This is a genomic window from Variovorax jilinensis, assembly GCF_030316885.1.
In the GTDB taxonomy this organism is placed as follows: domain Bacteria; phylum Pseudomonadota; class Gammaproteobacteria; order Burkholderiales; family Burkholderiaceae_C; genus Variovorax; species Variovorax jilinensis.
In genome coordinates, this window is sequence record NZ_JASZYQ010000001.1 from 1,339,604 (window position 1) to 1,449,035 (window position 109,432).

111 protein-coding genes, 1 tRNA gene and 1 pseudogene (1 of these 113 only partly in view) are annotated in these 109,432 nt (G+C 67.2%); 54 read left to right on the top strand and 59 right to left on the bottom strand.

The window, feature by feature from the left end; all coding sequences use genetic code 11:
- Both QTH87_RS06440 and QTH87_RS06445 read left to right on the top strand, forming a co-directional pair.
- Positions 1-522: the final stretch of an aspartate kinase gene (locus QTH87_RS06440; RefSeq protein ID WP_286607794.1), read on the top strand. 750 nt of this gene lie to the left of the window's left edge; the window shows 522 of its 1,272 coding nt (coding positions 751-1,272); its start codon lies beyond the left edge, outside the window; the stop codon is at positions 520-522.
- Between the two features lie 22 nt (positions 523-544).
- Positions 545-637, top strand: a tRNA-Ser gene (locus tag QTH87_RS06445).
- Between the two features lie 725 nt (positions 638-1,362).
- Here QTH87_RS06445 and QTH87_RS06450 read toward each other — a convergent pair.
- Positions 1,363-2,340 carry a LysR family transcriptional regulator gene (locus QTH87_RS06450; RefSeq protein ID WP_286607795.1) on the bottom strand — a complete coding sequence of 326 codons (978 nt, stop codon included), beginning with the start codon at positions 2,338-2,340 and terminating at the stop codon, positions 1,363-1,365.
- Positions 2,341-2,440: 100 nt separating this feature from the next.
- On the opposite strand from QTH87_RS06450, the gene QTH87_RS06455 reads away from it, so the two are divergent.
- The 3 genes from QTH87_RS06455 to QTH87_RS06465 are packed head-to-tail and all read left to right on the top strand — an operon-like array spanning position 2,441 to position 5,486.
- Entirely contained in the window at positions 2,441-3,499 is a 1,059-nt protein-coding gene (locus QTH87_RS06455; protein ID WP_286607797.1) for an aromatic ring-hydroxylating dioxygenase subunit alpha, read from the top strand.
- A 36-nt stretch (positions 3,500-3,535) separates the two neighbouring features.
- Positions 3,536-4,516, top strand: coding sequence for a Bug family tripartite tricarboxylate transporter substrate binding protein (locus QTH87_RS06460; protein ID WP_286607799.1), 981 nt, complete (start codon positions 3,536-3,538; stop codon positions 4,514-4,516).
- 4 nt (positions 4,517-4,520) lie between these two features.
- The gene (locus tag QTH87_RS06465) at positions 4,521-5,486 is read left to right on the top strand and encodes a PDR/VanB family oxidoreductase (protein ID WP_286607801.1); all 966 of its coding nucleotides are present in this window, start codon (positions 4,521-4,523) and stop codon (positions 5,484-5,486) included.
- Between the two features lie 234 nt (positions 5,487-5,720).
- Here the strand turns inward: QTH87_RS06465 and QTH87_RS06470 are convergent, their stop codons facing one another.
- Entirely contained in the window at positions 5,721-6,767 is a 1,047-nt protein-coding gene (locus QTH87_RS06470; RefSeq protein ID WP_286607802.1) for an aldo/keto reductase, read from the bottom strand.
- Between the two features lie 135 nt (positions 6,768-6,902).
- Here QTH87_RS06470 and QTH87_RS06475 point away from each other — a divergent pair, with 135 nt between their 5' ends.
- Positions 6,903-7,898, top strand: coding sequence for a LysR family transcriptional regulator (locus QTH87_RS06475; protein WP_286607804.1), 996 nt, complete (start codon positions 6,903-6,905; stop codon positions 7,896-7,898).
- 171 nt (positions 7,899-8,069) lie between these two features.
- Entirely contained in the window at positions 8,070-8,357 is a 288-nt protein-coding gene (locus QTH87_RS06480) for a DUF1330 domain-containing protein (RefSeq protein ID WP_286607807.1), read from the top strand.
- A 121-nt stretch (positions 8,358-8,478) separates the two neighbouring features.
- On the opposite strand, the gene QTH87_RS06485 is transcribed toward QTH87_RS06480, so the two are convergent.
- Positions 8,479-9,426, bottom strand: coding sequence for a homocysteine S-methyltransferase family protein (locus tag QTH87_RS06485; protein ID WP_286607808.1), 948 nt, complete (start codon positions 9,424-9,426; stop codon positions 8,479-8,481).
- A 160-nt stretch (positions 9,427-9,586) separates the two neighbouring features.
- The gene (locus tag QTH87_RS06490) at positions 9,587-9,898 is read right to left on the bottom strand and encodes an FAD-dependent monooxygenase family protein (protein ID WP_286607809.1); all 312 of its coding nucleotides are present in this window, start codon (positions 9,896-9,898) and stop codon (positions 9,587-9,589) included.
- A 61-nt stretch (positions 9,899-9,959) separates the two neighbouring features.
- On the opposite strand from QTH87_RS06490, the gene QTH87_RS06495 reads away from it, so the two are divergent.
- Together QTH87_RS06495 and mdoH are read left to right on the top strand one after the other, a co-directional pair.
- Positions 9,960-10,493, top strand: coding sequence for a cytochrome b (locus QTH87_RS06495; protein ID WP_286607810.1), 534 nt, complete (start codon positions 9,960-9,962; stop codon positions 10,491-10,493).
- A gap of 39 nt (positions 10,494-10,532) precedes the next feature.
- Complete coding sequence (gene mdoH / locus QTH87_RS06500) at positions 10,533-12,359, top strand: glucans biosynthesis glucosyltransferase MdoH (RefSeq protein ID WP_286607811.1); 1,827 nt, start codon at positions 10,533-10,535, stop codon at positions 12,357-12,359.
- Between the two features lie 450 nt (positions 12,360-12,809).
- On the opposite strand, the gene QTH87_RS06505 is transcribed toward mdoH, so the two are convergent.
- The 8 genes from QTH87_RS06505 to QTH87_RS06540 all read right to left on the bottom strand — a co-directional run bounded on the left by QTH87_RS06505 (position 12,810) and on the right by QTH87_RS06540 (position 20,224).
- The gene (locus QTH87_RS06505; RefSeq protein ID WP_286607813.1) at positions 12,810-13,631 is read right to left on the bottom strand and encodes a methyltransferase domain-containing protein; all 822 of its coding nucleotides are present in this window, start codon (positions 13,629-13,631) and stop codon (positions 12,810-12,812) included.
- Positions 13,632-13,907: 276 nt separating this feature from the next.
- Positions 13,908-14,537, bottom strand: a complete 630-nt coding sequence (locus QTH87_RS06510; RefSeq protein WP_286607814.1) for a hypothetical protein — start codon at positions 14,535-14,537, stop codon at positions 13,908-13,910.
- Complete coding sequence (locus tag QTH87_RS06515; RefSeq protein ID WP_286607817.1) at positions 14,504-16,114, bottom strand: DUF1254 domain-containing protein; 1,611 nt, start codon at positions 16,112-16,114, stop codon at positions 14,504-14,506. The genes QTH87_RS06510 and QTH87_RS06515 overlap by 34 nt, the downstream gene beginning before the upstream one ends.
- Positions 16,098-16,340 carry a hypothetical protein gene (locus QTH87_RS06520; RefSeq protein ID WP_286607819.1) on the bottom strand — a complete coding sequence of 81 codons (243 nt, stop codon included), beginning with the start codon at positions 16,338-16,340 and terminating at the stop codon, positions 16,098-16,100. Before QTH87_RS06520 ends, QTH87_RS06515 begins: the two co-directional genes overlap by 17 nt.
- A gap of 50 nt (positions 16,341-16,390) precedes the next feature.
- Positions 16,391-16,771: a RidA family protein gene (locus tag QTH87_RS06525; RefSeq protein ID WP_286607820.1), complete on the bottom strand. Its 381-nt coding sequence runs from the start codon at positions 16,769-16,771 to the stop codon at positions 16,391-16,393.
- A gap of 213 nt (positions 16,772-16,984) precedes the next feature.
- Positions 16,985-18,007: a LysR family transcriptional regulator gene (locus QTH87_RS06530; RefSeq protein ID WP_286607822.1), complete on the bottom strand. Its 1,023-nt coding sequence runs from the start codon at positions 18,005-18,007 to the stop codon at positions 16,985-16,987.
- Positions 17,965-18,966, bottom strand: a complete 1,002-nt coding sequence (locus QTH87_RS06535; RefSeq protein ID WP_286607825.1) for a Bug family tripartite tricarboxylate transporter substrate binding protein — start codon at positions 18,964-18,966, stop codon at positions 17,965-17,967. Before QTH87_RS06535 ends, QTH87_RS06530 begins: the two co-directional genes overlap by 43 nt.
- A 100-nt stretch (positions 18,967-19,066) precedes the next feature.
- Positions 19,067-20,224, bottom strand: coding sequence for an alpha/beta hydrolase family protein (locus QTH87_RS06540; protein WP_286607827.1), 1,158 nt, complete (start codon positions 20,222-20,224; stop codon positions 19,067-19,069).
- Positions 20,225-20,432: 208 nt separating this feature from the next.
- Between QTH87_RS06540 and QTH87_RS06545 the strand changes: the two genes are divergently transcribed.
- The 10 genes from QTH87_RS06545 to QTH87_RS06590 are packed head-to-tail and all read left to right on the top strand — an operon-like array spanning position 20,433 to position 29,763.
- Positions 20,433-21,473 carry an SMP-30/gluconolactonase/LRE family protein gene (locus QTH87_RS06545; protein WP_286607829.1) on the top strand — a complete coding sequence of 347 codons (1,041 nt, stop codon included), beginning with the start codon at positions 20,433-20,435 and terminating at the stop codon, positions 21,471-21,473.
- A 34-nt stretch (positions 21,474-21,507) separates the two neighbouring features.
- Positions 21,508-22,521 carry a fumarylacetoacetate hydrolase family protein gene (locus tag QTH87_RS06550; protein ID WP_286607830.1) on the top strand — a complete coding sequence of 338 codons (1,014 nt, stop codon included), beginning with the start codon at positions 21,508-21,510 and terminating at the stop codon, positions 22,519-22,521.
- Positions 22,518-23,516: an NAD-dependent epimerase/dehydratase family protein gene (locus tag QTH87_RS06555; protein WP_286607831.1), complete on the top strand. Its 999-nt coding sequence runs from the start codon at positions 22,518-22,520 to the stop codon at positions 23,514-23,516. Before QTH87_RS06550 ends, QTH87_RS06555 begins: the two co-directional genes overlap by 4 nt.
- On the top strand, positions 23,494-24,507 hold the full coding sequence (locus QTH87_RS06560; RefSeq protein WP_286607832.1) for a tripartite tricarboxylate transporter substrate binding protein: 1,014 nt from the start codon (positions 23,494-23,496) through the stop codon (positions 24,505-24,507). Before QTH87_RS06555 ends, QTH87_RS06560 begins: the two co-directional genes overlap by 23 nt.
- Before the next feature lie 27 nt (positions 24,508-24,534).
- Positions 24,535-25,485, top strand: coding sequence for an ABC transporter substrate-binding protein (locus tag QTH87_RS06565; RefSeq protein ID WP_286607834.1), 951 nt, complete (start codon positions 24,535-24,537; stop codon positions 25,483-25,485).
- Positions 25,482-26,297 (top strand): ABC transporter ATP-binding protein, encoded by an 816-nt coding sequence (locus QTH87_RS06570; RefSeq protein WP_286607836.1) that lies wholly within the window; start codon positions 25,482-25,484, stop codon positions 26,295-26,297. The genes QTH87_RS06565 and QTH87_RS06570 overlap by 4 nt, the downstream gene beginning before the upstream one ends.
- Positions 26,297-27,085, top strand: coding sequence for an ABC transporter permease (locus QTH87_RS06575; RefSeq protein WP_286607837.1), 789 nt, complete (start codon positions 26,297-26,299; stop codon positions 27,083-27,085). Before QTH87_RS06570 ends, QTH87_RS06575 begins: the two co-directional genes overlap by 1 nt.
- On the top strand, positions 27,082-27,846 hold the full coding sequence (locus QTH87_RS06580) for an ABC transporter permease (protein WP_286607838.1): 765 nt from the start codon (positions 27,082-27,084) through the stop codon (positions 27,844-27,846). Before QTH87_RS06575 ends, QTH87_RS06580 begins: the two co-directional genes overlap by 4 nt.
- A gap of 31 nt (positions 27,847-27,877) precedes the next feature.
- The gene (locus QTH87_RS06585) at positions 27,878-28,684 is read left to right on the top strand and encodes a cyclase family protein (RefSeq protein ID WP_286607839.1); all 807 of its coding nucleotides are present in this window, start codon (positions 27,878-27,880) and stop codon (positions 28,682-28,684) included.
- The gene (locus QTH87_RS06590; RefSeq protein ID WP_286607841.1) at positions 28,681-29,763 is read left to right on the top strand and encodes an amidohydrolase family protein; all 1,083 of its coding nucleotides are present in this window, start codon (positions 28,681-28,683) and stop codon (positions 29,761-29,763) included. Before QTH87_RS06585 ends, QTH87_RS06590 begins: the two co-directional genes overlap by 4 nt.
- A gap of 28 nt (positions 29,764-29,791) precedes the next feature.
- Here the strand turns inward: QTH87_RS06590 and QTH87_RS06595 are convergent, their stop codons facing one another.
- From QTH87_RS06595 to QTH87_RS06640, 10 genes are all read right to left on the bottom strand, one after another.
- Positions 29,792-30,361 (bottom strand): MarR family winged helix-turn-helix transcriptional regulator, encoded by a 570-nt coding sequence (locus tag QTH87_RS06595; protein WP_286607842.1) that lies wholly within the window; start codon positions 30,359-30,361, stop codon positions 29,792-29,794.
- A 100-nt stretch (positions 30,362-30,461) separates the two neighbouring features.
- Complete coding sequence (gene fdhA / locus QTH87_RS06600) at positions 30,462-31,658, bottom strand: formaldehyde dehydrogenase, glutathione-independent (protein WP_286607843.1); 1,197 nt, start codon at positions 31,656-31,658, stop codon at positions 30,462-30,464.
- A 23-nt stretch (positions 31,659-31,681) separates the two neighbouring features.
- Positions 31,682-32,779, bottom strand: a complete 1,098-nt coding sequence (locus QTH87_RS06605; protein WP_286607845.1) for a Rieske 2Fe-2S domain-containing protein — start codon at positions 32,777-32,779, stop codon at positions 31,682-31,684.
- 27 nt (positions 32,780-32,806) lie between these two features.
- Complete coding sequence (locus QTH87_RS06610) at positions 32,807-33,763, bottom strand: PDR/VanB family oxidoreductase (protein WP_286607846.1); 957 nt, start codon at positions 33,761-33,763, stop codon at positions 32,807-32,809.
- The gene (locus QTH87_RS06615; protein WP_286607847.1) at positions 33,753-34,328 is read right to left on the bottom strand and encodes a MarR family winged helix-turn-helix transcriptional regulator; all 576 of its coding nucleotides are present in this window, start codon (positions 34,326-34,328) and stop codon (positions 33,753-33,755) included. Before QTH87_RS06615 ends, QTH87_RS06610 begins: the two co-directional genes overlap by 11 nt.
- Positions 34,329-34,344: 16 nt before the next feature.
- Positions 34,345-35,058: an ABC transporter ATP-binding protein gene (locus QTH87_RS06620; RefSeq protein ID WP_286607848.1), complete on the bottom strand. Its 714-nt coding sequence runs from the start codon at positions 35,056-35,058 to the stop codon at positions 34,345-34,347.
- 1 nt (position 35,059) lies between these two features.
- Complete coding sequence (locus QTH87_RS06625; RefSeq protein ID WP_286607849.1) at positions 35,060-35,800, bottom strand: ABC transporter ATP-binding protein; 741 nt, start codon at positions 35,798-35,800, stop codon at positions 35,060-35,062.
- Positions 35,797-36,792 (bottom strand): branched-chain amino acid ABC transporter permease, encoded by a 996-nt coding sequence (locus tag QTH87_RS06630; RefSeq protein WP_286607850.1) that lies wholly within the window; start codon positions 36,790-36,792, stop codon positions 35,797-35,799. The genes QTH87_RS06625 and QTH87_RS06630 overlap by 4 nt, the downstream gene beginning before the upstream one ends.
- Before the next feature lie 5 nt (positions 36,793-36,797).
- On the bottom strand, positions 36,798-37,655 hold the full coding sequence (locus QTH87_RS06635; protein ID WP_286607851.1) for a branched-chain amino acid ABC transporter permease: 858 nt from the start codon (positions 37,653-37,655) through the stop codon (positions 36,798-36,800).
- 35 nt (positions 37,656-37,690) lie between these two features.
- Positions 37,691-38,869: an ABC transporter substrate-binding protein gene (locus QTH87_RS06640; RefSeq protein ID WP_286607852.1), complete on the bottom strand. Its 1,179-nt coding sequence runs from the start codon at positions 38,867-38,869 to the stop codon at positions 37,691-37,693.
- Positions 38,870-39,051: 182 nt separating this feature from the next.
- Between QTH87_RS06640 and QTH87_RS06645 the strand changes: the two genes are divergently transcribed.
- The 3 genes from QTH87_RS06645 to QTH87_RS06655 all read left to right on the top strand — a co-directional run bounded on the left by QTH87_RS06645 (position 39,052) and on the right by QTH87_RS06655 (position 42,005).
- The gene (locus QTH87_RS06645; RefSeq protein WP_286607853.1) at positions 39,052-39,858 is read left to right on the top strand and encodes a helix-turn-helix transcriptional regulator; all 807 of its coding nucleotides are present in this window, start codon (positions 39,052-39,054) and stop codon (positions 39,856-39,858) included.
- A 92-nt stretch (positions 39,859-39,950) separates the two neighbouring features.
- Positions 39,951-40,988 carry a Rieske 2Fe-2S domain-containing protein gene (locus QTH87_RS06650; RefSeq protein WP_286607854.1) on the top strand — a complete coding sequence of 346 codons (1,038 nt, stop codon included), beginning with the start codon at positions 39,951-39,953 and terminating at the stop codon, positions 40,986-40,988.
- A 36-nt stretch (positions 40,989-41,024) separates the two neighbouring features.
- Entirely contained in the window at positions 41,025-42,005 is a 981-nt protein-coding gene (locus QTH87_RS06655) for a Bug family tripartite tricarboxylate transporter substrate binding protein (protein ID WP_286607855.1), read from the top strand.
- 115 nt (positions 42,006-42,120) lie between these two features.
- Here QTH87_RS06655 and QTH87_RS06660 read toward each other — a convergent pair whose 3' ends face one another.
- Positions 42,121-43,056, bottom strand: coding sequence for a LysR substrate-binding domain-containing protein (locus QTH87_RS06660; protein WP_286607856.1), 936 nt, complete (start codon positions 43,054-43,056; stop codon positions 42,121-42,123).
- A 90-nt stretch (positions 43,057-43,146) separates the two neighbouring features.
- On the opposite strand from QTH87_RS06660, the gene QTH87_RS06665 reads away from it, so the two are divergent.
- From QTH87_RS06665 to QTH87_RS06685, 5 genes are read left to right on the top strand one after another with little or no spacing between them, the layout of a single operon-like run.
- Positions 43,147-43,998, top strand: a complete 852-nt coding sequence (locus tag QTH87_RS06665) for an HTD2 family dehydratase (protein ID WP_286607858.1) — start codon at positions 43,147-43,149, stop codon at positions 43,996-43,998.
- Between the two features lie 24 nt (positions 43,999-44,022).
- Complete coding sequence (locus QTH87_RS06670; protein ID WP_286607860.1) at positions 44,023-45,183, top strand: acyl-CoA dehydrogenase family protein; 1,161 nt, start codon at positions 44,023-44,025, stop codon at positions 45,181-45,183.
- Between the two features lie 10 nt (positions 45,184-45,193).
- A complete protein-coding gene (locus QTH87_RS06675; RefSeq protein WP_286607863.1) occupies positions 45,194-46,387 on the top strand; it encodes a CaiB/BaiF CoA transferase family protein in 1,194 nt (397 codons plus the stop codon).
- Between the two features lie 51 nt (positions 46,388-46,438).
- Positions 46,439-47,425, top strand: coding sequence for a tripartite tricarboxylate transporter substrate-binding protein (locus tag QTH87_RS06680; RefSeq protein WP_286607864.1), 987 nt, complete (start codon positions 46,439-46,441; stop codon positions 47,423-47,425).
- 19 nt (positions 47,426-47,444) lie between these two features.
- On the top strand, positions 47,445-48,290 hold the full coding sequence (locus tag QTH87_RS06685) for an HpcH/HpaI aldolase/citrate lyase family protein (RefSeq protein WP_286607865.1): 846 nt from the start codon (positions 47,445-47,447) through the stop codon (positions 48,288-48,290).
- 31 nt (positions 48,291-48,321) lie between these two features.
- On the opposite strand, the gene QTH87_RS06690 is transcribed toward QTH87_RS06685, so the two are convergent.
- A complete protein-coding gene (locus QTH87_RS06690; protein ID WP_286607867.1) occupies positions 48,322-49,227 on the bottom strand; it encodes a LysR family transcriptional regulator in 906 nt (301 codons plus the stop codon).
- Between the two features lie 88 nt (positions 49,228-49,315).
- Here QTH87_RS06690 and QTH87_RS06695 point away from each other — a divergent pair, with 88 nt between their 5' ends.
- Together QTH87_RS06695 and QTH87_RS06700 are read left to right on the top strand one after the other, a co-directional pair.
- Complete coding sequence (locus QTH87_RS06695) at positions 49,316-49,963, top strand: YitT family protein (RefSeq protein WP_286607869.1); 648 nt, start codon at positions 49,316-49,318, stop codon at positions 49,961-49,963.
- A 22-nt stretch (positions 49,964-49,985) separates the two neighbouring features.
- Positions 49,986-51,536, top strand: a complete 1,551-nt coding sequence (locus QTH87_RS06700; RefSeq protein ID WP_286607870.1) for a M20/M25/M40 family metallo-hydrolase — start codon at positions 49,986-49,988, stop codon at positions 51,534-51,536.
- A 187-nt stretch (positions 51,537-51,723) separates the two neighbouring features.
- Here QTH87_RS06700 and QTH87_RS06705 read toward each other — a convergent pair whose 3' ends face one another.
- From QTH87_RS06705 to QTH87_RS06735, 7 genes and pseudogenes are all read right to left on the bottom strand, one after another.
- Positions 51,724-52,308 (bottom strand): hypothetical protein, encoded by a 585-nt coding sequence (locus QTH87_RS06705; protein WP_286607871.1) that lies wholly within the window; start codon positions 52,306-52,308, stop codon positions 51,724-51,726.
- Positions 52,309-52,318: 10 nt separating this feature from the next.
- The gene (locus QTH87_RS06710; protein WP_286607874.1) at positions 52,319-53,161 is read right to left on the bottom strand and encodes a DUF2092 domain-containing protein; all 843 of its coding nucleotides are present in this window, start codon (positions 53,159-53,161) and stop codon (positions 52,319-52,321) included.
- 387 nt (positions 53,162-53,548) lie between these two features.
- Positions 53,549-53,884, bottom strand: a pseudogene (locus QTH87_RS06715) (SMP-30/gluconolactonase/LRE family protein); the annotation flags it as partial.
- A gap of 55 nt (positions 53,885-53,939) precedes the next feature.
- Positions 53,940-54,869 carry an NAD(P)-dependent oxidoreductase gene (locus QTH87_RS06720; RefSeq protein WP_286607876.1) on the bottom strand — a complete coding sequence of 310 codons (930 nt, stop codon included), beginning with the start codon at positions 54,867-54,869 and terminating at the stop codon, positions 53,940-53,942.
- Positions 54,866-55,555 (bottom strand): RraA family protein, encoded by a 690-nt coding sequence (locus QTH87_RS06725; RefSeq protein WP_286607877.1) that lies wholly within the window; start codon positions 55,553-55,555, stop codon positions 54,866-54,868. The genes QTH87_RS06720 and QTH87_RS06725 overlap by 4 nt, the downstream gene beginning before the upstream one ends.
- Positions 55,556-55,693: 138 nt before the next feature.
- On the bottom strand, positions 55,694-56,629 hold the full coding sequence (locus QTH87_RS06730; protein ID WP_286608049.1) for a Bug family tripartite tricarboxylate transporter substrate binding protein: 936 nt from the start codon (positions 56,627-56,629) through the stop codon (positions 55,694-55,696).
- A gap of 208 nt (positions 56,630-56,837) precedes the next feature.
- The gene (locus QTH87_RS06735; RefSeq protein ID WP_353506144.1) at positions 56,838-57,761 is read right to left on the bottom strand and encodes a LysR family transcriptional regulator; all 924 of its coding nucleotides are present in this window, start codon (positions 57,759-57,761) and stop codon (positions 56,838-56,840) included.
- A 266-nt stretch (positions 57,762-58,027) separates the two neighbouring features.
- Here QTH87_RS06735 and QTH87_RS06740 point away from each other — a divergent pair, with 266 nt between their 5' ends.
- The gene (locus tag QTH87_RS06740; RefSeq protein WP_286607880.1) at positions 58,028-58,309 is read left to right on the top strand and encodes a hypothetical protein; all 282 of its coding nucleotides are present in this window, start codon (positions 58,028-58,030) and stop codon (positions 58,307-58,309) included.
- Here the strand turns inward: QTH87_RS06740 and QTH87_RS06745 are convergent.
- From QTH87_RS06745 to QTH87_RS06760, 4 genes are all read right to left on the bottom strand, one after another.
- The gene (locus QTH87_RS06745) at positions 58,293-58,454 is read right to left on the bottom strand and encodes a hypothetical protein (protein WP_286607882.1); all 162 of its coding nucleotides are present in this window, start codon (positions 58,452-58,454) and stop codon (positions 58,293-58,295) included. The two genes, QTH87_RS06740 and QTH87_RS06745, sit on opposite strands and share 17 nt — an antisense overlap.
- A 225-nt stretch (positions 58,455-58,679) precedes the next feature.
- Entirely contained in the window at positions 58,680-60,413 is a 1,734-nt protein-coding gene (locus QTH87_RS06750; protein ID WP_444812746.1) for a putative 2-aminoethylphosphonate ABC transporter permease subunit, read from the bottom strand.
- Positions 60,410-61,477, bottom strand: a complete 1,068-nt coding sequence (locus tag QTH87_RS06755; RefSeq protein ID WP_286607884.1) for an ABC transporter ATP-binding protein — start codon at positions 61,475-61,477, stop codon at positions 60,410-60,412. The genes QTH87_RS06750 and QTH87_RS06755 overlap by 4 nt, the downstream gene beginning before the upstream one ends.
- A 10-nt stretch (positions 61,478-61,487) precedes the next feature.
- On the bottom strand, positions 61,488-62,522 hold the full coding sequence (locus tag QTH87_RS06760) for a putative 2-aminoethylphosphonate ABC transporter substrate-binding protein (RefSeq protein ID WP_286607886.1): 1,035 nt from the start codon (positions 62,520-62,522) through the stop codon (positions 61,488-61,490).
- Here QTH87_RS06760 and QTH87_RS06765 point away from each other — a divergent pair.
- From QTH87_RS06765 to QTH87_RS06790, 6 genes are all read left to right on the top strand, one after another.
- A complete protein-coding gene (locus tag QTH87_RS06765; protein WP_286607887.1) occupies positions 62,514-62,765 on the top strand; it encodes a hypothetical protein in 252 nt (83 codons plus the stop codon). The genes QTH87_RS06760 and QTH87_RS06765 overlap by 9 nt on opposite strands.
- Positions 62,759-63,733, top strand: a complete 975-nt coding sequence (locus QTH87_RS06770) for a magnesium and cobalt transport protein CorA (RefSeq protein WP_286607889.1) — start codon at positions 62,759-62,761, stop codon at positions 63,731-63,733. The genes QTH87_RS06765 and QTH87_RS06770 overlap by 7 nt, the downstream gene beginning before the upstream one ends.
- A 66-nt stretch (positions 63,734-63,799) precedes the next feature.
- A complete protein-coding gene (locus QTH87_RS06775) occupies positions 63,800-64,519 on the top strand; it encodes an MgtC/SapB family protein (protein WP_286607892.1) in 720 nt (239 codons plus the stop codon).
- Between the two features lie 92 nt (positions 64,520-64,611).
- Positions 64,612-65,379 carry an SOS response-associated peptidase gene (locus tag QTH87_RS06780; protein ID WP_286607893.1) on the top strand — a complete coding sequence of 256 codons (768 nt, stop codon included), beginning with the start codon at positions 64,612-64,614 and terminating at the stop codon, positions 65,377-65,379.
- 79 nt (positions 65,380-65,458) lie between these two features.
- A complete protein-coding gene (locus QTH87_RS06785; RefSeq protein ID WP_286607894.1) occupies positions 65,459-65,674 on the top strand; it encodes a hypothetical protein in 216 nt (71 codons plus the stop codon).
- Between the two features lie 34 nt (positions 65,675-65,708).
- Positions 65,709-65,876: a hypothetical protein gene (locus QTH87_RS06790; protein ID WP_286607896.1), complete on the top strand. Its 168-nt coding sequence runs from the start codon at positions 65,709-65,711 to the stop codon at positions 65,874-65,876.
- A 10-nt stretch (positions 65,877-65,886) separates the two neighbouring features.
- On the opposite strand, the gene QTH87_RS06795 is transcribed toward QTH87_RS06790, so the two are convergent.
- From QTH87_RS06795 to QTH87_RS06810, 4 genes are read right to left on the bottom strand one after another with little or no spacing between them, the layout of a single operon-like run.
- Positions 65,887-66,693, bottom strand: a complete 807-nt coding sequence (locus tag QTH87_RS06795; RefSeq protein WP_286607897.1) for a PPK2 family polyphosphate kinase — start codon at positions 66,691-66,693, stop codon at positions 65,887-65,889.
- Between the two features lie 57 nt (positions 66,694-66,750).
- Entirely contained in the window at positions 66,751-67,179 is a 429-nt protein-coding gene (locus tag QTH87_RS06800; RefSeq protein WP_286607898.1) for an RNA-binding S4 domain-containing protein, read from the bottom strand.
- Between the two features lie 3 nt (positions 67,180-67,182).
- Complete coding sequence (locus QTH87_RS06805) at positions 67,183-68,598, bottom strand: sensor histidine kinase (protein ID WP_286608053.1); 1,416 nt, start codon at positions 68,596-68,598, stop codon at positions 67,183-67,185.
- A complete protein-coding gene (locus QTH87_RS06810; protein ID WP_286607900.1) occupies positions 68,595-69,278 on the bottom strand; it encodes a response regulator transcription factor in 684 nt (227 codons plus the stop codon). The genes QTH87_RS06805 and QTH87_RS06810 overlap by 4 nt, the downstream gene beginning before the upstream one ends.
- A 112-nt stretch (positions 69,279-69,390) precedes the next feature.
- On the opposite strand from QTH87_RS06810, the gene QTH87_RS06815 reads away from it, so the two are divergent.
- The 3 genes from QTH87_RS06815 to QTH87_RS06825 all read left to right on the top strand — a co-directional run bounded on the left by QTH87_RS06815 (position 69,391) and on the right by QTH87_RS06825 (position 72,570).
- Entirely contained in the window at positions 69,391-70,350 is a 960-nt protein-coding gene (locus tag QTH87_RS06815) for a tripartite tricarboxylate transporter substrate binding protein (protein ID WP_286607901.1), read from the top strand.
- 173 nt (positions 70,351-70,523) lie between these two features.
- Complete coding sequence (locus QTH87_RS06820) at positions 70,524-71,057, top strand: tripartite tricarboxylate transporter TctB family protein (protein ID WP_286607903.1); 534 nt, start codon at positions 70,524-70,526, stop codon at positions 71,055-71,057.
- A gap of 1 nt (position 71,058) precedes the next feature.
- Positions 71,059-72,570 (top strand): tripartite tricarboxylate transporter permease, encoded by a 1,512-nt coding sequence (locus QTH87_RS06825; protein ID WP_286607904.1) that lies wholly within the window; start codon positions 71,059-71,061, stop codon positions 72,568-72,570.
- A 45-nt stretch (positions 72,571-72,615) separates the two neighbouring features.
- Here QTH87_RS06825 and QTH87_RS06830 read toward each other — a convergent pair whose 3' ends face one another.
- On the bottom strand, positions 72,616-73,071 hold the full coding sequence (locus QTH87_RS06830) for a hypothetical protein (RefSeq protein WP_286607906.1): 456 nt from the start codon (positions 73,069-73,071) through the stop codon (positions 72,616-72,618).
- A 143-nt stretch (positions 73,072-73,214) separates the two neighbouring features.
- Between QTH87_RS06830 and QTH87_RS06835 the strand changes: the two genes are divergently transcribed.
- Positions 73,215-73,919, top strand: coding sequence for a Crp/Fnr family transcriptional regulator (locus QTH87_RS06835; protein WP_286607907.1), 705 nt, complete (start codon positions 73,215-73,217; stop codon positions 73,917-73,919).
- Here the strand turns inward: QTH87_RS06835 and QTH87_RS06840 are convergent.
- From QTH87_RS06840 to QTH87_RS06875, 8 genes are all read right to left on the bottom strand, one after another.
- Positions 73,916-74,566: a trimeric intracellular cation channel family protein gene (locus QTH87_RS06840; RefSeq protein ID WP_286607910.1), complete on the bottom strand. Its 651-nt coding sequence runs from the start codon at positions 74,564-74,566 to the stop codon at positions 73,916-73,918. The genes QTH87_RS06835 and QTH87_RS06840 overlap by 4 nt on opposite strands.
- A gap of 12 nt (positions 74,567-74,578) precedes the next feature.
- The gene (locus tag QTH87_RS06845) at positions 74,579-75,478 is read right to left on the bottom strand and encodes a copper chaperone PCu(A)C domain-containing protein (RefSeq protein ID WP_353506141.1); all 900 of its coding nucleotides are present in this window, start codon (positions 75,476-75,478) and stop codon (positions 74,579-74,581) included.
- Positions 75,479-75,572: 94 nt separating this feature from the next.
- On the bottom strand, positions 75,573-77,897 hold the full coding sequence (locus QTH87_RS06850) for a TonB-dependent receptor (protein WP_286607912.1): 2,325 nt from the start codon (positions 77,895-77,897) through the stop codon (positions 75,573-75,575).
- Positions 77,898-77,992: 95 nt separating this feature from the next.
- Positions 77,993-78,355, bottom strand: a complete 363-nt coding sequence (locus QTH87_RS06855) for a DUF2946 family protein (RefSeq protein ID WP_286607913.1) — start codon at positions 78,353-78,355, stop codon at positions 77,993-77,995.
- Between the two features lie 70 nt (positions 78,356-78,425).
- Entirely contained in the window at positions 78,426-78,779 is a 354-nt protein-coding gene (locus QTH87_RS06860; protein ID WP_286607914.1) for a hypothetical protein, read from the bottom strand.
- Between the two features lie 34 nt (positions 78,780-78,813).
- A complete protein-coding gene (locus tag QTH87_RS06865; RefSeq protein WP_286607917.1) occupies positions 78,814-81,951 on the bottom strand; it encodes an efflux RND transporter permease subunit in 3,138 nt (1,045 codons plus the stop codon).
- Positions 81,952-81,982: 31 nt separating this feature from the next.
- Positions 81,983-83,131, bottom strand: a complete 1,149-nt coding sequence (locus tag QTH87_RS06870) for an efflux RND transporter periplasmic adaptor subunit (RefSeq protein WP_286607918.1) — start codon at positions 83,129-83,131, stop codon at positions 81,983-81,985.
- Positions 83,128-84,624: an efflux transporter outer membrane subunit gene (locus tag QTH87_RS06875; RefSeq protein ID WP_286607919.1), complete on the bottom strand. Its 1,497-nt coding sequence runs from the start codon at positions 84,622-84,624 to the stop codon at positions 83,128-83,130. Before QTH87_RS06875 ends, QTH87_RS06870 begins: the two co-directional genes overlap by 4 nt.
- Before the next feature lie 187 nt (positions 84,625-84,811).
- Between QTH87_RS06875 and QTH87_RS06880 the strand changes: the two genes are divergently transcribed.
- The 8 genes from QTH87_RS06880 to QTH87_RS06915 all read left to right on the top strand — a co-directional run bounded on the left by QTH87_RS06880 (position 84,812) and on the right by QTH87_RS06915 (position 92,884).
- The gene (locus tag QTH87_RS06880) at positions 84,812-86,356 is read left to right on the top strand and encodes a sigma-54 interaction domain-containing protein (protein ID WP_286607921.1); all 1,545 of its coding nucleotides are present in this window, start codon (positions 84,812-84,814) and stop codon (positions 86,354-86,356) included.
- Positions 86,357-86,506: 150 nt separating this feature from the next.
- Positions 86,507-87,694, top strand: a complete 1,188-nt coding sequence (locus QTH87_RS06885) for a substrate-binding domain-containing protein (protein ID WP_286607923.1) — start codon at positions 86,507-86,509, stop codon at positions 87,692-87,694.
- Between the two features lie 140 nt (positions 87,695-87,834).
- Positions 87,835-88,599 (top strand): ABC transporter ATP-binding protein, encoded by a 765-nt coding sequence (locus QTH87_RS06890; RefSeq protein WP_286607924.1) that lies wholly within the window; start codon positions 87,835-87,837, stop codon positions 88,597-88,599.
- Positions 88,596-89,333: an ABC transporter ATP-binding protein gene (locus QTH87_RS06895; RefSeq protein ID WP_286607926.1), complete on the top strand. Its 738-nt coding sequence runs from the start codon at positions 88,596-88,598 to the stop codon at positions 89,331-89,333. The genes QTH87_RS06890 and QTH87_RS06895 overlap by 4 nt, the downstream gene beginning before the upstream one ends.
- A complete protein-coding gene (locus tag QTH87_RS06900) occupies positions 89,330-90,313 on the top strand; it encodes a branched-chain amino acid ABC transporter permease (protein WP_286607928.1) in 984 nt (327 codons plus the stop codon). The genes QTH87_RS06895 and QTH87_RS06900 overlap by 4 nt, the downstream gene beginning before the upstream one ends.
- Positions 90,314-90,328: 15 nt before the next feature.
- Positions 90,329-91,393, top strand: a complete 1,065-nt coding sequence (locus tag QTH87_RS06905; RefSeq protein WP_286607930.1) for a branched-chain amino acid ABC transporter permease — start codon at positions 90,329-90,331, stop codon at positions 91,391-91,393.
- Positions 91,390-92,268, top strand: coding sequence for an alpha/beta fold hydrolase (locus QTH87_RS06910; RefSeq protein ID WP_286607932.1), 879 nt, complete (start codon positions 91,390-91,392; stop codon positions 92,266-92,268). Before QTH87_RS06905 ends, QTH87_RS06910 begins: the two co-directional genes overlap by 4 nt.
- Before the next feature lie 106 nt (positions 92,269-92,374).
- The gene (locus QTH87_RS06915) at positions 92,375-92,884 is read left to right on the top strand and encodes a DUF1993 domain-containing protein (protein ID WP_286607934.1); all 510 of its coding nucleotides are present in this window, start codon (positions 92,375-92,377) and stop codon (positions 92,882-92,884) included.
- 16 nt (positions 92,885-92,900) lie between these two features.
- Here QTH87_RS06915 and hemH read toward each other — a convergent pair whose 3' ends face one another.
- A complete protein-coding gene (hemH, locus tag QTH87_RS06920; protein ID WP_286607936.1) occupies positions 92,901-93,935 on the bottom strand; it encodes a ferrochelatase in 1,035 nt (344 codons plus the stop codon).
- A 15-nt stretch (positions 93,936-93,950) separates the two neighbouring features.
- Between hemH and QTH87_RS06925 the strand changes: the two genes are divergently transcribed.
- The 4 genes from QTH87_RS06925 (at position 93,951) to QTH87_RS06940 (ending at position 96,000) form a co-directional block, all read left to right on the top strand.
- Positions 93,951-94,676: an HAD family hydrolase gene (locus tag QTH87_RS06925; RefSeq protein WP_286607939.1), complete on the top strand. Its 726-nt coding sequence runs from the start codon at positions 93,951-93,953 to the stop codon at positions 94,674-94,676.
- A gap of 33 nt (positions 94,677-94,709) precedes the next feature.
- Positions 94,710-95,204 (top strand): GNAT family N-acetyltransferase, encoded by a 495-nt coding sequence (locus tag QTH87_RS06930; RefSeq protein ID WP_286607940.1) that lies wholly within the window; start codon positions 94,710-94,712, stop codon positions 95,202-95,204.
- Between the two features lie 96 nt (positions 95,205-95,300).
- The gene (locus tag QTH87_RS06935) at positions 95,301-95,753 is read left to right on the top strand and encodes a GFA family protein (protein ID WP_286607941.1); all 453 of its coding nucleotides are present in this window, start codon (positions 95,301-95,303) and stop codon (positions 95,751-95,753) included.
- Entirely contained in the window at positions 95,743-96,000 is a 258-nt protein-coding gene (locus tag QTH87_RS06940; protein ID WP_286607942.1) for a hypothetical protein, read from the top strand. The genes QTH87_RS06935 and QTH87_RS06940 overlap by 11 nt, the downstream gene beginning before the upstream one ends.
- A 63-nt stretch (positions 96,001-96,063) precedes the next feature.
- Here the strand turns inward: QTH87_RS06940 and QTH87_RS06945 are convergent, their stop codons facing one another.
- From QTH87_RS06945 to QTH87_RS06960, 4 genes are all read right to left on the bottom strand, one after another.
- The gene (locus QTH87_RS06945; protein WP_286607944.1) at positions 96,064-98,436 is read right to left on the bottom strand and encodes an arylsulfatase; all 2,373 of its coding nucleotides are present in this window, start codon (positions 98,434-98,436) and stop codon (positions 96,064-96,066) included.
- 33 nt (positions 98,437-98,469) lie between these two features.
- Complete coding sequence (locus QTH87_RS06950) at positions 98,470-99,894, bottom strand: DUF1254 domain-containing protein (RefSeq protein ID WP_286607945.1); 1,425 nt, start codon at positions 99,892-99,894, stop codon at positions 98,470-98,472.
- Between the two features lie 122 nt (positions 99,895-100,016).
- Positions 100,017-100,256 carry a hypothetical protein gene (locus tag QTH87_RS06955; protein WP_286607946.1) on the bottom strand — a complete coding sequence of 80 codons (240 nt, stop codon included), beginning with the start codon at positions 100,254-100,256 and terminating at the stop codon, positions 100,017-100,019.
- Between the two features lie 20 nt (positions 100,257-100,276).
- Positions 100,277-101,062, bottom strand: a complete 786-nt coding sequence (locus QTH87_RS06960) for a DUF3313 domain-containing protein (protein WP_286607948.1) — start codon at positions 101,060-101,062, stop codon at positions 100,277-100,279.
- Between the two features lie 111 nt (positions 101,063-101,173).
- On the opposite strand from QTH87_RS06960, the gene QTH87_RS06965 reads away from it, so the two are divergent.
- Entirely contained in the window at positions 101,174-101,557 is a 384-nt protein-coding gene (locus QTH87_RS06965; protein ID WP_286607950.1) for a response regulator transcription factor, read from the top strand.
- 19 nt (positions 101,558-101,576) lie between these two features.
- Here the strand turns inward: QTH87_RS06965 and QTH87_RS06970 are convergent, their stop codons facing one another.
- On the bottom strand, positions 101,577-102,209 hold the full coding sequence (locus QTH87_RS06970; RefSeq protein ID WP_286607952.1) for a response regulator transcription factor: 633 nt from the start codon (positions 102,207-102,209) through the stop codon (positions 101,577-101,579).
- A complete protein-coding gene (locus tag QTH87_RS06975) occupies positions 102,206-104,041 on the bottom strand; it encodes a sensor histidine kinase (RefSeq protein ID WP_286607954.1) in 1,836 nt (611 codons plus the stop codon). Before QTH87_RS06975 ends, QTH87_RS06970 begins: the two co-directional genes overlap by 4 nt.
- A 366-nt stretch (positions 104,042-104,407) precedes the next feature.
- On the opposite strand from QTH87_RS06975, the gene QTH87_RS06980 reads away from it, so the two are divergent.
- Positions 104,408-106,054 carry a tetratricopeptide repeat protein gene (locus QTH87_RS06980; RefSeq protein ID WP_286607955.1) on the top strand — a complete coding sequence of 549 codons (1,647 nt, stop codon included), beginning with the start codon at positions 104,408-104,410 and terminating at the stop codon, positions 106,052-106,054.
- A gap of 67 nt (positions 106,055-106,121) precedes the next feature.
- On the opposite strand, the gene QTH87_RS06985 is transcribed toward QTH87_RS06980, so the two are convergent.
- The 4 genes from QTH87_RS06985 to QTH87_RS07000 form a co-directional block, all read right to left on the bottom strand.
- On the bottom strand, positions 106,122-106,658 hold the full coding sequence (locus QTH87_RS06985) for a hypothetical protein (protein ID WP_286607957.1): 537 nt from the start codon (positions 106,656-106,658) through the stop codon (positions 106,122-106,124).
- Positions 106,658-107,329 (bottom strand): C39 family peptidase, encoded by a 672-nt coding sequence (locus QTH87_RS06990; RefSeq protein ID WP_444812747.1) that lies wholly within the window; start codon positions 107,327-107,329, stop codon positions 106,658-106,660. The genes QTH87_RS06985 and QTH87_RS06990 overlap by 1 nt, the downstream gene beginning before the upstream one ends.
- 21 nt (positions 107,330-107,350) lie before the next feature.
- A complete protein-coding gene (locus QTH87_RS06995) occupies positions 107,351-107,713 on the bottom strand; it encodes a hypothetical protein (protein ID WP_286607959.1) in 363 nt (120 codons plus the stop codon).
- Positions 107,714-107,812: 99 nt separating this feature from the next.
- Positions 107,813-109,063, bottom strand: coding sequence for a hypothetical protein (locus QTH87_RS07000; protein ID WP_286607960.1), 1,251 nt, complete (start codon positions 109,061-109,063; stop codon positions 107,813-107,815).
- Positions 109,064-109,432: the final 369 nt, after the last annotated feature.

The window sequence follows — 109,432 nt, forward strand, 5'->3', positions numbered from 1 at the left end:
GGCACCCTGATCACTTTCGAGGAAGACGAAAACATGGAAAAAGCCGTCGTATCCGGCATTGCCTTCAACCGCGACGAAGCCAAGATCTCGGTCCTTGGCGTGCCCGACAAGCCGGGAATCGCGTATCACATCCTCGGCGCCGTGGCGGATGCCAACATCGAGGTCGACGTGATCATCCAGAACCTGAGCAAGGACGGACGCACCGACTTCAGCTTCACGGTGCACCGCAACGACTACGCCAAGGCAATCGACCTGCTCAAGGCCAAGGTCCTGCCGACCCTGGGCGCAGCCGACATCGTCGGCGACACCAAGATCTGCAAGGTCAGCATTGTCGGCATCGGCATGCGCAGCCACGTCGGCGTGGCCAGCAAGATGTTCCGCGTGCTGAGCGAGGAGGGCATCAACATCCAGATGATCTCGACCAGCGAGATCAAGACCTCGGTCGTGATCGACGAGAAATACATGGAACTCGCCGTGCGCGCGCTGCACAAGGCTTTCGATCTGGATCAGCCGACCACGTGAACGTGGCATAATCAACGGCTCAGGAACTGTGACCGAGTGGCCGAAGGTGCTCCCCTGCTAAGGGAGTATGGGGTGTAGAGCCTCATCGAGGGTTCGAATCCCTCCGGTTCCGCCAGACATCGTCTATGACGATCCTTGAAAGCCCCGCTGCATCAGTGCAGCGGGGCTTTTTCATTGGGGACGCCCACATCGTCGACCCGTAAAGTGCAGGCCGATCCTCCTCCGGCCGCGCGCTGATCGTGGGATCGGTCATGGCACCAGAGGCAGCGATGCCACATGACATTGACAGCGAAGACTGTCGAAGCGGCGAAGCCGCGCGAGAAGGCCTACAAGCTGGCCAACGGGCACGGCCTCTGCCTGTTCGTCACACCCGCAGGCAGCAAGACTTCCCGGTCATCGGTGCCATGCCCATCAAGGCGATACCACGATCCAAGCTGGTCGCCGTGGTACGGGCGGCCCAGGCCCGCGGCAAGCCGATCTGGCACAGGCGGGGGCCAGCCAGCGTCGCGCCAGGCGTAACTGCATGACGCTGCCGGCAAAAAAACCGACCTCCGCTGGAGTCCGCTCGCATGCTGGGTGTTGCCGGCAATGTGGAACTGCTGGATGGTCACGTTCTCTTTGGCTTGCCGGCTTCTTGCTCTCGGTTTGGCACGCTGACGCGGCACTGCGAAACTAGGCCACGAGAGTCCTGAGGACCGCATTGGAGTCGTAGTAAAGACAGTTCAGGGCCCGTTGCGGAAGTACGCGCAGCGGAGCTGATAGCCCAGAAGCTGACACTCACGCGTTTGATCCTCTTGCGCCGGCACGCGGGAGTTCAGAACGTCGGGGGGTGGCACATGGTCACGCTGCGATCGGTCGAATAGACCGACCGTACAACGCAACCTGAAGCTCACGCCATTCGTCGGACTCCACGTTGAAGAGCTGCGCGACCTGCTTTCTCAACCACTGGCTGCGAGCGTCATGGTGAACGAGCGGATGCCAGTGCTGTTGCACTGCAAAGCTGGGGGGCGTGAAAGGCAGGCGCAGCAGCTCGACCATTCCCAGCTGCACGAACCGAGCCCCGGTTGCCAGCGGCACGGTGGCCATCAGATCTGTGCTCTCGACGATCGCAGGCAAGCTCAGATGGTGAGGCGTTTCAAGCACGATCCGGCGCTTGATGGATCGCTTTTCCAGGAATGCTTCGAACAGCGCATTGGTCCTGGCAGGCGAGGAAACCACCACGTGACCAATTTCGGAGTAGTTCTTCTCCGTGACACCTCGGGCTGCGAGTGGATGGCCACGACGAAGCATGCAGGCGTAGGTGTGGAAGTACAGGCGCTGCTGAAAAGACGACTGCGAATCTAGATCGGGAAAGTACCCGAGTGCGAGATCGATGTCGCCATTGGACATTGCCTGCTTCAGCGTTTCCGTCTCCATGGAGGCGCAGGTGACGGTCGCATAGGGCGCGTGCTGCTGCAGATGCTGGAGCAGCCTGGGAAGGAAAACAATCTCCGCGACATCAGCCATCGCCAGTCGGAAGACGGTGCGGGCGGTCGCCGGATCGAACCCCGGCTTCTGCAGGACCTCTTCAGTGACGCGGGACAGCACACCCTGAGCTGTCGCGATCATCTGCTCTGCCCGGGGGGTGGGCGACATACCCACTGGCGTGCGAACGAAAAGCGGGTCATCGAGCACCTGCCGCAACCGCGCAAGCGCGGTGCTGAAGCCCGACTGGCTCATGTCCAGCGCGTGGGCAGCCTGGGTCACGTTCCGAGTTGCGGCGAGCGCCACCAGCACGCGCAAGAGGTTCAGATCGAAAGTTGTGTCTATCGTTCTCACAGATAGTCATCTTCCACTCAATCGTGTAGCGCGGGGAGAGGGGCTTCCCTAAAGTCCCCCTCGAGCGCCCCGTTTTCAGAGCGGCGCACCTAGAGAGACGATGAACATGTTCTTGAAGAACTGCTGGTACGTGGCAGCCTGGGACCACGAAATCCTCGGCGATACGCTCTTGTCGAGGACCCTCCTGGGGCAGCCCGTTCTTTTCTACCGCAAGGAGGACGGAACGGTTGTTGCCATGGACAACAAGTGCTGCCACCGGCACGCACCGTTGCACATGGGACGCAAGGAAGGGGATTGCGTCCGATGCATGTACCACGGAGCGAAATACGATGCGACCGGCGCCTGCGTTGAGGTCCCCGGCCAGGATCGGATCCCGCCCAAGCTGCGCCAACGTGTCTACCCCACTGCTCAACGCAAACGCTGGGTGTGGATCTGGATGGGAGATCCGGCGCTCGCCGACGACACGCTGATCCCCGACACCTTCTCGCTCGCTCATCCGGACTGGCGATGGAAGCCTTCGTACCTGCACTACGAGTGCAACTACCTCCTGATCAGCGACAACCTTCTCGACTTTTCGCACCTTAGCTACGTGCACGAAAAGACCTTTGGTGGTTCGCCCAACATCGCAGAGGCCCGACCCGAAGTGCAGCGTATCTCGCGAGGCGTCCGGGTCAGTCGGCCGGTGCGCGGCACAGTGCCTGCGCCGTATCACCAGCGCCTCGGTAGCTTCGAAGGCAAGGTTGATCGGTGGTTCCGATACGACTTTCACGTCCCTGGAATTCTGCTGCTCGATGCCGGCGTCAAGTCAGCTGCGACACCGGACGACGACATGAGCGGCGCGCTCCAGTTCCACAGTTGCCAGGCGATCACCCCTGAGACTGAAAAGTCGACGCACTACTTCTTCATGCAGGCTCACAACTTCCGGCTCGACGACGCTGTCGTTACGGAATCCATCGATCAAAGCCAGAAGCGTGCGTTCATCGAGGACAAGCAGATCCTCGAGGCACAGCAGCAAATGATCGACAACTCGCCGGAGTCACCGATGGTTGCCATGGCCGCCGATGCGGGGCTCATGCAATACCGCCGGCTGCTGAACGAACTGATCGACCTGGAGAACAAGGCGCCAGCGGTCATTCCACTCATACCCGTGACCCCTTGATTTCCCGGCAAACCTAGAACAACTTGGAGACCCTCGATGAACTTTCCCCGATTCATGCAGGTTGCAGCCGCAGCGTTGCTCGCGACCACAAGCGCCTTGGCCTCAGCTCAAGGTGGCAACTTTCCCAGCAAGCCGATCACCATCGTGGTGCCGTTCCCGGCCGGCGGTGTCACCGACCAGCTCGCGCGCGGTGTCGGTCAGAAGATGTCCGAGAGCTTGAAGGTCCCGGTCATCGTGGATAGCCGGCCAGGCGCCGGCGCGCAGATCGCCGCCAACTTCGTCAAACAAGCGCCCGCAGACGGCTACACGATCTTCATCGGGGACATCGGCTCCTTCGCGCTCAACGGAAATCTCTATGCCAAGCTGAGCTACGACCCGCTGAAGGACTTCACGCCGCTTGCTCGACTGGCCCTCGCTCCGGCACTTCTCGTAGTGAATGCCGACAGCCCGTACAAGACCGCGGCAGATCTGGTCTCGGCCGTGAAGACGAAGCCAGGCGGCGTGAGCATCGCCTCGCAGAGCACGGGCTCGGGCGGACATCTGTTCGCGGAGATGTTGCGCGACAAAACCAAGGGCAACTTGAACCACGTACCGTATCGAGGCTCGTCACCGGCACTGATAGACATGGTCGGCAACCAGGTCGAGGTCTTCTTTGATCCGATGATCACGAGTGGGCCCTTCGTGAAAGACGGAAAGCTCAGGGCGCTCGCCATCGGCGCTGAAAAGCGATCGGCCCAGTTCCCTGACGTGCCCACGCTGGCCGAGGTGGGTCTGGGTGACATCAATCTGGTTGCCTGGTTCGGTATGGCGGTCAGGGCAGGGACGCCCCCTGCTGTGGTCTCGCTCCTAAGCAATGAAGTCGTCAAGGCAATGCAGTCACCGGAGCTGACCAAGAAATTCACCGATCAGGGGCTGGAGGTCGCACCGATGACGGACGTACAGTTCGGCCCCTTTGTGAAGGATGAGACTGCGCGTTGGGGCTTGGTAATCAAGAACGCCAGCATCAAGCTCGAGTAGAACGATGCTGCAGGTACGTGTCACCCGTAAAACGATGGATGCGACAGACATTGCCGTCTTGGAGCTGGCAAGCGTCGACGAGGCGAGGCACCCACTGCCGGCCTTTTCGGCTGGCTCCCATATCGACGTCCATCTGCCCAACGGCCTGGTCCGCCAATATTCTTTGTGCAATAGCCCGGCCGACAGCCATCGTTATCAGATCGGGGTGCTGCGAGATTCCGCCTCGAGGGGCGGATCTGCTGCTGTGCATGATCTGCTCATGGAGGAAGCGACCCTCGAGATCAGTTCACCGCGCAACCATTTCCCGCTCGCGGTCGATGCAAGCCACAGCATCCTGCTGGCGGGCGGCATCGGGGTGACGCCGATCCTATGCATGGCCGAGCGTCTTTCGGCCACTGATGCGTCGTTTGAATTTCACTACTGCACGCGTTCGCTCGACCGCACGGCGTTTCACAGTCGAATTCTTGCTTCAGCCTTTGCTGCGCGCGTCAGCTTTCATCATGACGACGGTGACGAAGATCAAAAGATCCGCCTGCGCGAGCTCCTGGAAGCACGCCGGGATGCGACTGGGGTTCACCTGTACGTGTGCGGTCCCCAAGGGTTCTTGGACTGGGTCATCCAGTCGGCGCAGGCAGTTGCATGGCCCGCGGCCCAGCTTCACTACGAGTACTTTGGAGCCGAGGTCTCGAAGAGCAATGGCGATGCGGAGTTTGAAGTGCAAATCTCCAGCAGTGGCTTGCTTGTCAGGGTGCCTGGCGGGCAGAGCGTGGTGGAGGCGTTGGCGCAACACGGCGTCCAAGTAGAGACGTCATGCGAGCAAGGCGTCTGTGGAACATGCGTCACTCGCGTACTTCGCGGCACCCCGGATCACCGGGACCACTATCTGACAGCCCAAGAACATGCCGCGAATGACCAGTTCATGCCATGTTGCTCGCGCTCCAGATCTCCCGTCCTGGTCCTAGACCTTTAGCGCCTCGCCCAGGCGGCGTCGCGCGGCCACCAGATGCTGCCTGAATCCTTTGATGCTTGATCGAAGAAGGGGCATGGGCGCGCCGACCGCCCCAAAGGGCTGCTTTCGCTGCTTTCGCTGCTTTCGGGCGACGACGCCACCAGGCGGTCCAGGCCATAACCGGACGTTCCCTTAAATGGCCCATCGTGTAGCGTGAGTTCACTCGACCCGCACGCCGCATTGCCTCGTTGAGGTTCATGCTACCGAGCGCTTCGGCGGATCCAGTTGCTCAAGCTGACCTCCTGCCAAGCTCTGGCGGGTGGACGCTTGGTTCAGCAGGTCATGCGGAAATCCCAGACTGGGCGAGCCCGCCGCGTTCAATAGCGAAAGTTGCTGTTCTGTGAGCCGCACATCCGCGGCGGCAAGGTTGTCCTCCAGCTGTACCACCGACTTCGGCCCAATGATGGGAATGGCACCGCGTGCTGCCACCCAGGCGATGGCAACCCGTCCCGGGTTCGACCCCATCTCTTCGGCGACCGCATGTAGGGCGTCAAGGACCGCGCCTTTCTGCGCGCTGTCTTCTTGGTGGATGAGCGCGCCCAACTGAGTCGCGCGGCCCACTTCGCCACGACGGTACTTGCCAGTGAGAAGACCTCCGCCCAGCGGCGACCAGGCCACCGTGCCGAGGCCCAGTGCCTGCGCCATCGGCAGCAACTCTCGTTCGGCTGTGCGCTCGACCAAGCTGTACTCCAACTGGACGCCAGCGATGGGAAGCGAGCCCCGCATCTCGGCCAAGGTGACCGCACGGGACACGCGCCACGCCGGGAAGTCCGACAGGCCCGCGTACACAACCTTGCCGGCTCGTGCCAGGTCGTCCACACCGCGCAGCACTTCCTCCATCGGCGTGACGCCGTCAGGCATGTGGACCCAAAGGAGGTCGATACGGTCGGTCTTCAGCCGCTTCAGGCTGGCTTCAACCGACTGGACCATGACCTTTCGCGAGTTGCCGGTCGCCGCAACGCCAGCTTGCGCAGGAGTGGGGCCCAGCGAGAACTTGCTGGCCAACACAATCTTCTCGCGAACCGGCGCAATCAATTCGCTGAGCAGCGCCTCTGACTGGCCGGCTTGGTAGTTGTCGGCCGTATCGATGAAGTTGCCCCCGGCCTCCACGTATCGACCGAACATGCGACGGGCTTCATCCGGTTCGGCACCGTAGCCCCACGCCGTACCGAAGTTGCCCGTGCCGAGGGCCAGTTGGGAGACTCGCAAACCAGTGTGGTTGCCAAAAACTTGGTAGCGCATGGTGGTCCTCTTGGATGAACTGCTATGAATCTGTAGCACTGGTGAAGACGCAGCACGTTTTTCCCAGGAGGGGGATGCGTTGTCTATCCATGAAGGTTAAAGTCGCTCCCCAAATTGTTCAAATCGATTGAAAGCATGATTGACATCAACGAGCATGATTTTCATCGCCTCGACCTGAATCTGCTGCTCGTCTTCACTGCGCTGCTGCGCGAGCGAAGCGTCACCCGGGCCGCCAAACGCCTGTACCTCGGACAGCCGGCCATCAGCGCATCCCTGGCCCGACTGCGCGCCTTCGCCGGTGACGACCTGTTCGTGCGCACTGCGCGGGGCATGGAGCCGACCACCCATGCACTCGCTCTCGCGGAGCGGCTCAAGCCGGTCCTCGAAGGCCTGAGTGCCGCGCTCTTCACCACCAGCGCCTTCGACCCATCCTCGAGCGACCGCACGTTCTCCCTCGGCATGTTTGACATCGGGGAGGTCACGCTCGGCCCTGAGTTGCTGGGTGAAATGGAGACGGCGGCACCCTGCGTACGGCTCGCACTTCGACCGGTCGACCGGGCCAACGCGGTCGCTCAGCTCGAAGCAGGGACACTGGACCTTGCCATCACGGATATTGGCGCCACGGCGCAGTGGATACGTACCAAGCCGCTGTTCCAGGAATTCTTCGCCTGCATCTTCGACCCCAAAGTGGTTCGGGCTCGGATTCCAATCAGCCTCAAGGAGTATCTTGCATACCCTCATCTGCTGACCTCATTCGGGGGCGAGTTCGTCGGCTACGTCGACGAGGTGCTGGAGCAGCGCGGTCTTGCCCGCCACGTCACGATGACCACGACCCGCTTCAGCACATTGCCGTTTGTGCTGCGACGCTTCCAGGGCATCGCTTCGCTCCCGGGCACGGCAGCACGGGAGCTGAGCGGCGCGCTGGGCCTCGCCGTGAGCCCGCTGCCTGTCGAGGTCCCGCCGGTAGACCTCTCGCTCGTTTGGCACGCTCGCCACGAAACCGATGCCGGGCATCAGTGGCTCCGAGAATTGGTCTACCGCGTTTGCATGCGGTTTGCGCCGCCTGAGGTGCACAAGCCCAAAAGTTCAAAGCGGACCACCGGACGCGTACAGAGGACCCGTCGACGCTAGCAGGCCCAGCTCGTCATGGCGGACCAACGACCTCTTCGGTCAAACGAGAGTCTCCAATGGACCGGATGGCGCCGGCCCAGGTGTGGCTGGATGCGGCCAGGAGCCGACGTTCGACAGACAGCACAAGCTGTTCAACAATGCAGAGCTCGCATCTCCCGCTTTGGAGGGCATATGGCGGCATATCTTCTTGTTGACATTGAGGTCACCGACCCAAACGCTTACGAGGAATACAGAGCGCAAGTGCCAGCGCTCATCGCGGCACACGGCGGTCGCTACCTTGTTCGCGGAGGTGCGGTTGAAGTTCTCGAAGGCACCTGGGAGCCGAAGCGGACAGTAGTCCTGGAGTTTCCAGACATGGTGTCTCTGAGGGCGTTCTGGGAAGACCCCGCCTATCTGCCTCTTCGCGCCATACGCGAGCGTGCAGCTATGTCAAATCTAGTCGCGGTTCAGGGCATTTGACGCGAGCAACGGTCTATGGACCGCTTGGGCGAGACTGAAGTCGGCCAGAAGGAGTCCATCGCAAGCGACCGCTGTGCTGCAGCGCTACGGCACTGATCGCGGGCCCGCAGCGCGAGATTTGCTACGTCACGCGGTCTTGAACCCATGCGTCTCGGATCGCGCGTAGATGCCGGTCGTCGGTACCGCAGCAGCCGCCCAGCACATTGAGCGTCGGCAGCGGCGTGCGTAGCCTTCGGTAGCGCTCACCCAAATCGGCTGGGTCACCGATGTCCAACTCGGTCGCGGCGTCCAGCTCGGCGTGGCTGCGCGTCGACGCGTTCGCGCGAATGCCTTGAATCCTCGCGGTCCAAGCTCCACCGTCGGTGAAGCACGGCTCGACGTGGCTCGGATGCGCGCAGTTCACCGCAAAGTATGCGGGCGCCGTATCTGCATCCACTTGCTCCATCGCTTCGCGCAACGACTCGCCGCTGGGCAGCCGACCATCAGTCTCGACCGTGAAGGAAATTGCGACCGGCAAGCCGACCGCCTTGGCGGATCGAGCGACGCCGATGGCCTCGGCACTGGTGGTCATTGTCACCGCTGACAACATGTCGACGCCGCCCTTTTTCAGCGCCACGGCTTGCGGCAGGTGATAGGCCGCCGCATCGGCCGCGCTGCTTGGTGCATCGGCCACGTAGCCGTCGCCGCGCGGACCGATGATGCCGCTCAGGACCACCGGCCCGCTCAACCGCGAACGCCATTCATCCCGAAGGTCACTCACCAGACGCGCGGCGTCGATGTTGGCCTGTTCAAGCGCCGATGCGTCATACCCGAGCAGGCGACCCCAGTCGGGGTTTGCCCGCCAGGTTGGCGTCTCCAGCACGAAGCCGGCGCCAGGGGTACTGGCGCACAGTTCGAGATAAGGCCGGTAGTAGCGCGTCAGCCGCTCGCGCCCCGCGTAGTCCTGCAGCAGGACAAACGCCGCGAAGTGCGGCAAGTCCACGCCCTCCAGGAAGACAAGCGTCGTCTCAAGCCCGCCGTCGCTGAGAAACAGTCCACCGGCGAGCTGCGGAAGCGTTGCATCGATCATGGCGTACCCCCAATTTCATTCTGGCGCGCCCGCAATCAACTTGCAAACGCTTGTAGGCGCGATGCCGGCGCCGCCAAATTGCGATCGACCTCTTCCGCCTGAAGGGCAGCGGCAGACCCGCAGTCGGCCAAGACCAGACATTCACGACGGGCATCGGCCTTCACCGTCTGGTCATTGGCGAACTCAGCTTTACGCCGTCGGTCTCTCGTTGGAGTGCTGTCAATTTGTGGCCGCGTCGAATGAATTCATCGGGTACGGCGCAGTGCAACGCCGAGTGCAGATCGTCGCGGCGCGCCAGGAGGTAAGGCGCGCCGAACTTCTTCTCGCCCCGCTCGCCAAATATCATGTCGAAGCGGACCTCGCCCGTGTGGGCGTCCTTGTTGTTCCAGGAGCGCGGATAGAAGGCCTCGGCGTCGCCCGGGAAACAGCGTTCCCCTTTAACATCTGCAAGCGGCGCCACCACCACTGCCAAAGCGGACCCATCCACCCGCCCTCAGCCTTGGCTCGCCGCCCGATGAAAACGGAGGCCCGCCATGACACCTGTGTCGCGCTACGCTGCTTCGTCCCGATGGCTGCACTGGATCACCGTGCTGCTGCTACTCGCCATCATTCCGTTGGGCATCTGGATCGCCTTCTTCGAGCCGGCCGACGAGAACTTCAAGATGCGGCTGTACAACCTGCACGAGAGCCTGGGCGTGCTGGTGTTCGTGCTGGTGCTGGTGCGCGTCGTCAACCGGCACCTGAACCCGCCGCCGCCGCTGCCGATCGAGATGCCGGGCTGGATGCGCATGGCCGCGCATGCGAACCACATCGCGCTCTACGCCATGCTGCTGCTGATGCCGCTCACCGGTTTCCTCGCCACCAATGCATGGGGCTTCCCACTTTCATGGTTCGGGGTGCTGCCGATCCCGTCGCCGCTGGGCAAGAACGAGGAGATCGCCAAGGCCCTCTCGTTCCTGCATGGCTGCGGCGCCATTGCGATCGGCGTGCTGATCGTGGCGCACCTGGCGGGCGTGGTGCATCACGTCATGATCCGGCGCGACGGCGTGCTGCGCCGCATGCTGTAGTGAAGCTCGCCGCAGTTTTTCCGCATCAAAGGACCGTTCTTGGATTCCCTGCCCGACGATGACCTCGCGCCACACGCGCAGCAGCAGCCGCAATCACCGGCACCCGGGTTCGACCACCGCCTGCGCTGGCGCCGCATCGGCTTCGCCATTGCCGTGGCCGGTACCTGCATCGGCCTTGTCTGGTTGATGGCCGAGGCGTTGTTCGTCGATGGCGTCGATGCGCTCGGCGCCGGGATGCTGGTCGCCTTTGCATTCACCCTGCCCTGGACCGTCACCGGCTTCTGGAACGCGGCCATCGGCCTGGCGTTGATGATGTTCTGCCGCCGCGACGCCGCCGGCGTAGTGGCGCCGCACCTGCATGCCGCCGACCCCGAGCAGCGCATCGAGACCTCGACCGCGCTGCTGGCCTGCTTCCGCAACGAGGACACGGACCCGCTCTCGCACAACCTGATCTGGATGCTCGAAGGCCTGGTGCACAGCGGCGAGGCGCATGCCTTCCATCTCTATCTGCTGAGCGACAGCGACCAGCCCGCCACCGTGGCGGCCGAGTCGCGCATGGTGGCCGAACTTGAAGCGCGCTTCGGCGGCGCCATCGCGCTGCGCTACCGGCGCCGCGACGACAGTTGCGGTTTCAAGGCCGGCAACATCCGCGACTTCTGCGAACGCTGGGGTGCCGACCACGACTTCGCGATCGTGCTCGACGCCGACAGCGTGATGTCACCGCAGGCCATGCTGAGGCTGGTGCGCGTGATGCAGGCGCGTCCGGAGATCGGCATCCTGCAGACACTGGTGACCGCGCGGCCGAGCGCCAGTGCGTTCACACGCGTGTTCCAGTTCGGCATGCGGCTGGGTATGCGCTCCTACACGCTGGGCGCGGCCAGCTGGCAGGGCGACTGCGGGCCCTACTGGGGCCACAACGCGATCCTGCGGCTGCGGCCTTTCATCGCGCATTGCGAGCTGCCGGAGCTGCCCGGCCCGCCACCGCTCGGTGGCCCCGTGTTGAGCCACGACCAGCTGGAGGCGGTGCTGATGCGCCGCGCCGGCCATGAGGTGCGCGTGCTGCCCGACGAGGGCGGCAGCTGGGAAGAGAACCCGCCCAACCTGCTCGAATTCATCCGGCGCGACCTGCGCTGGTGCCAGGGCAACATGCAGTACTTGCGCCTGCTCGGCCTGCCGCGGCTGCGCGCGGTCAGCCGCTGCCAGTTGCTGCTGGCCATCGGCATGTACCTGGGCGCGCCCGCCTGGCTCGCGTTCATGGGGCTGGGCATGTGGCGCCAGCACGGCTTCCGGCCCGACCTCGGTCTGATCCTGCTGCTGACGGTGCTCGGAATGAGCCTGGCGCCCAAGCTCGCGACCCTGGCCGACGTGCTGCTGCGCGCCCCCTTGCGCCGGGCGTATGGCGGAGCGGCGCGCATCATCGCCGGCGCCGCGCTGGAGTTCGGTTTCTGGATGCTCGTCGCGCCGGTGGTGGCCCTGGCCGTCACCGTGTTCATGCTCGGACTGCCTTTCGGGCGCCGCGTCGGATGGGTGGCGCAGCAGCGCATCGTGCAGGGCATCGACTGGCGCGTGGCGTTGAAGGCGCTGTGGCCGCAGACCGCCGTCGGCCTGCTGTTGGCGGCGGTGGTGGCATGGCGCACGCCAGGGCTGCTCTGGCTCTGGGCGCCTGTCCTCGCGGGCCTGATCGGGTCGATCCCGCTCGCCTGGCTGAGCGCGCATCCGGCCGTGGGCCGCTGGCTGGTGCACTGGGGGATCTGCCGGATTCCGGAGGAGACGCCTACGACGGCTGCGGGAAGCGACGCGGGGATGCACGAATTGCCGGTGCATGGGGGGGCGGGGGGGACGGCTTGGGGGTCGGCGGGGGAGTGAGGGTGGGTTGGGGCAACGAGCGTCGGGTGGTGGAGTACTGCCGCTTCAGACTGAGCAAATGACTGCTATGGGCCCGAAGTCCCATTTTGACGGTGGATAGAGCAGACGTTCAACTCTTTGAAGGCAGGTTCGCTAGGAGCGAGCAGGGGGGCTATGGCTGCAATGCCTTGGGACTGGCCGTCCACACCGAGGTGTCCTCGGTACTTGGATGACTGGAAAGGGCTGACTGCGTAAGTTCGCCCAACCGAGAAGGCCCGCAATCGCTGCACGCCGGACTTGCGGCGGTTGCCGACATCCGGCAGGGTAGGGCATTTCTGCCTACCACCGGGTTGAAAAGAGTGACCGCATCACGCCAGCGCCGTCGTTGGACTTGGCACCGCAGCGAGCAGGGTCGGGGCGGCTGCTGCGGCTCGCGGGCCAACGGGGTTTTTGCCGCAGACGCGGCGGCACCTATGGCTGATCCGGGGTGAGACCCCAGGCCTGAACGAAGACACTCGACAGCACCAGGGTTTCCGGGTCTTCGAGGTGGCACTTCAGGAGAGCAGTCAACTCGTTCAACTCCGCGTCTCCGATCAGCTGCTGACGGAGCATTCTGGTCCGCGCGTTTTCTACGAAATCGAGCAGCAGCATTCGACGGCCATGGCCCTTTGGGTAGGCGTGCACACACGGATGCACGCGAATATCCGTCAACCCGGCGTTACGCATCAAACGCGGCACCTTCGAGCCGATCGTCCGGTCGATCTGATCCAGTTCGGCCGAAGCATTGAGCAATTCGAGCAAACGGGTTTGCGCGTGGTGGGGTGGATCGCAACGTTGCGTGCTTGACTCGGCCTCGTGCAGCGCAACGATGCCCCCGGGCCGGACAAGCCGAACCATTTCCTGCAGCAAGTCCTCGGGTTGCGGAACGTTGACAAGAACCAGCCGCGCGGTCGCGAAATCAAATGACTGCTCAGGCAGGCCAGTCCTGCGGCCATCGCCATGGAGAACTTCGACGTTCGCGAGGTGACCGTCCGCAACGAAGCTTCGCGCACGTTCCACCTGCTCGACGCTACGCTCTACGCCAACGACCCGGCCCGTCGCACCAACGCGCCCGGCAAGGAGCCCCAGACAACCCTGGGGACCACAGCCAATCTCCACTACGCGCCAGCCCGCCGATACACCCACATGATCAAATAACCAGTTCGAATCGGCGGCGAGCTCTTGCGCCTGTCGCCCCAGACGATCCTGCTCGGCCTGCCGATAGCCTAGAAAATAGGGGTCAGCTTCAATCACTGCTTATCTCCGGGACGGAGTTCAGTGCTGGATGTCGCAGCACGGACTCCATTCAGTATGGCCCAGGCACCGCAGGCCTTCAAGTCTTCGCTGGGGCCAGATCTGCGAGTCGGCCGACGGGGGCAATCGTGCCTTGAGTGCCGCACGCTCAGCGCGGTGATGGACCGCAACTGGGCCGTATGCCCAGGTCGACGGCCAATCTCGAAAGCGTGCTTCAGACTGGTTGCAGCCGGTCAACTTCCGCCGGCGAGTGTCGGATGCCATCCGCCGCGTGATCTATTGCGGGCTTCGAGCCAGTTGGTCGGTCAACAGCTTGTCGAGCAGGAAGTCACGCAATTCGACCGTCGCCCGGGAAAGGAAACGGTCTGCCGCTTGCAAACGCACATCGGCACGCGCCAGAGGAGTGAAGCCATCCTCCGGCACCAGGGCGCGCAAGCGCGAAAGATCCACACTGCCTTGCCGGAGCACGGCCACTGCCAGCCCGGCAGCAACTGCCGCCTCGATGGCCGCAATATTGGTGCTTCGTGCGCCATGTGCCAGCTGCGATGTTGCCGTGTCAAGGCTTCGAGGGCAAAGCGCCGAAACAGAGAGCCATTCGGGAGAAGTGCCAATGACAAGGGCTCGCGTCGGTGAGGCGAACGATGAAGTGACCCATATCGGCTGCTGTTGATCAATCAGCGTGCCTTCGCCCTCACCAGTCGGATACAGATCGATGATGCGTCTGGGCGGCCCCTTCTGCCCGACCGTAGCCTGTCGCCTACCAGGAGCTTCGGACCCATTGCCGTAACCGATTCCAGGGACGCTTTGGCACAGGAGCGCAAGTGCAGTATGCAGTAGGGCGTTGCGGCGACTGCCTCCTGCTGCGATTTCGATCACTGCGTCCGTACCATCGGCGGCGCCTTCCATGAGCCATTCGGAGCGGATTCCTTCGGCCAGTAGAGGCGCATGTAAGCGTTGAACGGACCTTTTGGAGCAGGGAGCCAGTTGCTTTCCAACGCGGCCCCTGGCGACTCGTTCTGGACCAGCAGAGTGACGCCCCCGTCGGAATCACGCTTGAGCTGCGGCAGCATTGGCGAGTTGATGAGGTAGCGGTCGATCGGGTTCGCCACCAACAGGCTTGCCGGCAGTTCATACATCGTGAGCGACCAGAACGCATTCACAGGCGGCAACGCGCCGGGTGCGAGCCGCAGCTTGTATTTGTGGGAGCCGTCGAGCTTCTGGCCGGCCGAATCGACCGCATAGATCGGATACATGGCTTCCTGCTTGGAATTGCCGTAGATGCCGATCGTGGCGAGCCACCGATAGAGGTAGTTGTTCGCCAGGAACTGGCGCGTGCCGAACACATCGCCCGAAGTCAGCTTGCCGGAATCGAAGAGCTTCATTCCATCGGCGAAGTCGACGAATGCGTCGGCCCGGCCTTGCTCGAAGGCGGCCTTGACCTCCGGCGAGAGCGCCTTCACATCGATGGTCTTGCTCGCACCGACGCCGATCTTGGCGAAGCGATCCATGAGCGCCTTTTCCGAGGGAACGGTGGGCGCGAACTGCAACACGAAGTTCAGCAGGTTGAAGAATTCCAGCGAGGTCTTCTGCTCCTCGGCCGTCAGAGGCTTCGGAAAATCGATGGCCGGCGCCGCCTTCGGCGCAGGGGTGTTCGTGAAGGCCGAAAGCGGCTGGACCTTGTAGCCGGCCTGGATCTTCTTGACGTTGTCGATGTCGTCTGGCTTGAACAGCTGCGTCCGGTAGACGGCCAGGACCAGCTCGGTCTCGGACCGAATGACCTTCTTCACGCCCTTGGGCACCGTGCCTTTCCAGTTCGGTCCGGCGATCAGGTAGCTGCCGCCGCCGTTGCCGGTGGTGCGGCTGCCGAGGTAGGCGAAGTTGAAGGTGTAGGCATCGATGAACTGCACGCTGAAGTAGCGGCCCTTCTCGATGGGCGGCAGCGTGAGCACGATCGGCTCGGTGCGCAGGTCGAGGCCGAGCCAGGAATAGGGCGTGTCCGAGTTCGGCGTCTGCACGGCCGTATCGGCGGGTGTGAAGACGCGCGGGATGTTCGCGATCTCGTTCCAGGGCGCCTTGAACTCCTTGGCCGAGCGATCGACGAAGTAGTCATGCTGGATTCGGTAACTGTCCACCAAGGGGTAGCCGTAGATGTAGGCCTCTTTGGCGATCGCACGGACCTCGGCCGGGGTGGCGGTCACTTGCGAGTACGCCGGAGCGACTGCGAGCGCGAGGGTCGTGATCGAGATGCGCATGATGGATGTCAGGGGCCAGTTCGTAGTCAATCTGCCAACTCCCGATGATGATTGCTGAACATACGCGCTCCCGTCGGTCTTGCGCAACTGCCCTTTGGGGAAGGTCTTACCGAAGCCACGGGGGTCTCGGATGGAAGCTTTGCTGGCATGGACTTGAGACGACCCGACGGGCGGTGGGCTCACCCGTAACTTCCGCTCCTGGCCGGCTCCTGACCTATGAAGAAAGCGCAACGAAGACGCCTGTCAGCACCAGTCCATAGAACGCCATGCCGATCAGTGTGAGGCCCGCGACCGTCACCACACGGCGACCTTCGCGGACGAACGAGAGTCCACCTGCCGCTGAATAGATTCGTGCCTCTGTGTTCGCCAGAGCCTCTCCGCGCCATCTCCCGAATGAAAGCAAGTGCACTAGCACCTTGCCGGTCAGCACCAGGAGAATCTCGAGAAGCGCATCCATTGAAAGTCTGGGTTGAACGTCTGGTTGTGGCCGAGCGCCGCCACTCACCCTTATGCCTCGGCGACCGCCGCGATGGAAACCATGAGGCCCGGAATTCTCGCCGGCAGCTTGGCACCTTGCCGGGCGGGAGGATCAGAGGGGAACCATCGGATCCATTCCTCGTTCATGCCCGCAAAGTCGTCTTCGTCTGCAAGGACAACGGTGAAACTGACGGCCTTCGCCAGTGAGCTGCCCGCCGCCTCGAGAATTGCCTGCACATTGGTCATGCACTGACGGGTCTGTTCCTGGATCGTGCTACCGACGATCGCGCCCGTGACGGCATCGGCAGGGGACGTTCCAGAGACGAAGACGAGCCCGGCGGCCTTGACCGCCTGACTGTAGGTCGCCGGCGGCTTGGCAGCCTTCGGTGTGTAGACGATCTGGCGAGTCATTGGCTTCTCCGCGGCTGTTGGAAACGGTGGCAATGGTGCCACCCGTCTGCGCAGTTTGGTAGCACCAGGCACCACGATCCCTCGCCGTCATGCGACCGCGCATGGCCGAACCGCGTCGTCGTTGGGTCGAAGCCCACTGTCCGCAACCGCTGCAGAGCCTTCTCAGCTGCCCGGATTGGCCAACCAGGCCACGCGGAACGCGCCAGACCTCGCCTATTGGCGAAGCTCCGGAAGTCGTCGCGCCACCTCCACGATCTGCTCGCGCATCCAGGTCGTGCCCGGGTCGGAGTCCCGCAAGCTGTGCCATTGCAGCACTTCCGTCAGTCGGGGCGTGTTCATCGGAGGCGTGAGGACCTGGATCGGCATCGACTGTTCGACCTGCACGGCCAAGCGCGTCTGGATGGTTGCAATTCGTCGCGTGCCGACGAGAAACCGCGGCATCAGGTTGAAGCCGTGCGTGATGACCTCGATGCGACGCGTGCGGCCGAATTCGTTGGCGTACCACTGTTCGAACCACGGGTTGCCGCCTTGCTCGTCCTGATAGACGACGTGGCCGAGTTCCTTGTATTGCTCCAGATCGATGCTGCCGCGAAGATCGGGATGCTGCTCGCAGGCGATCACGCGGTAGGTGTCTTCGAACAGAACCTGTTGGGGATGGGCATCGACCGCCAGATGGGCCGGCGTCACGAGGAAATCCGCGCGCCCCTGATCGAGGTCCGCCAGCATCCCCGCGTGGGTCGGACGCAGGTCGAAGCTCAGGCCTGGCGCCACATGACTGACCCGCCGCAGCACCTCGGCAAGCAGCACGCGATCGACATAGTCGGAGGCGATGATGACGAAGTGACGCCGCGCCTCGGCCGGCTCGAAATCCGGCTTGATCGACAGGGTCGCATCGACGCGCAGGATGACGTCACGCACCGGCTGCACCAGGCTCTCGGCCAGCGGCGTGAGCCGCATGCTGCGTCCCATCGCCACCAGCAAGGGGTCGCCGAAATGCTCACGCAGCCGCGCCAGCACGCCGCTGGTCGCCGACTGCGTCATGTGCAGGCGCTCGGAGGCACGGGTGACGTTTTGCTCGGCGAGCAGAACGTCCAGCGCGACGAGCAGGTTGAGGTCGATGCGCTGGTATCGCATGGGTGAATGCTTGAAGCCTTCGGCAAAGCGCCCATGATAGGGGCGCTGCGCGCAGGCTTTCAGTCGACGCGGATGTTCGCGGCCTGGATCACCTGCCCCCAACGATGGGCCTCGCCCTGCATGAATTGGCCGAATTGCTCGGGCGTCTGCGGCGAGATGCCCAGGCCGAGCTCGGTATAGCGGGCGACGATGTCGGGTGATTTCAAGGCCTGGACGAGTTCCAGATGCAGGCGATCGACGATGGGACGCGGCGTGCCGGCGCGCACAACGACGCCGGTCCAGCCGAGCAGGTTCAAGGAGCCGTGACCGAGTTCGGCCAGCGTCGGTACCTGGGGCAGCAGGGCCACCCGCTGGTCGACCCCGACCACGGCCAGCGCGCGCAGCTTGCCGTCGCGCACCATCGGTGCACTGGAGGCGATCACGTCGCACATCACGTCGATGTGCCCGCCGATGAGGTCCTGCAGGGCCGGCGCGGCCCCCTTGTAGGCCACATGTTCGTAGCGGCCGCCCGCCTCGCGCTGGAGCATGGCGCCGAAGACGTGGGGCGCGCTGCCGACGCCGTACGAGCCGTAGCTGACGCCCCTCTCGGTCTTCGCGGCCTTGACGAGATCGTCGAAGTTCTTGATCGGGCTCGATGCGCCGACGACCAGCAACGAGGGCGAGGTCAGAAGCCGGGTGACCGGACTGAAATCCTTCTGCATGTCGTAAGGCAGCTTCGCGTACAGGGCGGCATTCATCGAGAACGGGCCGATGTCGCCGTACAGCAGCGTGTAGCCGTCGGCGGGCTGCTGCTTCGCATAGGACACGCCGATCTGTCCCCCGGCGCCGGGCCGGTTGTCGACGATCACGGGAACCTTGAGACTTTCCGAGAGCTTTTGTGCCAGCGAGCGCGACAGCGCATCGCCGAAGCCGCCCGTCGGATAGGGGACGACCCAGGCGATGGGCCGGCTCGGATAGGTGTCGGCGGCCCAGCCGGGCAGGGCGACGGCGGAGGCGCCGGCGGCGAGCAGGGTGCGCAGGACGTCGCGTCGGGCAGGCAGGTGGGAGTGGGTCAGGGTCATGGGATCCTCGAACGAAGTGACAAATCGAAAGGCGAAAGGCGAAAGGCGAAAGGCGAAAGGCGAACGACGGCGCCATGCACGGTCGCGCCTGCAGGGACGGTCAGGCCGTGCGCGCGTCGAAGCGTTCGGCGACCCAGTCGGCGATGTAATGGCCGGCGTTGATGCTGTTGTCGAAGCTGCTGTGCTGAATGCCGCCTTCGCGGGGCGTGAACACCTTCAGTTCGCGATCGGGGCTGTTGACCAGTTGCTCGTAGGTGCGGTGCGCCCAGGCCAGCGGGATCTGCTTGTCGGATTCACCGTGCGTCACCAGAAAGGGCACCCGGATGCGATCCAGGATGCCGTCCAGATGGACCTTCTCTGCAATGCGAAGGAAGTCGTCCATGTCCTTCGCGCCCCAGACCCAGCGCACGTGCTCCCAGTAGTGCGGCACGGGCATCGCGCCTTCTCGCGCCAACCGGCGCTTCTGCACATCGCGCCAGTCATGGTTCGCGCCCCACACCACGCCGAGCGCGAAGCGTGGCTCGAAGGCCACGGCGCGAGGGCAGTAGTAGCCGCCGAGCGACACGCCTTCCAGGCCGATGCGCGTGGCGTCGATGTCTGCGCGCGCCTCGAGCCAATCGACCACGGGGCTGGCCCAGGCCTCGCTGTCGTAGCGCGCCGTCAGGCCGTGCAGGCGCAGCGCCTCGCCCGTGCCGGGCTGGTCGATCACGAGCGACGACACGCCGCGTTTCGCGAGCCAGTGGGGCAAGCCGACGCGGTATTTCATCTCCTTCGTGCTGTCGAGGCCGTTGACCTGCACGAGCACCGGTGCCGGCCCCGATACGGCTTCGGCGCGCACGTACAGACCGGCGATCACGCTTTCGCCATAGGGAATCTCGACGCGCTCGCAGTTGTCGTGCGAGAGGCGCACGCCACGCTGGAAGGCGTCGAGCATCCGCGCATAGAGCGCCGCGCGACCTGGCGCTCCGTGCGCCTGCATGCGCTCGGCGGTGAGGAAGTACACCGCGGCGCGCGACAGCTTCTCACCGGCCGACAGCAGGCGTCCGTGCGACTCGTCTTCTCGCGCCAGCAGGCAGAGCTTGTCGCCCATCGCCACCCAGGAATCGAGGAAGGCGCGCGTGCCCTCGTCGTCGGCCTGCGTGGCGGCGGCCTGCAGTGGCGCGCACATCTCCTCGATCTCGCCTATTCGCGCGCCCATCTCGAGCGCGAGATCGACCGACAGGTTCCAGACGTAGTTGGTGGGGAAGTAACGGAACACGGTGCTTGTCTCGATTCTTGTTCTGCTGAAGGAGCGGCAGCTTAGTCGCGCCGTACGGCACCGGGAAACAGAGTCTGCCGATACCTGCCATCGCCGGGCGCGATGGCAGGGCAATCGATGCGGGCTTACCCCTATGCGGCAAAGCGATGGCTGGGATCGCCAAAGTCGATTTCCCGAATCGGACAGTGCTGCATAGCATCGCGCCCCGATGAACAGATCACATGTCTCCAACAACCCCTTGAAGGGCTGGCAGGTGGATCGCGCCGCGATCCGCCATGTGGGCCACGACCTGCAGCGCCCCGAGTGCGTTCTGGCCGAGCGCGACGGCACGCTGTGGGCTGCCGACGCCCGTGGCGGCGTGATGCGCATCGGCAGCGACCGCGCGCAAGAGCTAGTGACGCCACGAGTGGCCGCCGAGCCCTCGCAGGAAGGTTTCGAGGCCCGCTATGTCGATGCCCAGGGATCGTTGCCCAACGGGCTCGCCTTCGACGCCCATGGCGACTTCCTGATCGCCAACTGGGGCACCGATGCCATCGAGCGCATGGACCGCACCGGAGCGCTCAACACCCTGCACGATCGGATCGACGGCGAACCACTGGGCAAGGCCAATTTCGTCTTGCGGGACCGAAAGGGCCGCATCTGGTTCACGGTCACCACGCGCCAGGCGCCGTGGACCCGCCAGCTCCAGACCAAGGACCACGACGGCTACATCGGACTGATCGACGAGGGTGGCTGCAGGATGGTCGCGCAAGGCTTCTGCGGCACCAACGAGATCCGCTTCGATGCCGACGAGGATTGGCTCTACGTGGTCGAGAGCACCGGCAGGCGCATCTCCCGGCTGCGTGTCGGCGAGAACGGCGCGTTGACCGACCGCGAGGTCTACGGCCCCGGGCAGTTGCCGGGCTTTCCCGATGGTTTCGCGTTCGATGCCTTCGGCAACCTCTGGGTGACGCTGATCTTCAGCGACGAACTGGTGGCGATCACGCCCGAAGGCGAACTGCTCACGCTGCTCGACGACAGCACGCCGGACACCAAGCAGCGCATGCTCGACGCCTTCGATGCCGGCGGGCTCACGCCCGAGATCCTCGCGGCGACCCACGGAACCCTCGCACCCTGGATGGCCAGCATCACCTTCGGCGGACCGGATCTGCGCACGGTCTATCTCGGCAGCCTGCGCGGCTCGACCCTGCCGAGCTTCCGCTCGCCCGTTGCGGGCTTGCCCATGGTGCACTGGGACGAGGTGCGCTGAGGCGTTCGCGCATTCGCCAAGACTGGAGACAAGAATGAAACTCGCCACCCTGAAGCATCCTCGCCACCGAGATGGCCGGCTGGTCGTCGTCTCGCGCGACCTGCGGCGCGCCGTGGCCGCCGACGACATCGCCCCGACCTTGCTCGACGCCATCGAAACGTGGAGCGCCTGTCACCAGGCGCTGCAACAGCGCTACGCCGCGCTCAATTCCGACCAGGCGCCCGAAGCCTTCGACTTCGATCCGCGCCAGGCGGCCGCGCCCTTGCCGCGCTCGCCGCAGTGGTGCGACGGCTCGGCCTTCCTGCACCACGGGCGCCTGATGGAGCGAGCCTTCAACACGCCGCCTATCCCCGAGTTCGACACCGTTCCGGTGATGTACCAGGGTGCGAGCGATGATTTTCTCGGGCCGCACGACGCCGTGCCGCTGCCGGACGAGGCGCACGGGATCGATTTCGAAGGCGAGTTCGGCGTCGTGCTCGACAGCGTGCCGATGGGCGTGACGCCCGCGGCGGCGCTCGACCGCATCCGGCTGCTGGTGCAGATCAACGACTGGAGCCTGCGCGCGCTCGGGCCGCGCGAGATGAGGTCGGGCTTCGGCTTCCTGCAGGCCAAGCCGTCCACTGCCTTTGCGCCGGTCGCGATCACGCCGGACGAACTCGGAGACGCCTGGCGCGACGGCCGCGTGCAGTTGCGGCTGCACGTGGACTGGAACGGCCAGTGGTTCGGGCATGCGCATGGCGGCGCGATGAACTTCCATTTCGGCGAGTTGGTCGCCCATGCGGCACGCACGCGCAGGCTCTCGGCCGGGACCGTGATCGGCTCCGGCACCGTCTCGAATGCCGAGCGCGAGGCCGGGTCATCTTGCATCGCCGAGCGCCGGGTGCTCGAGATGCTCGACCAGGGCGAGGCCCGGACAGGCTTCATGCGTTTCGGCGACACGGTGCGCATGGAGGCGCGCTTCGAAGGGACCGAGGGCGGCGCCGACGCGCAGGCGCCGTTCGGCGTGATCGAGCAACGCGTGGTGCGCGACGGGTCCGGCCAGGCATGAAGCGTGTGCTGATCACCGGTGCGGCGGGATTCGTCGGTGGCCTGCTTGCGCGCAGGCTGAGCGCGGCGGACGCCGGCATCGAGCAACTGGTGCTGGCCGATCGCGCGAGCGCTTCGGTCACAGGATCGGCGCGCTGGATCGAAGGTGATCTGGCCGATCCCGCCTTTGTCGATCGCCTGGCGGCCGAGCGTTGCGACACCGTGTTCCAGCTGGCCAGCCAGCCCGGCGGCCAGGCAGAGCGGGAGCCGGCGCGCGGCCGGCGCATCAACCTCGACGCCACGCTCGATCTGTTCGAGGCGGTGGCGAGCGCGGGCACCGAGCACGGAGCGCGACCGGTGATGGTCTTCGCGAGCTCCATCGCCGTCTATGGCACCGGGCTGACCGCGCAGGTCGATGACCGGACGCCGCTGCATCCGGCGCTGAGCTACGGTGCGCACAAGCGCATGGCCGAGATCGCGCTTGCCGACTTCGTGCGCCGAGGCGAACTCGAGGGCTGCAGCCTTCGCCTGCCCGGCATCGTGGCACGGCCCCGTGGTCCCGCGGGGCAGGCTTCGGCGTTCATGAGCGAACTGATGCACGCCTTGGCGGCCGGCGAACGCTTCGTCTGTCCGGTGTCGGCACAAGCCAGTGCCTGGTGGATGTCCGGCGAATGCGCGGTGCGCAATCTGCTGCATGCGGCACGTCTCGACGCCAGCGCCCAGCAGCCAGGTCGCACTTGGCAGTTGCCGGTCCTTCGGCTGTCTCTGGCGCAGGTGGTGGATGCGCTCGCGCAGCGATTCGGCGACGGCCGCCGGCGGCTGGTCGAGTACCAGCCCGACGACGCGCTCGAGGCCATCTTCGGACGCTATCCGCCGCTCGACGATCGCTTGGCGCGCGTCGCAGGCTTCGTCGACGACGCGACGCCGGCGCTGTTGATTGCCAATGCATTGCAGGCGCACGAACCCCTGCTTACAACGACTCAAGGAGACAACCATGACCGAACCCCACATCCATGACGCCGCGCGCCGCGTCTTCCTGCGCGCGGTCGCCAGTGGCGCCGTCGCCAGCGCCTTCGCGGGTACCGGCGTCGCGCACGCCGCTGCCTATCCCGACAAGCCGGTGCGCATCATCCTGCCGTTCGCGGTCGGCGGCAGCGCCGATGCGGTGGCACGGTTGCTCGCGAACAAGCTCGCCGAGCGGTTCAAGCAGCCCTTCGTCATCGAGGCCAAGCCCGGCGCCAACGGCACCATCGCCGCCGACTACGTCGCCAAATCGGCGCCCGACGGCTACACGCTGCTGCTCAACAGTTCGGCACAAGCCATCAATCCGACGCTCTATCCCAAGCTTCCCTTCGACCCCGTGAACGCCTTTGCACCGGTGGCACAGGTGGTGCAGCCCGGGCCGTTCGTGATCGTCGTCAACGCGCAGCTGCCGATTCGCGACCTGCGTGAACTCATCGCCTACGCCAAGGCGAGGCCGGGATCGATCAGCTACGGCTCGGCCGGCATCGGCAATTCGCTGCACCTGGGCGGCGAGATGCTGGCGCAGGCGGCAGGCATCGAACTGCTGCATGTGCCCTACAAGGGAGCGGCTTCGATCGTGAACGACCTGGTCGGCGGCCAGATCCAGCTCATGCTCAACAGCTGGCTCGCGGTGCAGCCCTTCGTCGAAAGCGGCAAGCTGCGCGCCATCGCCCAGACCGGGCTGCAGCGCTCGTCGGCCATGCCCGACATTCCCACGGTGGCGGAGTCGGGCTTTCCGGGCTTCGAGTTCACGAGCTGGTTCGGACTCTGGGCGCCTGCTGGCACGCCGGCAGCCATCGTGGACACGCTCAACGCCGGCACCCGCTGGGCCATGGGGCAGCCCGACGTGCTCGAGCGGCTGGCGCCGTTCGGCACCGGCGCGCCGCAACCGCTGTCGCCGGCGGAATTCGGTCGCTTCACGAGTGCCGAGATCGATCGCTATGCGCGCGTGATCCGCAAGGCGCGCATCACGGCGGACAGCTGACATCCACACATCCAGGAGACAACTCCCATGACCACTTTCATCCGTCGCCGCCTGCTGGGCCTTTCGTGCCTGCTGTCTCTCACGCTGGCCGCTGGCCTTGCGCAGGCGCAGCCCAAGCCGATGCCGATCACGGTGAGCTACACCGCGACGCCGGAATTCGGCGCCATCTTCATCGCCAAGGAAGAGGGATTCTTCGCGCGCCGCGGACTCGACGTCACGCTCCAGCTCATCCCGGTCAGCCCCAATGTTCCCGCGGCCGTGATGTCGAAGTCGGTGCAGATCGGCGGCACGACGCCGCCCGTGCTGCTGCAGGCGATCGACAGCGGACTCGATCTGGTGGCGGTGGCCGGCGGTGGCGTCTACGAGAAGAGTTCGCGCGGCGTCGGGCTGGTCGCGCGCAACGGCGTGACGGTCAACGCTCCGGCCGACCTGGTCGGCAAGAAGGTCGGCGTGCCGGGCTTCAATGCGACCATCCACCTCCTGGTGCGCAAGTGGCTGATGGACCACGGCGTCGATCCGAAGAAGGTCACTTTCGTCGAGGTCGCGATTCCGCAGATGCCCGATGTGCTGAAGGGCGGCAGCGTCGACGTGGTCGCCACGGCCGAGCCCTTCGTCGGGCGCATCGTGCAGGGGCAGATCGGCACGGCCGTGCCGGCGTTCTCCAATGACCTGGCCAATGGCTTCTCGTCGGTGCTCTATGTCTCCACGCGGCAGTGGGCGGTGGCGAATCCGGAGATCGTCAAGGCCTTCCGCGACGCGCTGCAGGAGGCGGTGAGCTTCGGCAATGCCAACAAGGACAAGGGCTATGAAGACATCGGCAAGTACTTCAAGGTGCCGCCGCCGGTGCTGCGCGCCACGCCTTGGCCGAACTGGGTCGCGACGTTGAAGGACGACCACCTGCGCTTCTGGGTCGACACCATGCGCAGCCAGGACATGCTGAAGAAGCAGCCCATGCTGGGCTCGGCCATCCTGCCATGACGGCGGGAACTGCACACCTTCGTGCGGTGCCTGTGGTCGAGGGCGCCGCAGCGTTGATCGCCTTCGACGAGGTGGGCCTCGACTTCGGCCCGCGCCGCGTGCTGCACCGCCTGAGCTTCGCGCTGCGTCCCGGCGAGATCGTGAGCGTGGTCGGTCCCTCGGGCTGCGGCAAGACCACGCTGCTGCGTCTGGTGACGGGGCTGCTGCGGCCGACGCGTGGCGCGGTGTTGCGCGAGGGTCGTCCGATCGACGGCCCGGCAGGCGATGTCGCGATCGTCTTCCAGGATTACGCCAACGCGCTGCTGCCCTGGCGCACCGTGGCCGGCAATGTCAGCCTCGCGCTCGAGGCGGCAGGCATGCCCGCAGCGGAGCGCGCGCCGCGCATCGCGGCCCTGCTGGCCAAGGTGGGCCTCGCGGTGCATGCGGACAAGTTCCCGCGCCAGCTGTCCGGCGGCATGCAGCAGCGGCTGCAGATCGCGCGCTGCCTGGCGCAGGAGCCCGCCATTCTGCTGATGGACGAGCCCTTTGGTGCCCTGGACGCGATGACGCGGCAGGATCTGCAGGACGAGATGTTGCGCCTGGTGCGCGAGAGCGGCACCACCGTGCTCTTCATCACGCACGACCTCGACGAGGCCATCTACCTGAGCGACACCGTGATTGCGCTGCGCGCCAATCCGGGCGAGCAATCGAGCCTGGCGCGGACCTTCCCGGTGCACCTGCCGCGCCCGCGCCAGCAGCTCGCCACGCGCGAGGCGCCCGAGTTCCTGCGGCTGCGGCGACAGGCCTACGACTACCTGCTGGAGACCCACTGATGGCCGATTCGTCGGTCGCCGGCCATCCGCTGGCACGCTGGCGCGGCGGTGTCGTGCCGCTGCTGGCGCTGGTCGGCTGCGAACTGGCCTGGCGCGCTCATCCCGTGCAGAGCGACGCGGTCGCGCCGCCGAGCGCCGTGCTGCGCGCGCTGCTCGTGGCGCTGGGCGACGGCAGCCTTGCGCTGGCGACCGCGCAGACCCTGCTGGCGTCGCTCGGCGGGCTGCTGGTGGGTGCGGGCGGTGGCTTGCTGGCCGGCGTGCTGCTGGGGCTGTCACGGCCCGCCGCGGCGAGCGCGGCACTGCTCGTGGAGTTGCTGCGGCCGCTTCCTTCGGTGGCACTGATCCCGGTCGCGATGCTGGTCTTCGGCTTCGGCTACCGACTCGAGATCGCGGTGATCGGCTTCGCGGTGTTCTTTCCGATGCTGCTGCTTGCGCATGCCGCGGTGCGCACCGTGCCGGCCCGGCTCACGGAAGTCAGTGCGGTGCTGGGGCTGTCGCTTGCCGCTCATGTGCGCAAGATCGTGCTGCCGGCGGCGTTGCCGCGCCTCTTCGTCGCGCTGCGCCTGTGCGTGGGCATTGCGCTCGTGGTCGCCGTGACCACCGAGATCGCCAGCAATCCGCAGGGCCTGGGTTATGCGCTGCTGTCGGCGCAGCAAAGCCTGGCGCCCGACACGATGCTCGCGGTGCTGCTGTGGGTGGGCTGCATCGGCTGGGGCCTCAATGCGGCCTTGGAAGCCTTCGAACGGCGCTTCTTCGGCGCGATGCAGGTCGGTGGAGGCGCGCGATGAGCGGGCGAGTGCGCATCCAGGACGCGGCCGCGGCGCTGGCCGTCGTGTTCGGCTTCGTCGGGCTGTGGGCGCTGGCGACGCACCAGGAATGGGTTTCGCCCGTGTTCCTGCCCGGGCCGGTCTCCACCCTGCAGGCGCTGCGCGAAGGCTTCGCGCAAGGCGAGCTCGGAAGGCTGCTGGCCTTGACGGTGGAGCGCATGGCCTACGGTTGGGCGCTGGCCTCGCTGGTCGGCATCGCGGTCGGGGCCCTGATCGGCACCTCGGCGTTGCTGCGTGCCTGGCTGCAGCCGACGCTGGAATTCATCCGGCCGCTGCCCGCCTCGGCCGTCATGCCGCTGGCGATCGCATTCATGGGCCTGTCGCCCGGCATGGTGCTCGCGGTGATCGCCTTCGGTGCGGTCTGGCCGGTGCTGCTGGCCACGGTGCACGGCTTCGCCTCGGTCGAGCCCCGGCTCGTCGAGGTCGGGCAGGTGCTGCGCATGCCACGTGCGGCCTTCATCTGGAAGGTCGGACTGCCGAATGCGCTGCCCGACGTGCTGGGCGGGCTTCGGCTGTCGCTCACGGTGGCGCTGATCCTGGCGATCGTGGGCGAGATGCTGGCCTCGCAGGACGGCCTCGGCACCGCCGTCATGCAGGCCGCGCGCAGCTTCCGTTCCGCCGAACTGTTCGCAGGCGTCGTGCTGCTCGCGCTGATCGGCGTCGGCAGCAACGCCATCCTTTCGCTCATCGAGCGCCGGCTGCTGCGCTGGCAGCAGCCTTGAAGCCCCGTCAACTCCCGTCGGACACCCCACCATGACCACCACCTTTGTCGACCTTTCGATCTTCCTGGAGAACGACGTCCTCTCCGATCCGCCGCCGCTCGCGCCGCACATCGAATACCAGACCCACAAGGACACCGTGAAGGAGTTCACCCAGCTGCTGCCAGGGACGCACGAGGATGATTTTCCCGAGGGCGAGGCGGCCGCGGCGGAGTGGGTGCGGCTCACCACCCACAGCGGTACGCACCTGGACGCCCCATGGCACTTTCATTCCACCATGGACGCCAAGCTGGGGGGCTCGCGGCCGTCGATCACCATCGATCAGGTGCCGCTCGACTGGTGCTTCAAGCCCGGCGTCAAGCTGGACTTCCGGCACCTTCCGGATGGCCATGTGGTGAGCGCTGCCGAAGTCGATGCCGAACTCGCGCGCATCGGCCATGCGCTGGCGCCGCTCGACATCGTGGTGGTCAACACGCGCGCCGGATCGCGCTACGGCCACAACGACTATGTCAACGCCGGCTGCGGCATGGGCTACGAGGCGACGATGTACCTGCTGGAGCGCGGCGTGCGCCTTACGGGCACGGACGCCTGGAGCTGGGACGCCCCGTTCAGCTACACCGCGAAGAAGTTCGCCGAGACCGGCGACAAGAGCCTGCTGTGGGAAGGCCACAAGGCCGGACGCGACATCGGCTATTGCCACCTCGAGAAGCTGCACAACCTGGAGGCCTTGCCGCCTCACGGCTTCTACATCTCGTGCTTCCCGCACAAGATCCGTGCCGCTTCCGCGGGCTGGACGCGCGCGGTGGCGATCTTCGACGAGCGCCTGCAGGCGGCGCGATGAACTGGTTGCATTTCTGCGGACGCGGCGGCTCGCCATGCTGCCCGGCAGACAGCGAGCGGTCCGCGGGCGGGTCCAGGCCCGAGCGGCTGTTCGTCGTGGACGTCCATTGCCACGTGATGACGCTCGCCGCGGAGGCACTGGTCGCTTCCCATCCGATGAAGCTCGCGGAGCCGGCTGCGATGCGCGAGGCGATGGGCGATGCCTCGGTCGCACACAACCTGAAGACCATGCTGCCGCATGCCTTCCCCAGACTCACGCAGGTCTCGCAGCGCCTGGACGACATGGATGCGATGGGCGTGGACGTGCAGGTCATCAGCCCGTCGCCGAACCAGTACTACTACTGGGCGGAGACGGCGCTCGCGCGCGAAGTCGTCCGCGTCCAGAACGAAGGCATCGCTGCGCTGTGCGCGCAGCACCCCGGACGGCTGCGCGGCCTCGGCACCGTGGCCTTGCAGCATCCGGAGATGGCCGCGGAACAGTTGGAGTACGCGATCCGCGTGCTCGGCCTCGAAGGCGTGGAGATTTCCACGTCGGTGGAAGGCAAGGAGCTCGACGACCCGAGCCTCGAGCCCTTCTGGCACGCGGCGGCCCGTCTCGAGGCCGTGGTGTTCGTCCATCCCTTCGGCACCACGCTCGGTGCCCGGGTGGCGACGCACTATCTCAACAACACGATCGGCCAGCCGCTGGAGACGACCCTTGCGCTGTCACGGCTCATCTTCAGCGGGCTGCTCGATCGGCATCCGGGCTTGCGCCTCCTGGCTGCGCACGGGGGCGGCTACCTGCCCACCTATCTCGGGCGCTCGGAACACGCCCGCAAGGTACGGCCGGAGGCACAGACGATGGCGCGCAAGCCTTCGGAATACCTGCGCGAGATGTACTTCGACACCGTGGTGTACGACAGCGCGGCCCTGCGCCATCTCATCGAGGTCGTGGGCGTTTCGCAGGTGCTGCTGGGCACCGACTATCCCTTCGACATGGGGCACTACACGCCGCATGAACTGGTGGCACCGGATTGGAATGCTTCGGAGCGCGCAGCCGTCCTGGGCGGCAACGCCCGCAGGCTGTTCGATCTGCCCTGAAGCCCGCGTGGCCGCGGCGAGCGAAGACTCAGGATTCCGAATCCTTGGATCCCCGCCGTCGCAACGCCTGGGGATGGTGCCGGCTCAGATGCGCACGGGTCGCAGTCTCGACCGCCGGCAGGTTCTCATGCAGTCGGCGCAGAAGGTCCAGAAGCAGCTTGCGCTCGGCCGCCGTCAGCACCGACATGAAGGCGCGTTCGCGCTCCATCGCGATGTCCCGGATCTGGTCGTGCACGGCGCGACCGGCCTGGGTCAGCGTCGCGATGCGGGCACGTCCGTCCTCGGGGTCGAGCGCGATGTCGATGAAGCCGCGTGCCTGCATGCTCTTGAAGCAGCGGCTCATCGATGCCTTGTCCATGCCGATCACGCCGCATGCCTTCTGGGCCGAGATCGAGCCTTCGATGGCCAGCAGCACCAGCACGCGCCAGCTCTCGATGCCGACGTCGAAGGCGGCGAGGTAGGCCTGCGAGGCGCCGCTCGACAGTTTGTTGGCGATCCAGGTGAGGTACGCGGGCGCGTAGTTGTCGAGATTGATCACGTCACCCGCGGCGGCCTTGGAGGCTGCCTTGCGCGCGGGGGGAGTCTTGGTACGAGGCATCGGGAAGGAACTCGGAGTTGCTGACGCCACTGTAGCTCCCCCGGGAGGGCCCGATGCGCAGGCCCGCGCATGACATGCGCGAGTGTTGGCGGTGTTGCGCCTATCTCCTGAGCTGCCCGTGAGGGTCGATGACGAACTTGGTGGGCGCGCCGGCGTCGAACTGGGCATAACCCGCCGGCGCCTCGTCCAGCGAGATGAGCTTGACGCCCACCACATTGGCGATGTCGATGCGGTTCCACAGGATGGCCTGCATCAACGCCCGGTTGTATTGCATCACCGGCGTCTGACCGGTCATGAAGCTGTGGGACTTGGCCCAGCCCAGGCCAAGCCGAATGCTGAGAGAACCCGTCTTGGCCGCCTTGTCCACACCGCCTGGATCGTCCGTCACGTACAGCCCGGGGATGCCGATCTTGCCAGCGGCGCGCGTGACCTCCATGAGCGAATTCAGCACGGTTGCGGGGGCTTCGTGCTGCGCACCCTCGTGGCCATGACCGCGTGCCTCGAAGCCCACCGCGTCCACCGCACTGTCGACTTCCGGGACACCCAGGATGGCGGCGATCTGCTCGCCCAGGGGTGTGTCGGTGGACAGGTCGGCGGTCTCGAAGCCGACCGCCCTGGCGTGTTCGAGGCGGGCCGGGTTGACGTCGCCCACGATGACGACAGCGGCGCCCAGCAGACGCGCCGATGCCGCGGCAGCCAGACCCACCGGGCCCGCGCCGGCCACGTACACCGTGCTGCCCGGGCCCACGCCCGCGGTGACGGCGCCGTGGTAGCCCGTGGGCAGGATGTCCGACAGGCAGGTGAGATCGCGGATCTTCTCGATCGCCTGCTCGCGGTCGGGAAACTTCAGGAGGTTGAAGTCGGCATAGGGCACCATCACGTACTCGGCCTGTCCGCCGACCCAGCCACCCATGTCGACGTAGCCATAGGCGCCGCCGGGACGCGACTCGTTGACCGTCAGGCACACGCCGGTCTGGCGTTCCTTGCACAGGCGGCAGCGCCCACAGGCGACATTGAAGGGCACCGAGACGATGTCTCCGACGGCGAGCGTCTCGACGTCCTTGCCCGCTTCGATCACCTCGCCGGTGATCTCATGGCCCAGCACCAGGCCGGCCGGCGCCGTGGTGCGTCCTCGCACCATGTGCTGGTCGGAGCCGCAGATGTTGGTCGTCAGCACCTTGAGGATGACGCCATGGTTGGCGGTGCGACCCTGCGGGTTGAGCAGCTTGGGGTAGTCGATGGCGCGGACCTCGACCTTGCCCTGGGATACGTATACGACGCCTCTGTTGTCGGCCATGGTGTGTCTCCTGCTTGTCGGTTTCACGGAAGGGTCGGCTCTGCCGCTGCCTGCTGCTTGAGCAGTTCGGCCACGATGCGCCGGGCGCGGTTCGCGCCGGCATCGACGTGAATGTCGATCCAGTTCGCCTTGTCCCCGAACTCCAGCATGTTGCGGTACTGCGCCTCGATGATCGTGCGGTCCTCGTCGAAGGTGAAGGCGGTCTGCTGCACGACGGCGTCGATGTTCTCGGGCATGTCGGGATGCTTGGTGCTCGACATGCTCCAGAAGTAGTGGCAGGTCTCGTCGGTCTCGGGCGTGATGCCGTGAAAGCCGCGCATGTGGAATCCGCCGCGGTTCGGGTCATCGATCGCGTCCGTGCCAGGCTCCACGGCCCCGGTCCAGATTCGCAGATGCGTCACGTCGAATTCGATCTCCTGCCAGCGCTCGCACTTGTCGCCGAACGGCCAGGCTGCGCGATAGGTCGGCGGCGGCGACGAATCGGGCATCAGCCGCACGACCTTGACCCAGTCGCCTTCGGAGGTGACCTTCATCGGCGCGTTCATGTGCAGCTTGGCATCGCCGCCGATGGTGTGCAGGTGCACGTAGCCCAGGTGGCTCAGATCGAGCAGGTTGTCGTGGATCAGTTGCCAGGGCGACTGGTAGTGGTAGTTGCCGCTGCCGAACTTGTAGCGCGGGTCGTCGTGGAACGGGTAGTCGGGCGGCGAGCGGGTCGGCTCGGCCGCGTCGTCCCGGGCCATCCAGATCCAGATGATCTGGTTCTTCTCGACGACGCGATAGGACTTCACCCTGGCCTTGGACGGGATCCGTTCCTGCCCTGGAATCTCGATGCATTGCCCGTTCGGTGCGTAGAGCAGGCCGTGGTAGCCGCATCGCACGCCCGTGCCTTCGACCGTTCCGCATGACAGTGGCAGGGAGCGGTGGCAGCAGCGGTCCTCCAGCGCCGCCACCTGGCCTTCGCCGGTGCGGAACAGCACCACCTTCTGGTTCAGGAAGGTCCGTGCGATGGGCTTGTCGGTGAGCTCGGAAGAAAAGCCCGCCACATACCACTGATCGAGCGGGAAGCGGCGGGTGTCAGCCTTCTGCGTGACGTTCTGGATGGGGATGGATGTCGTGGTCATGGGGAATCTCCTTGTAGGAAGGTCGGATCAGAGGTCGAGCACCAGCAACGGCGAGAGCGCCCGCGAGCAACAGGGCGTGAACTGATCGTTGGCAGCGCGCTCGCCGTCGGTGAGGAAACTGTCGCGGTGATCGGGCGTGCCTTCGAGGACGCGGGTCAGGCAGGTGCCGCAGACGCCCGCCTCGCACGAGGTCGGGACTTCCACGCCGTGGGCGGCCAGCACTTCGATCACCGTCTTGCCGGCTGGAACCTGGCAGCTCAGGCCGGTGCTCGCGACGCGGACCTCGAAACTGCCGTCCGATTCCAGCGCGGTCGCCACGCCGGCGAAGTACTCTCGGTGCAGCTGCGCCTCGGACCAGCCGTTGCGCCTGGCGGTATCGAGGACATGGTCCATGAAGCCGTTCGGTCCGCACACATAGAGGTGCGTGTCGCTTTCGGGTCGAGCCAGCACGGCTTGGGCATCGAACTTCTGCGCCGGCACGTCGTCCGCATGCAGGAAGACGCTGCCCGCGAAGCCTGCGGACCCGAGCTCGTCGAGAAAGGCCATCCGGCTCGCGGAGCGGCCGCAGTAGTGCAACTCGAAGCTTCGTCCCTGCGCGTGCAGGGCGCGCGCCATGGCCAGGATCGGCGTCACGCCGATGCCGCCCGCCAGCAGCAGGCTGCGCGGTGCCTCGACCAGCGGGAAATGGTTGCGGGGTTCGCTCGCGCGCAGCACGTCGCCTGGCCGCACGCTGTCGTGCATGCCGGCGGATCCGCCGCGCGAAGCCGGCTCGCGCAGGACGGCGATGCGATAGCGGTCCTGTTCGGCCGGATCGTTGCTGAGCGAGTATTGGCGGATCAGGCCAGGCGCCACGTGGACGTCGATGTGCGAACCGGCCGAGAAGGGTGGCAAGGTGCTGCCGTCTTCAGCGACGAGTTCGAAACTGCACACGTCCTGCGCTTCGTCGATGCGTCGGGCGACGCGGAGCTTCAATTCATTCGTCATTGGATTCGTCGGCTTTGGAGGGCAGTGCAGCGGCGGCACGGGGAAATCGCTCGCGCACATAGGCCTGGGTCGAGGCTTCGACGGCCGGCAGGTTGGCGTGAAGCCGACGCATCAGTCCGAGCAGGACTTCCACCTCGTCTTCGTCGAGCACCGAGAGGAGGGCGCGTTCGCGCTCCAGCGCCATGCCCATGATCTGGTCATGCAGGTGGCGGCCCTGGGGCGTCAGGACGGCGATCCGCAGGCGGCCGTCCGAGCGGTCGAGCTCGGTGCGGATCAGCCCGCGCTCCTGCATGCGCCTGAAGCAGCGGCTCACCGAGCCCTTGTCCATGCCGATGACGCTCGACACCTGCTGCGCAGAGGTCGCACCCTCCACCGCGAGCAGGACCAGGCAGCGCCAGACCTCGATGCCGACATCGAAGGTGCTCAGGTAGTGCTGCGAGGCGCCACGCGAGAGCTTGTTTGCGATCCAGGTCAGGTAGGCCGGGACATAGCGATCCAGGTCCACGGTGTGGGGTGTGGCGCCGCCTTGCGGATCGGCGGCGGCATGGAGATGGCGGTGGACCATGGCGTTGCTCGTGGAGTCAGTGCACGGCCATGCCGACCCAGCGCTCCAGCGTCTCGGGGTCGTCGAGCAGTGCCGAGGCGCTGCCGCTGTGAACCACGGTGCCATGGTCGAGGATCAGCGCGCGCTCTGCATAGCCGAGCGCCTCGTCGACCTGCTGCTCGACGATCACGACTGCGATGCCGGTCTGCGCGCTCAGGTCCTGGAAGGCGCGCAGCAGCTCCAGGCGGATCAGCGGTGCAAGGCCTTCGAGCGGCTCGTCGAGCAGCAGCAGCGAGGGCTGCCCCAGCAACGCACGCGCCACGGACAGCATTTGCTGCTCACCGCCCGACAGCTGGGCGCCGCCGTTGCGGCGTCGCTCGGCGAGCCTTGGAAACAGTGAGTAAGCCTCATCCAGCGCGCTGCGCGGTCGCCGCTTGAGACCTGCCAGCAGGTTCTCCTCGACGGTAAGCGAGGGGAAGATGTCGCGAGTCTGGGGCACGTAGCCCAGTCCGAGCGCAGCGCGCTGATGCGGTGCGAGCGCCGTGATGTCCTGGCCCCTGAATTTCACGCGACCGCTGCGCAGCGGCACCAGCCCCATGATGGCCCGCAGCGCGGTGGTCTTGCCGACGCCGTTGCGTCCGACCATGGCCAGGCGCTCGCGCGGGTGCATCGCGAACGACAGGCCATTGAGCACCGTGGTCGGGCCGTAGCCCGCGATCACGGCTTCGAGCTGAAGAATGGGTTCCGGCATCTCAGTTTCCGAGGTAGGCCGCGCGCACCCTGGGGTCGCGGCGGATGTCTTCGGGCGAGCCGTCGGCGAGCACGGCCCCTTCGGCCAGCACCACGATGCGGTTCGCGAAGCGAAAGACGAGGTCCATGTCATGCTCGATGATCAGCACGGCCAGGTCGCTCGGCAGCGCATCGAGCGCGTCCAGCAGGCGCTCGCCGTCGCCCTTCGGCACGCCGGCCATGGGTTCGTCGAGCAGCAGCACCCTGGGCCGCAGCGCCAGCGCCAGTGCCATCTCGATCAGGCGCTGCTCGCCATAGGCGAGGTCCTGCGTCGGCGTGGCCGCGTGCGCTCGCAGCCCGAAGCGGGTCAGGATGCCTTGGGCTTCGGCCTGCAGGGCAGGGTAGGCATCGACGCTGCGCCACATGCGGCCGGTCATGCCCTCGCGTTCGAACAGGGCGAGTTCGATCTGCCGCTGCACCGCGAAGTGCGGCGCCAGCGTCGTGATCTGGAAGGTGCGGGCGAGGCCGGCGCGCACGCGCCTGGCCTGGCTCTGCGAGGTGACGTTCTCGCCGCGCAGCCAGATCTCGCCGCTGTCGGGAGCCAGCACGCCGCTGATCTGGTTGACCAGCGTGGTCTTGCCTGCGCCATTCGGTCCGATCAGCGCCATCCGGTCGCCGGCGCGCAGCGCGAAAGAGACGCCGCGCGTCACGTGCAGCCCGCCGAAGCGCTTGTCGAGGGACTTGAGTTCGAGCAAGACGCTCATCGCACACCTCCGGCCCGGCGACGCAGCCAGGCCCAGCCCTTGGCAGGCGACACCAGCACCACACCCATCAGAAGGGCGCCCACCACGAACAGCCAGTGGTACGGATTGATCGAGGCGGCGGTGTGATGCAGCACCGTGAACACGGTCGCGCCGACGAGGGCGCCGGTGAGGCGGCCTGCACCGCCCAGGATCAGCATGACCAGGGCTTCGGCGGAGAGGGCGAACGACAGACTGTCCATGCCGACGACCGCGTTGGTCTGCGCCGACAGCGCGCCGGCGGCGCCCGCCAGCGCGCCTGCCACCGCATAGAGCACCCACAGCCGGGCGAACACCGGCGTGCCCAATGCCGCCATGCGGGCGCGGTTCTCGTGAATGCCGCGCACGGTGAGGCCGAACGGCGAGTCGACGACGCGCCGTGCGACGTAGAAGAGCACCACCAGCACGGCCAGCGCATACATCGCGGCGACGCGACCTTCGAGATCGAACTGGAAGCGACCCAGGAGCGGACCCATCACGAAGCCCGACAGGCCGTCGTCGCCGCCGGTCCAGTCGCGGGCCTTCTGCGCCAGGCTCAGCAGGATCTGGGAGATCGCGATGGTCAGCATCAGGAACGTGAAGCCCTGGAATCGCAGCAGGAAGGCGCCGGACAAGGCGGCAAGGCAAGCACCTGCGGCGATGCCCACGGCCAGGCCCACCAGCGGGTCGGGATAGACGTGCATCGCGAAGATGCCCGCAGCGTAGGCGCCCATGCCGAACATGGCGGCATGGCCCAGGGTCGCGAGGCCCGCGATGCCGACGACCAGGTCGAGCGACAGTACGAACAGCGCGGTGATGAAGATCCGCGTCATCAGGCCCAACTGTTCCGGCAGCAAGGCACAGGCCGCCACGCCGATCAGGAGCAGGAGGATGGGGGCCCGCCAGGCCGGTGCGCAACGCGGCGACGCCGCCCCGCTCGGTGCTGCCCCGGCGAGCGGTGGGGATGTCGTGGCCATCGTGTTCATCGTTTCAGCAGACCGTTGGGACGCCAGGCCAGCAGGAGAGCCATGGCGACGAAGAAGAACAGGCTGCCCCATTCGGAAGCCAGGTACTTGCTGGCGGTCTCGATAACGCCCAGCAAAACGGCGGCCACCAGCGATCCCGTGATGGAGCCCATGCCGCCCACCGAAACCACAACCAGCACCAGCACCAGGTACTTGAGCGCGTAGTAGGGCTCCAGCGGCATCAGTTCGGCGCCGAGGATGCCGCCCAGGCCCGCCAGTGCAGCGCCGGCGGCGAAGCTCGCGCATTGCACCGTGCGGATCGGGATGCCGAGCGACGACGCCGTGCCGCTGTGGTCGACCGCGGCCCGCAGCCAGATGCCGAAGCGGGTGCGCGTGACCGTCCAGGCAGCGAACGCCGCCACGGCGCAACCGGCCGCGATCACCAGCAGGCGCTGGGCGGGCAGGGTGCGGAAGCCGAGGTCGACCGAGCCAGCGAGCAGCGGCGGCAGCGGGATGATCTGCACCTGGGGGCCGACCAGTGCGTTGGTGGTGGCGATCAGCACGAAGCTGAGCCCGATCGTGAACAGGACCTGCTCGAGCTCCTTGCGGCGGTACAGGTGCCGCAGGACCAGCGCCTCGAGGACCGCGCCGAGCAGCGCAGTCGCCACGATGGCGGCCGGCACGGCCAGCCAGAAGCTCCACTGCGCCTCGCGCGTCAGCAACGCCGCGCAGTAGCCCCCGACCATGGCGAAGGCGCCGTGACTGAGGTTCACGAAACGCATCAGTCCCAGCGTCACCGACAGGCCGACCGCGATGACGAACAGCACCATGCCGTAGGCCAGTCCGTCGATGAGGATGTTGAGGAAGGTGTTCACGAGCAGGCTTCAGGCTTGGCGGCGACCGTGCCCGATCACTTTTCCAATCCGAAGTCGGTCTGCGGGCCGAAGCTCTGGACTTCCTTGTTGACCAGTTGGTCGCCCGACTTCTCGACCTTGCGCAGGTAGACGTTCTGCGTGATGTGGCGGGTCTTGGGGTCGATGCTCACGGGGCCGCGCGGGCTCTCCCACTTGAGCGAGCGGGCCGCGGCCAGGGCCTTGGGGCCATCCTTCTTGCCGTCCGTGGCCTCGATCATCTTCTGGATCACGTACATGCCGTCCCAGGCGCCGACCGATGCGTAGTTGGCCACCGCGTTGGGGTCCTGCTTCTTGAGCGCGGCGACGAACTTCTTGTTCTCGGCCGAGTCGTGCGCACCCGAGTAGTGGAAGGCGGTCGTCAGTCCCAGCGCGGCATCGCCGAACTTCTGCAGGTCGTACTCGTCGGTCTCGGCCGAGCCGAGGAACTGCACGCCGGCCTTGGCGAGGCCGTTCTCGTTGTAGGCCTTGACGAAGCCGAGGTTCGGCGGGCCGCCCGGCAGGAAGGTGTAGACCGCTTGCGCGCCGCTCGCCTTGATGCGCTGCACGAAGGGTCCGAAGTCGGTGGTGGCGATCGGCATGCGGATGGTCTCGACCACGGTGCCGCCCTGTTTGGTGAATTCGCTCTTGAAGGCCGTCTCGGCGTCGATGCCGGGGCCGTAGTCGGTAACGGCGGTGACGACCTTCTTGATGCCGTTCTTGGCCGCCCATTGCGCGGCTGGCACCGTGACCTGCCACAAGGTGTAGCTGGTGCGGATGAAGTACTCGGATTTCTCGGTGATGGCCGAGGTCGCGGCATTGAAGATGACCGTGGGCGTCTGCGATTGCTGGATCAGCGGCGCCACGGCCATGGCGTTCGGCGTGAACACGAAGCCACCGAGGTAGTCGACCTTGTCCTTGACCAGCAGCTCCTGAACCATGGTCTTGGTCAATGCGGGGTTCGGGCCGCCGGTGTCGCGGTAGATGAATTCGACGTCTTTGCCGCCCAGCTTGCCCCCCTGGCTCGCGACGTAGCCTTCCGCCGCTGCCTTGAACAACGAACCGTAGTGCGCGAACGGCCCCGAGAAGGGCCCGACGATGCCGACCTTGACGGCTTGCGCCATGGCCTGGGGGGAGGCCAGCGTCAGCGCAGCCGAGGCGAGAAGCGCACATGCAATGGCGCGACGGTGGAATTTCATCGTGAGTCTCCGATAGGGTTCTGGGTCCGACATGCCGCTGCGAGGGACTGCATCGGCGACGCTATTTTGATTGGGATGCCAACTAGTTGCAATCCCAACGGATTGGTGTTTACCCGCAAGGGCGATCGGCCCAGGGCATTCACCCTGTTGAAGCGACACCCGCTTGTCTATATTCCGGCGTCATGGCCTCAACCTGGTTGCTCGACAGCCCGCCGGCAGGGCACACGCTCGACTCGGGCGCGGTTGCGCGCCTGCTCGACGCGGGCGACGGCCGTGCGCCGGCGCGCGAGATGCTCGACTTCGTGAATCACGTGCTGCCGGTCGAGTACATCTCGCTGGTCGAATACGTGGACGGCGTCCCTTCGCAGGTGGAAGGCCATTCGACCGGGCGCCACGACAACATCACGGCGGAGTGCTTCTCGCTCTACAAGAGCCGTTTCAGGCAGGCCGACGAGCTCACGCGCCTGGCCACCCGAATGGCCGGCGAGACCGCGATGGACGCGCCCGTGACGGCGTTGCTGTACGACGTCGAGGACATTCCCGATCCCGGCTGGCGCGACCAGATCTTCATCGGTCGACAGCTGACGGGGCGAGTGAGCTTTCTCTATGCGCCACTGCCTCGCACGCTGTTCGCGATCAACCTCTATCGCGACCAGCACGACGGTTGCTTCGAGGAAGCCGACATGCAGCGGCTGCTCGGGCTGGCGACGATCCTCAAGAAGGCGCACCGCAACGCGCTGTTCGCCCATCTGGCGTCGCCCGATCCGCAATTGCGCGGACCCGACATCGAGCGGGCGCTTCAGCGCACGGCGCCATTGCTCTCGGTCCGCGAGCGCGCCGTGTGCGCGCGCATCGCCTGCGGCATGGGCACGGATGGCATCGCCGTCGACCTTCGCATCGCGGCGTCGACCGTCGCGACGCTGCGCAAGCGCGCCTACGCCAAGCTTGCGATTCACGGGCGGCAGCAGCTGTTGCGCTTCATTCACTAGCGCCGCCGGCGGCCTGCGCGTTTGTACCCTTCTGCGAGGACAGACGGAACACTCGCTGTTTCCTACATTGCCTGCACTCTGTGGAGACAGGCATGTGGATACGAAATTGCTGGTATGTCATCGCTTGGGAGCACGAGGTTCCCGCCGAGGGCATGTTCACGCGTCGCGTGCTCGACGAACCGATCCTGATCTATCGGACGAGTGATGGTGGCCTGGTTGCCATGCAGGACCGCTGCTGCCATCGCCATGCGCCCCTGTCGCGGGGCCGGCGCGAAGGCGACTGCGTGCGCTGCGGCTACCACGGCCTCAAGTTCGATGCGGCCGGCGTCTGCGTGGAAGCGCCGGGTCTGGCAAGCATCCCGGTCAGGACGCGCGTGCCGACCTATCCCGTCGTCTCGCACAACAAATGGATCTTCGTCTGGATGGGCGACCCGGCGCTGGCCGATCCTCAGCTGTTGCCCGACAACTTCTCCTGTGACCATCCGGACTGGTCATACAGGCCGGGCTACGTGCACTACGACACGCCGTACCTTCTTGTGTGCGACAACCTGCTCGACTTCTCCCATTTGAGCTACGTGCATGAGAGCACGCTGGGCGGCTCGACCGCCATCGCGCAGGCCGTTCCGAAGATCGATCCGATTCCGCGCGGCATCCGGGTCACGCGACACGTGCCGGACGTGCCGCCGTCACCATTCTGGAGATCGTTCCAGAGCTTCGACAGCAACGTCGACCGGTACTTCATCTACGACTTCGTGCTCCCCGGCACCTTGTTGATGCGATCGGGCGGCGCGCCCGTGGGGCAGGCCAAGGACGACCTGCGCGGTGGCGTTCAGCTTCACAGCTGCCAGACGCTGACGCCGGAGACCGAGACCACCACCCACTACTTCTTCCAGCAGTCGCATCGCAGCAGCATCGAGGACGCTGGGGTGACCGAGACGATCTACCGCGGGCTGGTCGCTGCCTTCGAGGAAGACCGCGAGACGATCACGGCCCAGCATCTGAACATCGACCCCAAGGTGCCGATGCTGCTGCTCGCGATGGACCAGGCCCTGGTGCGCTTCCGACGCCTGTTGCAGCTGGAATTCGAGCGAGAGCAGGGCAGTGGCGCAAACCTTCGCGCCACTGCATGAGCCGACGAAACAAAAACACCCGAGAGGAGACCCCCGATGCGCCGCACTTTCCTGGCCCTTGGCCTGACCACCCTTCTTGCCAACCTGCCGATTGCAGGTTTCGCCCAAGCCAGCTTTCCGACCAAGCCCATTCGCGTCGTCGTCACGGCCCAGGCCGGTGGAGCCAATGATTTCGTGGCACGGCTGATCGGCGAGCATGTCGCCAAGTCCCTGGGCCAGCCGGTCATCGTCGACAACAAGGCCGGTGCCAACGGCGCCGTGGGGCTCGGCGAGGTGGCCCGTGCCGCGCCCGACGGCTACACGATCGCCATCACGCTGGGCGACTCGCTGATCAACAACGTCGCCCTGTACAAGAGCCTTCCCTACGATCCGCAGCGCGATTTCGTCTTTCTTACCCAGGTGGTACGCAGCCCCGCCATCCTTTCGGCCAACCTGGAGTTGGGCGTGAAGAACATGAACGACTTCAGGAAGCTGGCGGCCAGGCCGGGCCAGCAGCTGAGTTACGGCACCTGGGGCCCCGGCGGGCTCGGCCATCTCGCCGGAGAGGCGCTCAATCGAAAGCTCGACGCGCACATGGTCCACGTGCCACAGCGCGGCGAGGCTCCGGTGATGGCCGACCTGCTGAGCAACACCGTGAGCGTCGGGCTGACGTCGGCCGGTCTGGCGCGCCAGCATGTGCAAGCGGGCAAGATCGTGCCGTTGGCGATCATGGGGCGCGAGCGCTCGCCCGTTCTGCCCCAGGTACCGACGATGCGCGAACTGGGCTTCGACGATCCTCTGTTCGAAGCGGCGGTCTGGATCGCGTTCGTGGCGCCCGCGAAGACGCCCCCTGCGGTGGTGGATCGCCTCACGACGGCACTGCGTGCTGCTGCCGCGTTGCCCGAGGTACAGGCAAAGATGGCCGAACGCGGCCTCGAGATGCTGAACACCACGCCGGAGCAGTTCAGCCAGAACTACAGGCGGGATTTCGAGGTCATAACGAAGCGCATGCAGGAGTTCGGGATCGAGGCGCAGTAGGGCCGACTTCGCGATCCGCGGATGGCTGCGTCGGCTTCAGGCTGATGCGGCCGTCGGGCACCTGCGAGCTGCATGCCTGCACCCGAGCCGACTGCAGTCATCGTGATCTGCCGCGCTACGTCGGGGAACCGCCGATCCAGCGCGCCGGCCAGGCACCGGAACGGACCATGTCTCGCAGCACGTCGTGCACCAGCGCACCGACGGCGGCCTTCGCGAGGGTGTCGGGCCGCCCCGTGTTGGTGGCGTACACCACCCGCCGGGACATGGCGGGGCTGTCGATTGCGGCGGTCCGCAGCCGGCCTGCCGCGACCTCCTCGGCCACCGACCCGAGCGGCAGGATCGTCTCGCCGATCCCCGCCTCCACGGCACGCTTGACGATGCCGAGCGATTCGATCTCGGCGACCACCTTGAGCTGCAGCTTCATCGGGGCGCAGGCCTCGTCGATGATGCGTCGCAAGCCGTGGTCGCGGCCCGGCAGCACCAGGTCACGCTCGGCGAGGGACGCCAGCGACAGCTTGCGCGGCATGCGCCTGCCCGTGACGCCCGACACCAGCACGAGCTTGTCGTCGAGCAATGGCCGTTTCATGAGGCCCTGCTCGGGCGCATCGCCGTACATCAGGGCGACATCGAGACGACCCGAGTGCAGCCATTCCTGCAGGAAGCCGCTGTAGGCCTCCACGATTCTCAGGCGCACCTCGGGAAGCTGCGTGCGGCAGGCGCTGAGCACCGGCATGGTGGCCGTGAGCGCCACCGTCGTGGTGAAGCCGATGGCCACATCCCCGCGAGGCACCGAGCCCGACTCCAGCACTGCCGAGCGGGCGCGGTCGACGTCGGCGATCACGACCTTCGCGTGCTGCAGGAAGACCCGCCCGGCCTCGGTCAGGGTGATGCCCCGGCTCGAACGATGGAACAGCCTGGCGCCGATCTCTTCTTCGAGCGTCGCGATCTGGTGGCTCAGCGCCGGCTGGGCGACGTGCAACCTGCCTGAGGCCTGGAGCAGGCTGCCGGCCTCGCTGGCGCCGATGAAGTAACGCAGTTGTCGAAGTTCCATGGATATCGTCTTTCGCGATAGCGGCTAGCCGGATTCTGTATTTCCCTTATATCAGAGGGCCGCCCAGAATCCACCCAACCGGAGACAACCATGAGCTTGGACATCGACCATCTGCGGACATGGATCGGCCGGACGACGGTCGTCGACGACGTCGTGACCGGCGTACCGATCCAGGCCCTGACCGCCACGCTCGATCGCGACGATGCGCCCGCCGCGCAAGGTGCGTTTCTTCCGCCTTGCTGGCATTGGCTGTACTTCCTGCCGATCGCGAGGCAGTCGGAGATCGGCCCCGATGGCCATCCGAAGCGGGGCGGCTTCCTCCCCCCGGTGCCGCTGCCGCGCCGGATGTGGGCCGGCAGCCAGCTGGAGTTCGTTGCGCCGCTGAAAGTCGGACAGCACATCACGCGCAGCTCCCGCATCGCCGACGTGCGCATGAAGGAAGGGCGCGCAGGCCCGCTGGTGTTCGTCAACGTGGACCACGAGATCCGGGCCGATGGCGAACTGGCGATCAAGGAGCGGCACGACATCGTCTATCGCGACATGCCCGCGCCGGGCGAGCCGGCACCCGCGGGCGCCGCGTGCCCCGAGGATGCGCAGTGGACCCGTCGCGTCGAGCCCGACGACGTCCTGCTGTTCCGCTATTCCGCGCTGACCTTCAACGGCCACCGCATCCACTACGACCGCAAGTACGTGACCGAGGTCGAGGGCTATCCGGGCCTGATCGTCCACGGCCCCCTGATTGCCACCTTGCTGCTCGACCTGCTGCGCACCCGACTGCCCGAAGCGACGGTCAGGGCTTTCTCGTTCCGCGCGGTCAAGCCGCTGTTCGACATCGCGCCTTTCACCGTCTGTGGCCGTCAGTTGGATGCCGAGACGGTCCGGCTCTGGGCTCGCACCCCCGAGGGTCACCTGGCGATGGAAGCCACGGCCAGCCTCTACTGACCCACCTCATCTCAAGGAGACAAGATGTTCAACGAAGCGGATGACTACCAGGAAATCCGGGATGCCGTGCGCGGCCTGTGCCGGCAGTTCCCCGATGAATACTTCCGCAAGGTCGACGAGCAGAAGGCCTATCCCGAGAAGTTCGTCGACGCGCTCATGGAGGCCGGCTGGCTGGCGGCGATGATTCCCGAGGAGTACGGCGGCACCGGCCTGGGCCTGACCGCTGCCACCGTGATCATGGAAGAGATCAACCGATCGGGCGGCAACGCCGGTGCGGTGCACGGCCAGATGTACAACATGGGCACGCTGCTGCGCAGCGGCAGCAAGGCGCAGAAGGACAAGTACCTGCCCGGCATCGCCGCCGGCAAGTTGCGCATCCAGTCGATGGCCGTGACCGAGCCCACCACGGGCACCGACACCACCAAGATCAAGACCACCGCCGTCAAGAAGGACGGCCGCTACGTGGTCAACGGCCAGAAGGTCTGGATCTCGCGCGTGCAGCATTCCGACCTGATGATCCTGCTAGCGCGCACCACGCCGCTGGCCGAGGTCAAGAAGAAGTCCGAGGGCATGTCGATCTTCATCGTCGACCTGAAGGACGCCATCGGCCACGGACTCACGGTGCGTCCGATTCCCAATCTGGTCAACCACGAGACCAACGAGCTGTTCTTCGAGAACCTCGAGATTCCCGAGGAAAACCTGATCGGCGAGGAGGGCAGGGGGTTCAAGTACATCCTCGACGGCCTCAACGCCGAGCGCACCCTGATTGCGGCCGAATGCATCGGCGACGGCTACTGGTTCATCGAGCGCGCGCGCAAGTACGCCAGCGAGCGCATCGTGTTCGACCGCCCGATCGGCAAGAACCAGGGCGTGCAGTTTCCGATCGCCGATGCCTTCATCGAGATCGAAGCCGCCAACCTCATGCGCTTCGAGGCCGCGCGGCGCTTCGATGCGCACCAGGACTGCGGGGCGCAGGCCAACATGGCCAAGTACCTCGCGGCCAAGGCGAGCTGGGAGGCTGCCAACGTCTGCATGCAGACCCACGGCGGTTTCGGCTTTGCCAACGAATACGACATCGAGCGCAAGTTCCGCGAGACGCGGCTCTACCAGGTGGCGCCGATCTCGACCAACCTGATCTACGCCTACGTGGCCGAGCACGTGCTCGGGCTGCCGCGGTCCTTCTGAGGGCGACGACATGACGCGCCCTCTGGACGGCATCACCGTCGTCACGCTCGAGCACGCGATCGCCGCACCCTTCTGCACGCGCCAGCTCGCCGACCTCGGCGCGCGCGTGATCAAGGTCGAGCGGCCCGGCACCGGCGACTTCGCGCGCGCCTACGACGAACGGGTCAACGGCATGGCCTCGCACTTCGTGTGGACCAACCGCTCCAAGGAGAGCCTCACGCTCGACGTCAAGCACCCGGAGGCGCAGAAGGTGCTGGCGCGTCTGCTCGAGGAAGCCGACGTCCTCGTGCAGAACCTCGCACCGGGTGCCGCCGCCCGGCTGGGCCTCTCGTTCGAGGCCCTGCACGAGACGCATCCGAAGCTGATCGTCTGCGACATCTCGGGCTACGGCGATGATCCCGCGGCGCCCGGACCGTACCGCGACAAGAAGGCCTACGACCTGCTGATCCAGAGCGAGTCGGGCTTCCTGTCGGTGACAGGCTCGAAGGACGAACCGGCCAAGGCCGGCTGCTCGATCGCCGACATCGCGGCCGGCATGTATGCCTATTCGAGCATCCTGGCGGCGCTGCTGCAGCGGGGCAAGACCGGGCATGGCAGCCGCATCGACGTCTCGATGCTCGAGAGCATGGTGGAGTGGATGAACTATCCGCTCTACTACGCCTACGAGGGCGCTGCGCCGCCGCCCCGGGCTGGCGCTGCGCATGCAACCATCTTTCCCTACGGCCCGTTCCCGGCAGGCGACGGACGCACGGTCATGCTCGGGCTGCAGAACGAGCGCGAGTGGGTGGCCTTCTGCAACGCGGTGCTCGAGCGCCCCGAGATCGCGGCGGACGAGCGGTTCTCGTCCAACTCCAGGCGGGTGGCCAGCCGCGACGCGCTGCGCGCGCTGATCGTGGAGATCTTCTCGTCGCTCACTGTGGAACAGGTGGTGCAGCGACTGGAGAAGGCGCAGATCGCCAACGCCAGCGTGAACGACATGCATGACGTCTGGGCCCATCCCCAGCTGAAGGCACGTGCACGGTGGACCGAGGTCTCGACACCCAGCGGCCCGATCCCCGCGTTGCTGCCGCCGGGCAAGACGGACGCTTACGCGCCGCGCATGGACGCCGTGCCAGGCCTGGGCGAGCACACCGAGGCCATCCTGCGGGAGTTCGGATGGTCGTCGGAAGGCATCGATGCCATACGGCAGGCCGGAGCCATCTAGTCCAGCTGCCGGCCCGGGCAGCACACAAATCCATTCCAAGAGACAAGCATCATGAAATCCATCCGCAAGATTCTTTTCGCCTCGTTGTGCACGCTCGCTACCCTGGCCGTGTCGACGGCCGCGCTGGCGCAGGCCTATCCCACCAAACCCATCACGCTGGTCGTGCCTTTCTCGGCCGGCGGTCCCACCGACGTGGTGGCGCGCACCCTGGGTGCCGCCATGACCCGCAGCTTGGGCCAGACAGTGGTGGTAGAGAACAAGACAGGTGCGGGTGGCACCATCGCCGCTGCCTATACGGCGCGCGCGACACCGGACGGCTACACCTTCCTCATTCACCACAACGGCATGGCGACCGCGCCGGCCCTGTATCGCAAGCTCAGCTACAAGCCGCTCGCCGACTTCGAGTACGTCAGCCAGGTCATCGACGTGCCGATGACCCTTGTGGGACGCAAGGACCTGCCTGCCAAGGACTTCAAGGAGTTGATGGCCTACGCCAAGGCCAAGGGCGAGAAGGTCAACCTGGCGCATGCCGGCCTGGGGGCGGTCTCGCACCTGTGCGGCGTGTTGCTTCGCCAAGCCATGGATGTGTCGATGACGACCATCCCGTACCAGGGCACCGGCCCGGCCATGAATGCCTTGCTGGCCGGCCAGGTCGACCTGCTGTGCGATCAGACCACCTCGACCACACCGCACATCAAGGCCGGCATGGTGAAGCTGTTCGGCGTGACCACGCCGACCCGGCTGAAGACGCTGCCCGACACGCCCACGCTGGCGGAGCAGGGCCTGCCGGGCTTCCAGGTCGTGGTGTGGCACGGAATCTATGCACCCAAGGGAACGCCCAAGGAGGCCATCGACAAGTTCGGCGCAGCGCTTCGCACCGCCCTCAAGGATCCGACAGTCGCCAAACGGCTCGACGAACTGGGTGCCGTGGTGCCGCCCGATGACAAGCTGACGCCGACCGGCTTGCAGACCTGGCTCGAGAAGGAGACGTTGCGCTATGCGCCGGTCATCAAGGCCGCAGGCCAGTTCGCAGATTGATCCAAGCACTTGCCCTGCCATGACCCAGCCCTTGAATGCCGAAGTGGCGAACGCCCGCAGCTTCCTCTTCGTGCCGGGCAATCGACCCGAGCGATTCGAGAAGGCGCTGCGCAGCGGCGCCGATGCCGTGGTGCTCGACCTGGAGGATGCGGTACCGCTCGGCGCCAAGCGCGGCGCGCGCGACGCCATCGGGCAGGCATGGCCCGCGCTTCGCCTGCTGGGCATCCCGCTGATCGTGCGCATCAACCCCGTCGACCAGGCGCTGGGACAGGACGACCTGCGTTGGATCGGATGGCTCGAGGGCCTGGCCGCCGTCATGGTGCCCAAGGTCGAGTCGGCCGAGGGTCTGGCGGTGGTTCGCACGGGCCTTCCGGCCGTGCCGATTCTTCCGCTCATCGAGAGCGTGGGCGGCCATGCGGCGCTGGATGCCATCGCCGGCGCCCCGGGCGTCTTGCGCCTCGTCGTCGGGCATATCGATTTCATGGTCGACAGCGGCATTCAATGCGGTGACGACCAGTCCGAACTGGCGCCCTTGCGCTTCGCGGTCGCCATGAGCACCCGCATCCACAAGCTGGCCGCTGCGATAGACGGCGTGACGGCAGAGGTCGACGACGAAGAGCGCCTGCGCATCGACACCCGAAGAGCGCTTCGATACGGCTTCGGCGCCAAGCTGTGCATCCACCCCCGTCAGATCTCGGCGGTCCATGAATGCCTGGCACCTTCTGTCGCGGACCTGGCCTGGGCGCGCCGCGTGGTGGAAGCCGATGCGGCCGCAAAGGGGGCCGCGGTGCAGCTCGACGGGCGCATGGTCGACCTGCCGGTCGTGCGCCAGGCGCGCCGCACGCTGGCCCGGGCGGATCGGTAGGCGCCCGGTTGAACGCCCGAGCGGTCCTGTCCTAGCGCGCGGCCTCCTTGAGATCCGCGACCAGGGCGTTCATGAAATCCGGCAACGTGCGTCCGGCCATTGTCTGGATCTCGAGGTGCCGCTCCGACATGACGCGATCGCTGAGCGGTATCACGGCCGCATCGCCCGACGCCAGGAAGGCGCGCGCGGAGGCTTCGGCGCAGAAGGTGATGCCATCGCCTTCCAGCACGAACGCGCAGAGGGCCTGCGCGGAGTTCGATGTGAAGGCCGGCACGATGTCGAGCTTCTTCGCGCTGGCAGCCAGCTCGATCAGTTGCCGCAGCGTGGTGTCGCTTGACGGCAGCGCCAGCGGAAACTCCAGCAGCCGCGTGAGCGAGACGCGCCGGGATCCGGCCAGTGGATGCCCTCGACGCACCATGGCCATGACCGGGGCCGGCCGGCGAAACGCCACCTCGATGCCTTTCTCTGCGACCCGGCTGAACGACATTCCGATGTCCGCATCGCCCTCCAGCACACGGCGCGTCACCTCGGCGGGCAGCGCCACCAGCAGATCGACCAGCACATCGGGGTTGTCGCGCTGGAAGCGGGCGACGGTGCGCGGCAGGAAGTCGTTCGCGAATCCTTCGACGCTGCACAGGCGGATCAGGCCACGCCGCGCGCCCTTGAGGCGTTCGATCTCGAACACGACGCGTTGGGTGTCGAGTGCCGCCTTGCGGGCATGGACCAGGAGCAGTTCGCCGGCCGCCGTCGGCACCATGCCGCGACGTCGCCTGTCGAACAGCGAAACATCGAGCGCCCGCTCGAGATTGGCGATCTGCCGGCTGATGGCCGACCCGGCCACGTGCAGGCGCAACGAGGCTGCCTGGATCGAGCCGCTGCGGGCAACCTCTGAAAAGTAGCGCAGGGAGGTTTCCTGCAGAGCACGCGAACGCAACATGAGCCCCTTGCGTGAATTGCCGATTCAGCAACGAAGGGGGATTATTTCTCTGCTTCAGAGAATGGGGAAGGGTGCTTACGCTCGGTGGATGCCAGCTCCCCGTCCCGATGCCGTTCCAGTCGCCGCCGCGTCATCGCAGGCGCCGCTGGCGCACAGCGCATTCGAGGATGCGCTTGCCATGGCGATCGGGACGCTGTTCATCTCGTTCGGCGTAGCGATGTACACGCAGGCCGGCCTGTTGACTGGCGGCACGGCGGGCCTGGCGTTCCTGCTGCACTACGCAACCGGGGCGAGGTTCGGCTGGGTGTTCTTCGTGATCAACCTGCCGTTCTACTACCTGGCGTTTCGCCGCATGGGCCTGCGATTCATGACCAGGACCTTCGTGGCGGTCGCGCTGGTTTCGTTGCTTTCGGCGGTGCACCCGCTGTTCGTGCCGCTGCAGGGCGTGGCGCCGTTCTACGCCGCTGCCATGGGTGGCTTCATCATGGGCACCGGCTTCGTGATCCTGTTCCGCCACGGGGCAAGCCTCGGCGGCATCAACATCGTCGCGCTCTACCTGCAGGACCGCTACGGCCTGCGCGCCGGCCACCTGATGCTCGGCATCGACCTGGCGATCCTGGCACTCGCGTACTTCGTTGTCGGCGCGGCGGCGCTGCTGCCGTCAGTGGCGGGCGCGGTGGCCTTGAACCTGGTCGTCGCGCTGAACCACCGCAAGGACCGCTACGTCGCGATGTGACATCAACCTCCTGGAGTGCATCTTGTCTTCTTCCTCGATCTCTTGCGCGCTGCGCACCTTTGCCGCTTCCGCCGCCATGGCCTGCTGCGCGTTCGCCTCGCATGCCCAATCCGTGCTCTCGCCCGCCGATGCCGAGCGCTTCGCGAAGGCCTCGTTTCCCGAGTATCTCGAGCTGCTGGCGATCCCCAGCGATGCGGCGCAGCCGCCGGACATCCAGCGGAACGCGGCGTGGCTCGAGAAGGCGTTCCAGAAGCGTGGTTTCCAGACCCGCACCCTGGCCAACGAAGGCAAGCCGCTGGTCTATGCCGAGCTCGGTCCGCAAGTCCCAGGCCGCAGGACGGTGCTGTACTACATGCACTTCGATGCGCAACCGGTGAAGGCATCGGAGTGGAAGTCCGATCCGTGGCAGCCGGTTCTGAAGGCACGCGATGCCGCCGGCGAATGGGCCGTGCTGCCGATCGAGCGCTTGCAGCAATCGCCGATCGATCCGGAATGGCGCGTGTTCGCGCGCGCCTCCGCCGACGACAAGGGGCCGATCGTGATGTTCCTTGCTGCCATGGACACGCTGAATGCAGCCGGACGCAAGCCCGACATCAACGTCAAGGTGTTGCTCGATTCGGAGGAAGAGAAGGGTTCGCCCAGACTGCACCTCGTCATGCGCGAACACGAAGCCTTGCTCAAGAGTGACGGCATCGTCGTGCACGACGGCGCGATGCCGGTGAGCAACGAGCCCGGCATCAACTTCGGCAATCGTGGATCGGTGGCGGTCGACCTGACCGTGTTCGGTGCGACGTCGGCCGCCCACAGCGGCACCTATGGCAACGTGGTGCCCAACCCTGCGCTGAATCTGGCCAATCTGCTCGCGAGCATGAAAGACGCCGACGGCAAGGTGACGGTGCCCGGCTACTACGACCGCGTGAAGATCAGCGAGGACGATCGCCGCCAGATGGCGGCACAGGCACCGCCACCCGGCAACCTCGAGGAGCGCTTCGGCGTGGCGCGTCTGGATCGGCTGGCGGCAAACCCGGTGGAGGCGGTGCAATACCCCTCGCTCGACCTGCTCGGCATCCAGTCCGGCGGAACCGGACCGACAGCGGCCAATGCCATCCCGGCCACTGCCGTCGCCACGCTCAACATGCGCACCGTGCCGGAGACGCCGCCGGACTACCTCTTCGATCTGCTGAAGCGCCATGTGCAGGCCAAGGGCTATCACGTGATCGACGGCAAGGCACCGACTGCCGAGGAACGTGCCCGCTACCCGCTGCTCGCATCGATGACCCTGATGGCCTACCCGAGCACCGCGACCGCGGCACGCCTCGAGATGGACTCTCCGCTCGCGGCCTGGGTGGTCAAGGGCGTGACGGCGCCACGCAACATCGCGCCACAGAAGTCACGCATGGGCGGTTCGACCCTGCCGATGAGCGGCGCGGTCGACGTGCTCAAGACGGCCTACGTGGTGGTGCCGCTCGTCAACGCCGACGACAACCAGCACACCTTCGACGAGAACCTGCGGCTGGGCAACTATCTGGAAGGGGTGCGAACCATCCATTCGATGCTGACGACGCCCTATTGACTTCGGGATGCAGCGATCGGCCGTGGTGCTCTTGAACTGGACCTTCGCTGTCCAGCGCTCTGGCGACCAGGGCCGAGTCGGCCTTAAGGCCCGCGCTTCAGATGGCGGCGCAATTCAACAGCGTGATCTTGAAGAGCTTCATGATCTGTTCTCAGGGTTCGCGGACGGGACGCGGATGGAGATGGCATCAGGGCGCCGGCACCACCTGGTAATAGACGCCGTTGGCGCCGTAGTAGGGCCGGAACCAGCTCGAGCCGACGTTGTAGTAGCTGACGCCGCCGATGGTGGCCACCCCGGCGCCGGGCGGCAGCACCGTGTAGTTGGTTCCCATCACGTAGACCGGCCGCGCCGCGGCGCTGGCAACGGCCGCGCCGGCCACGGCACCGACGGCGACGCCGGCGGCCACCGCGCCGGCACTGACGCCGCAGTCGTAGCAGCCGCCCACCACGCCCACCGGGGCGTGATAGGGCGCATAGCCCGGGGCGCCGTAGGCCGGCGGATGGTAGGTGGTGAAGCCGCCCGCGGTCGTGTGATAGCCGCCGTAGCCCGCGACACCCGCGCTGTGGCCGCCGTCGGCATTGGTATGGCTCCAGCCGCCCATGACGTTGGCCGAGGTCGAGCCGCCCCAGCGGTTGTCGTGGGTGGCCGTGCCGCCGCCGCCGAACGAGTGGCCGCCGAAGCGGTTGGCGCTGGCCCAGGCCGAGGCCTGGGAGTGGAAGCCGATGCCCGCGCACAGCGCGAGCACGAGAGGAAGGTATGCGGCCTTGATCATGAAGCTCTCCTCAGGGGGCGGTGGTCTTGGGGGCCTTGGCGGCCTTGCGCGCGCCAGCCGGGGCCTTCGGCGAAGCGAAGGTGATCGGCGTGGCGTTCCTGGCATCGAGCGAAGCGAAGGCATTGGCCGCGATGACCGGATCGAGCTTCCAGTTCGACAGCGTCACCTCGTGGCGCAGGCGCAGCGGATCGCCACGGTAGACCACGCGCATCTTGCGCGGCAGGTGGTCGCTGCTGCCGACCCACAGCTGCATGAACATCTCGCCGTTGACCAGCGCCAGCACGTCCGTGGTCGTGCCGTCGACCACCTTGGACTGGCCGACGTAGAAGGCCTTGGAGAGCCCTTCGCTGATCAGCTTGTAGGGGTCTGAGCCGACGATGTCGGCAAACGGGAAATAGATCGCCGCGCTCTTGAAGGCGCTTTCCAGCATGGCATCGATGGATGGCGGCGCCGGCGCCACCGCCACCAGCTTCTCGGCCGGTGCGTAGGCCATGAGCGACTTGCCGTCGTAGTAGTACTCGGCCGCCGGCCCGTCGCCCACGGTCACGACCCGCAGCTTGTCGGGGCGCTGCATGAGCACTTCGCTGGTCGTGAAGTAGGCCAGGGGCGGGCCGACCCGGCTGGGGCTCTCGTAGGTGGCGACGGCGGTGAACGCCATCGACTGGGCGCCGGTCAGCGTGGTGCTCATGGCCCGAAGCACATCCATGGCGCGGGGTTCGAGCGCCGCTGCCTGCGTGGCCTTGGCGCGGGCAGCCGCAGGCCTGGCCGGAGCGGACTGGGCCATCGCGGCACTCGCCAGCGCGGCCGACACGATCAGCAGCAGCAAGCCGCCGAAGTTTCGAAGTCGTTTCATGAGAGTCTCCTGCTCCTGCGGTTGTGAAGGCCATCGGCACGGGCAGGAAGCCGATGACCTGTCGGCTCGGTGCGCTGCGCATGGGCGTCGGCGCAGGTGTGCTCGTCGCCGCGATTGCACTGAACTTAGCGGTGACGAGGCCGTCGGGAAATTGGACCTTGGGCCAATAAGGGTCCTCTCGAGCGCGGTTGCGGCACATCCTTCAGTGCGATTCTGTGGCCCCGTCGACCGTCCGGTCCTGGCCGATCACGCCTAAGTTGCGGCCAATCTGTCGATGGCCGAAGGTGCATCCGCAGTGGCGCAGTCGGTACTCGTACGCCGGGGCGGCGTCGACATCCTGGTCGACGTCGTCGGCGGTTCCAGTGCGCCGGGCGGGGCGATGCCCGGGTGCAGCGGCACCCCGGGCACATCCAGTCGCAGCTTCATGATGCAGCCATGGGTCGAGTCCGTGACGAACAGGGTCGAGCGGTCCGCACCGCCGAAGGCGATGTTGGTGATCGACGCACCCGCCGGACCGCGCAGCACCAGCATCGGCTCGGCGCGGGCATTCAGCACCCACACGTAGCCCAGACCGGGATTGGCCACCAGCACGCGACCTTCGGCATCGACCGCCAGGCCGTCCGGGCCGCTGGGACCGTAGGAGGTGAAGAACTGGCCGACCTTCGCCACGCTGCCGTCGGCAAGCAGCGGCACGCGCCAGACGCAGTTGCCGCGCGTCAGGGCGGCTTGACGATCGTTCCTCGGCATGGAGGTCTCCTGTCGGCTCTGAAGAGGCGGCTCAGGCGGCGGCGGTCGCACGCCTGCCGAGCGCCTCGAGTGCGTTGCGTGCGGCAGCAACGCCCATGTTCACGTACGCGTCGCTGGTGACTCCGCCGATGTGCGGGCTCAGCACCAGGCCGCGTTCGTTCTGGAACGGGTGGCCGGCGGTCATCGGTTCGACGGCGAAGCTGTCGAGGCCGGCGCTCGATACCTGGCCCGATCGAACCGCGGCCCGCAGGGCGTCCTCGTCGACGAGGCCGCCACGGGCGGTATTGACGACGATCACCCCTCGCTTGCACTTTGCGATCGTGTCGGCGTTCAGCAGGCTCCGGTTGCCTTCGGTCAACGGGCAGTGCAGCGAGATGGCATCCGATTCGCGCCAGATCGTTTCCAGGTCCACGCTGGAGACGTACGAGGGCAGGTTGTTCGCGTAGGGGTCGAAGCCGATGACGCGCATGTCCAGCGCGTCGGCCATCCGGGCGAAGCGCAGGCCGATCGCGCCCAGCCCGATCAGGCCCACCGTGCGTCCGGCCAGTTCGATGCTCTTGTGCGTGGCCTTGTCCCAATGGCCCGCATGCATGCGCGCATCCAGCGAGACGACGGACTTGGCACAGGCCAGGAGCAGCGCCAGGGCCTGCTCGGCAACGGCCGCGGCATTGGCGCCGACCGCCGCGACCACCTCGACGCCCCGCTCCCCGGCGGCGACCTTGTCGATCGTGTCGGTGCCGCTGCCGTGCTTGGAGATCACCCGCAGTGCGGGCGCCGCGTCCATCGCGGCTGCACCCACCTTGCTGTAGCGCACGATGATGGCGACCGGGTTGTGGGTGGCGCACAGCGCCACGATGTCGTCCTCGGTCGGCGTCTTGCCGGCGAAGATCACTTCGTGATCCGTCAGCAGATCCAGGGCTTGCGGCGCGAGGTCGGCACCCGTGACGAGGATGGCGCTCACAGCGCTTCCCCTTCCTTCAGCACGCCGGCCGAGCGCAGGGCGGCGTCGAGCCACCTGGCGGCGGTGTCGCCGGTCTTGATGGCGGCGATGCGCGCGGCCTCGTCCTTGACCTTCTTCGCGGCCAGCGGAAGCAGGGCCTCGATCTTCTCGCGCTCCACCACCACCACGCCGTCGCCGTCGCCGATCACGAAGTCGCCGGCGCGCACCGTGACGCCGCCGACCGACACCGGGTGGCCGATGCGCCCGCCGATGCTCTTGGTCGGCCCGTTCGGATTGGTGCCGACCGAGAACACCGGATAGTCCATCTCGTCGATCTCGAGGCTGTCGCGACAGGCGCCGTCCATGACGACGCCGGCGATGCCCAGCTGCTTGCAGGCGGTCATCATGATCGTGCCCATCAGCGCGGAGGTCAGGTCGCCCTTGCCGTCGATCACCAGCACGTCGCCCGGCTTGGCCATCGCGATGGCGGCATGGATCATCAGGTTGTCGCCGGGGCGCACTTCGACGGTGAGCGCGGTGCCGGCCAGCTTCATGCGCGGCCTGAGCGCCTTGATGCGGGCGTCGAGCGCGCCGCGGCGGCCGGCCACGTCGGCCAGGATCGCGGGCTGCAGCTCCGCGGCCTGCGCCACGATATGCGCCGGGACGCGTTCGAAGTCACGAATGATGTCGGGAAGCTTGGCGGTCATGAGCGGCTTTCGTTGGATGGATGCATGGATGAATGAGGGAGCGAGTGACGCGAGGCGGGCATGGCTGCGCCCCGGCAGGCCGCGGTGCGGACACCGCGTCTGCCTTCAGCGATCGTTCTCGCGTCGGTGGGGGGTAGGTCAGTCGACCTTGGCGCCGGATTCCTTGACGATCGGGCCCCAGCGGCCGATGTCGTCGTGGATCAGCTTGGCGAATTGCTCGGGCGTCCCGCCCAGGGCATCGGTGCCCTGGCTGGCGAGCTTCTTCTTCACTTCCGGGTCCTGCAGCGCCTTGTTGAAGGCGGTGTTGAGCTTCGTGACCACGTCCTTGGGCAGGCCGGCCGGTCCTGCGACGCCGAACCAGGTCACGGCCTCGAAGTCCTTGAAGCCGGACTCGGCCACCGTGGGCACGTTCGGCAGGTCGGCGGTGCGCTTGGCCGAGGTGACTGCGAGGATGCGCATCTTGCCGTTCTTGACGTAGCCGATCAGTGTCGGCACCGACGACATGTACATCTGGATCTGGCCGCCGATGAGGTCGGTCGAGCCTTGCGCGGCACCCTTGTACGGGACGTGCGTCAACTTCACGCCGGAGGTCTTCTGCAGCAGCTCGGTGGCCAGATGTGCCACCGTGCCGCTCCCCGAGCTCGCGTAGTTGAGGCTGGCGGGCTTGGCCTTGGCCGCAGCCACCACGTCGGCCACGGTCTTGTAGGGCGAGTCGGCCGCCACCACGAGGGCCAGCGGCGCGCTCGCGACCGTGACGATCGGCGTCAGGTCCTTCTCCGGGTTGTAGGGGAGCTTGGGATAGAGCGTCGGATTGATCGCGAGGTTGCTCGTCTGGCCGAGCACCAGGGTGTAGCCGTCGGCCGGTGCCTTCGCCGCCGCATCGACGCCGAGGTTGCCGCCGGAGCCCGGCTTGTTGTCGATGATGATCGACCAGCCGTTGGAGACCGCCACCTTGTTGGCGACCTCACGCGCGATCAGGTCGGTCCCGCCGCCCGCAGGAAACGGCACGATGAGCTTGATGGCCCGCGAGGGATAGGCCGCCTGGGCCGATGCCGGTGCGTGGATCGCGAGCATCGAGGCAGCGACGAGCGCGGTGGTGGCCGCGAGGCCGGTGAAGCGGCGCGAAGCCGTGGCGGTGGAAGCGCGGTGTTGCATGTCTTGTCTCCATTCGGCCCGCTTCGCCAGATTGCGAGCGGTGCGTTCAGTGAGGCCAAGTATTCGCGCCGCAGCCCATACAGTCCAATCGATAGTTTTTTCAGATCGATAGATTTGGCTTGGGGTATCAGGCCGTCGGTTCGACGGCGTACTTCGCGAGCAAGTCGATCAGGCGCTGGGCCGCAGGAGAGATGTAGCCGCTGTCGCGGTAGGTCACGACCATGCGGCGGCGCATGGTCGTGGCAGGCAGCCTCACCTCGCGCAACGCGGCACCCGATCGGCCGGCCTGGAGATGCAGCCGCGAGATGAAGCTCAGCAGGCCCGTCTCGCCGATCAGGCTCGGCAGCATCAGCAGCATCGTGCTTTCGACCTGCACCAGCGGCCGCGAGAGACGGTGACGATCGAAGGTCTGGTCGAGCCAGTCACGGGTCGGCGCGCCGGGCGGCTGCAGCACCCATCGATGGCCCGTCAGGTCCTTCAGGCCGGGCCTGGGCTTGTCGAAGATGGCGTGCGACTCGGCAGCGGCCACCACGATGACGTCTTCGGCCAGGTATTGGGAGGCGTATCCGGCTTCCGCGGGGGCCTCCGTGCCGACCATCAGGTCGATGTCGCCGGCGCGCAGCAGCGGCTTCAGGACGTCGACCAGCGCCACCGTGGTACGCAGGGTGACGCCAGGTGCCTCGCGCATCAGGTCGCGTGCGGCGGGGGGCAACAGGAACTGCGCCGCCGTCGGGACGATGCCGACCTTGATGTTGCCGGTCAGGCCGCGGCCGATGTCGCCGATCTCGCGGCGGGCGCTCTCGACATCGAAGCGCGTGCGCTGCGCCCACTTGAGCAGGGCCTTGCCGGCGGTGGTGAGCCGGATGCCGCGGCCGGTCTTCTCGAAGAGGGCGGCGCCGCAGGCTTCCTCGAGCCGCCGCACGCAGCTCGTCAATGCGGGCTGCGTGCGATGCAGGCGCTCGGCCGCCCGCCCCATGTGCTCGAGCTCGGCAATGACTTCGAAGTATTGAAGGTCGCGCAGATCCAGGGTGAGGCTCCGTCGGGTCGGGATTGGCCGCGCGGAGGACTGTAATCCAGCGGCGGCCGGTCGGCGTGGGGGGTGGCAGACGGCACCGCGAAGGCGAAACATCCTGTTGCGTTGGAAAGTTGCCACGACCGATCGTTCGGGCTATTGCGGTACCGCTCCGCGAGGCATACGCTTGGCTTTCACCTGCTTTTTTCTCTTTCGCACGAAGCACTTACGCCCCAAATCGGATGTTGGTTGTATCGTTCATCGTCGTCTGCCTGGTCAGTTGGGCGCTCAGCCTCCAATGGCGCATGGGCCAGGCAAGCTGCATCCGGGAGGAGCGCAACGGCCCTTGGGTGACCGAGGTGCGGCGGCGCGTCGTGATGGAGCGGCTTCCGCACCACGTGTCGGAGTTTCCCGTGCCGCGGGAACAGCGCTTCCTGGTGCGTCGCCTTGCCGGCGTCGTGGTCTGGCACAGGGACATGAGCGTGGCGCTTCCGAACGCCGCATGCGATCACCTTGCCGAGATCACGCCCCTGGAATTCGATCGCGAATTCCCGAGCTGGCTGCGTCTGATCAACGGCGCGAACTGATCGGAATCCCGGGGCGCCAGGCGGGGTGCGTCATCGCGCCGCCATCTGTGGCGAATACGCTCGTGCCGACGCCGGCTGCATCGTGCGGCCGGAAGCGCACAAGGATCGACATGGAAAGCTCGCCCATCTTCAGGATCATCACCACCACCGCGATTGCCTGGATGCTCGCCAGCGCGGCACAGACTCAGGTTCAGGCCGGATAAGGCCGGACCGCGCGCGGAGGTGCGCGCTGAAGGCTTCGTGCCGCGCATTCCCCGGACCGGAGATTTGCTGGCGGCCGGTGCGCGGACGGCTCAGCTGGCTGCTGGCGGCCTTTCGTCTCGGGCCAGCCTCGCTTCGATGAGGTCGAAGCTCTGGCGTTGCGTCATGCTCATCGGTCTCTCCAGGCCTGGGTCCGGGCGAGTGCCGATCGACCCGCCAGCGCGAACAGGCCGCGCCCGATGGCGGCCGTGACCATGATCAGCGACGCCATGGCCGCGGCTGGCGCCACGTCGCCCGCATCGTCCATGTTCAGCACGGCGATCGCCGCCAGGGTGGTCTGAGGCGAATAGAGGAACACCACCGCCGACACTGTCGTCATCGCGTTGACGAAGAAGTAGCCCGCGACGTTGAGCACGGCAGGCAGGGCCACCGGCAGGTGCACCCGCCACAGCGTGCGCCAGAAGGGGACGCCCATCGATTCGGCGACCAGTTCGTACTCGCGGTCGAGCTGGCGCAGCGCGGTGAGCGAGGTCAGATGCGCCACCGAGAAGAAGTGGGCGACCGTGCAGATCACCAGGATCGCCATCCCGCCGTACAGCCCGCGCAGGGGATTCGACGGCGAGTTGAAGAAGAAGATGTAGCCCACGCCCAGCACCAGCCCGGGCACGGCGAGCGGCAGGTTGGCCAGCAGGTTCAGGGCTTCGCGGCCCAGCGCGAAGTGGCGCGGCTTTTCCACCAGGTAGGCCGAGAGAAAGGTGGCGGTCGCACCTGCCACCGCGGCGCCGAGGGCCAGCCGCAGCGAGTTGAAGTAGCTGTCCCAGCCACCGCCGTCCATGTTGCTGAAGTCGTAGTTCCTGAGCGACGGCGTGAGCTTGTAGGGCCAGTAGGACGCCAGCGAGGCGAACACCGCCATGCCGATCATCACCACGATGCACAGGGCGATCACGAGGCAGGCCGCGAGCAGGGCGCGGTCGCGCATCGCAACGGGCTCCGGCACATGCGGCGTGGCGCGTGCGGACAGGGCCGCCGCCTGCCGGCGGCGCACGCGGCGCTCGACCAGGAAGGACAGCACGGCCGGTATCAGCAGCACCAGGCCGACCACCGCGCCCATCTGGAAGTTCTGCTGCCCCACCACCTGCTTGTAGATGTCGGTCGCCAGCACGTTGGTCTGTCCGCCGACCACCTTCGGCACGCCGAAATCGGTGATGACCAGAACGAACACCACCATGCCGGCCACGATCAATCCGTAGCGGGAGGCGGGCAGGGTCACGGAGCGGAAGATGCGCCAGCGCGACGCACCCAGTGTCTGCGCGGCTTCGTACAGGCGGCCGTCTGACGTGGCCATCGCGGTGGTGAGGATCAGCAGCGCATGCGGCAGCGTCCAGAACACCGAGCCGAGCACGATCCCCAGCGGGCCGTAGATCGACACATCGCCCAGCAGGCCCTTTAAGACGCCCTGGTTGCCGAACAGGTACACCAGGCTGATCGCCGGCAGCAGCGAGGGGGCGAGCAGCGGCATCAGCGCAATCGCGCGCAGCAGGCCCTTGCCGCGCATGCACGAGAGCGTGAGCCCGTAGGCATACACGTAGGCGATGCCGGTGCACAGCACCGCGCTCAGGGCCGCGATCCAGAGGCTGTTGAAGGCCGACCGGAGCAGCGCGGGGTTGTCGACGTAGCGTGCGAAATTGGCAAGGCCGACGAATGCGCCTGCGCGATCGAAGAAGCTCTGGCCGACCAGTGCGCCCACCGGTAGCGCGACGATCACGATCAGCACCGCCACGGCCAGGGCGACGCCGGCGCCGGTCAGCCAGCGCTCGCGGTCGAAGGCGCCGAGCGGGCGGGGAAGATCGGTCGGGCCGGCGATGATCGTCGACACGGGCGTGGCCTCGGGGCGGGCGCTCAATGCGCCAGCACCGACAGCGCGTGCTGCGGCAGCTGGATGTGCACCATGCTGCTGGGCACCAGCGCCGGCCCGTGGCGGTGGTCGGCGGGGAGGTCGGCCTCGATCTCGATGCCGAGCGGCTCGCATGCGAGCCGAGCCGCGGTCCGATTGCCGAAGAACTCGGTGTCCAGCAGGCGCGCGGCGAAGCTGTTGGTGCCCAGGTCGTCGCCGAAGCGCCGCACCACGACCTGCTCCGGCCGGATGCCCAGCGTGGCCTGCTTGCCCACGCCGAGATCGCCGGGCGAACAGAGCAGTTCGCTGTCGCGCACGCGCATGCGGCCGTCGGGCAGCACGGTCGCGCGCAGCATGTTCATGCGGCCCACGAAGCTCGCGACGAAGCGCGTGCGTGGCCGGTGGTAGAGCGCGTCGGGCGTGCCGGCCTGTTCGATGCGCCCGTCGTGCATCAGCACCACGCGGTCGGCCATCGAGAGCGCTTCTTCCTGATCGTGCGTGACCATGATCGTGACCACGCCCAGGCGCTTCTGCAGTGCGCGGATCTCGCTGCGCAGGCTGGCGCGGACCTGTGCGTCGAGTGCCGACAGCGGTTCGTCCAGCAGCAGCAGGCGCGGATTCGCCGCCAGGGCACGTGCCAGCGCCACGCGCTGCTGCTGGCCGCCCGAGAGCTGCAAGGGATACTTGTCGGCGTGCGCCGCAAGGCCGACCAGGTCGAGCATCTCGGCCGCGCGCTTCGCGATGGCCGGCGCCGGCGCCCCGTTGCGCTGCAGGCCGTAGGCGATGTTCCGGCTCGCCGTCAGGTTCGGAAAGAGCGCATAGGACTGGAACACCACGCCGAAGCCGCGTGCGGCCGGCGGCAGGTTGGCGATGTCCCGGCCGCCAAGCAGCAGCTGGCCCCGATCCGCCCGCTCGATGCCGCAGACGATGCGCAGCAGCGTGGTCTTGCCGCAGCCCGAGGGCCCGAGCAGGCAGACGAACTCGCCGGGCTCGACATCCAGGTCGATGCCGTCGAGCACGCGCGTCGAACCAAAGGACTTGTCGATCCCCCGCAGGGACAGGAAGCTCGTCATGCCCGGATCGTCACAGGGGCGCCTTCTTCTCGGACTTCGACTCGTAGCGCTTGGACCATTCGGTCAGGATGCGGTCGCGATTGGCGGCGGCCCAGACGAAGTCGTTCTTGGCCAGCAGTTTCTCGACGTCGCCAGGCACGAATTCCAGCTTCTCCTGGATGCCCGGCAGCGCGAGCACGGCGAAGTTCTTCGCATAGAGCTCGTTCGCCTGCCTGGTCACGGCCCAGTCGGCCAGCGCCTTGGCGGCTTCGGGCTTCTTCGTCGTCTTCATCACGCCGGTGGCTTCCATGTCCCAGCCGAGGCCTTCCTTCGGCAGCACGATGTCGATCGGCGCACCGTCGCGCTTGGTCTTGTTGGCGCGGTACTCGAAGGACATGCCGACGGCGAACTCGCCGGCGCCGGCCTGGCGGCAGGGCTTGCTGCCGGACTGGCTGTAGATGCCGATGTTCTGGTGCAGGGCGTCCATGTACTGCCAGGCCTTCTCCTCGCCCATCATCTGGATCCAGCCCGAGACCATCAGGTAGCCGGTGCCGGAGGCGGCCGGGCTCGGCATGGTGATCTGGCCCTTGTAGACGGGGTTGGCGAGGTCGGCCCAGCTCGTGGGCTTGGGCAGGTTCTTCTTCTGTGCCTCGACCGTGTTGAAGCACAGGGCGGAAGACCACACGTCCATGCCGACCCACTTGGGCGGGTTGGCGCTGTCGCGCATCGACGGCTTGATGGCTTCCAGGCCCTTCGGCGCGTAGGGCTGCAGCATGCCCTCCTTGTCGAGCAGCATCAGCGAGGTGGCGGCCAGGCCCCAGACGATGTCGGCCTGCGGGTTGGCCTTCTCGGCCAGCAGCTTGGCCGTGACGATGCCGGTGGAATCGCGCACGAACTTCAGTTCGATCGACGGGTTGTCCTTCTCGAAGGCCGACTTGTAGGCCTGCACCTGGTCGGCCTCGAGCGCGGTGTAGACCAGCAGTTCGGTCCGGCCCTGGGCCGATGCGCCCAGGCCGATGGTCAGCAAGGCGGCAGGCAGTGCCCATTGAAGAGTGCGATGCAACATGGATTTCCTCTGAAAGTGATGGCAGGTGCGCGCCCGCCTTCCGGCGCCACGCAAAACCTGCGGATCATCCGCAGCGGATATGACAGGCGTTTGTCAGTTGGCGCCGCGGCCGATGCCGCGCCGGGAATCCCGAGGCGATTCGGGATCAGAATGGACGCCATGCCGAAGAAAAAACCAGACGCCACCCGGCTGCCGGGCCGCGACGACCTTCAGTTCACCTCGTCTCGTTGCATCGCATGCTGATCAATTGCGTCGCCTACGACAACGGCTCCAAGCTGGCGGACATCCCGGTGGCCGACATCAGCGAGTTCATCGCGCGGCCCGGTTGCTTCGTGTGGGTGGCGCTCGCCGATGCGTCGCCCGCCGAACTCGAGGAGATGCGCGAAGAGTTCGGTCTTCACGAGTTGGCCGTCGAGGATGCGCAGCACGGTCACCAGCGCCCGAAGATCGAGGAGTACGGCACGTCGCTGTTCGTGGTCATGCACCTGCTGGAACCCGAGCCGGACCAGCCCGGCGCCTTCAGCGTCGGCGAGGTCGATGTCTTCGTCGGCCCCAACTACATCCTGTCGGTGCGCAACCGCAGCAGGCAGGGCTTCCTCGGCGTCAGGGCACGCTGCGAGCGCGAACCCGAACTGCTGCGCCACGGTTCCGGCTTCGTGCTCTATGCGCTGATGGATGCGGTGGTCGATCGCTACTTCCCGATCATCGACGCCCTCGAGGTCGAGCTGGAGCGGATCGAGCAGCAGATCTTCAACAAGGGTGCCGCGCGGGAAAGCATCAAGCAGCTGTACGACCTCAAGCAGCGCACCCTGGTGCTCAAGCGTGCCGTCGCCCCGCTGCTGGAGGGCGCGGGCAAGCTGCACGGGGGCCGCGTGCCGCAGATCTGCGTCGGATCCCAGGAGTACTTCCGGGACGTGATGGACCATCTGCTGCGGATCAACGGCCTGATCGACGGCATGCGCGAGACCATCGGCACGGCGATCCAGGTCAATTTCTCGATGGTCACGATCGAGGACAACGAAGTGACGAAGCGGCTGGCGGCCTGGGCCAGCATCTTTGCCGTCTGCACCGCGTTCGTCGGCGTCTGGGGCATGAACTTCGATCAGATGCCGGAGCTGAAATGGCGCTACGGCTACCCGGCCGCGCTGCTGCTCATTGCCAGCGTGTGCGGCTACCTGTACTACCGGTTTCGTCGGGCAGGGTGGGTATAGGCGCTGCCGCTCGCCGCCGCGGCGCGGGTGCCGCGGGTGTCACGAATCCATGTGCACAATCGCGCGATGCAAGCGTTGCATTACTTCAATCCGCAGTCGATCCTCGACACCCTGGTCAGCGTCGGGGCCGCCTTCGTCCTCGGCAGCCTGATCGGGCTCGAGCGTCAGGTGCGCCAGCGCACGGCAGGCCTTCGGACCAATACGCTGGTGGCGGTGGGTGCGGCCGTGTTCGTCGACCTGGCCCAGGGGCTGACGGGCAACGAGGGGGCGGTCCGGGTCATCGCCTACGTGGTGTCGGGCGTCGGCTTCCTCGGCGCCGGCGCCATCATGAAGGAGGGCATCAACGTCACCGGCATCAACACCGCGGCCACCCTCTGGGGCTCGGCCGCGGTCGGTGCCTGTGCCGGCGCCGACCGCATCGTCGAAGCCTTCGTCGCGGCGTCGTTCGTGCTGGCCGCCAACACCTTGCTGCGACCGGTGGCCGACCGCATCAACCGCAACCCGCTGGACGAGGAAAGCCGCGAGTCCAGCTACACCGTGCAGGTGATCTGCCACGGCCGGGAGCGCGCCGTCGTGCATGACCGCCTGATCGAATGGCTGGAGGCAGACGGATACCCGGCGCGCCATGTCGAGCAGATTCCCTTCGGCCGCGAGGACGTGCATATCCAGGCCATCCTCTATGCGACCTCCGTCGTCCCGGAACAGCTCGATGCAGTGATGGAGAGGGTCGAGCAGATGCCCGGCGTGACGCATGCGTTCTGGAGCGCCAGCGCGCAGGACGGATAGTCGTCGGATGCCGATGCGGCGCGCGCCAGGCCGGCTGCTGCGCAAAGCTGCCGTCTCCCTTCGTTCGCGATCGCGCTACATTGCAGATCACCATGTGCAGCCACTACCAGGCCGAGAAGCGGCGCAAGCAGATCGAGCGGCGCTTCGGCATCCGCCTTCCGCCCGATTGGGAGCCGCCGCCGGGCGGCCTGCACGTCTATCCGACGCAGCTGGCGCCGTTCATCCGCCGACCGCCCGAGCGCGAATCGGGCGACGAGGCGGTGCCGCCGTTCGAGGTAGTCGAGGGCCGCTTCGGCCTGCTGCCGGGCTTTGCGAAGGACCTGAAGTTCGGCCTGCGCACCTACAACGCGCGCGTCGAGACGGTGGACCAGCTCGCGAGCTTCAAGCACGCCTGGGCCCGGGCCCGGCACTGCATCGTGCCGTGCGAGGCGATCTACGAGCCCGACTGGCGTTCCGGCTCGCACGTGCCGACCCGCTTCACCGCCGCGAACGACGACATGCTGGGCGTGGCCGGCCTGTGGGCGCCCTGGAAGGACCCGGCCACCGGTGCATGGGTGAACAGCTTCACGATGCTGACGATCAATGCCGACGACCATCCGCTGTTCCGGCACATGCACAGGCCGGACGCCAGCCGTGCGGCCGATCAGCAGGACAAGCGCATGGTCGTGATCCTGCCCGAGGCCCGGTACGAGGAATGGCTGGACGCGCCGGTGCAGCAGGCGATGAGCTTCATGAACCAGTTCCCGGCCGACCGGCTCGCGATGGTGGCCGAGCCCCTGCCTCCAAAGCCGCCGAAGGCCGCGCGCCAGGCCGTCGCATCGCCTGCCACGGCGCCGCCGGAGCAGCCCGGCCTGTTCTGAAGCAGCAGGGCGCCTGGCGCCCCGTCAACCGGCCACTTGGCGTATGGGAAAGCCTCCGGCCGTTCGGCAGAATGCTGCGATGGAATCACTGGACGGCCTCGACGACGAGGAACTCGCTTCGTCGGCCTACGTGTGGCGCATGCGTGCGCGGCAGGGTGACCGACAGGCCAACGAGATCGCGCAGGCGATGGAGGCGGAGCTGCGGCGACGGCTGGGATCGACGCCCTCGATGAGCGGACCGCTCGAACTCTTGCCCCAGGTCAAGCCCAAGGCACCCTGGTGGCGCTTCTGGTAGGGGCGCGACCGTCTGCGCGGGCTAACATCCGCGCATGCCCGAACTCACCCTGGAATCCGCCTTCGTCGTCGCGATCGTCTTCGCAGCCATCATGACCGTGGGTTTTGCATGGCGCGAGCGGCGCTGGGGCCCGGCGCTCATGATGGTCGGCATCGTGGGGTTCCTGGCCATCATCGCCTACGGCATCGTGCCTCGATTCTGAGCGCCCCGGTTCATTCGACGACCAGGCCCTCGAGCGCCGGGTCGGAGGGCGGCACCGCGAGCTTCATGTCCTTCAGGGTCTTCACGAGCAGCTTCGCGATCATGAGGTTGCGGTGCAGCTTGCTGTCGGCGGGCACCACGTACCACGGCGCCTCGTCGGTCGAGGTCGCGGCCAACGCCTTCTCGTAGGCCTGCTGGTAGGCGTCCCACTTCCTGCGCACCGCGAGGTCGTCCATCGAGAACTTCCAGTGCTTGTCGGGTTCGTCGATGCGCGCCTGCAGGCGCTCGCGCTGCTCGTCCTTGCTGATGTGCAGCATGCACTTCACGATCACGGTGCCGGTCTGCGTCAGCAGGCGCTCGAAGTCGTTGATCTGCGCATAGCGCTCGCGCGTCTTTTCCTTGTCGATCCAGCCTTCGACGACGGGCACCAGCACGTCCTCGTAGTGGCTTCGGTTCCAGACCGTGATCTCGCCGTTGCGCGGCACCACGGCATGGCAGCGCCAGAGGTAGTCGCGCGCGAGTTCTTCCGCGCTCGGCGCCTTGAAGGCCGTCACCTTGACGCCGAGCGGCGAGGTGCGCGAGAAGACCCAGCGGACGGTGCCGTCCTTGCCGCTGGTGTCCAGACCCTGCAGCACCAGCAGCAGCTTGCGCCGGCCTTCGGCGTGCAGCAGGTTCTGCAGCCGGTCGAGCTCGATCGCGAGCGTGTCGAGCTCCTGGCGCTGTGCTGCCTCGGAGCCCTCGAGGAATGGCTTGGCACCGGGGTCGATGCGGGACAGCTTGAACTTGCTGTCGACGCGGTAGGTCTTGAAGCTGGCCATGGGCGAGAGGTCTCCTTGCTCAAAGCTCGAGGGTACGCGTTTGGCCCGGCGCGCGTGTCAGGCGTCGTCGGGATCGTGCGTGGCGCTCCAGCGGTTGTCCCAGTCGGCATGGCGGGCGCCGTCGAGATCGCGCCGGTCGCGCTTGGTGGGCCGGCCCTGCACGATGCTGAGCGCCGGCTCGCTGCCGACCCGGCGCTGCTCGCGCGCGGCCGCGAGCGCGGCAAGGCTCTCGGGCGTTTCCTCGTAGAGCTGTTGCGCCACCGGCGCCGGCCCGCGCTGGCCGCTGATGCCGCGCACCCGCACCTCGCGCGAAAGGCCGCCGGCCAGCCGCAGCGTGACGGTGTCGCCGGCCTTGACCTCCCGCGAGGCCTTGGCGACGTCGCCGTTGACCTGCACGCGGTTCTTGCCGATCTCCTCCGCAGCCAGCGATCGCGTCTTGAAGAAGCGCGCGGCCCAGAGCCATTTGTCGATGCGAAGGCGGTCCATGTTTCAGCGATTGTCGCGCGCCAATGGCAGGCGCACGACGGCGTCCAGGCCGACCGTCCGTCCGCCGGATTCCCGGTTGTCGAGTGCGATGCTGCCGCCGAGCGCCAGCACGATCTCGCGGCAGATCGCAAGACCGAGGCCGGAGCCCTTGGCCACGTCGCCGGCAGCGAAGGGCGCGAACAGCCGCTCGCGCAGCTCGCCGGGGATTCCCAGGCCCTGGTCGGCGACGCGCAGCACCGCGGCATCGCCGTCGAGCCGGACCTCGATCACCAGCGTCGCGCCGGGCGGGCTGTGCTTGATCGCGTTGTGCAGCAGGTTGCGCGCGAGTTCCTGCAGCATCCAGCGATGGGCCCGCACGGGCACCGGCACGCCGGCTTCGCGCAGCTCGAAGTCGAGCGCCTTGTCCGCCACCAGCGGCGACAGGTCGAGCGCCACCGCGCGCACTGCCTCGGCGAGGTCGAGCCTGGCCGACTCGGGCTGCTGGCGCAGCTGCTCGACCTTGGCCAGCGACAGCATCTGGTTGGCCAGGGCCGTGGCGCGGTCCACGGTCTCGTTGATCTCGCCGAACGCCTGGGCCGGCGGCACGTCACCGCGGCGCGCCGACTGCACCTGCGCCTTGAGCACGGCGAGCGGGGTGCGTAGCTGGTGGGCGCTGTCGCGCACGAAGCGCTTCTGGTGGTCCAGCAGATGCCTGAGCCGGCCCATGACCTGCGTGGTGGCATCGATCAGGGGACGCAGCTCGCGCGGCGCATCGGGTGCGTCGATGGGCGACAGGTCGTCGTCGGCGCGCGCCTGGATCGCCTCGCCGAGCGCGCGCACCGGTCGCGTGGCGAACTGCACGACCACGATCGTGATCGCTGCGATCACGGCCATCAGCACCAGCTGGCGCCACAGCGTGTCGATCAGGAGCTTGCGCGCAAGGGTCTCGCGCAGCTCGAGCGTCTCGGCCACCTGCACCACCGCCATGCCGCGGCCGCGTGCGCTGGCCACCGGCTGCAGCAGCACGGCCACGCGCACCGGCATGCCGCGGAACTCGGCGTCGTAGAAGTCGACCAATGCCGCGTACGGCGGGCGGTCCGGCAGCCGGCCGCGCCAGAACGGCAGCTCGGCGAAGCCCGACACCATCTCGCCGTCGAGCGACGAGACACGGTAGTACATGCGGCTCTGGTTGTCGGCCTCGAAGGCCTCGAGCGCGGAGTAGGGCACGATCGCGTGCAGCGAGGCCCCGTCGTCGTAGCCGTCGACGTCGAGCTGCTCGCCGATGGTCTTGGCCGAGGCCAGCAGGGTGCGGTCGTAGGCGGTGGTGGCGGCCGCCAGGCTCTGGCGGTACAGGCTCACGCTGTTGACCACGACGAACAGCGCCACCGGCAGCAGGATGCCCAGCAGCAGCCGGGCGCGCAGCGAGGTGGCGCGCATCAGCCCTCTTCGCGCAGCAGGTAGCCGAGGCCGCGCAGCGTCATCAGCGTGGCGCCGGTGGCGGCCAGCTTCTTGCGCAAGCGATAGACCACGACCTCGACCGCCTCGTACTGCACCTCCGATTCGCCCGGAAAGACGAGCTCGAACAGCCGCTCCTTGCCGACCGCATGGCCCGGCTTGACCATCAGGGCCTTGAGCAGCGCGAGCTCGCGCGGCGTGAGTTCGAGCACCTCGGCGCGGTGGTAGATGGCGCCGCTGTCGGGGTCGTAGCGCAGGCCGCCGACCTCGGGCAGGCGCGGCGCGCCCTCGTTGGTGCCGGCACTCTGGTGGCGACGGTTCAGGGCGCGGATGCGGGCTTCGAGCTCGTCGAGGTCGAAGGGCTTCGGCAGGTAGTCGTCGGCACCGGCGTTGAGGCCGACGATGCGGTCGCCGACCGTGCCGCGCGCGGTCAGCAAGAGCACCGGCGTGCGCAGGCCGGCGGCGCGCGCCTGCGCCAGCACCTGCAGGCCGTCGAGGCCCGGCAGGCTGAGGTCGAGTGCCACCACGTCGGGCTCCAGCGCCTGCCACTGGGCGAGTGCGAGCGCGCCGTCGCCGCACAGGCGCACGTCGATCTGGCGCCGGCCGAGGCTGCGCTGCAGGGTGGTCTGCATCGACGGGTCGTCTTCGATCAACAGCAACTTCATGCCGGGAATTTTCGGTGTTTACCCCAGTGCCGCGGACAGCCAACTGACAGCGGGGCGGCGCATCATAGCGGCGTCAGCTTCCTCTCAGCTTTTCCGTTTCAAGGAGACATGCATGCGTCGCGATACCTTTCTGAAGTCCCTGGCCGCACTGGCCGCCACCGGCGCCCTGCCCCTGTCGGCCTGGGCCGCTCCCAACATCAAGATGATGATCCCCGCCAATCCGGGCGGCGGCTGGGACACCACGGGGCGCGCGCTGGGCAAGGCGATGACCGATGCGAAGCTGGCCGACACCGTCACCTATGACAACAAGGGCGGCGCTGCCGGTGCGCTCGGCCTGGCCCAGTTCGTGAACGGCTCCAAGGGCGACCCGAACGCGATGATGATCATGGGCGCGGTCATGCTGGGCGGCATCATCACGGGCAAGCCGCCCGTGAGCCTGTCGCAGGCAACGCCGATCGCACGCCTCACGAGCGAATACAACGTCTTCGTGCTGCCGTCGAATTCGCCGCTCAAGTCGATGAAGGACGTGGTCGAGCAGCTCAAGAAGGATCCGGGCAGCGTCAAGTGGGGCGGCGGCTCGCGCGGTTCGACCGAGCACATCGCGGCGGCCATGATCGCGCAGAAGGTCGGTGTCGATCCGTCCAAGATCAACTACGTCGCCTTCCGCGGCGGCGGCGAGGCGACGGCCGCCATCCTGGGCGGCAACGTCACGGTCGGCGGCAGCGGCTTCAGCGAGTTCGCCGAATACATCAATGCCGGCAAGATGAAGGCGATCGCGGTCACCTCGGCGCAGCGCCTGCCCGGCAGCAGCGTGCCGACGCTCAAGGAGCAGGGCATCGATGTCGAGATCGGCAACTGGCGCGGCGTCTACGGCGCCCCCGGCATCACGGCCGAACAGCGCAAGGCGCTGACCGACCTGGTGCTGGCCGCGCTCAAGACGCCTTACTGGGCCGAGGCCCTGAAGAAGAACGACTGGACGCCCGCGGTGCTGTCCGGCGAGGCCTTCGCCAAGTTCGTGGACGACGAGTTCGCGAGCCTGCGCGCGACGATGGTCAAGTCCGGCATGGTCTGAGGAACCGGCTCCGCGCTTCCCCGCTTCGTGGGGGTCGATGCCCTCCGAGGTGGAAGCAGCAGACCGCCCCGCCGTGCGAAGCGCGGACTCCGCCGCGCTGGCGGCCCGGCGCCAAACCGGTTCCCACCGGGCCGGCCGGTGCGAAATCATTCACTGTCTGCGAGGTCAGAACAATGTCGAACAACGACCCACTGTCCATCGAGCCGCCTGCGATCTGGCCCCAGACGCTGGTCGGCGTCGGCGTGCTGGTCACCGGCCTGGCACTGGCCTTCGGTGCCATCGGCATCTCTTCGGAGGCCGGCTACGGTGGCGTAGGCCCCAACTTCCTGCCCTGGCTGGTCTCGATCGCGCTGACCGTCTGCGGTGCCTGGATCGTCTGGGAGTCACGCACCGGCGGCTTTCGCGAGATGGACACGCCCACCGGTGCCCCGAAGGCCTACTGGGCCGGCTTCGTCTGGGTGTCGGCGGGGTTGCTGCTGAACGCGGCACTGATCACCACGATCGGATTCATCCTGAGCTGCACGCTGTGCTACGTGCTGGCGGTGCAGGGCCTGCGCCGCGCGAGCGGGCAGGGCGGCGTCAACTCGCCGCGCACGTGGCTGGTCGACCTGCTCACCGGTGCGCTGATCGCGGCGCCGGTGTTCTGGATGTTCACGAAATTCCTGGCCATCAACCTTCCGGGCCTGACGAGCACGGGCTGGATCTGACATGGAAATCTTCAATGCCCTGATGCACGGTTTCGCGCTGGCGATCACGCCCGCGAACCTTCTCTGGTGCCTGGTCGGCTGCGCGCTCGGAACGGCGGTCGGCGTGCTGCCGGGCATCGGCCCGGCGGTGGCGGTCGCGATGCTGCTGCCGATCACCGGCAAGGTCGATGTCACGGCCTCGATGATCTTCTTCTCCGGCATCTACTACGGCGCCATGTACGGCGGCTCGACCACTTCGATCCTGCTCAACACGCCCGGCGAAACCGCCAGCATGGTGACCGCGATGGAGGGCAACAAGATGGCCAAGAGCGGGCGCGCGGGCGCAGCGCTGGCCACCGCGGCAATCGGCTCCTTCGTGGCCGGCACCATCGCCACCGTGATCGTCACGCTGTTCGCGCCCTTCGTGGCCGACTTCGCGGTCAAGCTCGGACCGCCCGAGTATTTCCTCCTGATGCTGCTGGCCTTCACCACGGTGAGCGCGGTGCTGGGCAAGAGCACGCTGCGCGGCATGACGGCGCTGTTCATCGGCCTCGCGGCAGGCTGCATCGGGCTCGACCAGATCTCGGGCCAGGGCCGCTACACCGGCGGCATTCCCGAACTGCTCGACGGCATCGAGATCGTGCTGGTGGCGGTGGGCCTGTTCGCCGTGGCCGAGGTTCTCTATGCCGTGCTGTACGAGGGCAAGGTGGTCGAGGGCCAGAACAAGCTGAGCCGCGTCCACATGAGCGCGCGCGACTGGAAGCGATCGATCCCGGCCTGGCTGCGCGGCACCGCGATCGGCACGCCCTTCGGCTGCATCCCGGCCGGCGGCACCGAGATCCCGACCTTCCTGAGCTACGCGACCGAGAAGAAGCTCGCCAAGGACGCTGACGCCAGGGCCGAGTTCGGCACCAAGGGTGCGATCGAGGGCGTGGCCGGCCCCGAGGCCGCCAACAACGCCACCGTGACCGCGGCGCTGATTCCGCTGCTCACGCTCGGCATCCCGACCTCGAACACCACCGCGATCCTGCTCGGCGCCTTCCAGAACTACGGCATCCAGCCCGGTCCGCAGCTGTTCACCACTTCGGCTGCGCTGGTGTGGGCACTGATCGCCTCGCTCTACATCGGCAACGTGATGCTGCTGGTGCTGAACCTGCCGATGGTCGGGCTGTGGGTCAAGCTGCTCAAGATCCCGAAGCCGCAGCTCTATGCGGGCATCCTCATCTTCGCGACCGTGGGTGCCTACGGCATGCGCCAGAGCGCCTTCGACCTGGTGCTGCTCTACGCCATCGGCGTGCTCGGCGTGATCATGCGGCGCTACGACTTCCCGACCGCGCCGGTGGTGGTGGGCATGATCCTCGGGCCGCTGGCCGAAGCCCAGCTCCGCAACGCGATGTCGATCGGCGAAGGCAGCCCGGCCGTCTTCTTCCAGCGCCCGATGTCGATCGCGCTGGTGGTCATCATCGTGGCCGTGATGGTGCTGCCGCGCGTCGCCAAGCGAATCAGCGAGAGGCGGGCGGCCGCGGCCGCCTGATCGCGGCTGCGGCTGCGCTGCGGCGGCTCGCCGGCGCCGCCCTCGTCAGTTGGCGCTCGATCCGGTGCCGTACTGTGCGCTGGTCGTCACGCGCGTGCTGCCGCTCTTCACGCGTTGCACCTCGGCCATGTACTGCGGACCGTTGCGCAGGTTCTGGTAGGTGGCGACCTGCTTGCGGTAGGCGGCGCTGGTCGGATCGAAATCGTCACGGTTCGCGACCTGGCTCAGGCCGGAGCGGATCCACAGATTGCGGTCGGCCGCGACCTCGGCGCGGCTCGCGGCGCCCACGCCGGCATCGGCCGGGCCGACGCGAAGCTCGGCCGGAGCGCTCGCCATGCTGCGGCTCGCCATGTAGTCGGATGCGACGGCCGAGCGGCTGGTCATGCTCGTCGTGGCGGCGATCGGCGCGCCCACCCATTGTTCGGCCGGCACGGTCTGCGCGAAGCTTGCGGCGCTCGCCAGCGCCAATGCGGAAACAGCGAGAACTTGTCTTGCATTCATGATGAAATCTCCTCTGGCTGTGGATGCGAGGCCGCGGACATCGCGGTCTTCACAGGGCTCGACTGTGACGGTCCATCGCCTTCGACGCTGTGCGTTTACGCACGGCTTTCCGCGATTCGTCGTCACTGCCTCGGGAGGTCGTCATGGCGCCCCAGCGCTCCAGCCTCGGCCTGCAACAGGTCGCGCTGCTGCAGGGCCTTTCGGTCGAACGGCTCGACCGCCTCGCACAGCGCTGCCGATGGAAGAGCGTGCCTGCAGGCACGCCCGTGCTGCTGCGATCGGAGCGCAACAGCGACATCTACTTCCTGGTCTCGGGCTCGCTGCGCGTGACCTCATACTCGCCCAATGGACGCCAGGTCACGTTTCGCGATACGCAGGAAGGAGAACACTTCGGCGAACTGTCGGCCATCGACGGTCATCCGCGCTCGGCCGACGTGGTCACGCTCACGCCCACGCTGGTCGCCAGCCTGGACCGCGAAGCCTTTCTCGAACTGCTGCGCGACGAGCCCGCGGTCGCCGGCCGCGTGATGCGCCACCTCGTGGCGATGGTGCGTCAGCTGTCCGAGCGTGTGATCGACCTCAGCACGCTCGGCGTGCAGAACCGCGTGCATGCCGAGCTGTTGAGGCTGGCCCGGGTCGCCGGAATTGCCGACAACCGCGCGCGGCTCGATCCGCCGCCGACCCATGTCGAGCTGGCCAGCCGCGTGAGCACCAACCGCGAGCAGGTCACGCGGGAACTCAATGCGATGCGTCGCGACGGCCTGCTGGCCAAGGAGGGCAAGGCGCTCGTGGTGGCCGACGTCGAGCGGCTGGCGGCGCTGGTGGCCGAGGTGCGCGGCTTCTCCTAGGCGCGCCAGCCCGGCAGCTTCCACCCGGTGCGTATGGCGAGCATGCGCAACAGCACCGTGGTTCCGGCGCCGAGGGTCAGGACCAGCCAGTCCGGTGCCTGCAACGCTTCCGAGACGACGATCACCCAGGCGCCGACGAAGGCACAGATGGCGTAGGGCTGGTGGTCGCTGAAGGCGCGCGGGATCTCGTTGCAGACGATGTCGCGCAGCACGCCGCCGAAGGCCGCGGTCATCATGCCCATCACCACCGCGACGATCGCCGGCATCGAGGCGTCGAGCGCGATCTGCGTGCCCGTGGCCGTGAACAGCCCGAGTCCGAGCGCGTCGGGCCATTGCATCGCGCGTTCGGTGGGCGCGAAATGCTGGGCGCGCAGGAAGGCCATCGCGCAGGCGCACACCGCCAGCAGCAGCCACAGCCAGTTCGAATGCTCGACCCAGAAGAAGGGGCGGCGGTCGAGCAGCACGTCGCGCAGGGTGCCGCCGCCGAACGCCGTCAGCCCCGCGACCATCACCACGCCGATGGCATCGAGCCGCTTGCGCGCCGCCTCGAGCAGCCCCGACATGGCGAACGCCACGGTGGCCGCGATCTCGATCACGATCTGGGCGTTCGAGAGCGAAAGGACGGTGGAGAGCGGCAGGTTGGGCATGGGCAGGGCGGATCAGTTGTGATGCATGTGGCCGTGCGATTCTGGCGCAGCCGCGGCGGCCGCTCCTGCGGGTGCCCCGACGGCCAGATCGACCTGCAGCGCGCTCTTGGCACCCCTGGCGTCCTCGAAGCGCAGCGTGAGCGGAATGGTCGAGCCCTTGGCGATCGGCTGCTTGAGTTCCATCAGCATCACGTGCAGACCGCCCGGCTTGAGCTCCACCGTCTGCCGCGGCGGCAGCGCGAGGCCGTCCTTGAGCTCGCGCATCCGCATGATGTCGCCTTCCATCTTCATCTCGTGCACCTCGGCGATGCCGGCGGCCGGCGTCGAGGCGCCGACCAGGCGCGCGCCGGCCGGTGCGGTGAGCTTCATGAAGGCGCCGGTGCCGCTCTGCCCAGGCACGGTCTGGCGGACCCACGCATCGCGCACGTCGACCGCGGCCACGCCGGGCGCCAGCACGTCGAGGCGGGCCGCGGGCAGCGCCTGCTTCTCGCTCGATCCGGCGACCGGCAGCTGGGCCCAGTCGGCGCTGCCGACGTCGCAGCTCTGCAGCACCTTGAAGTAGAGCGCACCCGGCTTGTCGGTGAGCTTGCCGCGCACGACGAACTCGGCGCGCTCGCTGCCGGGCAGCGCGGCCTGCGGACCTTCGGCCTGCCAGCTGACCTCGCGCGGGGTCGACGCGAGCTTCCACCCGGCGCGCGGCTGCGCCTGCAGCAGCGTGAAGCCTTCGGGCAGCTGCACCCGGATGCCCGTGGTGGACTTGGCATCGGCGCAGGCATGGCCGACGCGGAAGGCGGCGTCGTAGTCGCTGCCGGCCGCGGCACCGCCGGGCGGCAGCGTGACGTGGGCCATGGCGGCCGTGCTGCAGAGCGCGGCGCAGGCGGCGAGGGTGCGGAGGGTGAAGGGGGTGTTCATTGAAAGGCTCCTCTTTAGTCAGTTGAGGACAGGGCAGGAACTGCTTCGCAATTCTTGGTCTGTCCCGCAGGGTCTCAGGTCGGTCCGAAAGGTCTCAGTAATCCCACCTCAGCTCGGCCGTGTAGGTGCGCTGCGGATAGGGGTGGAAATTCCAGTACTGGTAGTTGTTGGCGTTGTCGATGCCGAAGGCCGCCGACCATTGCCGGTCGATCTGGAAGCGCGCCCGCAGGTCGACCGTGAAGTACTTGCTGGCACCGAAGTAGGCGAAGCCGTTGACGTCGCTATTGTCGAGCGTCGAGTATTGCCGGCCGCTGTAGCGGGCCGCCGCGGTCAAAGCCCAGCGTGCATCGGGTCGCCAGGTGGCGTAGACCGTCGATCGCCATTGCGGCACGCGCGGCTGCCATTTGCCGATGCTTGGCGGGTTGAGCGGATTGGCGACGATCTTCGAATCGGCGAAGGTCAGGCTGGCACCGAGGTCCAGGCCCCGGATCCAGACGTCCTGTCCGGTGTAGGCCAGCTCGACGCCGGTGGTGCGCACCTTCCTGATGTTCTGCACGCGCGAGATGCTGGTGTTGGGGATCAGCTGGCTGTAGAGCGCGTCGTCCGTGTCTTCGTGGAACAGCGTGGCGCGCGCGATGCCGTTGCCGAGGTCCTTCTCGGCCGTGAGCTCGCTGGTCCAGGATTTCTCGGGCCTGAGCCATGGGTCGTTGATGAACGACAGCGCGCCGCCCGTGGTCGCGCCGTAGAGTTCGCCCACCGTGGGATAGCGCACCGCGCGGCCCAGCGAGGCCTTGAGCACCGTGTCGTCGGTCCATTGCCAGGCCAGCGCGGCTTTCGGAGACACGTCGGACTCGCCGCGCGTGGCATATGGCAGGTAGCTCGATGCGGTCGCCGTGAAGCCGTTGCTCGCCTGCCAGTCTTCCCAGCGCAGCCCCAGCACGGCCTTCCAGCGCGGCGCGAAGGACCAGCTGTCCTGCACCCAGGCCGCGACCGTCTCGGTGTTGCCGCCGACGTTGCTCACCAGCGTGGCCGGAGGGCCGTCCTGCCAGCTGCCGATCGCATTGCGCTTGAGGATGCCGAGCTGATAGGCGTCGCGTGCAACGCCGAAATCGACGATGTGCGCGCCGCCCACGCCCTGGGGCCGCCAGGTGCCCTTGGCCGCGAGCGTGTTCCATCCGGTGCTGCCGCCCTGGTCCTGCACGGTGCCGGCGCCGCCGAACTGCGCCAGCGGCATGGCCACCGTGGGCGCGCGCTGGCGGTCCCTCGCGTAGTCGTAGAGGCTCGCGGCGACTTCCCAGTCCCATTCGCCGCGCGTGTTGCTCTTGACCGAGAGGCCGTGCATGTAGTGCGTCTGATCGTCGTCGGTGAGCGGGAAGGCGGTCGGCGCCAGCGTGTAGCTGCGCCCGAGGATGTTGACCGGTCCGCTGTAGACCGGCTGTCCTGCGGCGTTCCGCAGGTAGCTCTCGGGTCGGCCTTCGGAGCTGTTCTGCCACCAGCCGAGCGTATAGGTCGCGGTCACGCTGGTCGAGAAGTCGTAGGCCAGCTTGAGCTTCGCGTGGTCCTGGACCGTGTGGTACTGGGTGCCGCTTCCGAGGATGTACCACGGCGTGTTCGTCGTGTTGAGCCCCGGCACGAAGCCCGCCACGGGCGTGCCGGCGCGGCCCGGCGTGCCCGAGGCCACGGTGGCGGTGGTGAACGTCAGCGGCTGGCCCTGGCTGTCGCCGCGGCTCACGTCGATGAACCACGACCAGTCGCCGCTGCGGCTGCCGAGCGAGGCACTGGTCTGCCAGCTGTTGAAGGTGTGATTGGCGCCGTAGAGGTCGTTGGGCTGCGACTGGTAGCCCATCTTGACGTGCGCCTCCAGCTGGGAGGGCTTGCGCGTCACGTAGTCGACCACTGCGCCCGCCGAGTTGCCCGGATAGGCGGCCGAGAACGGGCCGTACATGACGTCGACGCGCTCGATCTCCTCGGGCGTGACGAGGCCCCAGCGCGGCGCGTAGTTGCTGCCGTTGGCGATGCCGTTGCCGAGGTAGTTCGACAGCAGGATGCCGTCGGCATACACCGCGGAGCGCGCACTGTTGCCGGTGCCCGATGCCCGGGTCGAGAGGATTGCGTGGTTGTAGTCGCCCACGTAGCGCTTGCGCACCAGCAGGCTCGGCAGGTACTTGAGCGCGTCCTCGCTGTCGGTGGCGTTGATGCGGGTCTCGATCTCCTCGCGCGTCACGCCCTCGATGGTGGTCGGGATCTGGGTCGGCAGCGAGGTCGGTTGGCCGCCGGTCACGGTGACGACGCCGAGCGAGCGCGTCCGCTCGGGTGCCGCGTCGGCCGGGCGCTCGGCCGGCGCCTGCTGGGCCAGGGCGGGCCCGGCCCACCACGGGAAGGCTGCGCTCATGGCGAGCGACAGCAGTGTCTTGTTCATCGGGAAGTACTCCCCGGCGGCCATTCGCGGGCGCCGGTGCTCGGGCTGGAAAGCGCAGCGAAGCACCCGTCGGGTGCCCGTGCATCAGGTCTGGCTCAGGCTCGGGAGAGTGGGGGGCCGCGCGCCGGCAGCGGCGCCGCGGTGGCGGCCGCGATGCGCGCGGCGGGAATCGATTGAACCGCATGGCCCAGCGGCAGCAGCCGGGGCAGCTGCGCGAGCGGCAGCGCCGGCGGCGGGGCACCGGTCGGCAGGCAGAGAGGACAGTCGAGATGGCCGGCGGCGGGCGCCTGCGCGCCGTCGTCGGTCATCACCAGCAGCATCGCGCTGCCGGAGGCCGAGCACACGATGTCCATCGTCCTCGGCTGCACCAGGGGCGATGCCACCGCGACGCCGAGCGACAGCGCGAACCACGCCAGCACGAGGCTGGCGAGCAGGCGGGCGCGGCGGAGTGCGGGCATGGGGCGGGATTATGAGGCCTGGCCCGGGGCGCACTGCGGCGCACGGGCACTGGCGGGCTTCAGCGGGGATTCAGCGCGGCGCCTGTTCGGTCGGCACCACGGTGGTCGAACGCCGCGAGCGCACTGTCTCGGTGGCGCCCGGCACCGGCGCGCCCTCGGGCTTGACGACCGTGGCGCGCCGGTCGGGCGTGCGCGTGGTCACGGTGCCGGGGGCGCTGCCGCGAGCCCGGTCGAGCGCGGCGCCCGCATTGCGCACGCAGGCATCGCGTTGGGGCGCGGGCAGCTGGCCGCCGTTGCACCGTGCGACTTCCTGGTCGAAGCGCGCCTGCGCCTCTGCCAGGTCGGTGGCGTTCTGGGCCTGGGAAGCCACTGCGGCAAGCAGCAGGGCGCCGTGAAGCGCAAGGCGGGAAGCGGTTCGGATCATGGTCGTGTGGCTCCGTCGGGGGACGGCGCCTAGTCTATCCGGGCTGTTCGGTGGCAGGCGTCCCGTGCGAAGGCGGCTCGTGCGAAGGCGGCTCGTGCGCGGCCTCGGCCGGCTGGCCACGCAGTCGCCGCACCGTGCGCCGGATCCAGCCCTCCACGTCGTCGACGTAGGTGAACACCGCCGGCACCACGAGCAGGCTCAGCACGGTCGAGGTGATCAGCCCGCCGATCACGGCCATCGCCATCGGCGAGCGGAAGCTCGAGTCGGCGGCGCCGAGCCCGATCGCGATCGGCATCATGCCGGCGCCCATCGCGAGCGTGGTCATGATGATCGGCCGCGCCCGCTTGTGGCAGGCATCGCGCAGCGCATCCCAGCGCGAGAGGCCGTGCTCGCGGCGCGCGACGATCGCGTATTCCACCAGCAGGATCGAGTTCTTGGTCGCGATGCCCATCAGCATGATGAGCCCGATCAGCGAGGGCATCGAGAGCGCCTTCTGGCCGATCAGGAGGCCGACGAAGGCGCCGCCGAGCGCGAGCGGCAGCGCGCACAGGATGGTGATGGGATGCAGGAAGTCCTTGAACAGCAGCACCAGCACGATGTAGATGCACAGCACGCCGGTCAGCATCGCGAGGCCGAAGCTCGCGAACAGCTCGGTCATGACCTCGGCATCGCCGACCTCGGCCACCCGCACGCCGGGCGGCAGGCCGCGGATCGAGGGCAGGTTCATGGCCGCGTCCTTGGCATCGCCCAGGCCCACGCCCGACAGCTCGATCTCGAAGTTGACGTTGCGCGAGCGGTCGTAGCGGTCGATGACGGCCGGGCCACCCTCGACCGTGAGCGCCGCCACCTGGCCCAGCATCACCGGCCCGCGGGCGCCGGGCACCGAGAGCCGCTCCAGCAGCGCGAGGTTCTGCCGCGCCGAATCTTCCAGCTTGACCACGATCGGCACCTGGCGCTGCGCGAGGTTCAGCTTGGGCAGGTTCTGGTCGTAGTCGCCGAGCGTGGCGACCCGCAGCGTCTCGGCGATCGCGGAGCTGGTCACGCCCAGGTCGGCGGCACGCGCGAAGTCGGGCCGCACCGCGATCTCGGGCCGGATCAGGCTGGCGGTCGAGGTGATGTTGCCGAGACCGGGAATCGTGCGCAGGTCGCGTTCGACCGCGCGCGCCGCGGTGGTCAGCGCGGCCGGGTCGTCGCCGCTCAGCGCCAGGATGTATTTCTCGCCCGAGCCGCCGAGGCCCACCGTGCTGCGCACGCCGGGCAGCGACTCGAGCGCGGCACGGACCTGGTTCTCGATCACCTGCTTGCGCGGCCGGTCGCCGCGCGGATCGAGCTGGATCGTGAGCGTGGCCTTGCGCGTCTCCGGCGTGCCGAAGTTCGCGAACGGATCGCCGCCCGCGTTGCCGCCGCCGATGGTGGTGTAGACGCTGCGCACGTGGTCGATCTGCATCACGCGGCGGCGCGTTTCCTCGGCCGCCGCGGTGGTCTGGGCCAGCGTGGCGCCCGGCGCGAGCGACAGGTAGACCTGCGTCTGCGAGTTGTCGTCGGGCGGGATGAAGCCGGTCTTGAGCAGCGGGATCATCGCCACCGAGCCGAAGAAGAAGAGGGTGGCCATCACCATGGTCGTGAAGCGGTGCCTCATGCACCACTCGGCTATGCGCATGTAGATCGCGAGCCAGCGCGGCTCCTTCTCGGCGCCGACGATGGGCTTCAGGATGTAGGCCGCCATCATCGGCGTCAGCACCCGCGCCACCACCAGCGAGGCGAAGACCGCAAGCGAGGCGGTCCAGCCGAACTGCTTGAAGAACTTGCCGGCCACGCCGCTCATGAAGGCGGTCGGCAGGAACACCGCGATCAGCGTGAAGGTGGTGGCGATCACCGCCAGGCCGATCTCGTCGGCCGCCTCCATCGCCGCCTGGTAGGGCGACTTGCCCATGCGCAAATGGCGAACGATGTTCTCGACCTCCACGATCGCGTCGTCGACCAGGATGCCGACCACCAGCGACAGCGCCAGCAGCGAGATCACGTTGACCGAGAAGCCCAGCAGGTACATGCCCGCGAAGGCCGGGATCACCGACATCGGCAGCGCCACCGCGGAGATGAAGGTGGCGCGCCAGTCGCGCAGGAACAGCCAGACCACGATCACGGCCAGGATCGCGCCTTCGTAGAGCAGATGCAGCGAGCCTTCGTATTCCTCTTCCACCGGGGCCACGAAGTTGAAGGCCTCGGTGAGCTGGATGTCGGGCCGCTGCACGCGCATCTCGGCCAGCGCCTTCTGGATCGCGGCACCGACCTCGACCTCGCTGGCGCCGCGGCTGCGCGCGACCTCGAAGCCGACCACGGGCTTGCCGTCGAGCAGGGCCGAGGCGCGCGGCTCGGCGATGGTGTCGCGGATGCGCGCCACCTCGTCGAGCCGGATGCGGCGGCCGTCGCCGAGCACGATCTGCATCGCGTCGAGCTGGTCGGCCGACTGCACCGTCGCCAGCGTGCGCACCGGTTGCTCGCTGCCGCCGACATCGGTGCGGCCGCCCGCGCTTTCGGTCTGCACCAGCCGCAACTGGCGCGAGATGTCGGCCGCGGTGGCGCCGAGCGCCTGCAGCTTGGCCGGATCGAGATCCACGTGCACCTGGCGCGTGACGCCGCCGACGCGGTTCACGGCGCCGACGCCGGGCAGCGCGAGAAGCTTCTTGCTGACGTCGTTGTCGACGAACCAGGACAGCGCCTCGTCGTCCATCCTCGAGGATGCGATCGTGAACGCCAGCACCGGCTGGGCTGCGAAGTCGAGCTTGGTGACCACCGGGTCGCGCACGTCGGCCGGCAGGTCGGCGCGCACGCGCTGCACGGCCGAGCGCACGTCGTCGACCGCTTCCTGCACCGGCTTCTCGAGCCGGAACTCGATGATCAGCGTGGCGGCGCCGTCCTGCACCTTGGTCGTGATGTGCTTGAGGCCCTGGATGGTGGCGATCGAGTTCTCGAGCTTGCGCGCGACGTCGTTCTCGAGCTGCGAGGGCGCGGCGCCCGGCAAGGATGCCGTGACCGTGACCGTGGGCAGGTCGATGTCGGGAAAGTTCTGCACCTTCATCGCGTTGAACGACAGCAGCCCCGCAAACGTGAGCAGCACGAACAGCATCACTGCGGGAATCGGGTTGCGGATGGACCAGGCCGAGACGTTCATGCGCGTGCTCCCTTCGGCGTTGCCAGGCGGTTCACTTGGCGGCTTCCGCCGCCGGCCTGGCCGCGGATTCGACGACGCGCACCAGGTCGCCATCGTTGAGGAACCCGGCGCCCTGCACGACCACGCGCGCATCGGCCGGCAGGGGCGTGGTGATCTCGACCCGGTCACCGACCCGGCGGCCGGTCTCGACCTTGAGTTGCGCGACCCGGTTGTCGGGCTGCAGCAGCAACAGGTAGTTGAAGCCGTCGCGCGGCACCACCGAGGCCTGCGGCACGGTCGATGCGCTGCTGCGGCCGAGCTGGAAATCGCCGCGCGCGAACATTCCGGCCTTGAGGCCGGTGTTCTGCAGTGCGTTCGGGATGTCGACGTAGACCAGCGCCGCGCGCGTCTGCGGATCGACGGTCGGCGCGATGCTGCGCACCGTGCCCTTGACCTGGGCACCGCTCGCGGTCGTGATCACCGCGGGCGTGCCGGCCGCGATGCGGCCGAGTTCGGCCGAGGTCACCTCGGCGCGCCATTCGAGCCGGCCCTGGCGGATCAGGCGGAACAGCTCGGTGCCCGCGGCCACCACGCTGCCGACCGTGGCAGTGCGCGACGAGATCACGCCGTCGTCGGGCGCCACCACCGTCGTGTTGCGCCCGCGCACCTGCTGCGCCGACAGCACGGCCTCGGCGGCCTCGACCCGTGCCTTGGCGGTCTGCTCGGCGGTCTGGTACTGGTTGATCTGCTGCTGGCTCATCGCGCCGGTGGCCTGCAGCGTGCGTGCGCGCGCTGCGGTGCCGGTGGCGTCGGCCGCGGTGGCGCGGGCCTCGGCGAGCGAGGCGCGGGCCTGGGCGACGTCGGCCTGCACCGAATCGGTGGAGAAGGTGGCGAGCACCTGGCCCTTCTTCACCACGTCGCCGACGTTGACGCGAACCTCGGCAAGCTTGAGCGCGTTCGATTCGGAACCCACGCTGGCTTCCTGCCAGGCCGCCACGTTGCCGTTGGCCGGCAGCGTGACTGTCAGCTCGGTGCTCTCGGGCTTCGCGACGGTCACGGTCAGCGAAGGCCGCGCGGCGGCTTCGGTCTTCTTGTCGGGCGCGTCGGAGGACTTGCCGCGCAGGGCGAAGAAGGCGCCCGCGGCTATCACCAGCACGGCGGCCAGCAGGACGAGGAGGGTGGAACGCTTCATTCTTTTCATGGCGAGGGCGTGGCGATCGGGGCCGTGCTGGCAAGGGACTCGGGCCGCGTCCAGCCGCCGCCCATGGCGCGGTAGAGCGAAACCCAGGCTTCGGCGCGTTCGCGCTGCAGCGCGACGCGGGCGGTCTGCGAGACGAACAGCGTGCGCCGCGCATCCTCGAGGTCGAACAGGCTCGCGAGGCCGGTGTCGAAGCGGGCCTGCGTGGCGTCGAGCGAGATCTGGTAGTTGCGCACCGCGGTGTCGGCATCGGCCGCGCGGTCTGCGGTGCCCTGCAGGTTGATCAGCGCTTCCTCGACCTCGCGCACGGCGCGCCGCACGCTGGCGCGGTAGAGCGACACCGCCTCGTCGTAGCGGCCCTCGGCGGCCTCGACGTTGGCGGCGCGCGTGCCGGCATCGAAGATCGGCACGGTCAGCGCGAGCGGCCCGATGGTCCAGGTGTCCAGCGATTCGCGCAGGCCGCCGCCGCGAATCTGAAGCGCCGCGATCGAACCCTGCAGGCCCAGCTTCGGGAAGCGCTGGGCCAGCGCCGCGCCGGCCTCTGCACTGGCGGCCGCGACGTCGAGCTCGGCCGCGTAGACGTCGGGCCGCTGGGCCAGCGCATCGGCCGGCACGCTGTAGACCGCCTGCACCGCGGGCAGGTCGACGTCGATCGGCGCAGCCTCGAGCTTGGCCGCGAGGAGCGGGCCCTCGATGCCTGTCAGCGCAACGAGGCCCTGCTGCTGTACCAGGCACAGCGCGCGCTGCTGCGTGAGCCGGTTCGCAGCCTCGGCCGCGCTCGCGCGAGCCAGTGCGGCATCGGCCGGTGCCGTGAAGCCGGCCCGGGCCGAGAGTTCGGTCAGGCGCGCGGTCTCGGCGCGCGAACGCGCATCCGAGGTCGACACGACGAGCTGCCGCCGACAGGCGCGCTCGGCCAGGTAGGCATTGGCGGTCTCGGCCGCGACCGAGACGCGGGCGTCGTGCCAGCGTGCGTCGGCACCGGCGAAGCGCGACTGGGTGGCATCGCGGTTGGCCCGCAGGCCGCCGAAGAGATCGATCTCCCAGCTCGACTGCAGGCCGGCCTGCAAGGTCGTGATCGGCGGGATGCTGGTGCTGCCGCCGGTGGTCGGCGTGCTCGAGAAGCCCGAGCTTGGCGAATTGCCGCGGCTGGCCGAGAGCGAGCCGTCGAGGTTCGGCACCAGCGCCGCTCCGGCCGCCACCCGCGAGGCGCGGGCCTCGCCGATGCGCGCGGCGGCGCTCGCCACGGTCGGGCTCGCGGCTTCTGCCGCCTGGATCAGCTCGACCAGCAGGGGATCGTGGAGCTGCCGCCACCATTCGGCGAGCGTCGGCATCGAGCCACCGTGCGGCAGCGCCGCGGTACCTGCCGGCAACGGGGTCTGCCATTGCGCCGGCATCGGCGCCGCGACCTCGGCCGGTGGGCGCGGGACGGCGCATGCAGCGAGCAGCAGCAGCGGGGCGGCGGCAAGGCAAAGCGCGGGGAGCCGGGAGTTCCTCATGAGATTCCGCAAAAATGGGGTGACGTTCGGTGGCGAGCAGGTCGCCGCGCCTGGGCGCCGGGGGCATCGGCAGCTGGCTGGAGGGCCGGGCCGTGCGAACCGCGCAGCATAGCAAGGCGCGAACGGGCTTCCTGTAGTCGGGCGCCGCGTCTCGCGACGGGCGCGCCGCTCACGCTACGATCCGCCCATGCCACCCGCCACCGCCGCACCCCCCGCGCTGCCGCTCGATGCCGAAGGCATCCTCGCGCTCGCCGCGCGCTCGATGTTCCACCTGTTCTCCAGCATCAGCCAGGGCATGTTCCTGGTCGACCGCAGCGGGCGAATCGTCTGGGTCAACGAGGGCTACCGCCGCTTCCTGCCGGCGCTCGGCTTCTCGTCGATCGACCAGTTCCTCGGCCATCTGGTGGAGGACGTGATCCCCAACACTCAGATGCGCCACGTGCTCGACACGGGCGAGCCCATCCTGATCGACCTGCTGACCAACAAGGCCGGCACCTTCGTGGTCAGCCGCCTGCCGCTGCGCGAGACGAACGAGGCCGACGCCGGTGCCGCCGGCACGCCGGGCGCCGTGATCGGCGCCATCGGCATCGTGCTGTTCGACCATCCCCAGACCACGCTGCAGCCGCTGATCAGCAAGTTCGCGCTGCTGCAGCGCGACCTCGACGACGCCCGGCGCGAACTGGCCAGCCAGCGAGCCAATCCGCTCTACCAGCAGTCGGCCGACGGCCAGCGGCGATCCAAGTACACCTTCGCGAGCTTCATCGGCAGCAGCCCGGCCGCGGTGGAGGTCAAGCGCCATGCGCGTCGTGCGGCGCAGTCCTCGAGCCCGGTGCTGCTGCTCGGCGAGACCGGCACCGGCAAGGAACTGCTGGCCCATGCGATCCATGCGGCCTCGGCCCGCGCGGGCGGCATGTTCGTCAGCGTCAACATCGCGGCCGTGCCCGACACCCTGCTCGAGGCCGAGTTCTTCGGCGTCGCGCCGGGCGCCTTCACGGGGGCCGACCGCAAGGCGCGCGAAGGCAAGTTCAAGCTCGCCGACGGCGGCACGCTGTTCCTCGACGAGATCGGCGACATGCCGCTGGGCCTGCAGGCCAAGCTGCTGCGCGCGCTGCAGGAAGGCGAGATCGAGCCGCTGGGCTCGAACAAGCTGGTGCCCTTCGATGCGCGCGTGATCGCCGCCACCTCGCGCGACCTCGCGGCGCTGGTGAGGGAAGGGCGCTTTCGCGAAGACCTCTACTACCGTCTGAACGTGCTGCCGGTGCGTGTGCCGCCGCTGCGCGAGCGGCGCGGCGACATCCCGGCGCTGGTCGAGGTGCTGGGCGAAGACATGGCGCTGCGCAGTGGCGAGGCGCCGCCCGAGCTCACGCCCGAGGCGCTCGCGCTGCTGGCGGCGCAGCACTGGCGCGGCAACATCCGCGAGCTGCGCAACGTGCTCGAGCAGGTCACGATGCGCAGCGACTCGCAGCGCATCGATGCGCAGCAGCTCGAGCGCATCCTGCGCGAGGCCGGGCAGGAGCAGATCGCGGCCCCCGACGCCGAGCCGCCCGCGGCAGCCAACGATGCCGACGACAGCGCCGCGCTGCTGCGCCCGCTGGCCCAGCAGGTGGCCGAGCTCGAGCGGCGCGCCATCGCGGCGGCAATGGCGGCGACCGGCGGCAACAAGCTGGCAACCTCGCGCCTGCTCGGCATCTCGCGCGCGACCCTCTACGAACGTCTGGAAAACCCTGCGTGAGATTTGTGCAATTGTCTGAAATCAAGACATTCGAAATGTCCTGATTCCAGGCTGCTACCAAGCGATACGAGGGAAACTCCTTTGTTTTCAAGGCACTGACGGCTGGCACGAAGTGTGCAATATTCAGCCATCACCATCAGGAGACAAAGAATGCAACGTCGCAACCTCGTCGCGCTGGCCACCCTGGCTGCCGCATCGCTGGCCGCCCCGGCCTGGGCCCAGTCCAACGAGATCAAGATCGCCCACGTCTACAGCAAGACCGGCCCGCTCGAGGCCTACGGCAAGCAGACCCAGACCGGTCTGATGATGGGCCTGGACTACGCCACCGGCGGCACCATGACGGTCAACGGCAAGAAGATCGTCGTGATCGAGAAGGACGACCAGGGCAAGCCCGACCTCGGCAAGTCGCAACTGGCCGCGGCCTATGCGGACGACAAGGCCGCACTCGCGGTCGGCCCCACTGCTTCGGGCGTGGCGCTCGCGATGCTGCCGGTGGCCGAGGAATACAAGAAGATCCTGCTGGTCGAGCCGGCCGTCGCCGATTCGATCACGGGCGACAAGTGGAACAAGTACATCTTCCGCACCGGCCGCAACAGCTCGCAGGACGCGATCTCGAACGCGGTCGCGGTCGACAAGGCCGGTGTCACTGTCGCCACGCTGGCGCAGGACAACGCCTTCGGCCGTGACGGCGTGAAGGCCTTCGGCGCGGCGCTGAAGAAGGCCAAGCTGGTTCACGAGGAATACCTGCCGGCCGCCACCACCGACTTCACCGCCGGTGCGCAGCGCCTGATCGACAAGCTCAAGGACCAGCCCGGCCGCAAGATCATCTGGATCGTCTGGGCCGGTGCGGGCAATCCGTTCAAGATCGTCGACCTCGACCTCAAGCGCTACGGCATCGAGATCGCCACCGGCGGCAACATCCTGCCGGCGATGGCGGCCTACAAGTCGCTGCCGGGAATGGAAGGCGCGGCCTACTACTACTTCGGCATCCCGAAGAACCCGGTCAACGACGCGATGGTGTCGATGCACTACAAGGAATTCAAGACGCCGCCGGACTTCTTCACGGCCGGCGGCTTCTCGGCCGCGATGGCGATCGTGACCGCGCTCAAGAAGACCGGTGGCGACACGAACACCAACAAGCTGATCACGGCCATGGAAGGCATGGCCTTCGACACGCCCAAGGGCAAGATGACCTTCCGCAAGGAAGACCATCAGGCCATGCAGTCGATGTACCACTTCAAGATCAAGGTCGACCCGGCGTTCGCGTGGGGCGTGCCTGAGCTGGTGCACGAGATCAAGCCGGAAGAGATGGACATCCCCATCCGGAACAAGCGCTAAACATTTGGCTCGCCCCCAGGTTGCCCCGCACTTCGTGTCGGGGCGCCCACCCCCTACCGGGGGCAACACCTGAGGCCCGGCAAAGCCGGTTCCTCGGTGTTTCACCAACACGGCCTGGCTTCGCCGGCCGGGTCCAACTCATGCTCGAAACTCAAGATCTCACCATTCGCTTCGGCGGACACGTGGCGGTGAATGCCGTGTCGTGCGCGTTCGCGCCCGGCACGCTGACCGCGATCGTCGGACCCAACGGGGCCGGCAAGACCACGTACTTCAACCTGATCTCGGGGCAGCTCAAGGCGACCGCTGGGACGGTGTCGCTCGACGGCCAGCTGCTGTCCGGGCTGAGCGCGTCGGCACGCACCCGGGCCGGGCTCGGGCGGGCCTTCCAGCTCACGAACCTGTTCCCGAATCTCACGGTGCTCGAGAACGTGCGGCTGGCCGTGCAGGCCACGCGCGACGGCGCGCACCGGCGCGGCCTCAATCTCTGGAGCATCTGGAGCGACCACCGGGCGCTGACCGAACGCGCCGACCAGATCCTGGCCGACGTGGCGCTCAAGTCGAAGGAAGACGCCACCGTGGCCAGCCTGCCGCACGGCGACCAGCGCAAGCTCGAGGTCGCGCTGCTGATGGCGCTCGAGCCGAAGGTCTTCATGTTCGACGAACCGACCGCCGGCATGAACGCGGCCGAGGCGCCCGTGATCCTCGACCTGATCCGCAAGCTCAAGCAGGACAAGAGCAAGACCATCCTGCTGGTCGAGCACAAGATGGACGTGGTGCGCGAACTCGCCGACCGCATCATCGTGCTGCACAACGGCCAGCTGGTGGCCGATGGCGAGCCGGCCGAGGTGATCGCCTCGCCGATCGTCCAGGAAGCCTACCTCGGCGTCACGAAGGAGGCCGCATGACTTCGAACCTGCCTTCGAACCTGCTCGAGATGAAGGGCGTGCACACGCACATCGGGGCGTATCACATCCTGCACGGCGTCGACCTCGCGGTGCCGCGCGGCCAGCTCACGATGCTGCTGGGCCGCAACGGCGCCGGCAAGACCACCACGCTGCGCACGCTGATGGGCCTGTGGCATGCGTCGCAGGGCAGCGTGCGCTTCGGCGAGCGCGACATCACGGCGCTGAAGACGCCTGAGATCGCCGGGCTCGGCATCGCGTACGTGCCGGAGAACATGGGCATCTTCTCGGACCTCACGGTCAAGGAGAACATGCTGCTGGCCGCGCGCGGCGCCAAGAACGCCGAGCAGATGGACGACGCGCGCCTGAAGTGGATATTCAAGCTCTTTCCCGCGGTCGAGAAGTTCTGGAACCATCCGGCCGGCAAGCTCTCGGGCGGCCAGAAGCAGATGCTCGCCGTGTCGCGCGCGATCGTCGAGCCGCGCGAGCTGCTCGTGATCGACGAGCCCAGCAAGGGCCTCGCGCCCGCCATCATCAACAACATGATCGACGCCTTCAGCGAACTCAAGCGCAGCGGCGTCACGATCCTGCTGGTCGAGCAGAACATCCATTTCGCGCAGCGCCTGGGCGACCAGGTGGCCGTGATGGACAACGGTCGCGTGGTCCACAGCGGCACCATGGCCGCCTTCTCGGCCGACGAACAACTGCAGCAATCGCTGCTCGGTCTCGCCCTATGAAAAACATCGACTTCGACTGGAAGCCGCTGCTGCTGGTGCCCGTGCTGGCACTGGTCGCGCTGCCGCTCACGGGCTCGGTCTCGACCTGGCTCACGCTGACCGTGGCCGGGCTCGCGATGGGCATGATCATCTTCATCATCGCCTCGGGCCTGACACTGGTCTTCGGCCTGATGGACGTGCTGAACTTCGGCCACGGCGTGTTCATCGCGCTCGGCGCCTTCGTCGCCAGCAGCGTGCTCGGGACGATGAGCGACTGGACCGGCTCGGGCGAGCTGTGGCGCAACCTCGTCGCGGTGTTCCCGGCGATGCTGGTCGCGATGGCGGTCGCCGGCGTGCTCGGCCTGGCCTTCGAGCGCTTCATCGTGCGGCCGGTCTACGGCCAACACCTGAAGCAGATCCTGATCACGATGGGCGGCCTGATCATCGGCGAGGAGCTGATCAAGGTCATCTGGGGCCCGGCGCAGATTCCGCTGCCGCTGCCCGAGGCGCTGCGCGGCTCGCTGTTCTTCGGCGACGCGGCGATCAGCAAGTACCGCATCCTTGCGGTCTTCATCGGCGTCTTCGTGTTCGGCCTGCTGGCCTGGACGCTGGGTCGCACCAAGATCGGCCTGCTGATCCGTGCCGGCGTGCAGGACCGCGAGATGGTCGAGTCGCTGGGCTACCGCATCGGGCGCCTGTTCATCGGCGTGTTCGTGGTCGGCAGCGCGCTGGCCGGCCTCGGCGGCGTGATGTGGGGGCTGTTCCAGCAGAACCTGGTGCCGCAGATGGGCGCCCAGGTCAACGTGATGATCTTCATCGTGATCATCATCGGCGGCCTCGGCTCGACCGCGGGCGCGCTGATCGGCGCGCTGCTGGTCGGCCTGATGACCAACTACGTCGGCTTCATCGTGCCGACGCTGACGCAGTTCGCGAGCATCTTCCTCATGGTGGCCGTGCTGCTGTGGCGCCCGCAGGGCGTGTATCCCGTGGCCAATCGCTGACGAAGGCAACCTTTCATGCTGACCCGACTTCTGTCCAACGACCTGCCGCGCAGCCGGCTGCTGGCGCTGCTGCTGGCCGTGCTGGTGCTGGGCCTGGCCTTTGCGCCCTTCATCTTTCCCGGGGTCAAGGCGCTCAGCGTCGCGGCCAAGATCCTGGTCTTCATCGTGCTGGTCGCCAGCTTCGACCTGCTGCTGGGCTACACCGGCATCGTGAGCTTCGCGCACACCATGTTCTTCGGCATCGGCGCCTATGGCATCGCGATCTCCGCCAGCCGCCTCGGTGCGGGCTGGGATGCGGTGCTGCTGGGGCTGCTGGCGGCGCTCGCGATCTCGTTCGTGCTGTCGCTCGCGATCGGGCTGTTCTCGTTGCGCGTGCGGGCGATCTTCTTCGCCATGATCACGCTCGCGGTGGCCTCGGCCTTCCAGACCCTGGCCTCTCAGCTGTCGGACTTCACGGGCGGCGAGGACGGCCTGACCTTCAAGCTGCCCGAGCTGATCTCGCCGAGCTTCGAGTTCTCCGAGGAGCCCTTCCTCGGCGTCTCGCTCGACGGCCGCCTGCTGTGCTACTACCTGCTGTTCGTGGCCGCGGTGGCGCTGGTGCTGGCGCTGCTGCGCATCGTCAACTCGCCGTTCGGTCGCGTGCTGCAGGCGATCCGCGAGAACGAGTTCCGCGCCGAGGCGATCGGCTACCGGGTGGTGGTCTATCGCACCACGGCCTCGGTGCTGTCGGCGCTGTTCGCGACCCTGGCCGGCGCCATGCTCGCGATCTGGCTGCGCTACAACGGGCCCGACACCTCGCTGAGCTTCGAGATCATGATGGACGTGCTGCTCATCGTGGTCATCGGTGGCATGGGCACGATCTACGGCGCAGTCATCGGCTCGGTGATCTTCGTGCTGGCGCAGAGCTACCTGCAGGACCTGCTCCGGTTCGCGAGCGAGTCCGCCAGCGGCATTTCGTGGCTCGCCGCGCTGCTGTCGCCGGACCGCTGGCTGTTGTGGCTGGGCGTGCTGTTCGTGCTCTCGGTCTACTACTTCCCGACCGGCATCGTCGGCCGCCTGCGTGCGAGGGCCCTGAAATGAACGCGCCGAAGCCAAGCTCCAACTACCTGCAGATCGCCGGCCGCGAGATCCACTGGATGGACTGGGGTCCGCGGGACGGCCCCGTGGTGGTCGCGTGGCACGGCCTCGCGCGCACCAGCCGCGACATGGACGAACTGGCCGAGCATTTCGCGGCGCGCGGCTTTCGCGTGATCTGCCCGGACACGCTGGGCCGCGGCCTGAGCCAGTGGAGTCCGGCGCCCGACGACGAATACCGGCTGGCGTTCTATGGCCGGCTGGCGCTCGGGCTGTTCGACGCGCTGAAGCTCACGCGCGTGCACTGGATCGGCACCTCGATGGGCGGTGCGATCGGCATGGTGTGCGCCTCTGGGCTGCTGGAGCCGACCCTGAAGCCGCGCATCGCGAGCCTGGTGCTCAACGACAACGCGCCGCAGCTCGCGCCCGCGGCGATCGAGCGCATCCGTTCCTATGCGGGCAAGCCACCGGCCTTCGACACCATCGCAGAGCTCGAGCAGTTCTTCCGCACGGTCTACAAGCCCTACGGCTGGCTCAGCGACGCCCAATGGCGCCGCCTGACCGAGACCTCGACCCGCCGGCTGGCCGACGGCCGCGTGACGCCGCACTACGACCCCGCGATGGTGCGGCAGTTCGAGGCCACGCCGGACGACTACCTGATCTGGAAGCACTACGACGCGATCGAAGTGCCGGTGCTGTGCCTGCGCGGCGTCGAATCCGACCTCGTGCTGCCCGCGACGCTCGACGAGATGCGCCGGCGCGGGCCGGGCGCCGCGGGCCGTCTCAAGGTGATCGAAGTGGCCGGCTGCGGCCATGCGCCGGCGCTCAACGTGCCCGAGCACCTGGGTCCGATCGAGACCTTCGTTCGCGCGGCAGCGTAACAACCAAGCTCCCACTTCGTGGGGTCGCTGCCCCACGCGGGCGCGGCCCGGCGCCGGCCTGCTCTCTGCCCCACAATCGGTCGGCTCCACTATGCAGGAACAGACCATGGCGATCTCGCTCTACGACATCTCGGTCCCGGTATTCACGCGCGGTCTCGGCCAGCTCGCGCACGTGCTCGACAAGGGTCTGGCCCATGCGCAGGCCGCGGGCACCGATCCCGACCTGCTGCTGCAGGCGCGGCTCGCACCCGACATGTTCACGCTGACCGGCCAGGTGCAGAGCGCGAGCGATGCGAGCAAGCTCGGCACCGCGCGCATCGCCGGCATCACGGCGCCGAGCTTTCCCGACACCGAAGCCACCTATGTCGAGTTGCAGGCGAGGGTGGCGAAGACCATCGAATACCTGAACTCGGTCGACCGGTCGCTGATCGACGGCGCCGAAGCGCGCGAGGTGGTCATGAAGGCGCGCGGCAACGAACTGAAGTTCACCGCCCAGCGCTATCTGCTGCAGTTCGCGCTGCCCAACTTCTTCTTCCACGTCACGACCGCCTACGGCGTGCTGCGCCACAGCGGCGTGGCGGTCGGCAAGATGGACTACCTCGGCCGCTTCCAGTAGCGCGGCCCGCGCCGGGTCAGCCGGCCTTCGTAGGCCAGCCCTGCAGATGCCGCTCGGCGATGCCGCTCAGCGCGGTGATCCATGCCGGGCTGTCGTTGAGGCAGGGGATGTAGCGGAAATCCTTGCCACCGGCCTCCAGGAAGGCGTCGCGGCCTTCCATGGCGATCTCCTCGAGCGTCTCGAGGCAGTCGGCCGGAAAGCCCGGACACATCACGTCCACCCGCGCCACGCCGGCACGCCCAAGCGCGCGCAGCGTCGGTTCGGTGTACGGCTCCAGCCATTTCGCGCGGCCGAAACGCGACTGGAAGCTCAGCTGCCAGGCTGAATCGGCGAGGCCCAGGCGCGCCGCGAGCAGATGCGCCGTGGTCTGGCACTGCGCCTGGTAGGGGTCGCCCTGGCGGATGTTGCGTTCGGGGATGCCATGGAAGCTCATCAGGAGCCGGTCGGGCCGGCCTTCGTGCTTCCAGTGGCGCTCGACGCTCTGCGCGAGCGCATCGATGTAGGCCGGGTCGTCGTGGAAGTCGTTCACGAAGCGGAACTCGGGCAGCCGCCGCACGTTCGCGCTCCAGGCGTTCACCGCGTCGATCACGCTCGCAGTGGTGGTGGCCGAGTACTGCGGATAGGCCTGCAGCACGAGCACGCGGGTCACGCCTTCGGCCTTGAGCCGGTCGAGCTGCGAGCCCAGCGAGGGCTGGCCGTAGCGCATGGCGTCGCGAACCGCGACCCGATGTCCGCGCTCGCCGAGCCAGCCGCCCAGCAGCAGCGCCTGCTTGCGGGTCCAGACCTTGAGGGGCGAGCCTTCGGGCGTCCAGATGCTGGCGTACTTGGCGGCCGACTTCGCGGGCCGCGTGCGCAGGATGATGCCGTGCAGGATCAGCGCCCACAGCGCGCGCGGGATCTCGACCACGCGCCGATCGCCGAGGAAGTCCGCCAGGTAGGGGCGCACGGCGGCCGCGGTGGCTTCGTCGGGAGATCCCAGGTTGCACCACAGCACCGCGGTGCGGATCGTGGCGGCGGCATCGACGGTCGGTTCGGCTCGGAAAAGGGGCATGCGATATTCTCGGTCATGGCCATCGCGACCCCCGATCCACTCGCTCTCGACGTCCGGCGCATCGCCGGCATCTCGCTCGATCTCGACGACACGCTGTGGCCGATCTGGCCCACCATCGAGCGCGCCGAGCGCGTGCTGCACCAATGGCTGCTGCGCGAGGCGCCACGCACCGCCGACCTGCTGCTCACGCCCGGCGTGCTGCGCGAGCTGCGCGAGGCGGCGGCCAAGGAGCGCTCGGATCTCGCGCACGACCTCAGCGCGCTGCGGCGCGAATCGATACGGGGCGCGCTCAGGCGGGCGGGCGAGGACCCGGCGCTGGCCGAGCCGGCCTTCGAGGCCTTCTTCGCCGAACGCCAGCGCGTGACGCTCTACGACGATGCGCTGCCGGCGCTCAAGTGGCTCAGCGAGCGCTATCCGCTGGTGGCGGTGTCGAACGGCAATGCCGACGTGCATCGCACGGGCGTCGGGCGCTGGTTCCGGACCGCCTTCAATGCGCGCGAGTTCGGCAGCGGCAAGCCGCATGCGCCGATCTTCCGTGCCGCCGCCGCGTCGATCGGCCTGCTGCCCAAGGACATGCTGCACGTGGGCGACGACGCCGCGCTCGATGTCGTGGGTGCCCTCGATGCCGGCATGCAGGCCGCCTGGCTGGTGCGCGAGGAGCGGCCCTGGGAGCACGGCGCCCGGCCGCAGCTGATCGTGCCGAACCTGCACGCGCTGTGCATGGCGCTCGACACGCACTGACGGCGCGCCGCATCACGGAGGCAGGGCACTGCGATGAGGATCCGGCGATTCCGCACGGGCGATGAAGCCGCATTGTTCCGCGTGTATTTCACGGCCATTCACGAGGTGGCATGCCGCGACTACGCACCCGAGCAGATCGACGCGTGGGCCCCCGCAAACCTCGATCCGGATCTGTGGGCAGAACGCGTGCGCCGCATCGACCCGTTCGTCGCGGAGAGCGGCGGCGAGATCGTGGGCTACGCCGACGTGCAGCGGAACGGCTACATCGACCATTTCTTCGTGTCCGGGACCCACGCGCGCCAAGGCATCGGAACGCTGTTGATGAACCGGCTGCATCGGCAGGCTCGGGAGCTTCGTCTGGCCACCCTGACCTCCGACGTGAGCCGGACCGCCGAGCCCTTTTTCGCCCGCCACGGGTTTCGAGTCGTCGAGCGGCGATTTCCGGTCGTTCGAGGGGTGACGATTCCCAACGCATTGATGAGCAGGCAACTGGAGTACGCCGGCAGAAGGCCGGAGACAGCCCCATGAAGAGCGAGAAGGACGCCGTGATCGAGGAGATCCAGGCGCAGATCGATGCAGAATTCAGATTGACCTTGGCCGGCAGTCGACCGGAAGGAGCGCAGCTTGACCCTCCCTGACCTTGACTCACGCCGCGAACTTGATGCGGCTTGCCACTGCGGTGCCGTGCGTTTCCGGCTGGTTCTGGCCGACGGGCTGCGCAGCGCGCGCCGGTGCAATTGCTCTTACTGCAGCATGCGCGGCGCCGTGGTCATCTCCGCCGACTTGAACGACATACACGTCGTGCAGGGCGCGGACAAGCTCACGCTCTACCAGTTCAACACCGGACAAGCCCGGCACTACTTCTGCTCGGTCTGCGGCATCTATACCTTTCACTCGCGACGTTCCGTCCCGAGCCAGTACGGAGTCAACGTGGCGTGCATTTCCGGCCTCAGCCCGTTCGACTTCAGTGAGGTGCCTGTGATGGAGGGTCGAAGCCACCCCAAGGACCGGAGCGATGGAAGATCGATGACGGCCGGCTGGCTCAACTACCGCGCCAACGCAGACGATGAGATTTGACGCAAAGACGCACGGCGACAGCTACTGGTTCCCGGCGAAACGCTATGGGTGGGGTTGGGGCATGCCGACGCGCTGGCAGGGCTGGGCCGTTCTCATCGCGTATTTCCTCCTGCTCGGTCTGGCCTTCATGGTTTTCCGCCCAGACGGCAGTCCGCTTGCGTTTCTCGCGGCCACCGGGGTCCTGAGCCTCGGGCTGGTCGGAATCTGCTGGCTGAAAGGCGAGCCGCCGAAATGGCGCTGGGGATGACGCGACACGTACTCCGGCATTGCCTGATGCCTTTGCGATGATCGCCGGCGATGTCCGTTCGATTCACCGAACCTCCAGCGTCACCTTCTCGATCTTCCCCGTGAAGCGGCTCTTGATGCCGGCCACGTAGTCTTCGGACACCGGCGTGTCGTCGTCTTCGCCAACGTCGGCGCCCTCGTCGGGCGAGATGATGAAGGGAATCGTCTTCTCGATCCGGCCTTCGGCCACCTTCTGGCCGCCGATGGACATCGAAGCGGTCCCGCCCTTTCCGGGACCTCCGCCGTCGTAGGCGAAGTCGACCTTGATCGTGGCCTTGCCGGGTGCCAGCGCCTGCGGCGCGGTCACGGTGTAGCGTTCGAGGCCGACCCAGTTGTAGGTGTAGGTGGGCTTGCCGTCCTTCAGGTACAGGCTGAAGCCTCCGAAGCGGCCACCCTGCGCGAACAGCACGCCATTGGCGCCGCCCTGCGGAACCTCGATCTCGGCAGTGATCGTGCTGGATCGGTTCTTCGCATTGATGAAGGTGTTTTCCATCATGCCGGTCATGCCGGGGTAGAGCGAGATGGAGGTGCGTGTGCCCATCAGGTCGGGCCGCCCGGCGATCGCCGCGTTGAAGCGTTCGACACTGCGGTCGTCGATCGGCAGCACGTTGTACTTCGCCGCCTCTTTCAGGAACACCGCCTGCATCTGCCTGAGCTTCGCGGGCTGCTTCGCCGCGACGTCGGTGGACAGGCTGTAGTCGTTGCGGGTATCGAAGAGTTCCCAGGTGTCCTGGTCGAGCGGCGCACGCGGCTTGGGCTCCCACGGCGCCCTGTGCACGGTGCGCGCCAGCCAGCCGTCATGGTAGATGCCGCGGTTGCCGAGGATCTCGAAATACTGCGTCTTGCGTCGGTCTGCGGCTTTCGCATCGTTGAACGTGTAGGCCAGGCTCACGCCCTCGAACGGCTTCTGAACGGTGCCGTTGACCGACGTCGGGAACGGCAGATGCGCCGCCTCCATCACCGTCGGCGCGAGATCGGTCACGTACTGCCACTGCGAGCGAATCTCCCCTTGGGACCTGATGCCCTTGGGCCAGTGCACGACCATGCCGGTCTTGGTGCCGCCGTAGTCGCCGGCCACCTGCTTGGTCCACGCAAAAGGCGCATCGCCGGCCACTGCCCAGCCCGCGGCGTAGTGCGGGTAGGTCTCAGGGCCACCCCATTGGTCGAGGTTCCTCAACTGGCCCTCGATGGACTCCGGCACGCCGTTGAAGAAGGTGAGTTCGTTGAAGAGGCCCGTCGCCCCACCCTCGGCGCTAGCGCCGTTGTCGCCGGCGACGTAGATGAAGAGCGTGTTGTCCATCGCGCCCAGGTCCTCGATCGCCTTCACGAGGCGGCCGATCTCGTAGTCGGCCTGCTCGGCGAATCCTGCAAAGACCTCCATCTGGCGCGCGAAGAGCCGGCGCTCGTCGGGCGTGAGCTTGTCCCAGTCCTTGATGCCGGCGGGCTTGGGCGCGAGCCGGGTTCCGGGCGGCACGATGCCGAGCCTGATCTGCCGGACCAGGGCGTCCTCGCGGTAGGAATCCCATCCCGCATCGAACTTGCCCTTGTACCTATCCGACCACTCCTTCGATACGTGGTGCGGCGCGTGAGTCGCGCCCGGTGCGAAGTACATGAAGAACGGCTTGTCGGGTGTCATCGACTGCTGGAACCGGGTCCAGGCGATTGCCTGGTTCGTCATGTCCGTCATGAAGTGGTAGTTCGGATCGGTGGGCAATTCGACCCGGGCCACCCCGTCATACAGCAGCGGTGACCACTGGTTGGTCTCGCCGCCGAGGAAGCCGTAGAACTTCTCGAAGCCCGAGTTGGTGGGCCATGTGGTGTACGGGCCCGAGATGCTGGTCTCCCAGGCCGGCGTCAGATGCCACTTGCCGAAGGCCGCGGTGTTGTAGCCGTTGAGGCGCAGCATCTCCGGCAGCGGCGCCACGCTGGCCGGACGGATGCCGGTGTTGCCCTCGAAGGCGGTGGCGATCTCCTGCACTGCGCCGGTGTTGTTGGTGTGATGGTTGCGCCCCGTGATCAGCGCCGCCCGCGAGGGCGAGCACAGTGCTGCCACGTGCATGTTGTTGTAGCGCAGGCCGTGGGCGGCCAGGCGGTCGAGCGTCGGCATCGCGATCGCGCCGCCGAAGGCGCTCGGATGCGCGAAGCCCATGTCGTCGAGCAGCACGATCACGACGTTCGGCGCGCCCTTCGGTGCCTTCACTTCGAAGCGGGGCGGCGCCTTGGCGTTGCGGACGTCGAGTTCGGTGACAGGCGTCCGCCTGGGCTCGGCGATCGGCAGCACGGTGCGGTCGAGAGGCGCGGCCGCCGTCGCCTTCTGCGCCGCCGCGGCGCCGAAGAGGCCGAGGCCGATGCCGAGCGCGAGTGCGGTCAACGCGCCATGGTGCCTGTGTTGTTTCACGATGAAGATGCCTGTGGGAGACCAGTTCCCGAATCACTTGCCTGCAACGATGCCCGGCGGCTTCCATGTGCCTTCGCCGGCCGGCAGGATCGAAGGCGGCGTCGTCTTCGGCCAGTAGAGGCGCATCGCGAGGTAGATCGGGCCGTCCGGTGCCGGCAGCCAGTTGGCCTCGAGCGCCTTGCCCGGCGAATCCTTCTGGATGTAGAGCGTGAGCGAGCCGTCGCGGTTCTTCTTCATCGCCGAGACCATTGGCGAATTGATGAGGTAGCGGTTGATCGGGTTCTTGATCAGCAGCTGCGTCTTGCCGTCGTACATGGTCACCGACCAGAACGCATTCACGGGCGGCGTCTGCCCGGCCGGGAAGGTCAAGGTGTAGCTGTGCTTGCTGCCATCGAGCGGTTCTCCCTTGCCGTCGACGCGGGTGAGGGGATAGGCGGCTTCGATGGAATCGTTGCCGTAGATGCCGCCCTTGGCGGCGCCGGCGCGCATCAGCCAGTCCTGCTTGTAGAAATTGCGGTCACCGAAGAAGGAGCCGATGTTCCAGCCGTTGACGTTCTTGATGCCCGTGGTCAGCCACTTGTCGACCTTCTCGTCGCCGTCCTTCATGCCGAGCAGAACCGCCGCCTTGTGCTCGAGCGACATGTCCTTGAATTCGAACGACTTGCCTGGGCCGATGCCGATGCGCGCGATCCGCGCACGCACCTCACGGTCTTCTGCCGTTGCCGGAACGTACTTCAAGGCGGCGTCCAGATACTCGTAGAAGTTCTTCTTGATGCCGTCGGTGGTCGCGGGGAGGAAACTGACCGCTGGCGCAGGCGGCGGCGCAGGCCTGCCGAGGAACGCCGACAGCGGGCGGACCTTGTAGCCCGACTGCACCTTCACCACGTTGGGCATGTCCTTCGGATTGAAGAGCTGCGTGCGGTAGACCGCCAGCGCGAACGGCGTCGTCGAGCTGAAGACCTTGCGGATGCCGGGCGGGGTCGGGCCCTTCCAGTCCGGTCCGACCACCATGTAGCTGCCGGGCTCATTGCCGGTGGCCCGGCTGCCGATGTAGCCGAAGTTGTAGGTGTTGCCATCGTTGAGCATCACTGCGTAGTAGCGCTTCTTGTCCACCGCAGGGACGGTGAGCACGATCGGTTCGGCCCGCAGGTCCATCCAGACCAGCGAGTAGGGCGTGTCGCTGTTGGGCGTGATGACGGCCGTGTCCTGGTAGGTGTAGACGCGCGGCTCGTTCTTGATCTCGTTGAACGGGGCCTTGAATTGCGTGCCTCCCTTGTCCACCGCGTATTCGTTCATCACGGCGTAGTTCATCACGATGGGCAGGCCGTAGATGAAGGCCTCCTCGGCGATCGACTTGGTCTCGGCGAGGCTCGGCGCCGCGACGCCAGCGGCTCTTTCCGCCTTTGCCGCTTGCGTGACCGGATCGTCCTTGCTGGCGCACCCGGTCGCAAATGCCATTGCTGCAGCCAAGGCGGCGACGCCTTGAACGAGTCTGCGCATCCCGTTCTGCGGCAGCCGGCGCCTGGGCGCTGACAAGGTGGAGTTCTGCTTCTTCATGGTATTCCCCGGTTCCGTGAAAACTACTTGCGAACGACGGCCGCGCCATGGGGGCCGGCGCAACCCGCACGGTAGACGCCGTTTGCGCAAACCACCTTGGGCGGCGGCGGGGGCACCGGCTTGCGCACGACGGCGGCGCCGTTCGGCCCTACACAGCCCGCGCGGTACACGCCCTTGGCGCAGGCCGCTGCCGACGCCTCCAAGGGAACCAGGGCCGCGAACGCCAGGGCGATGGCGGCGGTGAATGAGCACGGTCCGTTCATGATGTGATTTCCTTTCGGCTTCATTGAGAGGCACTGCGCAGCACGGCGAACCGGCGCGCGAAGGCACTCGACCACTTGTTGAAGGCATCCTTGGCATAGCTCCAACTCGTGAACGAACTGACATAGCCGTTCATCCAGGCCATCGCCGCTGTGGTGGCGCCCTTGTCGAGATCGGCGGCGTACTTGAGCCCGATCTGCGTGTCCGCGCACTCGCCCACCACCTCGCCAGAGACGCCATCGCGAAACTGAGCTTCCAGGCCGGTCTGGCCCATGTAGGGGGTCGACCCGACCGGCCGCCCGGTGGCGGCACCGGCACCCATCTCGGCGACGAAGCCGTACGGCACCGCGGTGCCGGCCAGGCTCTTGGCGGTGTCGGTGGGAATCAGCGAGGTCAGGGCGAACCTCAGGCGCAGCACACCCGGCCCGGGCGCCTCGACGATCTGCACGCCGCCCTTCAGGTTGCTGACCAGTGACGCATGGAAGTAGTCGACCAGCATCTTCAGATCGGTCGGATCGATCGGCTTCTGGATGTCGGAGGGCTCCAGGTACACCTGGATGCGCTCGATCATCACCTTGTCGTAGCCACCCCATTTCACCCCAGGCTGCAGCCAGCAGAGGAAGCCTTCGCCGCTCGGCGTGGGCTTGAGCCGGCCGGGCTCGGTGAGGAAGCCGACCTTGCGGATCTTCGCCTCGGCGTTGTTGGAGGCAACGATGCCGCTGCTGTCATAGCCCGGGGTCGAGCAACCCGCAAGCAATGCGCCGACCGCCATGAAGGCGGCTGCGCAGGTGGATCGGATCGGGTGCACCGCAACTCCTGAAATGGGACGGCGCAAGGCTATTCCGAATCGACGCCGCGCACACCTTCCCTTTGGGGAAGTAGACGGCCGCCGCCGAGACGCTCACAGTGCCAGGACTCCATGAGCCATCGACCGCACCTGAACATCGCCGTCGTGGATGACGATGAAAGCCTCTGCCGCTCGCTCGGCCGGCTGTTGCGTGCTTCAGGTATGCAGCCGGTCAGCTATGGCTCGGCCGAATCGTTCCTGGCCGACAGCCAGCATGCGCACTTCGATTGCCTGGTGCTCGACATCGAGCTCGGCGGCATGTCCGGGCTCGAGCTCGCCAGGCTCCTGAACGAACAGGGGAGTGTGGTGCCCTTTCTCTTCATCACTGCCCACGACGACGAGGCGTCCCGGGCAATGGCCATGGGGCTCGGCGCGCGGGCCTGGTTCCGGAAGAACGACCCCGGCGCCGATGTGCTCGATGCGATCCTCCGTGCGGCCGGGAACGCGGCGAGCTGAGCGACCCGTCAGGCGAGGTCTACGCCGCAGGTCGCCCCGTGTCCCGGTCGAAACCTGCGTCCTGCGCCAGCCGGGACAGCTCGGCGACGGCACGCACGTCGAGCTTGGCCATGATGGCGCTGCGGTGCAGCTTCACCATGCGTTCGCCGATGTCGAGGTCGCCTGCGATCTGCTTGTTGAGGCGACCTTTCAGAACCCCGGACAGCACCTCGCGCTCGCGCGGTGAAAGGCTTGCGAAACGCGCCAGGAGGTCGTCACGGCGAGCGCGCCCCGCCTGTTCCCGCTCGCCGCGCGCCAGGGCGCGCCGGACCGCGCCGAGCAGTTCCTCCCTGGACGCGCGCTTGTCGAGAAAGTCCTCCGCGCCTTCGCGCATGGCCCGCACCGTGGTGGGGATGTCGCCGTGCCCGGTGAGGAACACCACCGGCATCGGGTTGCGCGTGCGCACGAGGGCCGCCTGGAGCTCGAGGCCATCGAGGCCCGGCATCCGGAGGTCGGCGACCACGCAGCCCGGTGGCAGTGCCTCGCATCGCGCGAGAAAGTCGCTGGAGGCACCGAAGGCCTCGACTTCGAACCCGCTCGCACGCAGCAGTCGCGATGTCGCAGTGAGAAACGAGGCGTCGTCGTCGACGACATAGACGCAAGCGGATGTCATGATCGATTGTCTGCCTTCGCGGCGACGGGCAAGGTGAAGCGCAGGCAGGCGCCCGGCGTGTCCGGCTGGCGGCTTTCGGCCCAGAGTCGGCCGCCATGCGCCTCGATCAGGCTGCGCGAGATCGACAGGCCCATGCCCATTCCCGCCAGCTTGGTCGTGAAAAAGGAATCGAACACCTGTTCGACGCGGTCCGCGGGGATGCCCGGACCGCTGTCGCACACGGCGATCTCGACCCAACGCGCATCGCGAAGCTTTCCCGTGACGACGACGTCGCGCACCTTGCCGCCCGACTCATCGATCGCATCCATGCCGTTGGAGATCAGGTTGAGCAGCACTTGCTGAAGGTGCACGCGGTCGCCCCTGACGCCGGGAAGCGCTTCTTCCACCTGAACCGCCAGTCGCACATGGCGCGCCGCGGCGTCGGGGCGCACCAGCGCCTTCACCTCGCCGAGCAAGTCGTCGACCGACAGCGGCTGCATGTCGATGTCATGGCGACGCAGCATCGAGCGCATGCGGTCGATGACCGCGCCGGCGCGCCGATCGTCGCCGAGGATGTCCTCGACGATCGCACGCAGCTCCTCGACGTCCGGCTGCGGTGCCTGCAGCAGGATCGACGCAGCCTCGGCATTGCGCAGGATCGCGCCGAGCGGCTGGTTGATCTCATGGGCCAGGGCAGCGGCGAGTTGGCCCATCACCGACACGCGGCCGGCATGCGCGATCTCATGCCGCAGCCGCAGCATCTCCTGCTCCCTCTCCTTGCGGCCGGTGATGTCGCTGCAGGCACCACGCGTGCGTCGCGGCCGCCCCTCCTCGAACTCGAATCGCCCCTGGACGGACAGCCAGCGCACCCCGCCGTCGGGCTCGAGCACCCGGAACTCGGCGTTGTATCGGTCCGCGCCGGGAACCGGCGACGACAGGGTCTGACCGATGGCCTGGCGGTCATCGGGATGCACCTTGCGCAGCAGGCGGTCGAGATCGACGGCTTCGGTCGCGCTCAAGTCGAACAGCGCACGCGCGCGCGGACTGGCCCAGAACGTACCGAGCGCCATGTCCCGCACCCAGATGCCGAGGTGGGCCGCTTCCGCCGCCAGCGTCATGCGCTCCTCGCTCTCGCGCAGATCCTGCACCAGCCTGGCGGCATTCAACACGTTGCGGCTCAGCTGATAGGCCATCGCAAGCACGACGCCGAGCGAGAACACGCTGATCGTGATCGGCATCTTCGCGGCGCCCCAGAAGATCAGCACCGCCTGGCCGATTCCCGCGAGCGCGAAGAGCACGGCGCTGCCGCCGATCGACAACGCCTTGGCACGTTCCCCGCGCCGCCAGGCCGAAAGCGCCGCGTCGGCGATGAAGACCACCAGCAGGCAATTGGCGACCTGCCCGAGGAGCATCCAGGGATTGGCCGTGCCAACCGGGAGGGACACCGATTCCCCCAGGAACGGGATCGCCTGGAGCGTGGCGATCTGCGTGTAGTTGAGGGCCACCCCGGTCAGGTAGTTGGGCACGAGCGACACGGTCCGCATCCCGACCACCAGCCAGCCGAGCCACGGACGCCCGGCCTTGAAATAGCTCCGCACGAAGCCGAAGAGCGACACCGTGAGCAGCCAGACGGCCACATGACCGGCCCGCAGCGCAGCCGCATAGTCGGCCGGAGTCTGCGCATGCATCATCCCGAGTTCGCAGAAGGCCAGGCCGGCATTGGCCGCCGCCAGCAGCGCGAAGAAGAGGCTGGGCCACGCTGCGCGGTCCTTGAGCCACACGGGGAAATGCACGGCCGCCAGCGTCAGGCATGCGGACGCGACCATGGCCCAGATCACAGTCACCCAACTCATCCACGCTCCCAATGGTGATCGGGTGATTCTGACCGATGGCGCCATTCGGGCGCCTCGCCGATGCACTCATCGAGCACATCGGGGGTTCGATGCGGGCGGGGACCTGCCGCAGAGCCTCGGATCGTCTTCGTCCGGAACGCGCATGAGTGGAGAAGCTGCGGGGGCCGCCTTAGAGCCGAACCTTGTCATCGGCACCACCGAACGCGTGTTTCGCGCGTATGGGGCACCACGCGTACTGATCAGGGTGCGCATCCTCGCGTGAGGCTTTTGAGGCATGCGGAAAGTGGACTGCATGGGACGGTGCGGGCGCCCAGTCTGTCGATCCCATTGACAGATAATGCGGCCACCACCCTTTCCCACAGAAGAATGAAGCAAGACATCGAAGCGTTGAAGCAGGCTTTCAGGGCGGGGCGGCACACGGAAGCCATCGCCGAGTGCGAAGCCTTGTGCGTTCAGGAGCCTGCACATTTCGAGGTCAAGAGGTTGTGCGCCATGATGCACGCGCTGGTGGGCAACTATGCCAGGTCGCTCGAATTGCTACAGCAGGTTCGCAAGCAAAGCCCGGAGGACGCGGACGTCCTGTTCAACATCGGGACGTGCCAGAGAGAGCTCAGGGATTTCAAGGGCGCAGCAGACTCATTCAAGACCTATACCGAAAAGTTTTCGGGCCACGCGGATGGTTGGGCAAGCTTGGCCGAGAGCAAGTTTCACTTGAACGAGTTCAAGGAAGGCGTCGCGCTGGCCGACCGGGCCATCAAGCTCGACTCTCGTTCGGTGCCTGCGTGGACAGTCCGGGGAAACTGCCAGAAATCGATGCGGCTCTTCAACGATGCTTTGGCCAGCTTCACCCAGGCCATCCAACTTGCGCCGGACGTCGCCGAGCTAAGGATTCACCGGGGTGACACGTGCGACATCGTTGGCGACCTGAAACAGGCTGCCGCGGACTATACGGCGGCCCTGGCCCTCACTCCGAACGACAGCCAGACCTTGGAAAAAGCCACCCATTGCCTGCTGCAACTGGGCAGGGGCAAAGAGGGAATCCGGCTCTGCCGCGAGATTCTGAAACTCCATCCGGACAACCTCACGGCCAAGCTTGGCGCGGAATGGTTGTTGAGCAAGCTCGTTCCGGTTTGGCATTTGTCGATGATGAACGAGGAAGATCGCAATCGTCCTTATTACGAAGGGCTGAAATCGGTCGTCACACCGGACAAGGTCGTCTTCGAGATCGGAACGGGATCAGGGCTTCTTGCGATGATGGCCGCGAAGCTCGGGGCGCAGAAGGTCTTCACATGCGAGGCAGTCAGTGTGGTTGCCGACACTGCTTCGAAGATCATCGAGCGCAACAACTTCCAGGACCGAATCAAGGTCCTGGCAAAGCCCTCGTATGCGGTGCAGCTCCAGAAGGACCTGCCCGAGAGGGCAGACATACTGGTCCACGAAATTTTTTCCAGCGAGCTGTTGGGGGAGCATGTCCTTCCAGCGATCGAGGATGCCAAGGCCCGCTTGCTCAAGCCGGGTGGGGAGATCCTGCCGTCCTCGGCAAGCATCATGATTGCGCTGGTCGGTGGAGATGAACTTGGAAAAGAGCTTCACGTCGGAGAGGCCTTCGGATTCGACCTGCGCCTGTTCAATGCCATCCATCCGAAGAAGCGCCCGATTCATCGCGAAGACCTGCCTCGCGTTCTGCTGACCGACGATACGGAGGCCTTCCGCTTCGATTTCTGCAAGGCGTCGACATTTCCCGCCGAAAAGAAGCGGCTCGAGTTGACTGCGGTTCAGAGCGGGCTGTGCTACGGGGTGATTCAGTGGATTCGCTTCGAGCTCGGCGCCGGTATCGTCTTCGAGAACCACCCTGCGAAGCGCCGACCTGTCGCGAACTGGCAGCACACGATCTACTGCTTCGACGAGCCGCTTCACCTGGAAGAAGGCTCAGTCGTCACGGTCAATGCCATGCACGATCGGTCGAGGCCATGGTTCGACCTTGCGATTGATGGACAAGGGGCAAAGCCCTAGAAGCTGATCGTCATCGGATCCCAGCAGGGAGTGATGAAAGAGCCTCGGGCGGACCGGCGCCGCGCCTTCAGCGCAACGCCCCGGCCGCGCGTGCAATGGCGTCGTTCACGGTCGACTGCGCATTGAGGTTGCGCACCGTGCCGAGTGCATTGCTGCTGGCGTTGATCACGGTCTCATTGACGATGTGCTGGTTGTCGAGCGTGTTCTGGATCACGGTGCCGTGGCTGCCGGCCTGCTGGGCCTCGAACAGGTTGCCGGGCCCATTCTGCACGAGGTTGAGGCCGGCCATCTGCCGGCTCAGCTGCGCCGCCTGCGCGGCGGTCAACTGGTTGAGCTGGCCGAGGTTCAGCGTGGTCTGCGTCATGAGGTTGCCGTTGATCCAGGTCGCGCGCGAGATCCCGAAGGTGACCAGAAGTCCGCCGCCCGGATCGAAGCCGCCGCGCAACCGGTCGAGCGTGTGGTCGCCGACGGCCAGCCAGGTCTCGGCGTGTCGCTCGATCGGCGCCGGCCCGTCCGCAGCCGCCGGTGCAGCAGCCAGCGTCGCAAGCGCTGCCAGGCAGATGCCGGGCAGCGCGCGCGACAGGTGGGCGTGCCACGGCGCCATCAGAAATCCCCCGGCCCGAACTTGGGCAGCGTGATGTCGGTCAGGCTCTCGCGCGCGATGCCCGCGGAGAAGGGCGCACGGGGCGCCGCGCGCCAGTCGGCCGCGACGTTGAAGCGCGCCGCATCCATCCGGTTGTGGATCACGAAGAGCAGATGGTTCTGCCAGCTCTTCTCGAAGGCCTCGCGCGACATCGCGCGCGTGCCCTGGGCCGGATCGCCGATCAGCACGCGGCCGTCCTGCAGGCCCTTGACGACCACGAAGTGGTGATAGCCGTCGGCATTGATCAGCACGATGGCCGGAACCCGCGCCTCGTTGAGCTTGTCCAGCGGCTGCTCGAAACCGTCGGCCTCGAAGCCGTGCGCGGCCAGGAAGCGCTTCATGTCGAGCAGCGAGAAGCCCTCGGTCTGGATCTTCTTCTGGTCGCCATTGGCGTACATCTGCTCGAACACGCGCTGCTCGCTCACCGGATAGCCGTAGTGGTGGGTCAGCAGCGTCGCGATCGCGGCCGAGCCGCAGCTGAAGTCGTATTTCTGGATCGTCGTGCGGCCGGTGCGCGCCATCTTCAGCGAGGTCATGGGCAGCACCACGTCGCCCATCGCGATCGAAGGCATGTAGGCGCCCTGAGCGCAGGCCGTGCCCGCCGCCGCAAGCAGGGCGAGCGACATCAGCATGCGGTGCATGGCGATCGGCCCTCAGTTCATCTGCAGGTGCAGGATGGTCGCGTTCTGGATCAGCACGTTGGCACCGCTGTTCTGGATAACGATCGGCAGGCCGTTCATGTTCGCGAAGGAGCCGGCGCTGATGCTGTTGTCGCCGGTGCTCACGTTGCGCGCCGAATTGTTGGCCGTCGTGCCGCGCAGCATCATGTCGTTGTGGACGTCGGTACCGCCGCGCGAGCGCGCGAGCGTGTCGGCGTCGACTGCCTGCGCCGTGAAGGCGACCGCCGGCATCGGTGCCGCGGCTGGCGTCGCGTGGACGGCCTGGGCCGCCGCCGTCATCGGCAGCAGCGGCGCCAGCGCCAGGCCTGCGAGCCCGAGGAGGGTGGTGATCTTCATGGCGTCTCCCTTTCAGCCTCTATGAGGTCGCGAGACCTTCGCCGCCGCACGGCCCGCACATGGCGGACGCTGCGGCGGCGAATCGGTCTCGCCCTGCGATCAGCGACCCACGGACAGGTTGGCCTGCACGTTCACGCTTTGCTGAACCAGCGAGGCCATGCCGCTGTTCTGGTTCGCGACCATGATGCCGGCGGCGGTCTGGCCGACGCTGGTCATGGTGTTGCTCATGTTGAAGGTGCCGGCATTGACGGTGTTGGTACCGCCCGCGCCGCCCGTGCCGCCTGCGCCTGCACCGCCGGTGCCGCCCTGCGCGGTGTTGGTTCCGCCGTTGCCGGCGCCACCGGTGCCGCCGGCACCGCTGCCGCCGTCGCCACCTGCGCCGCCGGTGTTGCTGCCGTTGGAGGCGCCGCCGTTGGTCGCGCTGCCATTGGTGCTCGTGCCGCCTGCGCCGCCGGTGCCGTTGCCCGCGGTGCGGGTGCCGCCGCCGGAACTGGTTGCCGTGCCGCCGGCTCCGCTTGCGCCGCCTGCACCGCCCGCGCCGCTCGCAGCGCCGGCGCCGCCCGCGCCGCCCGCGGCACCGTTGCCGCCTGCGCCACCTGCACCCGTGGTGCCGCCGCCGTCGCCGTTGGCACGGCCGCTGTTGCCGCCGTCGCCGCCACCGCCGCCGCCGCCGCCACCACCGCCGCCACCACCGCTGCCGCTCGAGCCCGCAGCGCCGCCGCGCGAGCCGCCGGCCAACGCCAGGCCGCCGAGGTTGGCACCGCGTGCGCTGCCGCCATAGCCGTTGCCGCCGTCGCCGGCAGTCGAACTGCCGTTGGTGGCGCTGCCGTTGGTGGCGTTGCCGTTCGTGGCCGAGCCGCCGATGGCGCCGGCCGCGGCCGCGCCGCCATTGCCGGTGCCGCCGGTACCGCTGCCGCTGGCCGTGCCGCCCCTGCCGGTGCCGCCGGTGCCGCCATAGCCCTTGCCGCCGTTGGCGTTGCCGTAGTTCGCGGCCTGGTTGCCGATATTGCTGACGCCGTTGTACGACACGGTGCCGTTGAGATTGCTGCTCGCGGTCGCCGTGGTCTTGTTGAAGTTGAAGGCGTTATCGAAGGTTCCCGTGGAGCCGTTGTTCAACGCCGCGGAGCGCGATGCGCTGGTCGATGCATCGCCGGTCTTCGTGCGCTGGCTGCTGTCCGTTCGCGTGCGCTGGCTGCTGTCGGTGTAGGTGCTGCTGTCGCTGTACTCGACATTGATGTTGGCGTTGATATCGTCGCCGCGCCCTGATGGACCTGCCGTCTGCTGCGCCGACGCGGCGCCGATGAAGCCGAAGGCAACGGCGATCGCCGAAGCCAGAAGTGACTTTTTCATGGACCCTCCGGAAAGTTGAACGAACAAGGGGAATTGATATGCGTTGCCGCAAATCAGGGGTCGATGTGCAACTTCGATGCCAGCAAATTACGGCTTGTTTCGCGGCTGCACGCGCTCACTGGAGAAACCACGTTCGAGGCCCTCGTGCGTGGCGGGAAATCGATGAAGGGGCATGGCGACGGAGCGCTTTTCGGCATGCGTTGTGTCACAGGCCTTGGACGGCCGTTCGTCGTAGTCGCGCCTGTGCCCGCAGTGGCGTGCGATCCGCCACGATGCCTCGCGTCACCTCCTTGCGCGTGGCCACTGTCACGTGGCAGTGACAGCATCTGTCGCGATGTGCGAGTCGATCGCCGTCTCGGCGCGCAAGTC

What these genes read in the sequence shown, in the direction of transcription:
- QTH87_RS06455 (WP_286607797.1), top strand. Translation starts at nt 2,441, where the DNA reads ATGAACATGTTCTTGAAGAACTGCTGGTACGTGGCAGCCTGGGACCAC.
- QTH87_RS06460 (WP_286607799.1), top strand. Translation starts at nt 3,536, where the DNA reads ATGAACTTTCCCCGATTCATGCAGGTTGCAGCCGCAGCGTTGCTCGCG.
- QTH87_RS06465 (WP_286607801.1), top strand. Translation starts at nt 4,521, where the DNA reads ATGCTGCAGGTACGTGTCACCCGTAAAACGATGGATGCGACAGACATT.
- QTH87_RS06470 (WP_286607802.1), bottom strand. Translation starts at nt 6,767, where the DNA reads ATGCGCTACCAAGTTTTTGGCAACCACACTGGTTTGCGAGTCTCCCAA.
- QTH87_RS06475 (WP_286607804.1), top strand. Translation starts at nt 6,903, where the DNA reads ATGATTGACATCAACGAGCATGATTTTCATCGCCTCGACCTGAATCTG.
- QTH87_RS06480 (WP_286607807.1), top strand. Translation starts at nt 8,070, where the DNA reads ATGGCGGCATATCTTCTTGTTGACATTGAGGTCACCGACCCAAACGCT.
- QTH87_RS06485 (WP_286607808.1), bottom strand. Translation starts at nt 9,426, where the DNA reads ATGATCGATGCAACGCTTCCGCAGCTCGCCGGTGGACTGTTTCTCAGC.
- QTH87_RS06495 (WP_286607810.1), top strand. Translation starts at nt 9,960, where the DNA reads ATGACACCTGTGTCGCGCTACGCTGCTTCGTCCCGATGGCTGCACTGG.
- QTH87_RS06510 (WP_286607814.1), bottom strand. Translation starts at nt 14,537, where the DNA reads ATGGAAGGCGCCGCCGATGGTACGGACGCAGTGATCGAAATCGCAGCA.
- QTH87_RS06520 (WP_286607819.1), bottom strand. Translation starts at nt 16,340, where the DNA reads ATGGATGCGCTTCTCGAGATTCTCCTGGTGCTGACCGGCAAGGTGCTA.
- QTH87_RS06525 (WP_286607820.1), bottom strand. Translation starts at nt 16,771, where the DNA reads ATGACTCGCCAGATCGTCTACACACCGAAGGCTGCCAAGCCGCCGGCG.
- QTH87_RS06535 (WP_286607825.1), bottom strand. Translation starts at nt 18,966, where the DNA reads ATGACCCTGACCCACTCCCACCTGCCTGCCCGACGCGACGTCCTGCGC.
- QTH87_RS06545 (WP_286607829.1), top strand. Translation starts at nt 20,433, where the DNA reads ATGAACAGATCACATGTCTCCAACAACCCCTTGAAGGGCTGGCAGGTG.
- QTH87_RS06550 (WP_286607830.1), top strand. Translation starts at nt 21,508, where the DNA reads ATGAAACTCGCCACCCTGAAGCATCCTCGCCACCGAGATGGCCGGCTG.
- QTH87_RS06555 (WP_286607831.1), top strand. Translation starts at nt 22,518, where the DNA reads ATGAAGCGTGTGCTGATCACCGGTGCGGCGGGATTCGTCGGTGGCCTG.
- QTH87_RS06560 (WP_286607832.1), top strand. Translation starts at nt 23,494, where the DNA reads ATGACCGAACCCCACATCCATGACGCCGCGCGCCGCGTCTTCCTGCGC.
- QTH87_RS06565 (WP_286607834.1), top strand. Translation starts at nt 24,535, where the DNA reads ATGACCACTTTCATCCGTCGCCGCCTGCTGGGCCTTTCGTGCCTGCTG.
- QTH87_RS06570 (WP_286607836.1), top strand. Translation starts at nt 25,482, where the DNA reads ATGACGGCGGGAACTGCACACCTTCGTGCGGTGCCTGTGGTCGAGGGC.
- QTH87_RS06575 (WP_286607837.1), top strand. Translation starts at nt 26,297, where the DNA reads ATGGCCGATTCGTCGGTCGCCGGCCATCCGCTGGCACGCTGGCGCGGC.
- QTH87_RS06580 (WP_286607838.1), top strand. Translation starts at nt 27,082, where the DNA reads ATGAGCGGGCGAGTGCGCATCCAGGACGCGGCCGCGGCGCTGGCCGTC.
- QTH87_RS06585 (WP_286607839.1), top strand. Translation starts at nt 27,878, where the DNA reads ATGACCACCACCTTTGTCGACCTTTCGATCTTCCTGGAGAACGACGTC.
- QTH87_RS06590 (WP_286607841.1), top strand. Translation starts at nt 28,681, where the DNA reads ATGAACTGGTTGCATTTCTGCGGACGCGGCGGCTCGCCATGCTGCCCG.
- QTH87_RS06595 (WP_286607842.1), bottom strand. Translation starts at nt 30,361, where the DNA reads ATGCCTCGTACCAAGACTCCCCCCGCGCGCAAGGCAGCCTCCAAGGCC.
- fdhA (WP_286607843.1), bottom strand. Translation starts at nt 31,658, where the DNA reads ATGGCCGACAACAGAGGCGTCGTATACGTATCCCAGGGCAAGGTCGAG.
- QTH87_RS06605 (WP_286607845.1), bottom strand. Translation starts at nt 32,779, where the DNA reads ATGACCACGACATCCATCCCCATCCAGAACGTCACGCAGAAGGCTGAC.
- QTH87_RS06610 (WP_286607846.1), bottom strand. Translation starts at nt 33,763, where the DNA reads ATGACGAATGAATTGAAGCTCCGCGTCGCCCGACGCATCGACGAAGCG.
- QTH87_RS06615 (WP_286607847.1), bottom strand. Translation starts at nt 34,328, where the DNA reads ATGGTCCACCGCCATCTCCATGCCGCCGCCGATCCGCAAGGCGGCGCC.
- QTH87_RS06620 (WP_286607848.1), bottom strand. Translation starts at nt 35,058, where the DNA reads ATGCCGGAACCCATTCTTCAGCTCGAAGCCGTGATCGCGGGCTACGGC.
- QTH87_RS06625 (WP_286607849.1), bottom strand. Translation starts at nt 35,800, where the DNA reads ATGAGCGTCTTGCTCGAACTCAAGTCCCTCGACAAGCGCTTCGGCGGG.
- QTH87_RS06630 (WP_286607850.1), bottom strand. Translation starts at nt 36,792, where the DNA reads ATGGCCACGACATCCCCACCGCTCGCCGGGGCAGCACCGAGCGGGGCG.
- QTH87_RS06640 (WP_286607852.1), bottom strand. Translation starts at nt 38,869, where the DNA reads ATGAAATTCCACCGTCGCGCCATTGCATGTGCGCTTCTCGCCTCGGCT.
- QTH87_RS06645 (WP_286607853.1), top strand. Translation starts at nt 39,052, where the DNA reads ATGGCCTCAACCTGGTTGCTCGACAGCCCGCCGGCAGGGCACACGCTC.
- QTH87_RS06650 (WP_286607854.1), top strand. Translation starts at nt 39,951, where the DNA reads ATGTGGATACGAAATTGCTGGTATGTCATCGCTTGGGAGCACGAGGTT.
- QTH87_RS06655 (WP_286607855.1), top strand. Translation starts at nt 41,025, where the DNA reads ATGCGCCGCACTTTCCTGGCCCTTGGCCTGACCACCCTTCTTGCCAAC.
- QTH87_RS06660 (WP_286607856.1), bottom strand. Translation starts at nt 43,056, where the DNA reads ATGGAACTTCGACAACTGCGTTACTTCATCGGCGCCAGCGAGGCCGGC.
- QTH87_RS06665 (WP_286607858.1), top strand. Translation starts at nt 43,147, where the DNA reads ATGAGCTTGGACATCGACCATCTGCGGACATGGATCGGCCGGACGACG.
- QTH87_RS06670 (WP_286607860.1), top strand. Translation starts at nt 44,023, where the DNA reads ATGTTCAACGAAGCGGATGACTACCAGGAAATCCGGGATGCCGTGCGC.
- QTH87_RS06675 (WP_286607863.1), top strand. Translation starts at nt 45,194, where the DNA reads ATGACGCGCCCTCTGGACGGCATCACCGTCGTCACGCTCGAGCACGCG.
- QTH87_RS06680 (WP_286607864.1), top strand. Translation starts at nt 46,439, where the DNA reads ATGAAATCCATCCGCAAGATTCTTTTCGCCTCGTTGTGCACGCTCGCT.
- QTH87_RS06685 (WP_286607865.1), top strand. Translation starts at nt 47,445, where the DNA reads ATGACCCAGCCCTTGAATGCCGAAGTGGCGAACGCCCGCAGCTTCCTC.
- QTH87_RS06690 (WP_286607867.1), bottom strand. Translation starts at nt 49,227, where the DNA reads ATGTTGCGTTCGCGTGCTCTGCAGGAAACCTCCCTGCGCTACTTTTCA.
- QTH87_RS06695 (WP_286607869.1), top strand. Translation starts at nt 49,316, where the DNA reads ATGCCAGCTCCCCGTCCCGATGCCGTTCCAGTCGCCGCCGCGTCATCG.
- QTH87_RS06705 (WP_286607871.1), bottom strand. Translation starts at nt 52,308, where the DNA reads ATGATCAAGGCCGCATACCTTCCTCTCGTGCTCGCGCTGTGCGCGGGC.
- QTH87_RS06710 (WP_286607874.1), bottom strand. Translation starts at nt 53,161, where the DNA reads ATGAAACGACTTCGAAACTTCGGCGGCTTGCTGCTGCTGATCGTGTCG.
- QTH87_RS06725 (WP_286607877.1), bottom strand. Translation starts at nt 55,555, where the DNA reads ATGACCGCCAAGCTTCCCGACATCATTCGTGACTTCGAACGCGTCCCG.
- QTH87_RS06730 (WP_286608049.1), bottom strand. Translation starts at nt 56,629, where the DNA reads ATGCTCGCGATCCACGCACCGGCATCGGCCCAGGCGGCCTATCCCTCG.
- QTH87_RS06740 (WP_286607880.1), top strand. Translation starts at nt 58,028, where the DNA reads ATGGGCCAGGCAAGCTGCATCCGGGAGGAGCGCAACGGCCCTTGGGTG.
- QTH87_RS06755 (WP_286607884.1), bottom strand. Translation starts at nt 61,477, where the DNA reads ATGACGAGCTTCCTGTCCCTGCGGGGGATCGACAAGTCCTTTGGTTCG.
- QTH87_RS06765 (WP_286607887.1), top strand. Translation starts at nt 62,514, where the DNA reads ATGCAACATGGATTTCCTCTGAAAGTGATGGCAGGTGCGCGCCCGCCT.
- QTH87_RS06760 (WP_286607886.1), bottom strand. Translation starts at nt 62,522, where the DNA reads ATGTTGCATCGCACTCTTCAATGGGCACTGCCTGCCGCCTTGCTGACC.
- QTH87_RS06770 (WP_286607889.1), top strand. Translation starts at nt 62,759, where the DNA reads ATGCTGATCAATTGCGTCGCCTACGACAACGGCTCCAAGCTGGCGGAC.
- QTH87_RS06775 (WP_286607892.1), top strand. Translation starts at nt 63,800, where the DNA reads ATGCAAGCGTTGCATTACTTCAATCCGCAGTCGATCCTCGACACCCTG.
- QTH87_RS06780 (WP_286607893.1), top strand. Translation starts at nt 64,612, where the DNA reads ATGTGCAGCCACTACCAGGCCGAGAAGCGGCGCAAGCAGATCGAGCGG.
- QTH87_RS06785 (WP_286607894.1), top strand. Translation starts at nt 65,459, where the DNA reads ATGGAATCACTGGACGGCCTCGACGACGAGGAACTCGCTTCGTCGGCC.
- QTH87_RS06790 (WP_286607896.1), top strand. Translation starts at nt 65,709, where the DNA reads ATGCCCGAACTCACCCTGGAATCCGCCTTCGTCGTCGCGATCGTCTTC.
- QTH87_RS06795 (WP_286607897.1), bottom strand. Translation starts at nt 66,693, where the DNA reads ATGGCCAGCTTCAAGACCTACCGCGTCGACAGCAAGTTCAAGCTGTCC.
- QTH87_RS06800 (WP_286607898.1), bottom strand. Translation starts at nt 67,179, where the DNA reads ATGGACCGCCTTCGCATCGACAAATGGCTCTGGGCCGCGCGCTTCTTC.
- QTH87_RS06810 (WP_286607900.1), bottom strand. Translation starts at nt 69,278, where the DNA reads ATGAAGTTGCTGTTGATCGAAGACGACCCGTCGATGCAGACCACCCTG.
- QTH87_RS06815 (WP_286607901.1), top strand. Translation starts at nt 69,391, where the DNA reads ATGCGTCGCGATACCTTTCTGAAGTCCCTGGCCGCACTGGCCGCCACC.
- QTH87_RS06820 (WP_286607903.1), top strand. Translation starts at nt 70,524, where the DNA reads ATGTCGAACAACGACCCACTGTCCATCGAGCCGCCTGCGATCTGGCCC.
- QTH87_RS06825 (WP_286607904.1), top strand. Translation starts at nt 71,059, where the DNA reads ATGGAAATCTTCAATGCCCTGATGCACGGTTTCGCGCTGGCGATCACG.
- QTH87_RS06830 (WP_286607906.1), bottom strand. Translation starts at nt 73,071, where the DNA reads ATGAATGCAAGACAAGTTCTCGCTGTTTCCGCATTGGCGCTGGCGAGC.
- QTH87_RS06835 (WP_286607907.1), top strand. Translation starts at nt 73,215, where the DNA reads ATGGCGCCCCAGCGCTCCAGCCTCGGCCTGCAACAGGTCGCGCTGCTG.
- QTH87_RS06840 (WP_286607910.1), bottom strand. Translation starts at nt 74,566, where the DNA reads ATGCCCAACCTGCCGCTCTCCACCGTCCTTTCGCTCTCGAACGCCCAG.
- QTH87_RS06845 (WP_353506141.1), bottom strand. Translation starts at nt 75,478, where the DNA reads ATGAACACCCCCTTCACCCTCCGCACCCTCGCCGCCTGCGCCGCGCTC.
- QTH87_RS06850 (WP_286607912.1), bottom strand. Translation starts at nt 77,897, where the DNA reads ATGAACAAGACACTGCTGTCGCTCGCCATGAGCGCAGCCTTCCCGTGG.
- QTH87_RS06855 (WP_286607913.1), bottom strand. Translation starts at nt 78,355, where the DNA reads ATGCCCGCACTCCGCCGCGCCCGCCTGCTCGCCAGCCTCGTGCTGGCG.
- QTH87_RS06860 (WP_286607914.1), bottom strand. Translation starts at nt 78,779, where the DNA reads ATGATCCGAACCGCTTCCCGCCTTGCGCTTCACGGCGCCCTGCTGCTT.
- QTH87_RS06865 (WP_286607917.1), bottom strand. Translation starts at nt 81,951, where the DNA reads ATGAACGTCTCGGCCTGGTCCATCCGCAACCCGATTCCCGCAGTGATG.
- QTH87_RS06870 (WP_286607918.1), bottom strand. Translation starts at nt 83,131, where the DNA reads ATGAAAAGAATGAAGCGTTCCACCCTCCTCGTCCTGCTGGCCGCCGTG.
- QTH87_RS06875 (WP_286607919.1), bottom strand. Translation starts at nt 84,624, where the DNA reads ATGAGGAACTCCCGGCTCCCCGCGCTTTGCCTTGCCGCCGCCCCGCTG.
- QTH87_RS06880 (WP_286607921.1), top strand. Translation starts at nt 84,812, where the DNA reads ATGCCACCCGCCACCGCCGCACCCCCCGCGCTGCCGCTCGATGCCGAA.
- QTH87_RS06885 (WP_286607923.1), top strand. Translation starts at nt 86,507, where the DNA reads ATGCAACGTCGCAACCTCGTCGCGCTGGCCACCCTGGCTGCCGCATCG.
- QTH87_RS06890 (WP_286607924.1), top strand. Translation starts at nt 87,835, where the DNA reads ATGCTCGAAACTCAAGATCTCACCATTCGCTTCGGCGGACACGTGGCG.
- QTH87_RS06895 (WP_286607926.1), top strand. Translation starts at nt 88,596, where the DNA reads ATGACTTCGAACCTGCCTTCGAACCTGCTCGAGATGAAGGGCGTGCAC.
- QTH87_RS06900 (WP_286607928.1), top strand. Translation starts at nt 89,330, where the DNA reads ATGAAAAACATCGACTTCGACTGGAAGCCGCTGCTGCTGGTGCCCGTG.
- QTH87_RS06905 (WP_286607930.1), top strand. Translation starts at nt 90,329, where the DNA reads ATGCTGACCCGACTTCTGTCCAACGACCTGCCGCGCAGCCGGCTGCTG.
- QTH87_RS06910 (WP_286607932.1), top strand. Translation starts at nt 91,390, where the DNA reads ATGAACGCGCCGAAGCCAAGCTCCAACTACCTGCAGATCGCCGGCCGC.
- QTH87_RS06915 (WP_286607934.1), top strand. Translation starts at nt 92,375, where the DNA reads ATGGCGATCTCGCTCTACGACATCTCGGTCCCGGTATTCACGCGCGGT.
- hemH (WP_286607936.1), bottom strand. Translation starts at nt 93,935, where the DNA reads ATGCCCCTTTTCCGAGCCGAACCGACCGTCGATGCCGCCGCCACGATC.
- QTH87_RS06925 (WP_286607939.1), top strand. Translation starts at nt 93,951, where the DNA reads ATGGCCATCGCGACCCCCGATCCACTCGCTCTCGACGTCCGGCGCATC.
- QTH87_RS06930 (WP_286607940.1), top strand. Translation starts at nt 94,710, where the DNA reads ATGAGGATCCGGCGATTCCGCACGGGCGATGAAGCCGCATTGTTCCGC.
- QTH87_RS06940 (WP_286607942.1), top strand. Translation starts at nt 95,743, where the DNA reads ATGAGATTTGACGCAAAGACGCACGGCGACAGCTACTGGTTCCCGGCG.
- QTH87_RS06950 (WP_286607945.1), bottom strand. Translation starts at nt 99,894, where the DNA reads ATGGCATTTGCGACCGGGTGCGCCAGCAAGGACGATCCGGTCACGCAA.
- QTH87_RS06955 (WP_286607946.1), bottom strand. Translation starts at nt 100,256, where the DNA reads ATGAACGGACCGTGCTCATTCACCGCCGCCATCGCCCTGGCGTTCGCG.
- QTH87_RS06965 (WP_286607950.1), top strand. Translation starts at nt 101,174, where the DNA reads ATGAGCCATCGACCGCACCTGAACATCGCCGTCGTGGATGACGATGAA.
- QTH87_RS06970 (WP_286607952.1), bottom strand. Translation starts at nt 102,209, where the DNA reads ATGACATCCGCTTGCGTCTATGTCGTCGACGACGACGCCTCGTTTCTC.
- QTH87_RS06975 (WP_286607954.1), bottom strand. Translation starts at nt 104,041, where the DNA reads ATGAGTTGGGTGACTGTGATCTGGGCCATGGTCGCGTCCGCATGCCTG.
- QTH87_RS06980 (WP_286607955.1), top strand. Translation starts at nt 104,408, where the DNA reads ATGAAGCAAGACATCGAAGCGTTGAAGCAGGCTTTCAGGGCGGGGCGG.
- QTH87_RS06985 (WP_286607957.1), bottom strand. Translation starts at nt 106,658, where the DNA reads ATGGCGCCGTGGCACGCCCACCTGTCGCGCGCGCTGCCCGGCATCTGC.
- QTH87_RS06990 (WP_444812747.1), bottom strand. Translation starts at nt 107,329, where the DNA reads ATGCTGATGTCGCTCGCCCTGCTTGCGGCGGCGGGCACGGCCTGCGCT.
- QTH87_RS06995 (WP_286607959.1), bottom strand. Translation starts at nt 107,713, where the DNA reads ATGAAGATCACCACCCTCCTCGGGCTCGCAGGCCTGGCGCTGGCGCCG.
- QTH87_RS07000 (WP_286607960.1), bottom strand. Translation starts at nt 109,063, where the DNA reads ATGAAAAAGTCACTTCTGGCTTCGGCGATCGCCGTTGCCTTCGGCTTC.